94 protein-coding genes, 7 tRNA genes, 2 pseudogenes and 1 riboswitch (1 of these 104 cut by a window edge) are annotated in these 102,428 nt (G+C 54.4%); of the genes and pseudogenes, 59 read left to right on the top strand and 44 right to left on the bottom strand.

From position 1 onward, the window contains the following. The 12 genes and pseudogenes from DPA2511_RS22655 to gpmA all read left to right on the top strand — a co-directional run. A partial coding sequence (locus DPA2511_RS22655; RefSeq protein ID WP_155961691.1) for a TOBE domain-containing protein occupies positions 1-294 on the top strand: 294 nt, incomplete at its 5' end. Between the two features lie 76 nt (positions 295-370). Continuing rightward, the gene (gene modF / locus DPA2511_RS06040) at positions 371-1,837 is read left to right on the top strand and encodes a molybdate ABC transporter ATP-binding protein ModF (protein ID WP_012764795.1); all 1,467 of its coding nucleotides are present in this window, start codon (positions 371-373) and stop codon (positions 1,835-1,837) included. A gap of 227 nt (positions 1,838-2,064) precedes the next feature. Continuing rightward, positions 2,065-3,081, top strand: coding sequence for a UDP-glucose 4-epimerase GalE (gene galE, locus DPA2511_RS06035; RefSeq protein ID WP_012764794.1), 1,017 nt, complete (start codon positions 2,065-2,067; stop codon positions 3,079-3,081). 51 nt (positions 3,082-3,132) lie between these two features. Further along, a pseudogene (gene galT, locus DPA2511_RS21135) lies at positions 3,133-4,186 on the top strand (galactose-1-phosphate uridylyltransferase). Next, a complete protein-coding gene (gene galK / locus DPA2511_RS06025) occupies positions 4,183-5,334 on the top strand; it encodes a galactokinase (RefSeq protein WP_012764792.1) in 1,152 nt (383 codons plus the stop codon). The pseudogene galT and the gene galK overlap by 4 nt, the downstream one beginning before the upstream one ends. Next, positions 5,324-6,376, top strand: a complete 1,053-nt coding sequence (gene galM / locus DPA2511_RS06020) for a galactose-1-epimerase (RefSeq protein ID WP_012764791.1) — start codon at positions 5,324-5,326, stop codon at positions 6,374-6,376. The genes galK and galM overlap by 11 nt, the downstream gene beginning before the upstream one ends. A 114-nt stretch (positions 6,377-6,490) precedes the next feature. Then, positions 6,491-6,937 carry a hypothetical protein gene (locus DPA2511_RS06015; protein ID WP_012764790.1) on the top strand — a complete coding sequence of 149 codons (447 nt, stop codon included), beginning with the start codon at positions 6,491-6,493 and terminating at the stop codon, positions 6,935-6,937. 82 nt (positions 6,938-7,019) lie between these two features. After that, on the top strand, positions 7,020-7,394 hold the full coding sequence (locus DPA2511_RS06010) for a copper-binding protein (RefSeq protein ID WP_012764789.1): 375 nt from the start codon (positions 7,020-7,022) through the stop codon (positions 7,392-7,394). 11 nt (positions 7,395-7,405) lie between these two features. Continuing rightward, a pseudogene (locus tag DPA2511_RS21130) lies at positions 7,406-8,666 on the top strand (TolC family protein). Then, positions 8,663-10,156 (top strand): efflux RND transporter periplasmic adaptor subunit, encoded by a 1,494-nt coding sequence (locus DPA2511_RS06000; protein WP_012764787.1) that lies wholly within the window; start codon positions 8,663-8,665, stop codon positions 10,154-10,156. Before DPA2511_RS21130 ends, DPA2511_RS06000 begins: the two are co-directional and overlap by 4 nt. Beyond that, positions 10,153-13,290, top strand: a complete 3,138-nt coding sequence (locus DPA2511_RS05995) for an efflux RND transporter permease subunit (protein WP_012764786.1) — start codon at positions 10,153-10,155, stop codon at positions 13,288-13,290. The genes DPA2511_RS06000 and DPA2511_RS05995 overlap by 4 nt, the downstream gene beginning before the upstream one ends. Before the next feature lie 148 nt (positions 13,291-13,438). Next, a complete protein-coding gene (gpmA, locus tag DPA2511_RS05990) occupies positions 13,439-14,191 on the top strand; it encodes a 2,3-diphosphoglycerate-dependent phosphoglycerate mutase (RefSeq protein ID WP_012764785.1) in 753 nt (250 codons plus the stop codon). A gap of 62 nt (positions 14,192-14,253) precedes the next feature. Here gpmA and aroG read toward each other — a convergent pair whose 3' ends face one another. The 24 genes from aroG to sdhC form a co-directional block, all read right to left on the bottom strand. After that, positions 14,254-15,306 (bottom strand): 3-deoxy-7-phosphoheptulonate synthase AroG, encoded by a 1,053-nt coding sequence (gene aroG, locus DPA2511_RS05985; protein WP_012764784.1) that lies wholly within the window; start codon positions 15,304-15,306, stop codon positions 14,254-14,256. A 185-nt stretch (positions 15,307-15,491) separates the two neighbouring features. Next, positions 15,492-16,217 (bottom strand): nicotinamide riboside transporter PnuC, encoded by a 726-nt coding sequence (gene pnuC / locus DPA2511_RS05980; protein WP_012764783.1) that lies wholly within the window; start codon positions 16,215-16,217, stop codon positions 15,492-15,494. A 93-nt stretch (positions 16,218-16,310) separates the two neighbouring features. Continuing rightward, entirely contained in the window at positions 16,311-17,354 is a 1,044-nt protein-coding gene (gene nadA / locus DPA2511_RS05975) for a quinolinate synthase NadA (RefSeq protein ID WP_012764782.1), read from the bottom strand. 219 nt (positions 17,355-17,573) lie between these two features. Continuing rightward, positions 17,574-18,290, bottom strand: coding sequence for a DUF554 domain-containing protein (locus tag DPA2511_RS05970; protein ID WP_012764781.1), 717 nt, complete (start codon positions 18,288-18,290; stop codon positions 17,574-17,576). A 396-nt stretch (positions 18,291-18,686) separates the two neighbouring features. Beyond that, positions 18,687-18,762: transfer RNA gene (locus DPA2511_RS05965), tRNA-Lys, on the bottom strand. A 171-nt stretch (positions 18,763-18,933) separates the two neighbouring features. Then, positions 18,934-19,743 carry a cell division protein CpoB gene (gene cpoB / locus DPA2511_RS05960; protein WP_012764780.1) on the bottom strand — a complete coding sequence of 270 codons (810 nt, stop codon included), beginning with the start codon at positions 19,741-19,743 and terminating at the stop codon, positions 18,934-18,936. Between the two features lie 9 nt (positions 19,744-19,752). Then, the gene (pal, locus tag DPA2511_RS05955) at positions 19,753-20,259 is read right to left on the bottom strand and encodes a peptidoglycan-associated lipoprotein Pal (protein WP_012764779.1); all 507 of its coding nucleotides are present in this window, start codon (positions 20,257-20,259) and stop codon (positions 19,753-19,755) included. A 38-nt stretch (positions 20,260-20,297) separates the two neighbouring features. Beyond that, on the bottom strand, positions 20,298-21,584 hold the full coding sequence (tolB, locus tag DPA2511_RS05950) for a Tol-Pal system beta propeller repeat protein TolB (RefSeq protein WP_012764778.1): 1,287 nt from the start codon (positions 21,582-21,584) through the stop codon (positions 20,298-20,300). Positions 21,585-21,713: 129 nt separating this feature from the next. Next, positions 21,714-22,883: a cell envelope integrity protein TolA gene (gene tolA / locus DPA2511_RS05945; protein WP_012764777.1), complete on the bottom strand. Its 1,170-nt coding sequence runs from the start codon at positions 22,881-22,883 to the stop codon at positions 21,714-21,716. Between the two features lie 64 nt (positions 22,884-22,947). After that, the gene (gene tolR, locus DPA2511_RS05940; protein WP_012764776.1) at positions 22,948-23,373 is read right to left on the bottom strand and encodes a colicin uptake protein TolR; all 426 of its coding nucleotides are present in this window, start codon (positions 23,371-23,373) and stop codon (positions 22,948-22,950) included. A 12-nt stretch (positions 23,374-23,385) separates the two neighbouring features. Next, on the bottom strand, positions 23,386-24,072 hold the full coding sequence (gene tolQ, locus DPA2511_RS05935) for a Tol-Pal system protein TolQ (protein ID WP_012764775.1): 687 nt from the start codon (positions 24,070-24,072) through the stop codon (positions 23,386-23,388). Further along, on the bottom strand, positions 24,069-24,473 hold the full coding sequence (ybgC, locus tag DPA2511_RS05930; protein WP_012764774.1) for a tol-pal system-associated acyl-CoA thioesterase: 405 nt from the start codon (positions 24,471-24,473) through the stop codon (positions 24,069-24,071). The genes tolQ and ybgC overlap by 4 nt, the downstream gene beginning before the upstream one ends. 134 nt (positions 24,474-24,607) lie before the next feature. After that, on the bottom strand, positions 24,608-24,901 hold the full coding sequence (ybgE, locus tag DPA2511_RS05925) for a cyd operon protein YbgE (RefSeq protein WP_012764773.1): 294 nt from the start codon (positions 24,899-24,901) through the stop codon (positions 24,608-24,610). Continuing rightward, positions 24,898-25,014, bottom strand: coding sequence for a cytochrome bd-I oxidase subunit CydX (gene cydX, locus DPA2511_RS22650; RefSeq protein WP_012764772.1), 117 nt, complete (start codon positions 25,012-25,014; stop codon positions 24,898-24,900). The genes ybgE and cydX overlap by 4 nt, the downstream gene beginning before the upstream one ends. A gap of 16 nt (positions 25,015-25,030) precedes the next feature. Then, positions 25,031-26,170 carry a cytochrome d ubiquinol oxidase subunit II gene (cydB, locus tag DPA2511_RS05915; RefSeq protein ID WP_012764771.1) on the bottom strand — a complete coding sequence of 380 codons (1,140 nt, stop codon included), beginning with the start codon at positions 26,168-26,170 and terminating at the stop codon, positions 25,031-25,033. A gap of 12 nt (positions 26,171-26,182) precedes the next feature. Beyond that, complete coding sequence (gene cydA / locus DPA2511_RS05910; protein WP_012764770.1) at positions 26,183-27,751, bottom strand: cytochrome ubiquinol oxidase subunit I; 1,569 nt, start codon at positions 27,749-27,751, stop codon at positions 26,183-26,185. Between the two features lie 702 nt (positions 27,752-28,453). After that, a complete protein-coding gene (sucD, locus tag DPA2511_RS05905) occupies positions 28,454-29,326 on the bottom strand; it encodes a succinate--CoA ligase subunit alpha (protein ID WP_012764769.1) in 873 nt (290 codons plus the stop codon). Further along, complete coding sequence (gene sucC, locus DPA2511_RS05900; RefSeq protein ID WP_012764768.1) at positions 29,326-30,492, bottom strand: ADP-forming succinate--CoA ligase subunit beta; 1,167 nt, start codon at positions 30,490-30,492, stop codon at positions 29,326-29,328. Before sucC ends, sucD begins: the two co-directional genes overlap by 1 nt. A 132-nt stretch (positions 30,493-30,624) precedes the next feature. Then, entirely contained in the window at positions 30,625-31,845 is a 1,221-nt protein-coding gene (gene odhB, locus DPA2511_RS05895; RefSeq protein WP_012764767.1) for a 2-oxoglutarate dehydrogenase complex dihydrolipoyllysine-residue succinyltransferase, read from the bottom strand. Positions 31,846-31,861: 16 nt separating this feature from the next. Beyond that, a complete protein-coding gene (gene sucA / locus DPA2511_RS05890) occupies positions 31,862-34,669 on the bottom strand; it encodes a 2-oxoglutarate dehydrogenase E1 component (protein ID WP_012764766.1) in 2,808 nt (935 codons plus the stop codon). Between the two features lie 228 nt (positions 34,670-34,897). Then, positions 34,898-35,614 carry a succinate dehydrogenase iron-sulfur subunit gene (locus tag DPA2511_RS05885; RefSeq protein WP_012764765.1) on the bottom strand — a complete coding sequence of 239 codons (717 nt, stop codon included), beginning with the start codon at positions 35,612-35,614 and terminating at the stop codon, positions 34,898-34,900. 18 nt (positions 35,615-35,632) lie between these two features. Further along, entirely contained in the window at positions 35,633-37,399 is a 1,767-nt protein-coding gene (sdhA, locus tag DPA2511_RS05880) for a succinate dehydrogenase flavoprotein subunit (protein ID WP_023638189.1), read from the bottom strand. Next, on the bottom strand, positions 37,399-37,746 hold the full coding sequence (sdhD, locus tag DPA2511_RS05875) for a succinate dehydrogenase membrane anchor subunit (RefSeq protein WP_012764763.1): 348 nt from the start codon (positions 37,744-37,746) through the stop codon (positions 37,399-37,401). Before sdhD ends, sdhA begins: the two co-directional genes overlap by 1 nt. Next, positions 37,740-38,180 carry a succinate dehydrogenase cytochrome b556 subunit gene (gene sdhC / locus DPA2511_RS05870; RefSeq protein WP_051122267.1) on the bottom strand — a complete coding sequence of 147 codons (441 nt, stop codon included), beginning with the start codon at positions 38,178-38,180 and terminating at the stop codon, positions 37,740-37,742. Before sdhC ends, sdhD begins: the two co-directional genes overlap by 7 nt. Positions 38,181-38,774: 594 nt before the next feature. Here sdhC and DPA2511_RS05865 point away from each other — a divergent pair. After that, on the top strand, positions 38,775-40,061 hold the full coding sequence (locus DPA2511_RS05865) for a citrate synthase (protein WP_012764761.1): 1,287 nt from the start codon (positions 38,775-38,777) through the stop codon (positions 40,059-40,061). Positions 40,062-40,169: 108 nt separating this feature from the next. On the opposite strand, the gene pxpA is transcribed toward DPA2511_RS05865, so the two are convergent. The 8 genes from pxpA to DPA2511_RS05830 form a co-directional block, all read right to left on the bottom strand. Next, a complete protein-coding gene (pxpA, locus tag DPA2511_RS05860; protein ID WP_012764760.1) occupies positions 40,170-40,907 on the bottom strand; it encodes a 5-oxoprolinase subunit PxpA in 738 nt (245 codons plus the stop codon). Beyond that, positions 40,897-41,826 (bottom strand): 5-oxoprolinase subunit PxpC, encoded by a 930-nt coding sequence (pxpC, locus tag DPA2511_RS05855; protein ID WP_012764759.1) that lies wholly within the window; start codon positions 41,824-41,826, stop codon positions 40,897-40,899. The genes pxpA and pxpC overlap by 11 nt, the downstream gene beginning before the upstream one ends. Then, positions 41,820-42,476: a 5-oxoprolinase subunit PxpB gene (pxpB, locus tag DPA2511_RS05850; RefSeq protein ID WP_012764758.1), complete on the bottom strand. Its 657-nt coding sequence runs from the start codon at positions 42,474-42,476 to the stop codon at positions 41,820-41,822. Before pxpB ends, pxpC begins: the two co-directional genes overlap by 7 nt. A gap of 16 nt (positions 42,477-42,492) precedes the next feature. After that, positions 42,493-43,236: a type 2 GTP cyclohydrolase I gene (locus DPA2511_RS05845; protein ID WP_012764757.1), complete on the bottom strand. Its 744-nt coding sequence runs from the start codon at positions 43,234-43,236 to the stop codon at positions 42,493-42,495. Positions 43,237-43,275: 39 nt separating this feature from the next. Continuing rightward, positions 43,276-44,709: a deoxyribodipyrimidine photo-lyase gene (gene phrB / locus DPA2511_RS05840; RefSeq protein ID WP_012764756.1), complete on the bottom strand. Its 1,434-nt coding sequence runs from the start codon at positions 44,707-44,709 to the stop codon at positions 43,276-43,278. Positions 44,710-44,733: 24 nt separating this feature from the next. Beyond that, positions 44,734-45,687 carry a YbgA family protein gene (locus tag DPA2511_RS05835; protein WP_012764755.1) on the bottom strand — a complete coding sequence of 318 codons (954 nt, stop codon included), beginning with the start codon at positions 45,685-45,687 and terminating at the stop codon, positions 44,734-44,736. A gap of 49 nt (positions 45,688-45,736) precedes the next feature. Beyond that, a complete protein-coding gene (locus DPA2511_RS24060) occupies positions 45,737-45,868 on the bottom strand; it encodes a hypothetical protein (protein ID WP_264175899.1) in 132 nt (43 codons plus the stop codon). A 140-nt stretch (positions 45,869-46,008) separates the two neighbouring features. Then, positions 46,009-46,215 (bottom strand): YbfA family protein, encoded by a 207-nt coding sequence (locus tag DPA2511_RS05830; protein ID WP_012764754.1) that lies wholly within the window; start codon positions 46,213-46,215, stop codon positions 46,009-46,011. Between the two features lie 457 nt (positions 46,216-46,672). Here DPA2511_RS05830 and kdpF point away from each other — a divergent pair, with 457 nt between their 5' ends. The 6 genes from kdpF to kdpE are packed head-to-tail and all read left to right on the top strand — an operon-like array spanning position 46,673 to position 54,551. Then, complete coding sequence (gene kdpF / locus DPA2511_RS21125) at positions 46,673-46,762, top strand: K(+)-transporting ATPase subunit F (RefSeq protein WP_153247079.1); 90 nt, start codon at positions 46,673-46,675, stop codon at positions 46,760-46,762. After that, the gene (gene kdpA / locus DPA2511_RS05820; protein WP_012764752.1) at positions 46,762-48,447 is read left to right on the top strand and encodes a potassium-transporting ATPase subunit KdpA; all 1,686 of its coding nucleotides are present in this window, start codon (positions 46,762-46,764) and stop codon (positions 48,445-48,447) included. Before kdpF ends, kdpA begins: the two co-directional genes overlap by 1 nt. Positions 48,448-48,461: 14 nt before the next feature. Then, a complete protein-coding gene (gene kdpB, locus DPA2511_RS05815) occupies positions 48,462-50,528 on the top strand; it encodes a potassium-transporting ATPase subunit KdpB (protein WP_012764751.1) in 2,067 nt (688 codons plus the stop codon). Between the two features lie 15 nt (positions 50,529-50,543). Then, positions 50,544-51,119 carry a potassium-transporting ATPase subunit KdpC gene (gene kdpC / locus DPA2511_RS05810; protein ID WP_012764750.1) on the top strand — a complete coding sequence of 192 codons (576 nt, stop codon included), beginning with the start codon at positions 50,544-50,546 and terminating at the stop codon, positions 51,117-51,119. A 14-nt stretch (positions 51,120-51,133) separates the two neighbouring features. Next, a complete protein-coding gene (gene kdpD / locus DPA2511_RS05805; protein ID WP_012764749.1) occupies positions 51,134-53,866 on the top strand; it encodes a two-component system sensor histidine kinase KdpD in 2,733 nt (910 codons plus the stop codon). Between the two features lie 4 nt (positions 53,867-53,870). Further along, entirely contained in the window at positions 53,871-54,551 is a 681-nt protein-coding gene (kdpE, locus tag DPA2511_RS05800; RefSeq protein ID WP_012764748.1) for a two-component system response regulator KdpE, read from the top strand. A 22-nt stretch (positions 54,552-54,573) separates the two neighbouring features. Here the strand turns inward: kdpE and DPA2511_RS05795 are convergent, their stop codons facing one another. Continuing rightward, positions 54,574-55,410: a hypothetical protein gene (locus DPA2511_RS05795; RefSeq protein WP_012764747.1), complete on the bottom strand. Its 837-nt coding sequence runs from the start codon at positions 55,408-55,410 to the stop codon at positions 54,574-54,576. Positions 55,411-55,733: 323 nt separating this feature from the next. Here DPA2511_RS05795 and DPA2511_RS05790 point away from each other — a divergent pair, with 323 nt between their 5' ends. Further along, entirely contained in the window at positions 55,734-56,162 is a 429-nt protein-coding gene (locus DPA2511_RS05790; protein WP_012764746.1) for an EamA family transporter, read from the top strand. An 86-nt stretch (positions 56,163-56,248) separates the two neighbouring features. Here DPA2511_RS05790 and pgm read toward each other — a convergent pair whose 3' ends face one another. Together pgm and seqA are read right to left on the bottom strand one after the other, a co-directional pair. After that, positions 56,249-57,892, bottom strand: coding sequence for a phosphoglucomutase (alpha-D-glucose-1,6-bisphosphate-dependent) (pgm, locus tag DPA2511_RS05785; protein ID WP_012764745.1), 1,644 nt, complete (start codon positions 57,890-57,892; stop codon positions 56,249-56,251). Between the two features lie 24 nt (positions 57,893-57,916). Then, a complete protein-coding gene (gene seqA, locus DPA2511_RS05780) occupies positions 57,917-58,447 on the bottom strand; it encodes a replication initiation negative regulator SeqA (RefSeq protein WP_012764744.1) in 531 nt (176 codons plus the stop codon). A gap of 282 nt (positions 58,448-58,729) precedes the next feature. Between seqA and ybfF the strand changes: the two genes are divergently transcribed. Next, positions 58,730-59,500, top strand: coding sequence for an esterase (ybfF, locus tag DPA2511_RS05775; protein WP_035049477.1), 771 nt, complete (start codon positions 58,730-58,732; stop codon positions 59,498-59,500). A 192-nt stretch (positions 59,501-59,692) separates the two neighbouring features. Beyond that, entirely contained in the window at positions 59,693-59,974 is a 282-nt protein-coding gene (gene ybfE, locus DPA2511_RS05770) for a LexA regulated protein (protein WP_012764742.1), read from the top strand. Positions 59,975-60,014: 40 nt separating this feature from the next. Here the strand turns inward: ybfE and DPA2511_RS05765 are convergent, their stop codons facing one another. After that, positions 60,015-61,700 carry a methyl-accepting chemotaxis protein gene (locus DPA2511_RS05765; RefSeq protein WP_012764741.1) on the bottom strand — a complete coding sequence of 562 codons (1,686 nt, stop codon included), beginning with the start codon at positions 61,698-61,700 and terminating at the stop codon, positions 60,015-60,017. 403 nt (positions 61,701-62,103) lie between these two features. Between DPA2511_RS05765 and fldA the strand changes: the two genes are divergently transcribed. Further along, positions 62,104-62,631: a flavodoxin FldA gene (fldA, locus tag DPA2511_RS05760; protein ID WP_012764740.1), complete on the top strand. Its 528-nt coding sequence runs from the start codon at positions 62,104-62,106 to the stop codon at positions 62,629-62,631. A 322-nt stretch (positions 62,632-62,953) separates the two neighbouring features. Then, complete coding sequence (gene fur, locus DPA2511_RS05755; RefSeq protein WP_012764739.1) at positions 62,954-63,400, top strand: ferric iron uptake transcriptional regulator; 447 nt, start codon at positions 62,954-62,956, stop codon at positions 63,398-63,400. A 163-nt stretch (positions 63,401-63,563) separates the two neighbouring features. On the opposite strand, the gene glnS is transcribed toward fur, so the two are convergent. Beyond that, entirely contained in the window at positions 63,564-65,222 is a 1,659-nt protein-coding gene (glnS, locus tag DPA2511_RS05750; RefSeq protein ID WP_012764738.1) for a glutamine--tRNA ligase, read from the bottom strand. Positions 65,223-65,383: 161 nt separating this feature from the next. Beyond that, a complete protein-coding gene (gene nagE, locus DPA2511_RS05745; RefSeq protein ID WP_012764737.1) occupies positions 65,384-66,850 on the bottom strand; it encodes an N-acetylglucosamine-specific PTS transporter subunit IIBC in 1,467 nt (488 codons plus the stop codon). A gap of 291 nt (positions 66,851-67,141) precedes the next feature. Here nagE and nagB point away from each other — a divergent pair, with 291 nt between their 5' ends. The 10 genes from nagB to DPA2511_RS05690 all read left to right on the top strand — a co-directional run bounded on the left by nagB (position 67,142) and on the right by DPA2511_RS05690 (position 73,127). Beyond that, the gene (gene nagB, locus DPA2511_RS05740) at positions 67,142-67,942 is read left to right on the top strand and encodes a glucosamine-6-phosphate deaminase (RefSeq protein WP_012764736.1); all 801 of its coding nucleotides are present in this window, start codon (positions 67,142-67,144) and stop codon (positions 67,940-67,942) included. A 30-nt stretch (positions 67,943-67,972) separates the two neighbouring features. Continuing rightward, positions 67,973-69,127: an N-acetylglucosamine-6-phosphate deacetylase gene (gene nagA, locus DPA2511_RS05735; protein WP_012764735.1), complete on the top strand. Its 1,155-nt coding sequence runs from the start codon at positions 67,973-67,975 to the stop codon at positions 69,125-69,127. Between the two features lie 7 nt (positions 69,128-69,134). Next, positions 69,135-70,358, top strand: a complete 1,224-nt coding sequence (gene nagC / locus DPA2511_RS05730) for a DNA-binding transcriptional regulator NagC (RefSeq protein ID WP_012764734.1) — start codon at positions 69,135-69,137, stop codon at positions 70,356-70,358. 292 nt (positions 70,359-70,650) lie between these two features. After that, positions 70,651-72,315 carry an asparagine synthase B gene (gene asnB / locus DPA2511_RS05725; protein ID WP_012764733.1) on the top strand — a complete coding sequence of 555 codons (1,665 nt, stop codon included), beginning with the start codon at positions 70,651-70,653 and terminating at the stop codon, positions 72,313-72,315. 221 nt (positions 72,316-72,536) lie between these two features. Then, positions 72,537-72,613 (top strand) — tRNA-Met (locus DPA2511_RS05715). A gap of 9 nt (positions 72,614-72,622) precedes the next feature. Beyond that, positions 72,623-72,707: transfer RNA gene (locus DPA2511_RS05710), tRNA-Leu, on the top strand. Positions 72,708-72,736: 29 nt separating this feature from the next. Beyond that, a tRNA-Gln gene (locus DPA2511_RS05705) sits at positions 72,737-72,811 on the top strand. A 37-nt stretch (positions 72,812-72,848) separates the two neighbouring features. Beyond that, positions 72,849-72,923 (top strand) — tRNA-Gln (locus DPA2511_RS05700). A gap of 44 nt (positions 72,924-72,967) precedes the next feature. Then, positions 72,968-73,044 (top strand) — tRNA-Met (locus DPA2511_RS05695). An 8-nt stretch (positions 73,045-73,052) separates the two neighbouring features. Next, positions 73,053-73,127: transfer RNA gene (locus DPA2511_RS05690), tRNA-Gln, on the top strand. A gap of 180 nt (positions 73,128-73,307) precedes the next feature. Here DPA2511_RS05690 and DPA2511_RS05685 read toward each other — a convergent pair. Continuing rightward, a complete protein-coding gene (locus DPA2511_RS05685; RefSeq protein ID WP_012764732.1) occupies positions 73,308-73,637 on the bottom strand; it encodes an SMR family transporter in 330 nt (109 codons plus the stop codon). A gap of 126 nt (positions 73,638-73,763) precedes the next feature. Beyond that, positions 73,764-74,930 carry a 3-demethoxyubiquinol 3-hydroxylase gene (gene ubiF / locus DPA2511_RS05680; RefSeq protein WP_012764731.1) on the bottom strand — a complete coding sequence of 389 codons (1,167 nt, stop codon included), beginning with the start codon at positions 74,928-74,930 and terminating at the stop codon, positions 73,764-73,766. A gap of 204 nt (positions 74,931-75,134) precedes the next feature. On the opposite strand from ubiF, the gene miaB reads away from it, so the two are divergent. From miaB to DPA2511_RS05635, 9 genes are all read left to right on the top strand, one after another. Then, the gene (gene miaB, locus DPA2511_RS05675) at positions 75,135-76,559 is read left to right on the top strand and encodes a tRNA (N6-isopentenyl adenosine(37)-C2)-methylthiotransferase MiaB (RefSeq protein ID WP_023638187.1); all 1,425 of its coding nucleotides are present in this window, start codon (positions 75,135-75,137) and stop codon (positions 76,557-76,559) included. Positions 76,560-76,779: 220 nt separating this feature from the next. Then, on the top strand, positions 76,780-77,835 hold the full coding sequence (locus tag DPA2511_RS05670) for a PhoH family protein (protein ID WP_012764729.1): 1,056 nt from the start codon (positions 76,780-76,782) through the stop codon (positions 77,833-77,835). Then, a complete protein-coding gene (ybeY, locus tag DPA2511_RS05665) occupies positions 77,832-78,317 on the top strand; it encodes an rRNA maturation RNase YbeY (protein WP_012764728.1) in 486 nt (161 codons plus the stop codon). The genes DPA2511_RS05670 and ybeY overlap by 4 nt, the downstream gene beginning before the upstream one ends. 118 nt (positions 78,318-78,435) lie before the next feature. After that, positions 78,436-79,305 (top strand): CNNM family magnesium/cobalt transport protein CorC, encoded by an 870-nt coding sequence (corC, locus tag DPA2511_RS05660; RefSeq protein WP_012764727.1) that lies wholly within the window; start codon positions 78,436-78,438, stop codon positions 79,303-79,305. Between the two features lie 7 nt (positions 79,306-79,312). Further along, the gene (gene lnt / locus DPA2511_RS05655; RefSeq protein ID WP_012764726.1) at positions 79,313-80,848 is read left to right on the top strand and encodes an apolipoprotein N-acyltransferase; all 1,536 of its coding nucleotides are present in this window, start codon (positions 79,313-79,315) and stop codon (positions 80,846-80,848) included. A 380-nt stretch (positions 80,849-81,228) separates the two neighbouring features. Beyond that, positions 81,229-82,125, top strand: a complete 897-nt coding sequence (locus DPA2511_RS05650) for a glutamate/aspartate ABC transporter substrate-binding protein (protein ID WP_012764725.1) — start codon at positions 81,229-81,231, stop codon at positions 82,123-82,125. A 163-nt stretch (positions 82,126-82,288) separates the two neighbouring features. Next, the gene (locus DPA2511_RS05645) at positions 82,289-83,029 is read left to right on the top strand and encodes an amino acid ABC transporter permease (RefSeq protein ID WP_012764724.1); all 741 of its coding nucleotides are present in this window, start codon (positions 82,289-82,291) and stop codon (positions 83,027-83,029) included. A 2-nt stretch (positions 83,030-83,031) separates the two neighbouring features. Continuing rightward, entirely contained in the window at positions 83,032-83,706 is a 675-nt protein-coding gene (gltK, locus tag DPA2511_RS05640) for a glutamate/aspartate ABC transporter permease GltK (RefSeq protein ID WP_012764723.1), read from the top strand. Then, positions 83,706-84,431, top strand: a complete 726-nt coding sequence (locus DPA2511_RS05635) for an amino acid ABC transporter ATP-binding protein (protein WP_012764722.1) — start codon at positions 83,706-83,708, stop codon at positions 84,429-84,431. The genes gltK and DPA2511_RS05635 overlap by 1 nt, the downstream gene beginning before the upstream one ends. 148 nt (positions 84,432-84,579) lie before the next feature. Here DPA2511_RS05635 and DPA2511_RS05630 read toward each other — a convergent pair whose 3' ends face one another. Further along, positions 84,580-85,062: a zinc ribbon-containing protein gene (locus DPA2511_RS05630; RefSeq protein WP_012764721.1), complete on the bottom strand. Its 483-nt coding sequence runs from the start codon at positions 85,060-85,062 to the stop codon at positions 84,580-84,582. A 307-nt stretch (positions 85,063-85,369) separates the two neighbouring features. On the opposite strand from DPA2511_RS05630, the gene leuS reads away from it, so the two are divergent. The 13 genes from leuS (at position 85,370) to lipA (ending at position 99,116) form a co-directional block, all read left to right on the top strand. After that, a complete protein-coding gene (gene leuS / locus DPA2511_RS05625) occupies positions 85,370-87,952 on the top strand; it encodes a leucine--tRNA ligase (protein ID WP_012764720.1) in 2,583 nt (860 codons plus the stop codon). Positions 87,953-87,967: 15 nt separating this feature from the next. Next, on the top strand, positions 87,968-88,516 hold the full coding sequence (gene lptE, locus DPA2511_RS05620) for an LPS assembly lipoprotein LptE (RefSeq protein WP_012764719.1): 549 nt from the start codon (positions 87,968-87,970) through the stop codon (positions 88,514-88,516). Then, positions 88,513-89,544, top strand: a complete 1,032-nt coding sequence (gene holA / locus DPA2511_RS05615; protein WP_012764718.1) for a DNA polymerase III subunit delta — start codon at positions 88,513-88,515, stop codon at positions 89,542-89,544. Before lptE ends, holA begins: the two co-directional genes overlap by 4 nt. A gap of 31 nt (positions 89,545-89,575) precedes the next feature. After that, complete coding sequence (nadD, locus tag DPA2511_RS05610) at positions 89,576-90,208, top strand: nicotinate-nucleotide adenylyltransferase (protein WP_035049473.1); 633 nt, start codon at positions 89,576-89,578, stop codon at positions 90,206-90,208. 160 nt (positions 90,209-90,368) lie between these two features. Further along, positions 90,369-90,686 (top strand): ribosome silencing factor, encoded by a 318-nt coding sequence (gene rsfS / locus DPA2511_RS05605; RefSeq protein WP_012764716.1) that lies wholly within the window; start codon positions 90,369-90,371, stop codon positions 90,684-90,686. A 1-nt stretch (position 90,687) separates the two neighbouring features. After that, entirely contained in the window at positions 90,688-91,158 is a 471-nt protein-coding gene (gene rlmH, locus DPA2511_RS05600) for a 23S rRNA (pseudouridine(1915)-N(3))-methyltransferase RlmH (protein WP_012764715.1), read from the top strand. 37 nt (positions 91,159-91,195) lie between these two features. Beyond that, positions 91,196-93,100, top strand: a complete 1,905-nt coding sequence (gene mrdA, locus DPA2511_RS05595) for a peptidoglycan DD-transpeptidase MrdA (RefSeq protein ID WP_012764714.1) — start codon at positions 91,196-91,198, stop codon at positions 93,098-93,100. 8 nt (positions 93,101-93,108) lie between these two features. After that, the gene (gene mrdB, locus DPA2511_RS05590) at positions 93,109-94,221 is read left to right on the top strand and encodes a peptidoglycan glycosyltransferase MrdB (RefSeq protein ID WP_012764713.1); all 1,113 of its coding nucleotides are present in this window, start codon (positions 93,109-93,111) and stop codon (positions 94,219-94,221) included. A 9-nt stretch (positions 94,222-94,230) separates the two neighbouring features. Beyond that, complete coding sequence (rlpA, locus tag DPA2511_RS05585; protein ID WP_012764712.1) at positions 94,231-95,397, top strand: endolytic peptidoglycan transglycosylase RlpA; 1,167 nt, start codon at positions 94,231-94,233, stop codon at positions 95,395-95,397. A 176-nt stretch (positions 95,398-95,573) separates the two neighbouring features. Further along, positions 95,574-96,785, top strand: coding sequence for a D-alanyl-D-alanine carboxypeptidase DacA (gene dacA, locus DPA2511_RS05580; protein WP_012764711.1), 1,212 nt, complete (start codon positions 95,574-95,576; stop codon positions 96,783-96,785). 138 nt (positions 96,786-96,923) lie between these two features. Continuing rightward, on the top strand, positions 96,924-97,187 hold the full coding sequence (gene ybeD, locus DPA2511_RS05575; RefSeq protein WP_012764710.1) for a DUF493 family protein YbeD: 264 nt from the start codon (positions 96,924-96,926) through the stop codon (positions 97,185-97,187). Positions 97,188-97,279: 92 nt separating this feature from the next. Then, positions 97,280-97,969, top strand: a complete 690-nt coding sequence (gene lipB / locus DPA2511_RS05570) for a lipoyl(octanoyl) transferase LipB (protein WP_012764709.1) — start codon at positions 97,280-97,282, stop codon at positions 97,967-97,969. Positions 97,970-98,150: 181 nt separating this feature from the next. Then, positions 98,151-99,116 carry a lipoyl synthase gene (lipA, locus tag DPA2511_RS05565; protein WP_012764708.1) on the top strand — a complete coding sequence of 322 codons (966 nt, stop codon included), beginning with the start codon at positions 98,151-98,153 and terminating at the stop codon, positions 99,114-99,116. 104 nt (positions 99,117-99,220) lie between these two features. On the opposite strand, the gene tatE is transcribed toward lipA, so the two are convergent. Further along, positions 99,221-99,418 (bottom strand): twin-arginine translocase subunit TatE, encoded by a 198-nt coding sequence (tatE, locus tag DPA2511_RS05560; RefSeq protein WP_012764707.1) that lies wholly within the window; start codon positions 99,416-99,418, stop codon positions 99,221-99,223. Positions 99,419-99,769: 351 nt separating this feature from the next. Continuing rightward, positions 99,770-99,830: riboswitch (Fluoride riboswitch) on the top strand. Positions 99,831-99,896: 66 nt separating this feature from the next. Here tatE and crcB point away from each other — a divergent pair. Further along, positions 99,897-100,280: a fluoride efflux transporter CrcB gene (gene crcB, locus DPA2511_RS05555; RefSeq protein WP_012764706.1), complete on the top strand. Its 384-nt coding sequence runs from the start codon at positions 99,897-99,899 to the stop codon at positions 100,278-100,280. 56 nt (positions 100,281-100,336) lie between these two features. On the opposite strand, the gene cspE is transcribed toward crcB, so the two are convergent. Then, positions 100,337-100,546 (bottom strand): transcription antiterminator/RNA stability regulator CspE, encoded by a 210-nt coding sequence (gene cspE / locus DPA2511_RS05550; RefSeq protein ID WP_012764705.1) that lies wholly within the window; start codon positions 100,544-100,546, stop codon positions 100,337-100,339. 227 nt (positions 100,547-100,773) lie between these two features. Between cspE and DPA2511_RS05545 the strand changes: the two genes are divergently transcribed. Then, entirely contained in the window at positions 100,774-101,487 is a 714-nt protein-coding gene (locus DPA2511_RS05545; protein ID WP_012764704.1) for an aspartate/glutamate racemase family protein, read from the top strand. A gap of 308 nt (positions 101,488-101,795) precedes the next feature. On the opposite strand, the gene ypfM is transcribed toward DPA2511_RS05545, so the two are convergent. Continuing rightward, positions 101,796-101,855, bottom strand: a complete 60-nt coding sequence (gene ypfM, locus DPA2511_RS24215) for a protein YpfM (protein ID WP_146214195.1) — start codon at positions 101,853-101,855, stop codon at positions 101,796-101,798. Positions 101,856-102,082: 227 nt separating this feature from the next. Here ypfM and DPA2511_RS05540 point away from each other — a divergent pair, with 227 nt between their 5' ends. Then, on the top strand, positions 102,083-102,428 hold the 5' portion of the coding sequence (locus DPA2511_RS05540; protein WP_012764703.1) for an ArsC family reductase. The gene runs 17 nt beyond the window's last position; the window shows 346 of its 363 coding nt (coding positions 1-346); its start codon is at positions 102,083-102,085; the stop codon falls past the right edge of the window.

Here is a 102,428-nt window from a genome sequence, read left to right as displayed (position 1 = left end):
GAGCGCCTGCAACTGGAAAGCGGCAAGGAGGTGCTGGTGTTGATCAAGGCCCCCTGGGTGGACGTCACCGCCGCAGGCATCCCGGCACCCGACGCCGACAACATCCTGCCCGGCCAGATCACCCGCCTGCAACCGGGCGCCAGCCATAGCGAAGTATTGGTGACGCTGGACGGCGGCGAAGTCGTGTGCGCCACGCTGCCCAACGAAACGGTCGCACGGCAGGAATTGCACGCCGATCTGCGGGTCAACGTCAGCTTTGACGCGGACAAAGTCATTATCGCGACATTGTGCTGACCTACGCCTCAGGCCTTGACTGGCGCCACCATGCGCCTTATCCCTAAAGGCTTGACCACACCAACAGGGAATTATTATGTCATTGCTGCAAATCCGTCAGGCGCAATTTCGATTGAGCGATACCCGCACGTTACGCCTTGATGAACTGATGATATGCCAGCAACAACGCTGGGCGTTTGTCGGCGCCAACGGCAGCGGCAAATCCGCGCTGGCGCGGGCGCTCTCCGGTGAACTGGTGCTGTTGAACGGCGATCGCCAATCTCAATTTCAGCGCGTGGCGCGGTTATCGTTCGAACAGTTACAGCAATTGGTTTCGCAGGAGTGGCAGCGCAACAATACCGACATGCTGAGCGCCGACGAGGACGACACCGGCCGCACCACCGCCGAAGTTATTCAGGACGACGTGAAAGAGGCGACGCGCTGTGAACAACTGGCGGCGCAGTTCGGCATCACCCACCTGTTATCGCGACGTTTCAAATATTTGTCTACCGGCGAAACCCGTAAGGCCATGTTGTGTCAGGCATTGATGAGGCAACCGGATCTGCTGGTGCTGGACGAACCCTTCGATGGTCTGGACGTCGCCTCGCGCACACAACTGGCCGCATTGCTGACCACGCTGGCGCAGGGCGGCCAGACGATGGCGCTGATTCTCAATCGTTTTGAGGATATACCGCCGTTTATCGGGCAGGTCGGCATTCTGGCGGACTGCACGCTCACGCGCCAGGGGACGCGGGACGCGGTACTGTCCGATGTGCTGGTGTCGCAGCTGGCGCATAGCGAAGCGGTCGCCAACACCGCCCTCCCCGCAGCGGAGGATCCGACTCAACGTCCGACACTGGCCCCGGATACCGCCCGCATCCAATTACATCACGGCGTGGTGAGTTACAATGATCGCCGCATTCTGGACGATCTCTCCTGGGAGGTTCTGCCCGGCCAGCACTGGCAAATCGTTGGGCCGAACGGCGCAGGCAAATCCACGCTGTTGAGCCTGGTGACGGGCGATCATCCTCAGGGCTACAGCAACGATCTCACGTTATTCGGGCGCCGGCGCGGCAGCGGCGAAACCATCTGGGACATCAAACGCCATATCGGCTATGTCAGCAGCAGCCTGCATCTGGAATACCGGGTTAATACCAGCGTAAGCAACGTGATCATTTCCGGTTTTCTCGACTCCATCGGCATCTATCAGGCGATTTCAGATCGGCAACGTTTTCTGGCCGATCAGTGGCTATCGTTACTCGGATTAACGTCGCTGGCCGATTCGCCGTTCCATTCCCTTTCCTGGGGCCAGCAGCGCCTGATCCTGATCGTGCGGGCGCTGGTTAAACACCCCACGTTGCTGATTCTGGACGAACCGTTGCAAGGGCTCGACCCGCTCAATCGGCAGTTGATTCGGCGCTGGCTGGATATCCTGATTGGTCAGGGAGAGACGCAATTGCTGTTCGTTTCCCACCATGCGGAGGACGCCCCAGGCTGCATCACCCACCGGCTGACCTTCGTCCCTCAGGGAGACGCTTACCGTTATCAGACCGAACGCCTCTGACCTCGCGCCGGACATTCATGCTGATGAGTGTCCGGAGTGATAACGTTACCACAAAATCCCCCTTCCTCTTTTTAAATGACGAAACTACTGACGTCGTTATTTCATCGCGATATGCTGATCCCTCTACACCAGCGTCACACTGAGATTGCTTATAGTTCGGCGCTGATCACCTTTTTATACTTTTCGTCATGGTATTTTTTTAATGAAATCACATTGGAGATGTTTCTATGAAAGTCCTGATCACCGGTGGTAGCGGTTACATAGGCAGCCATACCTGCGTACAACTTATCGCAGCGGGGCACCAACCGATCATCCTCGACAATCTGTGCAACAGCAAATCCAGCGTGATCGCCGCCATCACCCGGGTCAGCGGGAAAGAACCTCTGTTTTATCAAGGTGATATTCGCGATCGCCATCTGCTGCAAACGATTTTTGCCCAGCATGACATCGACGCCGTCATCCATTTCGCCGGCCTGAAGGCGGTCGGTGAATCGGTACGTGAGCCTATCAGCTACTACGACAACAACGTCTACGGCACCCTAACGCTGGTGGACGCCATGAAGCAGGCAGGCGTCAAAACGCTGATTTTCAGCTCCTCCGCCACCGTTTACGGCGATCAGCCTCAAATCCCCTATCAAGAAAGTTTTCCCACCGGCACGCCTGCCAGCCCTTACGGCCGCAGCAAACTGATGGTGGAACAGATCCTCGCCGATCTGCAGCGCGCCGAGCCGGACTGGAGCGTGGCGCTATTGCGCTATTTCAACCCGGTAGGCGCCCATCCATCGGGCGAGATGGGCGAGGATCCGCAAGGCATCCCCAATAATCTGATGCCCTATATCGCGCAAGTCGCGGTAGGCCGCCGCGAATCGCTGGCGATTTACGGCCACGACTACCCGACGCCGGACGGCACCGGCGTGCGCGACTTCATCCACGTCGTCGATCTGGCGGATGGCCATGTCGCCGCCATGCGCGCGCTGCATCAAAAACCGGGCGTGCATATCTACAATCTGGGGGCTGGCGTCGGGTACAGCGTGTTGCAAATGGTAGATGCCTTCAGCCGGGCCTGCGGCAAACCGCTGCCCTATCATTTCGCGCCGCGGCGTGATGGCGATTTGCCCGCCTACTGGGCCGACGCCGAAAAAGCCGCCCGCGAACTGCACTGGCGCGTCAACCGCACGCTGGACGAAATGGCGGCCGATACCTGGCGTTGGCAGTCCCGCCACCCGAACGGTTTTCCCGATTGATTTGCCGATAGTCGCAAGAACGTCGGTCACGAATGAGAAAAAAGGTACCCCATGGCGCATTTTGATCCTGTCGAACATCCACATCGCCGCTACAACCCGTTGACCGGCCAATGGGTGCTGGTTTCCCCGCACCGGGCCAAACGTCCGTGGCAAGGTCAGCAGGAGACGGTCTCGTCCGATTCGCTGCCGACTCACGATCCTCAGTGTTTTCTCTGCCCCGGAAACATACGGGTGACGGGTGATAAAAACCCGGACTACCAGGGGACACATGTGTTCACCAATGATTTCGCCGCACTGATGGCGGATACGCCGCCTGCGCCGGACAGCCACGATCCATTGCTGCGCAGCCAGAGCGCGCGCGGCACCAGCCGGGTGATCTGTTTTTTCGCCGGATCACAGCAAAACGTTGCCGGAACTGCCGCTGACCGCGCTGGAACAGGTGATTGCCACCTGGCAACAGCAAAGCGACGAATTGGGGCAAACGTACCCCTGGGTGCAGGTGTTCGAGAACAAGGGCGCGGCGATGGGGTGCTCTAACCCGCATCCGCACGGGCAGATCTGGGCCAACAGCTTCCTGCCGAACGAAGCGGAACGGGAAGACCGACTGCAACGTGACTATTTCCAGCAACAGGGAACGCCGTTGCTGGTGGATTATCTGCAACGCGAGCTGCGGGAAAAAACGCGGATAGTGGTGGAAACCGATCACTGGCTGGCGGTGGTGCCCTACTGGGCGGCCTGGCCGTTCGAAACCCTGCTGCTGCCCAAAGAACAGATTCTGCGTCTGCCGGAGATCACACCGTCGCAACGCCGGGATCTGGCGCTCGCGCTGAAAAAGCTCACCAGCCGCTACGACAACCTGTTCCACACTTCGTTCCCTTACTCCATGGGCTGGCACGGCGCACCGTTCACCGACGGCGACCACAGCCACTGGCAGTTGCACGCCCACTTTTACCCGCCGCTGCTGCGCTCCGCCACGGTTCGCAAATTCATGGTGGGATACGAAATGCTGGCGGAAACCCAGCGCGATCTCACCGCCGAGCAGGCCGCCGAACGGTTGCGCGCGGTCAGCGACATTCATTATCGTGATTCAGGAGTTTCTCAATGACCTTATCCGCACGTACCCAGGCCGTGTTCCAGCAGCAGTTCGGCTATCCGCCCGCCGTCATCGTGCAAGCGCCGGGCCGGGTCAATCTGATCGGGGAACATACGGATTACAACGATGGTTTCGTGCTGCCCTGCGCCATCAACTACTGCACCACCATCAGCGCGGCGCCGCGTTCGGATCGGTTGATTCGGGTCGTGGCGGCGGACTACCACGATCAGTTGGACGAATTTTCGCTGGATGCGCCGATCGCCCCCCATCCGCATTGGCAGTGGGCCAACTATGTGCGTGGCGTCGTCAAGCACCTGCTACGCCGCAGCCCTGCTTTTGGCGGCGCGGATCTGGTCATCGGCGGCGATGTGCCGCAGGGCGCTGGGTTAAGCTCTTCCGCCTCGCTGGAAGTGGCGGTCGGCAAAGCGATCCAGACGCTATATCAACTGCCGCTGGATAACGTGGCGCTGGCGCTGAATGGACAGGAAGCGGAGAACCAGTTCGTCGGCTGCAATTGCGGCATTATGGATCAGTTGATTTCCGCGCAAGGCCAGCGAGACCATGCGCTGCTGATCGATTGCCGTTCACTGGAAACCCGCGCCGTGCCGTTGCCGAAAAATGTGGCGGTCGTCATCATCAATTCCAACGTCAAACGTGGGCTGGTAGACAGCGAATACAACACCCGCCGCGAACAGTGCGAAGCGGCCGCGCGCTACTTTCAGGTCAGTGCGCTGCGGGATGTCAGCGCAGCGGACTTCGCCGCCCGTTCAGCCGGGCTGGATCCGCTGACGGCTCGCCGTGCCCGCCATGTCATCACCGAAAACGCCCGCACGCTGGCGGCGGCCGATGCACTGGCTCTCGGCGATTTACGGCATATGGGAGAACTGATGGCCGCCTCTCATGCTTCCATGCGAGATGATTTTGAGATCACCGTTCCGCCGATTGATACCCTGGTGGAGATCGTCAAATCCGTCATCGGCGCCGAAGGCGGCGTGCGGATGACCGGCGGCGGGTTCGGCGGTTGCGTCGTGGCGCTGGTTCCTGCGCATCTGGCCGATGTAGTGCAAAACACGGTGGCGCTCGAGTACCCTCAACGCACTGGGCTGCAACCAACCTGTTACGTTTGTCAGGCTTCGCCGGGAGCAGGTTATGTCGAGTGACCTTACCGAAACTACCGAGCTAGCGCCGGATGGGCGGCCTTTTCAGCTCGTCACGCTGCGCAACCGCGCGGGTATGCACGTCACACTGATGGACTGGGGAGCCACCTGGCTCTCCTGCCAAATCCCCTTGTCCGACACGGAAACACGAGAGATCCTGCTCGGTTGTGCGCCGGTGCAGTATCCACAGCAAAATGCCTACCTCGGCGCGTCCGTCGGCCGTTATGCCAACCGTATTGCCCGCGCCACGCTGCACTACGACGGCAATGACATTGCACTCGCCGCCAATCAGGGTCGTCACCAACTGCACGGCGGCCCGGACGGTTTTCATGCCCGCCGCTGGCAAATACTGCAACGGGATGAGCGACAAGTGGTCTATCAGCTTCATTCACCGGACGGCGATCAGGGATTCCCCGGCGCGTTGACGGCGCAGGTGCGCTATCAACTGACCGAGCAGAATGCGCTGGAAATCGACTATCAGGCGGTGGTGGATCAGCCCTGCCCGGTCTGTTTAACCAACCATGCCTATTTCAACCTGGACGGTCGTCGTTCCGACGCCCGGCAGCACCAACTGCAAATTATGGCGGATTACTACCTGCCGGTGGATAGCGAAGGCATCCCCCTTAACGGACTGAAAGCGGTACAGGGCGGCAGTTTCGACTTCCGTCATCCTAAAACGCTGCTGAAAGATTTTATGATCGATCGGGATCAGCAGGCCGTCAGCGGCTACGATCACGCCTTTCTGTTGCACCGCACCTGCGGCTCCAGCGAAAGCCCGGCAGCCAGGCTGTGGTCTGCCGACGGTCGGCTGGAACTGGCGGTGTATACCAGCGCCCCGGCGCTGCAGTTGTATAGCGGCAATTTTCTGACCGGCACCCCGACGCGGGAAGGCGGCCGTTACCCGAATTTCGCCGGCATCGCGCTGGAGAGCGAGTTTCTGCCGGACAGCCCGCATCACCCCGACTGGCCACAGCCCGATTGCTGGTTGAAGCCCGGCAAACGCTATCATTCTCTCACCACCTACGCGCTGAGCATTCATCCCTGACGGTATGCCGGAGAGCCTCGCTTTCCGGCGCTTTACAAAACTCTTCAATTTGTTGCTTGCTGTAAGGTTTTTCAGACTTTTACACTGGCGCTAGTTTTTATTCGGACACTTGCCATGACTACACGCCACTCAGCGTCTCTCAGCTACCGGCATCTGCGTTACACCAGCAGATGGGGTTGGCTGTTGGCGCTGTGCTGGCTGTTGCTGAATACCCAACTGGCGGTGGCGAGTCACGCATGTTCGTTGTCGATTGTCGCCGCGCCGGCGGTCATCCAGCACCAGGCCCATACCCAGCCGTCCGGCATGACGATGAACCACAACATGGCGGACAGCACGCCGGTGGCGAATACGGCTGACGCCGGCCCGTTGTGCGACAAACACTGCCTGCCGGACTCCGCCAGCCAGGATACGCCGTCCATCGCCTTGCTGGCGCTGCCGACCGAGACCGAACTACAACTCGCCCTCCCGGCGTCTACACTCGTGGTTGCCGGGCCGGATTGGTTTACCCCTCCTGTTATAGGGCCGCCGGCGGAAATACGTTTCTGCCGTTTCAGAGAATAGCTCTCCCGATGAATAACCCGTTATGCGCGTTTCTGCGCAGGCCTTTTGTTATTTATCGATTTGATCTTTGGAGCTATTTATCATGCGTACCACCTTTTTCGTCATCTCTGCCCTGTTTTTCTCCACGCCGCTACTGGCGGAACAAACACAGCAACCCACTCACGACATGGCCGGCATGAACCACAGCGGTATGAATCATGGCGACATGTCGTCCATGAATCACGCGGCGGCGGCCCTCTACCAAACCACCGGCACCGTAAAACAGTGGCGTGCTGACGGCGTCACGCTGGCGCACGCCGCGGTTCCCGCGCTGCGCTGGCCCGCCATGACCATGACGTTCAAACTGCCGGCGGATCGGCAATGGTCGCCGTTGCCGCAGGGCACCGCAGTCAATTTCAGCTTCGTTCAAGACGCAGACGGCTACACCCTGACGGCCATCACGCCACAACAGCATTAACGGAGAACACCATGCAAACACGCAGCTTCCGCGCCACACGCGCGTGGCTGGCGATGTTGCTGTGGCTGCCCGTCGCGGGCTTCGCGGCGGATCTGGATCTGGAGGGGGCATTACAGGCGGCGGAGCGTTATTCCGCCGATCTGTCCGCTAACCAGCACCGGATCAGCGCGCTACAGAACATGGCCGTCTCCGCCACGCAATTGCCCGATCCGCAACTGAAATACGGGATCGAAAACATTCCGCTCGGCGGCAATAACACCAGCCGCCTGACGCGGGAAAGCATGACCATGCAACGTATCGGCATCATGCAGACCTATGTCAGCAGTACCAAACGCGCACGCAAATCGCAGGTGATTCAGGCCGAGGCCGACAGCGTCAAGAGCAACAACGATACAGTACGCGCACGGCTGCAGCGGGAAACCGCACAAGCCTGGCTGGATCTGGCGCTCTCGCATCAGACGTTGCAGGAGGTGCAATCGCTGGTCGATGAAAGCCAGCGTCAGGTGGCCTTGCAGAAGGCGGGGGTAGCGGCCGGCGGCGAGAGCAGCCGGGTGCTGGACGCTCGGCTTACGCTGCTCGCCATGCGCAACCAGTTGGAAGACGCCAGGCGGGACGTTCAGGTGGCTCAGGCCCGGTTGACCCAATTAACCGGCGTCGACGCTATCCATACACGCGGCCCGCTGCCGCGTATCGAACGTCTGCCCGCCTCACCGCACGAACTGCAGGCGGCGATCCCTCAACACCCGGAAATGCGGGAAGCCGAACAGGAAACCCGTCTGGCACAAGCGCGCGCCGCGCAATCGGCAGTCGCGGCGACCCCGGATATCGGCGTGGAAGTCTACTATGGGCGTCGCGGCAACAACTTCGACGACATGGCCGGAATTGAAATCAGCGTCGACCTGCCGCTGTTCCAGTCTACACGTCAAGATCGCGACCATGCCGCTGACCTCTCCCGGTCGATGGAAGCCCGCGATCGGACGCTGACGACCGAACGGGAGCATCAGGTGCTGCTGGATACGCTGCTGGCGCAATATCAGGCGGCGCAGGCCCGATGGCAACGACAACGCGACGAGGTGCTGCCGCTACAACAGCAACGTCTGCGTCTGTTGCAAAGCCAGTACCAGAGCGGCGCCAGCGATCTGGCCAGTATCCTCGAAGCACGCCGCAGCCTGCTGGACAGCCGCATTCGCCACCCAGAATGCCGCCAGAGACATGGCCAACCTGTGGGCAGCCATACGCTACCTGACACCACAAGGAACCCCCGCAAGATGAACCGAACTTTCACTGTCAGCCTGCTCGTCGTCGCGCTGGCGGCGGCTACCGCCGGTTACTACGTGGGGCAGGGTGCGAACGCCGTCAGCGCCCCGCCCGCCGCCGCGAGCGGAGCGGGCCAGGACGCCGGACGGAAGGTGCTCTACTGGTATGACCCGATGTCGCCGGGCGCTCGTTTCGACCAACCCGGTCAATCCCCGTTTATGGATATGCCGCTGGTGCCGCGCTACGCCGATGACGTACAGGATAACGGCGGCGTCGCCGTCAGCCCCCGTCAACAACAAAATCTGGGGGTGCGTACCGCTAAAGCGGAAATCCGCACGTTCCAGCCGCAGCTATCCGGTTACGGTACCGTCGCCGTCAATGAACGCGGCTTGCGCACGCTGGTTGCCCCCAGCGGCGGCATCGTCGAACAGCTCTATGTCAATGCGGTGCAACAGCAAGTGCGCAAAGGCCAGGCGTTGGCGGTGCTGTGGAACCCCGCCTGGGCGGCGGCGCAGCAGGAATATCTGGCGGTACGCCAGTTGGGCGATGCTGAACTGACCCAGGCGGCGCGGCAAAAACTATCGCTGCAATTCATGCCAGATAGCGTGATCCGACAGGTGGAACGCAGCGGCAAACCCCAACCGCGCCTGACGATCAACGCGCCGATAGAGGGGTACATCAACCGGCTGGAGGTGCGAGCCGGTACGCAACTGACGCCCGCACAACCGCTGTTTGAACTGGCCGGTTACGATCCGGTATGGGTAGAGGTGGAATATCCGGAATCACAGGCCGCCGGGATGACGCTCGGTGCGCCGATGACCGCCGCCAGCAGCGCCTGGCCGGGCGAAACATTTACCGGCCGCATCGCCGAGTTGCTGCCTCAGTTGGACAACGCCACCCGGACACTAAAAGCCAGGGTCGAGTTGCACAATACACAACAACGCCTCAAGCCCGGTATGTACCTGACGGTTCAGCTAACCGAGCGCCAAAACCGTCAGGCGCTGATGATCCCGCAGGAAGCGCTGCTGCTCAGCAGCCGCCAGAATCGGGTATTGCTGAGCGACGGCAACGGTTACTTTACGCCGCGACAGGTACAGATTGGCGCTACGCAGGACGGTTTCGCCGAAGTGCTCTCCGGGTTGAATGCCGGTGATACCGTGGTGACATCCGGCCAGTTCCTGATCGACTCCGAAGCCAGCCTGCGCAGTTCGTTGAGCCAAATGCGCGACGCGCCTGCCGTTAACGCTCAACCCACCTCAGTGGCGACGCCGTCTTACCAAACCCGTGGCCTCGTTAAGGCCATTAACGGCAAACAAGTGACCCTTGCCCACGAAGCCGTGCCGGAGCTCGGCTGGTCGCCGATGACCATGGACTTTACCTACGTCGGCGATGCGCTACCCGCCGCAGTACAGCCCGGCAGCCAGGTTATGTTTCATTTCAGTCTGGATGATGACGGCGCGCATCTGCTGGACATCATGCCCGCCGAACACGGAGGCCACCCATGATCGCCTGGATTATTCGCTGGTCGATAAGAAACCGTTTTCTGGTGCTGATCGCCACACTGCTGATGGCGGCGTGGGGCATCATCGCATTGCAGAAAACACCGCTCGACGCCCTGCCCGATCTCTCTGATGTGCAGGTCATCATTCGCGTCAGCTACCCCGGCAAGGCGCCGCAGGTGGTGGAGAATCAGGTGACTTACCCGCTCACCACCACCATGCTGTCCGTACCCGGCGCCAAAACCGTGCGCGGCTTTTCCATGTTCGGCGACGCCTACGTCTACGTGCTGTTCGAAGACGGTACCGATCCCTACTGGGCCCGCTCCCGGGTGCTGGAATATTTAAGCCAGGCGCAATCTACCCTGCCGGGCGAAGCCAAAGCGTCGCTCGGGCCGGATGCCACCGGTGTCGGCTGGATCTTCGAATACGCGCTGGTCGATCGCACAGGCAAGCGCAATCTCGCCGATCTGCGCGCGCTACAGGATTGGTTGTTGAAGTTCGAACTGAAAACCGTCCCCAACGTGGCGGAGGTCGCCAGCATCGGCGGCATGGTGCGGCAATATCAGGTGGTGCTCAACCCGGAACGGTTGCGCGCCCAGAACATTACCCACCAGCAGGTGATTGACGCGCTGCAAGCCGCCAACCAGGAAAGCGGCGGTTCGGTGATCGAAATGGGCGAAGCGGAATACATGGTGCGCACCTCCGGGTATCTGCTTAAACCGGAAGATTTCCGCCATGTGGTCATCACCCTGCGTGCGGGGATCCCCATTCTGCTGCAAGATGTGGCTGAACTGCGTCAGGGCCCGGAGATGCGACGCGGGGTAGCGGAACTGAACGGGGAAGGCGAAGTCGCGGGCGGCGTGGTGATCTTGCGTTCCGGCAAGAACGCGCTGGAAACCCTGCATGCGGTCAAATCCCGGTTGCAACAGATCCAGCAAAGCCTGCCGCCGGGCGTGGAGATCGTTACCGCCTACGACCGCTCGCCGCTGATTGAACGCGCGATCTCCACCCTCAGCCAGAAACTGCTGGAAGAGTTCATCGTCGTGGCGCTGATCTGTTCGCTGTTCCTGTTCCATTTCCGCTCGTCGCTGGTAGCGATCATCAGTTTGCCGCTGGGCATTCTGGGGGCATTCATCGTGATGCACTATCAGGGCATCAACGCCAATATTATGTCGCTCGGCGGCATCGCCATCGCTATCGGCGCCATGGTGGACGCCGCCATCGTGATGATCGAAAACATGCACAAAGTGGTGGAGCAATGGCGACATCAGCATCCGGATGAGGAGCCCGCCGCAGATACCTGGTGGGCGCTGGCAACTCAGGCGGCTACCGAAGTCGGCCCGGCGCTATTCTGCAGCCTGCTTATCATCACGCTGTCGTTCATTCCGGTGTTCTCGCTGGAAGCGCAGGAAGGCCGCATGTTTTCGCCGCTGGCGTTCACCAAGACCTACGCCATGGCGGTCTCCGCCGGATTAGGCATCACGCTGGTACCGGTACTGATGGGGTATTTTGTCCGCGGCCGGATCCCCGATGAGCAATCCAACCCCATCAACCGCTGGCTGATCGCCGGTTATCAGCCGGTGCTGGAACAGGTGCTGCGCTTTCCCAAAACCACGCTGGCCGTTTCCGCGGTATTGCTGCTGCTGACGCTGTATCCCTTGAGCAAGCTGGGCAGCGAATTCATGCCGCCGCTGGACGAAGGCGACCTGCTGTATATGCCTTCCACGCTGCCCGGCATTTCGCCGCGCGAAGCGGCAAGGCTGTTGCAGCAAACCGACCGGCTCATCAAAACCGTGCCGGAGGTGGATACCGTGTTCGGTAAGGCCGGGCGAGCAGACAGCGCCACCGACCCGGCGCCGCTGACCATGATGGAAACCACCATCCGGCTCAAACCGAAGGATCAATGGCGCCCCGGCATGACCATGGACAAACTGATTGCCGAGCTCGATCGCACCGTCAATATTCCCGGCATCGCCAACGTCTGGGTTCCGCCCATCCGCAACCGGCTCGACATGCTGGCGACCGGCATCAAAAGCCCGGTTGGCATCAAAGTCAACGGCGATAATCTGCACGATATCGAGCAGGTCGCCGCGCATATCGAGCAGGTGGTGAAACAGGTGCCGGGCGTGACGTCGGCGCTGGCGGAACGCCTCTCCGGCGGACGTTATATCGATGTTGATATCGACCGAGTACGAGCAGCGCGTTACGGCGTGTCAGTGCAGGAGTTGCAATCGATGGTGTCGACGCTGATTGGCGGGCAAAACATCGGCGAAACGATCGAGGGGCGGCAACGCTATCCCATCAACGTGCGCTACCCACGAGAGATTCGCGATTCCGTCGAGGCGGTGCGCAATCTGCCGGTCGTTACGCGCAGCGGCGCGCGCGTAACGCTGTCTGAGCTGGCCGATATACGAATCAGCGAAGGGCCGCCGATGCTGAAAAGCGAAAACAGCCGTCTGTCCAACTGGATTTATGTCGACCTGCGCGGCCGCGACCTGAAATCCGCTGTCGAGGACATGCAGCAGCAGGTCGCCCGCCAGGTGACGTTGCCGCAAGGGGTCTCGGTGAGCTGGTCCGGGCAGTTTGAGTATCTGGAACGTGCGACCGAGAAAATGAAACTGGTGGTGCCCTTCACGCTACTGATCATTTTCATCCTGCTGTACGTGACCTTCGGCAAGATCAAGGATGCGTTGCTGATCATGGGCACGCTGCCTTTTGCGTTGATCGGCGGCGTCTGGTTGCTCTACGGGCTAGGCTATAATTTGTCCGTCGCCGGTGCGGTGGGGTTTATCGCCCTGGCGGGCGTCGCCGCCGAATTCGGCGTCATCATGCTGTTGTATTTGAATCATGCCGTGGAAAAATACCGTCGGCCGGAGAGTCCGTTGCAGTACGATCAACTGCTGACGGCCATTCGCGAAGGTGCGGTGCTCAGAGTCCGGCCCAAAATGATGACTGTCGCCACTATTATGGCGGGCCTGCTGCCCATCATGCGCGGCGGCGGCACCGGGTCGGAAATCATGCAGCGCATCGCCGCCCCGATGATGGGCGGCATGATCAGCGCGCCGTTGTTATCCATGTTGGTCATACCCGCGGTGTTCTTATTGTTGCATCGACCGTCTCGGCGCGAAGACAAAAGCTGAACCGATCAAGCTACCGGTATTAGTGCGATTCCGGTAGCTGTTCACCCCCGAGTGAGACGTGCGACTGACGATTGCCGATAACCGTATTCCGGCCCTATAATGGGCGCAGTTATCATAGAAATCTTAGGATCTGAAGGAGTTTAAAGCTATGGCAGTAACTAAGCTGGTACTGGTACGACATGGTGAAAGCCAGTGGAACCAAGAAAACCGCTTCACCGGCTGGATGGACGTTGAACTGTCCGAAAAAGGTGTTGGCGAAGCAAAGCAGGCTGGTCAGCTGCTGAAAAAAGAAGGCTTCGCTTTCGATTTCGCGTACACCTCCGTGCTGAAACGCGCCATCCACACCCTGTGGAATATCCTGGACGAAATCGATCAGGCTTGGCTGCCGGTAGAAAAATGCTGGAAACTGAACGAGCGTCATTACGGTGCGCTGCAAGGCCTGAACAAGGCTGAAACCGCAGAAAAATACGGTGACGACCAGGTTAAACTGTGGCGTCGCGGCTTTGCGGTGACTCCGCCGGAACTGACTCGTGATGATGAACGCTTCCCAGGCCACGACCCGCGTTATGCATCCCTGAGCGATAAAGAACTGCCGCAAACCGAAAGCCTGGCGCTGACCATCGAGCGCGTAGTGCCGTTCTGGAACGAAAGCATTCTGCCGCGTCTGAAGTCCGGCGAACGCATCATCATCGCCGCTCATGGCAACTCTCTGCGTGCGCTGGTGAAATACCTGGATAACCTGAGCGAAGAAGAAATCCTTGAGCTCAACATCCCGACCGCCGTTCCGCTGGTGTATGAATTCGACGAAAACTTCAAACCGATCAAGCACTACTATCTGGGCGACGCTGACGAAATCGCAGCTAAAGCCGCAGCAGTCGCGAATCAGGGCAAAGCGAAGTAATTCGTAGCGACAAAAAAACCCGGCAATGCCGGGTTTTTTATTGTCACGACGGTTAAACCATATCAACCACGACGTTGACGTACAGCTGCGGCTAACTGGCGCAGCAACGTCTCGGTATCATCCCAGCCAATACAAGCGTCTGTCACGCTCTTGCCGTAAACCAACGGCTCGCCGCCGTCCAGATTCTGGTTGCCTTCAACCAGATGACTTTCCACCATCACACCGATAATGGACTGCTCGCCACCTGCAATTTGGCGGGAAACGTCTTCGCAGACATCCATTTGTTTCTTGAATTGCTTGCTGCTGTTGGCATGACTGAAATCGATCATAACCTGCTGCGGCAGACCGGCCTTTTCCAACCCTTCCTTGACCGCTTTCACATGCTCTGCGCTGTAGTTCGGCGCTTTACCGCCGCGCAGGATGATGTGACAGTCATGGTTGCCGCTGGTATTAACGATTGCCGAATGCCCCCACTTGGTCACAGACAGGAAGCAGTGCGGCGCACGCGCAGCGTTGATGGCGTCAATCGCCACCTTGATCGTACCGTCGGTGCCATTTTTAAAACCAACCGGGCAGGACAGACCAGACGCCAGCTCACGGTGAACCTGGGATTCAGTGGTACGAGCGCCAATCGCCCCCCAACTCATCAGATCCGCCATATACTGCGGCGTGATCATATCCAGAAACTCGCCGGCAGCAGGTAGGCCGGTGTCATTGATATCCAGCAACAGTTGACGCGCAATACGCAGCCCATCGTTAATCTGAAAACTGTTGTTCATATGCGGATCATTGATCAACCCCTTCCAGCCCACGGTGGTACGCGGTTTTTCGAAGTAGACGCGCATGACGACTTCCAGATCGCCGTCCAGCTCCTGACGTAGTTTCAACAGACCCGCTGCGTACTCTTTCGCTGCTTTCGGATCGTGGATCGAGCACGGGCCGATAACCACCAGCAGGCGATCGTCATTGCCTTTCAGGATGTTGTGAATGGCGTTACGTGCTGCAAACACGGTGTGGGCTGCACGTTCTGTGGCGGGAAATTTCTCCAGCAGTGCAACCGGAGGCAAAAGCTCTTTGATTTCTTTGATTCTCAAATCGTCGTTCTGATAATTCATAGTGTTTCCATTACTCCTGACGTCGCCGTTTATCGTGCTGAACGTTCAGAGCAAGTCGAAGCGGATAAAAAAGGTCGCCGTCCATATTGCAGGCTGGTCGTTATAAGTCAAGCGAATCACGCTACCCCCCACAAACCCTATTGTTGCCGTCATGACGCTAAATGGCCGAAGGGAAAAGCCCCGCATTAATGGGAGCGGACAAGGGGCCGTGAATCATGTTCCCGAGCGCTCTTTATCCATAACCAGGAGCCGTTGAGCGCAATCAGCGTCAATACCAGATACTGAATGGACATGGCGTACACGCCCTGACAGGCGAAAATCACCACGCTTATCACATCGATAACGACCCACAGCAGCCAGTTTTCCACATACTTGCGCGTCATCAGGATCATCGCCACCACCGACAACACCGTCATGGCGGAATCCCAGAATGGAAATGCGTCCGGCTGCAACTGCGGCATCGCAACCTCAAGACCGCTGAAAACCATCAATGCCACCGCCATCCGGGTCAGCATGGCGAAAAACGGATCGATAAACAGCGTCATCAGGATAATGGCAACCAGGCTCCCACATCCCCAGCCCAACGCCTGCGATAGCGACAGCCAACGAACCCGCAGCTCTGATTCGTTGTCGTCAGTCGTTCGACTCCACGCATACCAGCCATACAGGTTGGCGACGATGAAAAAGATTTGCAGCAGCAAACTGGCATACAGTTGAATTTGAAAAAAGATCAGTGCGAACAACGTGACATTCAGTAAACCGAACAGGTAATTGATGGTTTTCTCCAGGCTGGCCAGCCAGATACAAAGCAAACCAAACAGCGTTCCGAATGCTTCAACCCAGGAGAGATCATAACCGTTAGCCCCTAAAGGAATATGAATCAAGATGTTATTGGTGCTGAAAAAATCCATTGCTGCTCCATCAGAAATAAAGATCATGTGCGGCGTTGGCCGCACATATTTGCTCCATTGCGCAGGCAATGCGGCATCGGCTGAAAACCAGAATCAGGATTTCAGCGTAGCAGCGAACGCCAGCATACGATTCAGCGGCAACAAAGCTTTTTCCCTCACCCCTGCCGCTACCTGAATTTCGTGTTCGCCCCCATCGGCAACCAGCGCTGAAAAAATGGCCTGTACCCCATTCATCGCCATCCAAGGGCAATGGGCGCAACTACGGCATGTTGCCCCTTCGCCCGCCGTCGGCGCCTCAATCAGCACTTTCTCCGGACAAGCTTGCTGCATTTTGTAGAAAATGCCCCGATCAGTCGCCACGATTAACTCGCGGTGCGGAAGCGTTTTGGCGGCGTTGATCAACTGACTGGTTGAACCCACCGCATCCGCCATCTCCACCACACTTTGCGGCGATTCAGGATGCACGAGCACAGCAGCCTGCGGATACAGCGCCTTCATTCGCGCCAACGCCTGAGTCTTGAACTCGTCGTGCACGATACAAGCTCCCTGCCAACAAAGGATATCGGCCCCCGTCTGCTTCTGCACGTAGCTGCCCAGATGACGATCCGGCGCCCATATCAACTTTTCGCCCAGGCTGTCCAGATGTTCAATCAGCTCAACGGCAATACTTGACGTCACCACCCAATCCGCCCGAGCCTTTACCTCCGCCGAGGTGTTGGCGTAAACCACCACCGTTCGTTCCGGATGGCTATCGCAGAATGCGTTGAATTGCTCTATCGGGCACCCCAGATCCAAAGAACATTCCGCCGCCAGCGTCGGCATCAATACTGTTTTTTCCGGGTTCAGGATCTTGGCCGTTTCCCCCATAAAACGAACCCCGGCCACGATTAACGTCGTCGCCGGATGAAGGCTGCCAAAACGCGCCATTTCCAGCGAATCCGCTACGCATCCTCCGGTTTCCTCCGCCAATGCCTGAATGTCTGGGTCGGTATAGTAATGGGCTACCAGCACGGCATTACGCTCGGCAAGCAACGTCTTGATACGCTCCCGGTAATATTGTTTCTCTTGTTCAGAAAGCAGTTTCGGACGAGGAGGAAAAGGATAGTCAAGGATCGGATTTTCGAAAAACAGGCTCATAGTGAATTCCGTGCAGTCATCCAGGAGGGAATAAATTGTTTTATATACTAAACAAATTACCGCAAAAACCGGCATTCGTCCGCTATTTTTTCTCTGCCAACGGGATTTTAGTTTAATTTATTAAAAAACATGTGCTCACCTAATCCCGCCTTTACCGTCATTGATATAAAAAACGCTTTGCCGCTGGCAGAACCAACAACAAAGCGCTCAATAGTCAGATCAGGAAAACAAACGATGCCAGTACAAGGAAAGGGGGATAATCAGCACCAGTGCCGGCAGGAAATTTACCACCGCGAACGTTTTGATCTGAGCAATACGCAGCCCGACGGCCATCATCACAATTCCACCGCAGGCAGCAAAATCACCCATCGTGATATCCGTCATCAGCGGCATAAGTAGCTTGGCGGAAAAGAACAGCAGCGACTGAACAATAAACTGAGGAACCGCAATCGATACCACCGCCAACCCCAACGTTATGGCAAAAATCAGCGCAGTGAAAATATCCAACGCCGATTTGATCAGCAGCAATTGGTAATCACCATTCAACCCTTCCGTCAACGCGCCGACAACGCCAGTACCACTGGCGCAAAACAACACGATCAGAGCGGTAAAATTCTGCGTATAGACATCCTGAGGAAGCCCGTGTTCAGGCTGTGGAACAAAACCACTTAGCGTTTTCTCTATCAGCACAGCCCCTTTTTGCACGCCCGCTTCAAGACATAGCAACTCTCCAATACCCACGCCAAGAATAATTGCTAAAGCGACAGCCGGTAATTGATGCACCTTCACCACCAATGTCACCCCCATGGCAATCGATACCATGGCAAATGCAGGCGGTAAGCCATCGCGCATGCGTTGGGGGATAAAACGGCGTAATGCAACACCCAGCGAACCACCGATAAGGATGGCGGCACCATTAATACAAGGTCCAATCATGGATACAATTCCCTCTGCGTTTTCTACCGCTCCAATATGGATGTAGAAACGGCAACGTCTCTCGTCAAATAAATAAGCGACTACTATACGCCAAATTCACCTGTACGGTTCACGCTTAGCGGGAATATCCCCCAGCCCCGCGCGACCTCACTGATAGAGGCTCCGGCCGCAACGCTCTGACGCATCAGCTCAGCACGAATCGTTTATGCCGAACATCATGGATAAGCAGGGCTGGGAGCCTGACGGTATATGAAGAAGACACGCTCGCGGATCTGAAATCATCATTATCAGGGACAAAACAAGAATACGAATGGATATGAACGTCGATGTATATCCTACGCCTGACCATCGTGCCTAAAGCGCTATTTGAAAATATGAAGGAGAGATATACGGAATTGGTGGGTCGTGCAGGATTCGAACCTGCGACCAATTGATTAAAAGTCAACTGCTCTACCGACTGAGCTAACGACCCACATTTTATGCTGCTTCAGCGATTCAGCTTCACCTCGGCAACGGCGGCATATATTACTAATATAATTTTTCCGTGCAACCTATTTTTCCAAAAAAAAATTCAACTGCTTATAGCTTAAACGTTAAGGAGCAAAAACCAGCCATATCGCACAGTTTTTGCTCCTGACACAGATTACAAACCCGCCAATCGCTTCTGAGCCTGTTTAGCGCCATCCGTATTAGGGTAATTTTTAACCACTTGCTGATAAATGGCTTTTGCCTTATCAGACTGGCCTTTTTCCTGCATGATGACACCGACTTTGAACATAGCTTCCGATGCTTTCGGTGATTTGGGGTAATTTTTGACGACGTTGGCAAAATAATACGCTGAGTCGTCCTTTTTGCCCTTGTTATAAAACAGCTGACCCAGCCAGTAATTGGCATTTGGCTGGTACGTGGAATCAGGATATTTTTTGACAAAATTCTGGAATGCTGTAATAGCCTGATCGTACTGTTTCTTCTCAAGCACCAAAGCGACAGCCGCATTGTAATCGCTATTGACATCGCCGGTACTGGCCGGCGCAGCAGACGCATCAGCACTCCCCCCAGATGCGATGCCGTTATCTACCGTTCCCGACGAAGCTGATGCGCTGCCAGCGGACGATGCAGCCGGAGTACCAGCGGATCCCCCCTGAGAACTCAGACTATCAATCTGCTGATAAATCTGTTTCTGACGTTCAACCACCTGATTCAGCTGATACTGGTTCTCCTGGATTTGACCACGCAAACCATCAATATCACGCTGAGTATCGGCAAGCTGTTGCTGAAGTTGGGTGAGAAGCTGACTATGAGCATTGGAAATACGCTCAAGAGAGGTGACTCGATCTTCTATCGAGCCTGAGCCGACATTACTGATTGGCGCCTGGGCAGTAGCGACCCAGGGGGCCGCTACGCCAACCAGTAACGACAGACCCAACAGGTGACGTCTGAAGTTACTGTTCATGCGATGCTCTTAATATACCAGAACGGCACGACGGTTTTTGGACCAGGCAGCTTCGTCATGACCCAGAACAGCCGGTTTCTCTTTACCATAAGAAACCACGGAGATCTGATCAGCAGAAACGCCTTTACCCTGCAGGTACATCTGGACAGCGTTGGCACGACGTTCGCCCAGCGCAATGTTGTATTCCGGAGTACCGCGTTCGTCCGCATGACCTTCAACAGTCACTTTATAGGACGGGTTGCTGCGCAGGAATGCAGCGTGGGCATCCAGCATCTGAGCAAAATCAGGACGAATGTCGTACTTATCCAGATCGAAATAAACGATGTTGTTACGCTGCAGTTCCTGCATCTGCAGGCGAGCCTGCTCAGCAGAGGACATATTGCCGCCGTTTTCCAGACCTGCACCACCGTTCAGGGAAGATTGGTCGTTATTGGCATGTTTGTTGGAGCTACATGCGGCAACAGCCAGCACCGGCAGAGCCAACATCAGGCCTTTCAGCACTTTATTAAATTGCATTTCTATATCCTTTAAATAGGTTATTTTACATGTTTTCATTAGAGATACGGCGACCAGGCAGGAAATCTGACCTGACCATCAGTAGCCGGAAGACGCGCTTTGAAACGGCCGTCCGTCGAAACCAACTGCAGCACGGATCCCAGCCCTTGCTTCGAACTGTAGATTACCATGGTGCCATTAGGCGCGATACTCGGCGTTTCATCCAGGAACGTGTCCGTCAGAACTTGAACGCCACCCGTTACCAGATCCTGTTTAGCAATGTGTTGAGCACCGCTATTGGAGCTCACCATCACGATAAATTTGCCATCACTGCTGACCTCGGAATCCTGGTTCTGAGCACCTTCCCAGGTCAGACGCTGCGGAGTGCCGCCATTAGCGCCAATTTTATAAATCTGGGGGCGCCCGGCCTGGTCAGAAGTATAGGCCAGCGTTTGACTATCCGGGAACCAGGTTGGCTCGGTGTTATTGCTACGGCCATCCGTGATCTGCGAGATTTGCCCCGACCCAAGGTTCATTACATACAGATTCAGACTACCACTCTTGGAAAGAGCGAACGCCAGTTTGCTCCCATCCGGAGAAAATGCCGGGGCGCCGTTGTGGCGGGGAAAGGAAGCCACCTGACGAATATCGCCATTGGCAAGCGTTTGAATAACCAGTGCGGAACGGCCACTTTCGAAAGTCACGTAAGCCAGTTTGCTCCCATCCGGAGACCAGGATGGCGACATCAACGGTTCGGGAGAACGATGAACGACAAACTGGTTGTAGCCATCATAGTCCGCAACGCGAAGCTCATAGGGATACTGGCCGCCATTCGTCTGGACAACGTAAGCGATACGTGTGCGGAAAGCGCCTTTGATTCCCGTCAGTTTCTGAAAAACTTCATCACTGGCAGTATGCGCGGCATAACGCAGCCATTGTCTGGTCACTTTGAACTGATTCTGCGCCAATACACTCCCTGCGCTGCCGGATGTATCGACCAGTTGGTAGGAAATCAGATATCCGTCAGCTGTTGGCTGAACCTGCCCCACAATAACCGCATCAATACCAAGCGCGGTCCAGGCTGCTGGGGTAACTTCAGCAGCCGTTCCCGGTTGCTGCGGCATACGGCTGGGGTCAATAGGGTTGAACTTGCCACTATTGCGCAAGTCAGCCGCGACAATATTGCCAATATCTTCCGGCACGGCACCACCGGCTGATTTGAACGGAACAACGGCAATCGGTCGAGCAGAATCGACCCCTTGGGTAATTTCAATGCGGACTTCTGCATGCAACACAGCAGCCCACAGCATCAGAAAACTCAATGCAATTTTTAATGCCTGCTTCATCTCATCTCCCTTATCCTGGCTCCAGAGCCTACGATAATCTGGCAGCGTTTTAACAATCTGTACTCACCAAACACGACAACATCTGCCGTCCGCCATCGTCATAATCTGAATCTATGACCAACAACAGGATTATTGCGGTTTAAAATCTATTGGTGCGTTCTTGAATGCGTCATAAACATCCGAGCTTGGTGGTTTAGGTATACGAGCCTGTTTAGCTGCCGCAATTGCAGCCTGGCACAGCGCAGGATCGCCCCCTTCCGTTTTCACATCAATCAGCAAACCATCGGGAGCCAGCCGGATACGCAACGTACAAGTACGCCCCTTGTATGACTCCCAATCATAAAATTTACTCTGAATAGCAGACCGGATCTGACTGCCATAGCTATCAAGCGCAGCGCCGGACGCGCCACTTTTCTTATTATTACCAACACCAGCAGGAGCACCACCGCTGGCCGCACTACCGCCGCCTTTAGGTGCATTCTTCGATGCAGCCAGGCCTCCCAGCAAATCATCGACTTCGCCCGCCTGCTTCGCGGCTGCCGTGGCGGCCTTTTTCTTGTCATCTGCGGCTTTCTTAGCCGCAGCAGCGGCCTCAGCCGCATTTTCTTTAGCGTCGTCTTCCGCTTTCTGTTTCGCTTCCGCCGCAGCTTTTTGCTTGGCTAACTCGGCGGCTTTAGCCTTAGCCTCTTCCTCAGCCTTTTTCTTGGCCTCCGCTGCCGCTTGTTTCTTCGCGTCGTCTTCCGCTTTCTTCTTGGCTTCTGCAGCAGCCTGTTTTTTCGCTTCGTCTTCCGCCTGCTTCTTCGCTTCAGCAGCCGCTTTCGCCTGCTGTTCAGCCTCAGCCTTCGCTTTGGCTGCCGCCATTTCCGCCTGCTTCTGCTGCTCACGCGCTTTTTGAGCGGCATCTTCCGCCTGTTTACGCTGCTCAGCCTGTTCCTGTGCCTGCTGTTTCGCTTCTTCCTGAGCTTGCAAGCGCTCCTTTTCCAACTCTTTCAAACGCTGTTGCTCGGCAGCCTGTTTCTCCAGCAACTCCTGAGCTTGCTGGTCAGCCTGTTTCTTTCGAAGCTGTTCGGCCCGGCGAACATCACTTTGCTGCTGTTGCTGGCGATTGTATTGGTCGACCACTGCACCAGGGTCAACCATCACCGCATCGATGGATGACCCGCCGCCACCTGCACTGGCGTCGTCCATCTTCTGATTCAGTGAACTCAGGATCAGCAACACAATCAGAATGACGTGCAAGACGGCCGATATAATAATGGCGCGCCTTAGCTTATCGTTTCGTTCGTTTGCCTTTTGCACAAATGGTTCCCAAAAACAGTGTTGCCAGAAAAATGACGATTCATCATTTATGGACTCGCCAGAATCAGATCGGTTGTGTCATCAGCCCAACGGATTTGACACCAGCCTGATGCAATAAATTCAATGCTTTAATGATCTCATCATAGGGAACATTCTTGGCGCCACCGATCAAAAATACCGTCTTCGGGTTGGCAGATAGACGCGATTGGGCCTCTGCCACTACCTGCTCAGCAGGTAGCTGATTCATCCTGTTATGGTCAACCACCAGACTATATTGCCCAATACCGGAAACCTCGACGATGACAGGCGGATTGTCCGTGCTGGAAACTGTTTTAGATTCCGTGGCATCAGGTAAATCAACCTCAACACTTTGAGTGATAATTGGTGCAGTTGCCATAAATATGAGCAGCAACACCAGCAGTACGTCCAGCAAGGGGACAATATTGATCTCGGATTTCAGCCCCCGACGGCCGCTACGAACACGAGCCATAGGACCTCCCGTTTAACGATTGTTTTCGCTGGAGAATGCCTGACGATGCAGAATAGCGATGAACTCTTCCATAAAGTTATCGTAATTCTGTTCAAGCTTGTTTACACGCTGGTTGAGACGGTTGTAAGCCATAACAGCCGGGATAGCGGCAAACAGACCTATTGCCGTCGCTATCAGTGCTTCGGCAATACCGGGAGCCACCATTTGCAGGGTCGCTTGCTTTACTGCGCCCAGAGCAATAAAGGCATGCATAATCCCCCACACTGTACCAAAAAGACCGATGTAAGGGCTGATGGAACCCACCGTACCCAGGAAAGGAATATGAGTTTCAAGCGTTTCCAGTTCACGATTCATGGAAATACGCATTGCGCGGGATGCCCCCTCAACCACCGCCTCCGGGGCATGGCTGTTCGCTCTATGCAGACGGGCAAACTCTTTGAATCCCGCGTAAAAAATCTGCTCAGTACCGCCCAATGTTTCGCGATGGGACTGGCTTTCCTGATACAAACGAGAAAGTTCGATACCAGACCAAAATTTGTCTTCAAAAGCTTCCGCATCACGTGTAGCCGCATTCAAAATTCGAGTACGCTGAATGATGATTGCCCATGAGGCGATAGAAAAACCGATTAAAATTAGCATGATAAGTTTCACCAGAAGGCTAGCCTTCAGGAACAAATCAAGAATATTCATGTCAGTCACTGCTTAAACTCCGCGACGATAGACTTGGGAAGCGCAATGGGCTTCATTTGTGATGGATTAATGCATGCGACCAAAACCTCAGCATGGCTCAGCAGATTGCCATGTGAGTCAAGAATGCGCTGTGAGAACGTCAGAGAAGCGCCGCGTAGTGAAACAATCTCGCTCTGTACTTCCAGCAGGTCGTCAAGGCGGGCTGGTGCAAGATATTCAACTGTCATTTTACGAACGGCGAAAGCGATATGCTCGCTCATGAGTGTACGCTGATGAAAACCATGTTCACGCAGCATCTCAGTACGAGCTCTCTCATAAAAGGCCACATAGCGCGCATGATAAACTACACCACCTGCATCTGTGTCTTCATAGTAGACGCGCACGGGCCAGCGGAACACTTTATTACTCACTCTACATCCCGGTAATGCAATAAACCCCGCTACTATACGCAAGAGGGTTAAGGTTTGGAATGGGTTCTTTGTACAGGCAGGTAAATAATTATGGGTTGCGAACAACCCATAACTAAAAGGAATGAAAAGGAATATTACAGAAAATAGTAATACAATCCTGCGCCCAGGATCACGAAGGCGGGCAGAGGAGAGAAGAAGGCCTGCCAACGAATACGTCTGGGTCGAAACCCCGTACCATGAACCACTCCGGCGCACACTGCCCAGATGAGAAATAATCCCTGCCAGACAGCCAGAGAGCTGGTTCGTGCCGCAAAACGGGCTGGTTCCCAGAACACACATCCGGCCAGCGACAAGGCCATGATCAGGGAAAGGGCCCGTAACGGGCCCTTATCCATCAGACGATACAAATGTTCAATGAAGATACTCATTGCGGCTTATTCTTGTCCGCGCTGCTTACCTCGCTCTGTTCCAATGCCAGAGCAGTGATAACGCCCAGTGAACAAGCAAGAAGCGTTCCCAGAATCCAGGCAAAATACCACATAAATCAGGCTCCTTACTCAATACAAAGAATGTGTGTTCTGTTCAATATGCTCTTTGGTGATCCGTCCGTACATCTTGTAGTAACACCATATGGTGTAGGACAACACAATCGGCACGAAAATAATGGCCACAATGGTCATCACCTTGAGCGTCAGCAAGCTGGATGTGGCATCCCACATGGTTAGGCTCACATTCGGCACCGTCACAGACGGCATAATGAACGGGAACATGGCGATACCGGCAGTCAGAATCACGCCAGCGATACTTAACGAAGAGAACAGAAACGCCAGGGCGCCTTTACCCGCACGCGCGGCCGCCAGAGTCACCAAAGGTGATACCGCCCCGATCAGCGGGAACAGCCACAGCACAGGGTAATGGTTGTAATTGGTCATCCAGGCACCGGCCTGACGAACCACCTCTTTATGGAGCGGGTTGGATTCGGCGGCCTTATTGATTACAGACGTTATCGCATATCCATCAATGCCATTCACGACCCAAACACCGGCCAATACAAACGTAATGGTTAAGATCAGCGAAGAAAGTTGCGCTGTTGATTTCGTTCGTACATACAAATCGCCTGTCGTGCGCATCATCAGATAAGTCGCGCCCTGCGCAAGAATCATGCACAGGCTGACGATACCCGCCAGCAACCCAAACGGATTCAACAACTGGAAGAAGTTCCCGGTGTAATAGAGGCGCAGATACTCATCAACATGGAACGGTACACCTTGCAACAAATTACCGAACGCTACACCGATGACCACTGGCGGAACAAAGCTACCGGTGAAAATGCCCCAATCCCATGCATTGCGCCAGGTCGTGTTCTCGACTTTCGAACGGTAGTCAAAACCGACCGGACGAAAATACAAGGACGCCAGCACCAAAATCATCGCAATGTAAAAACCGGAAAATGCGGCGGCATAAACCATAGGCCAGGCGGCGAACAACGCACCGCCTGCGGTTATCAGCCAGACTTGGTTGCCGTCCCAATGGGGAGCAACGCTATTGATCATCACTCGACGCTCAACATCGTTACGGCCAAGCAGACGCACCAACATCCCGACGCCCATGTCAAAACCGTCAGTGACTGCGAAACCGATCAGCAATACACCGATCAGCACCCACCAGACGAAACGCAATACTTCATAATCAAACATAGTGGCCTCCTGTTACCGTGCGTTCTGAGTCGATGCAATCGGCTGTTCAAAATGATAGGCGCCGGTTTTCAGGCTGCTGGGCCCCAAACGCGCATATTTGAACATCAGATAGAGTTCCGCAATCAGGAACAGCGTATACAAACCGCAAATCAGTACCATAGAGAACAGAATATCGCCTGCCGTCAGCGAAGAGTTCGCCACTGCGGTGGGCAGCACCTCGCCGATAGCCCACGGCTGACGACCATATTCCGCCACAAACCACCCAGCTTCCACAGCAATCCACGGCAGCGGTATAGAATACAGCGCCACACGATGCAGCCATTTTTTCTGCCCGATGCGATTACGCAACACCGTCCAGAAAGAGAGCCCAATAACCAACAACATCAGAATTCCGCAAGCCACCATGATACGGAATGCGAAATACAGTGGTGCGACGCGAGGAATAGAGTCTTTGGTCGCTTGCTTGATTTGCGCTTCGGTTGCATCTGCCACATTCGTGGTATAGCGCTTCAATAACAGACCATAACCAAGATCCTGTTTATTCTTGTTAAACTCATCCCGTACAGCCTGATCGGTATTACCTGAGCGCAGTTGCTGCAACAGTTGGTAGGCCTTCATGCCATTGCGGATGCGAACCTCATGCTGCGTCATCAAATCCTTCAGGCCCGTCACGGTCTTATCCGTGGAACGTGTAGCGATCAGACCCAATACGTAGGGCACCTGAATAGCATACTTGTTCTCCATGGTATCCTGATTCGGCAGGCCAAACAGTGTGAACGCGGCTGGAGCAGGTTGAGTTTCCCACTCAGCTTCAATAGCGGCCAGTTTGGTTTTCTGCACGTCCCCCATCTCATAACCGGATTCATCGCCCAGTACGATGACTGAAAGGACAGACGCCATACCAAAGCTTGCCGCGATGGCGAAAGAGCGTTTGGCAAAAGCGAGATCACGGCCCTTCAGCAGATAGTAGGAGCTAATCCCCAAAATGAAGATTGCGCCGGTACAGTAACCAGAAGCAACGGTATGAACGAATTTCACCTGCGCAACCGGGTTAAGAACAAGGTCGGCGAAACTCACCATTTCCATACGCATGGTTTCGAAATTGAAGTCGGAAGCGACCGGGTTTTGCATCCAGCCATTTGCCACGAGGATCCACAGCGCCGACAGGTTGGAACCCAATGCAACTAGCCAGGTTACTGCCATATGCTGAACTTTGCCGAGACGATCCCATCCGAAGAAGAAAAGGCCGACAAAAGTGGACTCAAGGAAAAATGCCATCAGACCTTCGATAGCCAGAGGAGCACCGAAGATATCGCCAACATAATGGGAATAGTACGACCAGTTAGTCCCGAACTGGAACTCCATGGTCAAACCGGTGGAAACCCCCAAGGCAAAGTTGATGGCGAATAACTTGCCCCAAAACTTGGTCATATCTTTATAAACTTGTTTGCCAGTGAGCACATATACCGTTTCCATGATCGCCAGCAGAAACGCCATGCCCAGCGTTAATGGTACGAACAGGAAATGATACATCGCTGTTAAGGCAAACTGTAAACGCGACAGTTCGACTATATCAAACATCTTAACTCCTTGCTCCCCGCAGGAAGGTCCTAAGCTTGTTATAGATTCAAGCCATTAAACACCCGGCAGTAAATAACCCGAAAGAACACAACAATTGCTTCAGCACTGCTTCAATACCCTCGGAACAATTAACAACTCCAGGTGTATGAAGTTCAACTAAAGAGAAATTATAGAATTACAAACCACATACCAAAGATAAGAACATCGGTATATTACGCCTCTATAACCCCACAATAAATATGTTTTTACGTGATACAGATTGAGTTTTTGACCTCATAGTATTATCAGCGTTGCGTGGCATGTTAAGCATAATTGATTCGCCGCAATTTAAACGTATTTCAAGGAGGATATCCAGACCATATTTTTGATCTAAAACAATCTCTCCATTAAATGTTAATAAATGGCATTTTTTTATTTTAATTAAATCTCATTGTTAATTTAATGTAATTTCAAGGTTTCAATATTGATTAAATAAAAATATATATTTTGTCGTTATGAAGAAAAAAATCGAGTTGCTCACAATTATCAAACATTACATAAAAATATCTGGCTTGTTATTTTATTGTTATTATTTCAGCAATCATCTTTTTATGGGGCAGAGAAGCAATCACTATAGAGATATAGCGAAAATAATAAAAAAGGCCACCCGAAGGTGGCCAAACATGTCGAATTGAACGCACTACGAACGGTAAGCCGTATGTATTAACGATTCAACACTGACTTAACAGCCTCACCGATATCAGCCAGACTGCGCACTGTCTTCACGCCAGCCGCCTCAAGCGCTGCAAATTTGTCATCCGCAGTGCCTTTCCCACCGGCAATAATCGCACCAGCATGGCCCATACGTTTACCTTTAGGCGCGGTAACACCCGCGATATAGCCGACCACAGGTTTAGTCACATGCTCTTTGATATAAGCAGCAGCCTCTTCCTCTGCAGTTCCACCAATTTCACCAATCATTACAATGGCTTCAGTTTGAGGATCCTGTTCAAACAGCTTGAGAATATCGATAAAATTCGAGCCTGGTATCGGGTCACCACCAATACCTACACAGCTTGATTGCCCCAGCCCGGTATCCGTGGTTTGCTTCACAGCTTCATACGTTAGCGTTCCCGAACGGGAGACAATGCCAACGTTGCCAGGAAGATGAATATGCCCCGGCATAATACCGATCTTACACTCTCCTGGAGTAATAACCCCTGGACAGTTCGGCCCAATCATGCGCACACCGGTTTGTTCCAGCTTCACTTTCACCGTCAACATATCCAGTGTCGGGATACCTTCGGTAATGCAAATGATGAGCTGAATACCGGCATCGATCGCTTCCAGAATTGAATCTTTGCAGAAGGGAGCGGGAACATAGATAACGGACGCAATAGCCCCCGTTGCCTCCACCGCCTCGCGAACCGTATTGAACACTGGCAGGCCAAGATGTACGGTTCCGCCCTTACCCGGCGTAACCCCGCCTACCATCTGGGTACCATAAGCGAGCGCCTGTTCAGAGTGGAAAGAGCCCTGACTACCGGTAAATCCCTGGCAGATGACTTTAGTGTTTTTATCGATCAGAATGGACATTATTTACCCTCCGCGGCGGCAACCACTTGCTGAGCTGCATCCGTCAGGCTGGTCGCGGCAATAATGTTCAGGCCGCTATCTGCCAACTTCTGTGCGCCCAATTCGGCATTATTTCCTTCAAGACGGACAACCACGGGAACGCTGACGCCAACTTCCGACACCGCACCGATGATACCGTCGGCAATCAGGTCACACCGTACAATACCGCCGAAAATATTAACCAGAACCGCGTTCACCTTGTCATCAGACAAAATGATCTTAAACGCTTCGGTGACGCGCTCTTTCGTCGCGCCGCCGCCGACATCGAGAAAGTTAGCCGGTGCGCCGCCATGCAGTTTCACGATGTCCATGGTTCCCATCGCCAAACCGGCACCATTGACCATACAACCGATATTGCCGTCCAGCGCGACATAGTTCAGTTCCCACTGAGCAGCATGTGCCTCACGCGCGTCTTCCTGGGAAGCATCACGCATTTCACGCAGTTCCGGCTGGCGGAACAGTGCGTTGCCGTCAACACCCAGCTTGCCGTCCAGACAGACCAGATCACCTTGTTTGGTGATCACCAAGGGGTTGATTTCGACCAATGCGAGATCTCGCTCCAGAAACAACGTCGCCAATCCCATGAATATTTTGGTGAATTGTGCAATCTGCTTACCGCTTAACCCCAACTTGAACGCCAGTTCGCGGCCCTGATAAGGTTGAGGCCCTGCTAGCGGATCCAATGCCATTTTGTGAATCAGGTGGGGCGTTTCTTCCGCAACCTTTTCGATTTCCACGCCGCCTTCCGTCGACGCCATAAAAACAACCCGGCGGCTACCACGATCCACAACCGCGCCCAGATAAAGTTCTTTATCAATATCTGTAGCGCTTTCCACCAGAATCTGGTTGACCGGCTGACCGTTTGCGTCAGTCTGATAGGTCACTAAATGCTTACCCAGCCATTTCTCAGCAAAGGCGCGGATGTCTTCCTTGCTGTTGACGACTTTCACGCCACCGGACTTGCCGCGTCCGCCCGCGTGTACCTGGCATTTTACCACCCACGGCCCTGCGCCGATTTTGGATGCGGCCTCTTCCGCTTCACGCGGCGTTGTGCAGGCGTAACCGGCTGGAGCCGGCAAACCATACCGAGCAAAAAGCTGTTTTGCCTGATACTCATGTAAATTCATGATGTTCTATCCATTTAGGTTTGAAGAATAAGTCGAAAGACTCTCTGTCGTGGATAATGCCGTTGCCAGACAACGGCCCTGCATAGCACATAATAAAGGCGGCATCGTCATGCCGCCTCACAACCGGTTGACCTAAACGTCCAGCAGCAAACGCGCCGGATCTTCCAGCATTTCTTTTACTGTAACCAGGAACCCGACCGACTCACGTCCATCAATCTGACGGTGGTCATAGGAAAGAGCCAGATACATCATCGGCAGAATCACCACCTGACCGTCAATCGCCATCGGACGATCCTTGATGGCATGCATACCAAGTATCGCGCTCTGCGGCGGGTTAATAATCGGCGTAGACATCAAAGAACCGAAAACGCCGCCGTTCGTAATCGTGAAATTACCCCCGGTCAGCTCCTCTACGGTCAGCTTGCCGTCGCGGCCTTTGACGGCCAATTCTTTAATTCTCTTCTCAATATCGGCCATGCCCATCAGGTCGACATCTTTTAATACCGGTGTCACCAAACCACGTGGCGTAGATACCGCAATGCTGACATCGAAGTAGTTGTGGTAAACCACATCCTCACCGTCAATCGAAGCGTTCACTTCGGGGTAACGTTTTAGCGCTTCCACGACAGCTTTGATGTAAAACGACATAAACCCAAGCCGGACGCCGTGACGTTTTTCGAACGCTTCGCCATACTGTTTGCGCAGATCCATAATGGGTTTCATGTTGACTTCATTAAAGGTCGTCAACATCGCCGTACTATTTTTCGCTTCGAGCAAACGCTCCGCGACACGTTTACGCAAACGGGTCATCGGCACACGTTTTTCACTGCGGCTCCCCAGTGCCTGAGTCGGCTGAGATGGAGCAGCTACAGGCGCTACCGCCTTCGGAGCACTTTTGCCTGCCAAATGTTTTTCTACATCTTCGCGGGTAATCCGACCACCGACCCCACTCCCCTTAATCGCCGCAGCATCCAGATCGTGCTCGGCGATCAGGCGTCGAATCGCCGGGCTGAGTGCGTCGTTACTTTCTTCATCCAGGCCCGCGGTATGACGTTGGGCCGGCGTTGACTCCTGAAGCTGAGCTTTAGCACTGGTTTCCTTGCCGGAATTATCGCCTGGACGTAAACGCCCAAGTACCTGGCGCGCTGTCACCGTCGCCCCCTCAGCTTCCAGAATCACGTCTAGCACGCCAGCTTCAATCGCAGACACTTCTAGTACAACTTTATCAGTTTCAATTTCAACCAGTACCTCATCACGCTGGACGCTATCCCCCGGTTGTTTGTGCCAGGTCGCCACCGTAGCATCCGCCACGGATTCAGGCAGGTCAGGTACAAGAATATCTATGCTACTCATTCTATATCCTTTTGATTTAATTAACGTTCAGCGCGTCATTCACCAGATTTTTTTGTTGTTCCTGGTGTACGGACATATAACCGACAGCAGGTGAAGCCGAGGCAGGGCGACCGGCATACCGCAAGGATGCACCAAACGGAATCACCTCACGGAAATGGTGCTGACTGCAATACCACGCGCCCTGATTGAGCGGCTCTTCCTGGCACCAGACAAAATCATGTACATGCGCAAACGGTTCAAGCGCCGCTTGTACAGCCTGATGTGGGAACGGATACAGCTGTTCGATACGCACAATCGCAACATCTTTTTGCTCATTCTTGCGACGTTGCTCCAACAAATCATAGTAAACCTTGCCGGAACACAGGACGACGCGCTTCACTGCTTTTGGATCCAAATCATCAATTTCACCGATTGCCGGCTGGAATTGACCATGAGCGAGTTCATTTAGCGACGAAACCGCCAACGGATGACGCAATAACGACTTGGGCGACATCACAACCAGCGGACGACGCATCCCACGCAGAGCCTGACGTCGTAACATGTGGTAGACCTGGGCAGGTGTCGACGGTACGCAAACCTGCATATTCTGCTCTGCGCACAATTGCAAATAGCGTTCCAGCCGCGCGGAAGAGTGCTCCGGCCCCTGCCCTTCATAGCCATGAGGCAACAGCATGGCCAAGCCGCACATGCGCCCCCATTTCTGTTCACCAGAACTGATGAACTGATCAATCACAACCTGCGCACCATTGGCGAAATCGCCGAACTGCGCTTCCCAGATGGTCAGCGTGCGGGGTTCGGCTGTGGCATAACCATATTCAAACGCCAACACAGCCTCTTCAGACAGCACCGAGTCCCAAACCTTAAATGGCCCTTGCCCATTGTGCACATGCGTTAATGGTGTATAGGTGGAACCGTCTTTTTGATTGTGGATAACCGCATGACGATGGAAGAACGTACCGCGCCCGGAATCTTCGCCGGATAAACGGACTGGGATACCCTCATCCACCAGCGTGGCATAGGCCAGCGTTTCCGCGCCTCCCCAATCAAACAGCTTCTCACCAGCAGCCATTTCCGCGCGATCTCTATAAATCTTGGCAACTCGCGGCTGCATTTCCACCGATTCCGGCACTTCACTGATACGACGCGCCAGCTCCTGCAACCGTTTCATCTCAACTTTGTGCGCGTAAGCCTCATCCCATTCATGATGGAGATATGGCCGCCAGGTAAAAGAGTGCATATCCATCGGACGCCACTCTTCAACCACGCACTCGCCGGCATCCAATGAGTCACGGTACAAATTGACCAGTTCAGTTGCGTCTTCCAGCGTTGTGATACCATCACGCTCCAAGCGATCGGCATAGATTTTGCGCGGAGTCGGGTGCTTTTTGATCTTCTGATACATCACGGGCTGAGTCGCGCTCGGTTCATCCGCTTCGTTATGGCCATGGCGACGATAACAAACCAGATCGATAAACACATCCCGCTTGAAGGTGTTGCGGAAGTCCAGGGCTAGCCGGGTAACGAACGCGACCGCTTCCGGATCGTCCGCATTCACATGAAAAATCGGTGCCTGCACCATCTTGCCGATGTCAGTACAGTATTCAGTCGAGCGGACATCACGAGGATTGGACGTGGTAAAACCAACCTGGTTATTGATAACAATGCGAATCGTTCCCCCCACCTCATAACCGCGCGCTTTGGACATGTTCAGCGTTTCCTGCACCACGCCTTGCCCACTGATGGCGGCATCGCCATGAATAGTGATGGGAAGAACCAGCGAACTACTCGGATTATCAAGGCGATCGATACGGGCGCGTACCGACCCCATCACGACCGGGCTGACGATTTCAAGATGGGACGGGTTGAATGCCAGCGCCAAGTGGATCTTACCGCCCTCTGTTTCGATATCGGACGAAAAACCCTGATGGTATTTCACATCACCAGTGCCAAGGTGATCCTTGTGAATGCCGGAAAACTCGTCGAACAAATCCTGAGACTGTTTGCCTAGCACATTGATCAATACATTCAGACGACCGCGATGGGCCATTCCCAGCACAACCTCATGGGTGCCGTTTTTACCGGCATGACGCACCATTTCTTTCAACATCGGAATCAGCGCATCGCCGCCTTCCAGCGAGAAGCGCTTGGCGCCAGGGAATTTCGCACCCAGATAACGCTCCAGTCCCTCGGCGGCCGTCAGTTCCCTGAGAAAGCGTTTCCGTTCCTGGGGCGTAAAACTCGGCTGTCCAACAACGGATTCGATACGTTGCTGAATCCAACGCTTTTCTTCCGTATTGGTAATATGCATGTATTCCGCGCCGATCGGGCCACAATATGTCTGCTTCAGCGCAGCATAAAGTTCGCCCAAACGCATGGTATCCCGACCGATAGCGAAAGAACCAACGTTAAACGTCTCATCCAGATCCTGCTCGGTCAAATTGTGGTACGCGAGATCCAGATCAGGCACTCGTTCCTGTTTCCATAACCCCAAAGGATCAAGATTGGCGTGTTGATGACCACGGAAACGAAAAGCGTTAATCAGCTGCAATACCTTAACCTGCTTGGCATCGCTATCCGGATCATTGATGGAGGAGGTAAAACGCGAAGTATCTTTCGCCAGACGGCGGAAATATTCGCGGGTTTTGGAGTGAAGTTGATCCGGTTTGACCCCAGTGGTAGGAAGTTGCTGAAAAATCGAACGCCAGCTGAAATCAATCGAGTCTGGATCCGTTAAATAATCTTCATAGAGCTGCTCTATGTAGGACTGGTTTGCGCCCGCCAGATAGGAGGAATCCAGCCAGGCCTTCATTGCGCCGTTCTGCATCGTGATCCCTTAAGCTAATAAGCTTTTGTTTTCGCCGTGGTTAACATGATTTTTTGCCGTGAATACGGTTCACTTGTGTGCCCTCTTCCGCACGAGTGTGGATAATTCATCCGAAGGAACCTTTAAAAGGCGGTTCTGGCGCAAAACCAGCTTTTAAAGATTTCCTGTTTTTCCCTACCGTTCCCGCCCCCACACCGGGGAGCGGAAACACGCCTTACTCTTGTATCGTCATGCACTACGCTGCAACAACATCGATTTGATATGACCGATGGCTCGCGTCGGATTCAGCCCCTTCGGACATACGCTGACGCAATTCATGATCCCATGGCAACGGAACACGCTGAAAGCATCGTTCAGATCGTCCAGCCGCGACGCAGTTTCCGTATCACGACTATCAATCAAGAAGCGATAGGCCGCCAACAACCCCGCCGGCCCGACGAACTTGTCTGGATTCCACCAGAACGACGGACAAGACGTGGAACAGCAAGCACACATAATGCATTCATACAAACCATCCAGCTTCTCACGTTGATCCGGTGACTGCAGATGTTCGCGAGCTGGAGGATTCTTCCCATTATTCAACAGGTAAGGTTTAATTTTCTCATATTGTGCATAGAACTGCCCCATGTCCACAACCAAATCGCGGATTACCGGTAAACCAGGCAAAGGACGGATCACTATCTTGCCGTTGCTCCCACGTAGCGTCGAAACCGGTGTGATGCAAGCCAGACCGTTTTTGCCGTTCATGTTCAGCCCGTCGGAGCCGCATACGCCTTCACGGCAGGAGCGGCGGAACGACAGGGTCGGATCCTGCTCTTTTAATTGGATCAGGGCATCCAACAGCATCATGTCCCGGCCTTCTTCCGCCTCAAGCGTGTAGTCCTGCATACGTGGAGCGTTATCGACATCAGGGTTATAACGATAGATTGAAAATTCGAGTTTCATCGCCAACTCTCCGCAGAATCAGTAAGTACGCACTTTCGGCGGAAACGCCGGGCGCAATTTAGGCTGCATGTTCACCTGACGGCGCGTCATGCTCTCGGTTTGCGGCTGATACAGCGTATGGCACAACCAATTCTCATCATCACGATCAGGATAGTCGAAGCGACTGTGCGCGCCACGACTCTCAGTGCGGAAATTCGCAGAGACCGCGGTGGCATATGCAGTTTCCATCAGATTATCCAGCTCCAGGCACTCAATACGCTGGGTATTGAATTCACTTGATGCATCATCCAATCGAGCCTGTTTCAGGCGTTCGCGAATCACTTTGAGCTCTTCAAGGCCTTTTGCCATCGCATCGCCTTCGCGGAAGACCGAGAAGTTATTCTGCATACAAGACTGCAATGCTTTGCGAATTTCAACCGGATCTTCGCCAGAACGGTTATCGTTCCAACGGTTAAGACGCTCAAGGGATGCATCGATATCCGAGTCACTGGCATCGCGGGAAACGCCTTGTTCAATCAACGATTCCTGCAGATGCATCCCTGCCGAACGACCAAACACTACCAGGTCAAGCAACGAGTTGCCGCCCAGTCGGTTGGCACCGTGAACAGAAACGCAGGCAATCTCACCCACAGCGAACAGACCAGGAATCACCACGTCTTCGCCTTTTTCATTCACCGTCAACGCTTGACCAGTGACCTTCGTCGGGATACCGCCCATCATATAGTGGCAAGTCGGAATAACCGGAATCGGCTCTTTGACCGGATCAACATGGGCAAAAGTACGCGACAACTCCAAAATACCCGGCAAACGAGACTCCAGAACTTCTTTACCAAGGTGATCCAGCTTCAGTTTGGCATGTGGTCCCCATGGACCATCGCATCCGCGGCCTTCACGAATCTCAATCATGATGGAACGAGCGACCACATCACGCCCAGCCAAATCTTTGGCGTTTGGCGCATAGCGCTCCATAAAACGCTCGCCATGTTTGTTAAGCAAGTAACCGCCTTCACCACGGCACCCTTCCGTTACCAGTACCCCAGCGCCAGCGATCCCCGTAGGATGGAACTGCCACATTTCCATATCCTGAACCGGCACACCTGCACGCAGCGCCATACCCACACCGTCACCGGTATTGATATGCGCATTGGTCGTTGACTGATAGATGCGCCCGGCCCCGCCGGTCGCCAATACGGTGGCACGAGCTTTGAAATAAACGACTTCGCCGCTTTCAATACAGATGGCGGTACATCCCACCACCGCACCATCCTGATTTTTCACCAGATCAAGCGCATACCATTCAGAAAAGATGGTGGTGTGATTTTTAAGGTTCTGCTGATAAAGCGTATGCAACAGCGCGTGCCCAGTACGGTCTGCCGCCGCCGCAGTGCGAGCAGCCTGCTCGCCGCCGAAATTCTTAGACTGGCCGCCGAACGGGCGCTGGTAAATACTCCCATCATCCAAGCGGGAAAACGGCAATCCCATATGTTCCAGTTCCAGAATCGCTTCCGGCCCCGTTTTGCACATATATTCAATGGCGTCCTGATCACCGATGTAGTCAGACCCTTTTACGGTGTCATACATATGCCATTCCCAATTGTCCTCATGGGTATTGCCCAAAGCAACAGTAATTCCCCCCTGGGCGGATACCGTATGGGAACGGGTCGGGAATACTTTGGACAACAGGGCACAGGACAAGCCCATCTGGGAAATCTGAAGCGCGGCGCGCATACCCGCGCCACCCGCGCCAACAACAACGGCATCAAACTCTCTGACTGGCAAATTCATCATGCACCCCACACCACGACTGTTCCATAAATGACATACACCACCAATACCACCACAATCGCCAGCTGTAATACCAGCCGAATTGCCAGCGGTTTTATGTAGTCAGTCAGTACCTGCCACATACCTATCCAGGCATGAACCAGAATAGAAATCAGCGTCAACAGGGTGAACACTTTGGTGAGATGCATGGCAAAAAAACCACGCCAGATTTCATAAGTAATACCGCCGGCGCTCGCAATAAAACCGACGATATAAAGGACATACAGTACGATGACGATGGCGGAAGCGCGAAGTAGCAACCAGTCGTGTACGCCATTGCGTCCCAAAGCGGAAGCATTGCTTACCATACGAGGACTCCAGCCAGAAGAGAAAGCACGACAGTGATGATGAAAGAAATTTTCGCGGAACTCGAACCCGCCGCGAAAGTCTCCTCTATGTATCCAAAATCCATCAACAGATGACGCAGGCCACCGACAATATGGTAGGAGAGCGCGGTTAGAATGCCCCAGACGATGAATTTCACGATAAAGCTGCCCATAATTGCAGCTGCATGCACAAATCCTTCCTGAGAAGACAGGGAGAGACCGAGCAGCCACAACAAGATTCCAACAGCAACAAACGTGATAACGCCTGAGACACGATGAAGAATGGATGCTATCGCAGTAACAGGAAATCGGATCGTTTGCAGATCCAGATTGACAGGTCTTTGTTTTTTCACGGATTTGCCCACACAGCTTTTATTATTTTCTTCCTCCGGACCTGTTGTGGGGTCAGACAGCATGAGAGAAGAGAAAGGAAATAGGCTCCCTTCATTATTATTACGCATCTCGACGACTTTCCTGTTTGCGAACTGCGCCAATCAATCATGCTGGGTGCTCCTACTGCAGGGTATTCCGGAGACCTGGCGGCAGTATAGGCACTTCACATTCTTATTACAATTACCCTACAAATTGTTTGGACACATTTGCGTTGAACAGTGAGCGGAATCACGAATTTCACAAAATACATAAAATTAATTATCTGATTTGACAAAACTTCAACATTTCAATTACAAATAATCATGAAAATAAGTCTACCCTGTTAAAGCTTGTCGGTGGCCCTTTCCCATTTATATAAGTTATGTAACAGTGGGTATCAAAGACCCCGGAAAACTTATAGGTAGTGGCTACACTTAAAGCAGAACAAGGCTACCCCGAACCGGAGAGCATCTATCCGACTGTAGCGACCTGATACTGTATCCGAACACTGTACCCTGGCAGTACGAAACAGCAGACTGGCACAATAATCTGTACTGTTAATCTCATCCAGCGTGCGGACATGACGGTATTTCTACGGTGAAAAGATTTTTAGAATTAAAGCGCTAAGGAGACTGTAAATGGCTGATAAAAAAGCAAAGCTAGCGATAGACGGCAAAGATCCCATCGAGCTCAATATCCTATCTGGTACGCTTGGCTATGATGAAATTGACATTCGTAGCCTCGGTTCCAAAGGCTACTTTACTTTTGACCCCGGTTTTACTTCCACCGCATCCTGCGAGTCCAAAATTACCTATATCGACGGCGATCAGGGCATCTTGTTGCATCGGGGCTACCCCATTGCTCAATTGGCGGAAAAATCCAACTATCTGGAAGTCTGTTACATTCTGCTGTTCGGTGAAGCCCCCACGCAGGCGCAGTACGAAGAGTTCAAAACCACCGTCACCCGCCATACCATGATCCACGAACAGATTACCCGGCTGTTCCATGGCTTCCGGCGCGACTCCCACCCAATGGCGGTGCTGTGCGGCGTAACAGGCGCACTCGCGGCCTTCTATCACGACTCGCTGGACATCTCTAACGCGCGTCATCGTGAAATCGCGGCCTACCGCCTATTGTCAAAAATGCCGACCGTGGCTGCCATGTGCTACAAATACTCGATTGGCCAACCATTCGTATACCCGCGTAACAATCTTTCCTATGCCGGCAACTTCCTGCATATGATGTTCTCGACGCCGTGTGAAGAATACGAAGTCAATCCAGTATTAGAACGCGCTATGGATCGTATTCTGATCCTCCATGCCGATCATGAGCAGAATGCCTCGACCTCAACAGTGCGTACTGCCGGTTCTTCCGGCGCCAACCCGTTTGCCTGTATCGCGGCCGGTATTGCTTCACTATGGGGGCCGGCTCACGGCGGCGCTAACGAAGCTTGTCTGCGCATGCTGGAAGAAATCAGTTCCGTGAAACACATTCCGGCATTTATCGCTCGCGCCAAAGACAAGAATGACTCGTTCCGTCTGATGGGATTTGGCCACCGCGTCTACAAAAATTATGACCCACGCGCCACCGTCATGCGTCAAACTTGTCACGAAGTATTGAAAGAGCTGGACACCAAAGATGATCTGCTGGAAGTAGCGATGGAGCTGGAACACATTGCGCTGAATGACCCGTACTTCATCGAACGCAAGCTCTATCCGAACGTCGACTTCTACTCCGGCATCATTCTCAAAGCGATGGGGATTCCGTCCACCATGTTTACGGTGATCTTTGCCATGGCGCGCACCGTCGGCTGGATCGCCCACTGGAGTGAAATGCATGCCGAAGGCCTGAAAATTGCCCGTCCGCGCCAGCTGTATACCGGCTACGACCAACGCGATTTCGAACCGTTGATTACTAAACGTTAAGCACTGTTCTAATAACCTAAAAGGCCGGAATTCCGGCCTTTTTTACGGTTCATACTACAGCTTCTTTTTATTACCGACTGATTGCCAACGGCAGGCTATTCGTTCGGGTTATTGGGCCGTAACCCGAATGCCATACTGACTAAAGCTATGCCGTAACCGGCGGGCGAACGCCAATGCATGCTCACCATCGCCATGCAGGCAGACCGTATCCGCCTGAACCGCAATCCAACTGCCATCGCTGGTGCGCACCCGATGACGCTGTATCATTTCCAGCGTCTGGGCCAGTGCCAATTCATCGCTATTGATGACCGCCAGCGGCTGATCCCGCGGCACCAGCGAGCCATCGGGTCGATAGCTACGATCGGCAAATACTTCCTGGCGCGTTTTCAGCCCCCGATGCTTACCCGCATGAACCAAATCGCTTCCCGCCAGCCCCACCAGATACAGCGAGGGATCCACCGCCTGTACCGCTCGAGCGATAGCATCGGCCAATGCGGGCTCTCGCGCAGCCTGATTGTAAAGCATACCGTGCGGTTTCACATGAAACAGCCTGGCCCCCTCGGCTTTGACGATCGCCGCCAGCGCACCGATTTGATAAACCACCTGCGCAAATACCGTTTCGGGCGGCAATTGCATCGCGACGCGACCGAAGTTGTCTCGATCAGGGAAACTAGGGTGAGCGCCGATGGCGACGCCATACCTGATGGCCCAGCGCACCGCCTGACGCATGGTATCCGCATCTCCGGCATGAAAGCCGCAGGCGATATTGGCAGAACTCACTAACTGTAACAGCGCTTCATCATGCTGCCCGCCTTCGCCAAGATCGACGTTTACATCAATCACCATGCAACCTCCTGGTTAATTGTTCCAGATAACGCTGTTGATTCTGTAGTGCCTGCCGGGCTTCTGACAGTGAACAAGGAATAAAATGCACCTGTTCGCCCAGCCGGGTCTGGGCCAGATGGTACAAATCCGCTTCGATCACATGGCCGATACGCGGATACCCCCCCGTTGTCTGCGCATCGGCCAACAGCACAATTGGCTTGCCGTTGTGGGGAACCTGAATCACACCCGGCAACAAACCGTGCGACAGCATCTCTCGCGTCGTGTCACGCTGCAATTCCGGCCCCAACAAGCGGTACCCCATGCGGTTACTCTGCGGGCTCAGATGCCAGCCGGTGCGCCAGAAATTCTCCCGTGACGATTCGCTAAACTCCTGATATTCCGGTCCCGGCAGCACCCTCACCCGATTATTGAACAGCAATTGCCGCACGCCGATCTGCCGTTTGGGCTGACGTAAAGGAACGCCCACCGACAACGTATCGCCATCAGCCAACGCTCGTCCGCCTAACCCGCCGAAACCACTTTTCAGGTCGGTACTGCACGAACCAAGCACCCTGGGAACCGCAATACCGCCGGACACCGCCAGATAGCTGCGCATACCGTTGCGCGGCGCCCGCAACCGCAGCGTCTGGCCGGGCTGCACGGGAAAACACCACCCCGTCCACAGGTTTTTCCCTTCCAGCCGTGCGTGACAGTCAGCGCCGGTCAGCGCAATCCAGCCGCGAGAGGTGAACGTCGCCGTCAGTTGTCCCAGCGTAATCTCCAGTGCCGCAGCATCTGCCGCATTGCCCACCAGCAGATTGGCGATCTGCAGCGCCGGGAGATCCAACGCCCCACACTGGCTGACGCCAAGATGGCGCATGCCAAAACGCCCGGCATCCTGGATCGTGGTCAGCAATCCGGCATGGAGAATCTTCAGCATACGCCCTCCCGCTGCGGCACAAATCGGATCTGATCCCCCGGGTGCAACAAAGTAGGCGGAGTCTGAGAGGGATTGAACAGTGTCAACGCCGTCCGGCCGATCAACTGCCAACCGCCGGGAGTGGTCAACGGATAAATACCCGTCTGCTGACCGCCGATACCGACCGAACCTGCGGGCACCAACACTCTGGGTTCGGCACGACGCGGCGCGTACAACCGCTCATCCAGCCCGCCCAGATAGGGAAACCCCGGTTGAAACCCCAGAAAATAGACGATATAGCGCCCGGCGGCATGGCATTCCACCGTCTGACGCGGCGTCATACCGCAATACGCGGCGACAACGTCGAGATCGGGCCCCTGCTCGCCGCCATACACCACCGGGATCTCCACCAACCGCGACGCCTGTGGTAGCGGCTCACTCGTTTCCCACCACGACAACAGTTGATCGATAGCGTCACGAGCATCGGAATGGGCATCCATCAACACCACGGTCAGGTTGTTCATTCCGGGAATAACCTCCCGAACCGCATCATGCTGATTCAAATGCTCCGCCAGCGCCCAGATCCGCTGCTGGCTCGCCAACGATAACGGGGGTTCCAGCTCCAGCACGACCGTCCGTTCGCCCAACAGATAACAGCGCGCGCGTTGCATCGTTCCTCCTGCCGTTTCAGGCCGGGTTAGGAATATCGACGAATGTCACCTCAAAGCCATGCTGCGCCGCCAGCCATTCCCCTAATGCCTGAATACCGGCACGTTCGGTGGCATGGTGGCCTGCGGCGAAAAAGTGCAACCCCATCTCGCGGGCGGTATGGATGGTTTTTTCCGAAACCTCGCCGGTCACAAAGGCATCGACACCAAATTCGGCGGCCTGTTCGATAAAGCTCTGACCACCGCCGGTACACCAGGCAATCCGGGTGATTTTCGCCGGCGCATTATCACCGCAATGCAACACCGACCGCCCCAACGCCGATTCCAGGTGTTGACGCAATGCCGTGCCGCTTTTGGGCTCGCGCAGTTCACCGTAAGGCAGCAATACATCGATGGCTCCGAGAATATTCGCCTCCAGCAACTCGCCCAGCTTGGCGTTATTACCCACTTGCGGATGCGCATCCAGCGGCAAGTGATAGCCATAAAGATTGATATCGTTCACCAACAAGGTCTTCAGCCGCTGGCGTTTTATCCCGCGCACCACCGCCGGCTCGTTCTTCCAGAAATAACCGTGATGTACCAACACTGCATCCGCATTACGTTCGGCGGCGACGTTTAACAGCGCCTGGCTCGCCGTTACCCCGGTGATAATCCGATGCACCTGAGCACGGCCTTCCACCTGCAACCCGTTCGGCGCGTAATCCTGGAATGCCCCAACATTGAGGAAACCGTTAATCAGGGTCTCCAGTTCCGTATTCTGCATAGTCTTTACTCCTTATCTTTCTTTGCCGGCGCGAACCGGTTATTCATTGACGGCGAGTTTTTTAGCCGCATCAAATGCCGCCAACGTGCGCACCCGGGCCTGTTTGTGATCCACTATCGGCAGAGGGTAGTCGAGGCGGCAGCGCATTTTTTCCGCCCAACGGTGCGGCTGATGAATGTCTTTGCCCGGCACCCCGGCCAGTTCCGGCACCCAACGGCGAATAAAATCGCCATTCGGGTCGAAGCGCTCCCCCTGAGTGGTGGGATTGAAAATACGAAAATAGGGTGCCGCATCAGTACCGGTGGATGCCGCCCACTGCCAGCCGCCGTTATTAGCGGCCAGATCGCCATCCAGCAGTTGGCTCATGAAATAGCGTTCCCCCTCGCGCCAGTCAATCAGCAAATCCTTAACCAGAAAACTGGCGCAGATCATCCGCAAACGGTTATGCATCCAGCCGGTCTGATGCAACTGCCGCATACCGGCGTCCACGATGGGATAACCGGTCTCGCCGCGCTGCCAGGCGAGCAACTCCTGCGGCGCCGAGCGCCAGACCACGCGATCGGTCCAGGCGATAAACGGCCGATGCCGGCACAACGCGGGGTGAAACACCAGCAGGTGGCGGTAGAACTCCCGCCAGACCAGCTCGTTAAACCAGCAGAACGCTCCCCCTTCACGCTGCGCCAGCCAATCCGGGTGCTCAGCGCGCAGACGGTTGAAACACTGACGTGGCGACAGCACGCCCAGCGCCAGATATGGCGACAATCTGCTGGTGGCCGGCCGGGAGGGCACATCCCGCAGCTCATGGTAAACATGCACCTGCTCGCGGCAGAACTGCCGCAAACGCTGTAGAGCCGCCGCCTCGCCAGCAGGGAAATCCCCGGCGACATCCAACTGCGGATAGTCAAACGGCGCCGGCGGCGTCAATGGCGGCAGCGGTTGTCGACGGGCTGTCGGCGCGGGCACACTGTCCGTAGAAGTCTGCAATAACTGTGTGATGAACGCCGTCCGAAACGGGGTAAACACTTTGTACATCTCGCCGCTTCCCGTCACGACGCTGCCGGGCGCCAGCAACAGGCTGTCGTCAAACGCTTGAATCCGCACCCCATTTTCCAGATGGCGCGACAACGCTTGATCCCGCCGCTGTTCATTCCATTCATACTGCCGGTTATAGAATAGATGGGTCGCCTGACGCTGACGGCACAACGCCGCCAGCCACTCTAGAGCACCGTCAAAATCCTCACACTGATGGTAGTGCAGCGGAATTCCTTTCTCATAAAGCGCTCGCTGCAATTGCAATACGCAATCGAACAATAACGCCGCCTGACGCGGCGCCATTTCATGGCGTTTCCATTGCCCTGGCGTGGCGATAAAGACCGCCTCCACCTGCGCCTCGGGATCCTGACAGGCGGCGTACAACGCCAGATTGTCGGTAATACGCAAATCGTTGCGAAACCAGACCAGATGCGTGGTCATGAACCGTCCTTTTCGCGTGAAAAATCAGTGACCGTAACGAAGTCTCAAGGCTTCCGGATACGGATCGAAATAGCGCTGCTCAAGCAGATAAGCGTCCGGGTATTCGGACAGGTAATGCCGCAGCAGCGTCATCGGCGCCAGCAGCGGCTGCGTCCCGCGCCGATAGCGATCGATCAAATCGGATAACGCCTGCCGCTGGCGCGCCGATAGGTGACGACGGAAATAACCCTGAATATGCATCAGCACGTTGGTGTGATTGCGACGCGAAGCCGGATGCGCCAGTAGCCTCATCAGACGCAGTCGGTATTCCGCCGCAAACGCCTCCAGCGAATTCCACTGATCCATTGACGCGACGAAACGCCCCAGCTCGCGATATTCCGGCTGAGAATGCGCCAGCAGCAGCAATTTATAACGGCTGTGAAACACCATCAGCGCGCCGCGGCTCACCCCCTGTCGCCAGAGCTGCTGCAACTCATGCAGGGCATAAACCCGTTCGATGAAGTTTTCCCGCAGTACCGGATCATGCAGCCGGCCGTCCTCTTCCACCGGCAGCCAGGGCAGCGCCATCATCAGTTGACGGGTAAACAGCCCGACGCCGCTCTTGCGGGCGCCGGCGCCGTCATACACTTTCACCCGCTCCATCCCGCAGCTCGGCGATTTGGCGCACACGATATAGCCGCACAACGATGCCAACGTCGGCACGATGCCGGCGGCAAACTCGTGCATCGGCTGAGTAACGTCTAACCCGGAGCCATTGCTGGCCTGCAACGCGATATCCCCTTGCCCGTCTTTAACTAACCGCAACGCCGGACGCGGTACCGGCAGCCCCACCGCCATTTCCGGACACAGCGGCTCAAACCGGAAAAACGCCGCCAGTTGCTCAACCGCAAACGCCAACCGTTTGTGTCCGCCATCGAAACGTACCGGGTTTCCCAGCAAACAAGCGCTGATGCCAACAGGAATCGGATTGAGCGTCATAATCAACCTCATGTCAAAAAGATGATGCTATCTCAATAGCATAGCGGATTTATTGCGCCCTCAGCGGGGAAATAAGCGGGAAAAAACCGATGCCGACGACAATGCCGCCGGGCGGCGTGCCGGTCATGCCGGGGGAATGGGGATTAAGGTCGTAAGGAGATGCGACAACACGGCTTGTCATGCCGATCGTCAACGAAAACAGACAGGGTGATACGAAAACAAGAGGGTACTGACCGCCTTCGGACTCATACCCGGATAGGCCATCCACCGCCGGTTTGGCAGGCACCGTCGGCGGGCGGCGCGAAAGCCTGACGCCGCCGCTTAATACAGCTCGTTGACGGCACGCTCAGACTGCGCCAGCCATACCGGTTTATCACTGGTCTTGAGCCAGACACGATGCAGATAGCTATAAAAACGGGCGCGGTCGCGCCAGAACAACAGGCAAGGCAACGCCAGCACACCGATAACGATCACGGCGACCCGGCGCAACACCACCCGGTATAAGGGATACTCGGAACCAAATGCCATCACCATCCTCCTAGCTAACAAACAGGTCGATGTAAAACGCCGGAGCGAGGAAAACGGCGACACATCGACATCCACTGGTTAATTTTTGCACTCATCAGACCAGATTACAACCCTGAACGCCGGCCTGATGATGCTAACCATGACCTATGACATGATAATGAATCAAAACCCTCACGGGATGTCACCGTGCAGGCGGACGCCGCGTTAAATCATTGCTTCCACGCAAGGGACAGGGCCGCAGAAACGGGCCGTCTGTTCCCCTTGCCGAGAGCCAACTTGTCGGGCAACCGCTGACGTCGCTTGCACGTTCCGCCCATCCGGTTTCAGCGCCCAGGCACTGCGTCAGCCGTCGTTTTTATACTTTTTTTACGCCCGCCCCCACGAAATTTGCACCCTCTTTTTACCGCGCTACCTAGACTGACAGCATCGACCAATGACCTCGACAGGGAGGTATCTCGTGAATATCGATTTGATTGCAGAAGGTATTCTGGTGGCGCTGCTGCTGGTGTACCTGTGTTATGCATTGCTTAATGCGGAGGAATTCTGATGGCCGGCAATGCGTTCTTACTGATCGTCAGCCTGTTTGCGCTGCTGCTGGTGCTGTCGCAGCCGTTAGGCGCCTGGCTGGCACGTTTGGTTGAAGGGGAAACCGGCGTGTTGCTGCCGCTGGAACACGACCTTGCCCGGCTGTGCGGTTTCCCGCAGAGTGAAATGAACTGGCGGCAATACGCGCTGGCCATTCTACTGCTCAACGCCGGCGGCATCGTGCTACTGCTGTTGATCATGATGTTTCAACAGCATCTGCCGCTGAATCCCCAACATCTGCCCGGCATGTCCTGGCATCTGGCGTTAAATACCGCCATCAGTTTTGTGACCAATACCAACTGGCAGGCTTACAGCGGCGAGAACACGCTCAGTTATTTCAGTCAGATGCTGGGATTAACGGTGCAGAACTTTCTCTCCGCCGCCACCGGCATCGCTGTCGCCTTTGTTTTAATGCGTGCGTTTGCCCGCCGCTCCACACAGGCGCTAGGCAACGCCTGGCTCGATTTGATACGTATCAACCTCTATCTTTTGTTGCCGATCGCGATGTTGATGGCGCTATTTTTCATCAGTCAGGGCACGATCCAGAACTTTCTGCCTTATCAGTCGGCAACCACGCTGGAAGGCGCAACGCAGATTCTGCCGATGGGCCCGGTAGCGTCGCAGGAAGCCATCAAGATGCTCGGTACCAACGGCGGCGGTTTTTTTGGCGCCAACTCCGCGCACCCGTTTGAAAACCCGACCGCGCTGAGCAACCTGATACAGATGCTGTCGATCCTGCTCATCCCCGCAGCGCTCTGCTTTGCCTTCGGTCGGGTGGTCAACGATGTTCGCCAGGGCCACACGCTGCTCTGGGCGATGTCGCTGATGCTGATCGCCGCGTCCGCAGTGACGATGTACGCCGAAGTCAGCGGCAACCCGCATCTACTGGCGCTGGGCGCAGATTCCGCACAAAACATGGAGGGGAAGGAAACCCGTTTCGGCGTACTCGCCTCCGCCTTCTTCGCCGCCATCACCACCGCGACGTCCTGCGGCGCGGTCAATGCTATGCATGACTCGTTCACCGCGCTGGGCGGTATGGTACCGATGTGGCTGATGCAGGTGGGAGAAGTGATTTTCGGCGGCGTGGGTTCCGGCTTATACGGCATGCTGATCTTCGTACTGCTGACGGTATTTATCGCCGGGCTGATGATCGGCCGCACGCCGGAGTATCTCGGCAAGAAAATCGATGCCTGGGAGATGAAAATGGCGGCGCTGGCGATCCTGATCACCCCGGCATTGGTGCTGCTGGGCACCGCGCTGGCGCTTGGCACCGAAGCGGGGCGCAGCGGCATCTTCAACCCCGGCGCGCACGGTTTCAGCGAAGTGCTCTACGCCTACTCCTCCGCCGCCAACAACAACGGCAGCGCCTTCGGCGGTCTCAACGTCAATACACCGTTTTATAACCTGACGCTGGCATTCGCCATGTTGGTCGGCCGTTTCTCGGTCATGATCCCGGTACTGGCTATCGCCGGTTCGTTAGCCGCCAAGAAACGCCAGCCGGAAACCCGCGGCTCCCTCAGCACCCGAGGGCCGCTGTTCATCGGCATGCTGATCGCCATCATCCTGCTTATCAGCGCGTTGACCTTCATCCCTGCCCTGGCGCTCGGCCCGGTTGCCGAACATTTACAGTTGAGTCTGGTTCGCTGAACCGGAGAAAGAACATGATTCGTAAACAGCTTTCCCTCGTTGATTCCGCACTGGTGCGCAACGCGCTGCTGGATGCGGTGAAAAAATTCGACCCACGCGCTCAGTGGCGCAACCCGGTGATGTTTATCGTCTATCTGGGCAGCCTGCTCACCAGCGGCATCTGGCTGGCGATCCTCGCCGGCCAGACCGAAGGTAACGGCATGTTTACCGGGCTGGTGGCCCTGTGGCTATGGATTACCGTCCTGTTCGCCAATTTCGCCGAGGCACTGGCCGAGGGGCGTAGCAAGGCGCAGGCCGAAACCCTGAAAGGCGTGAAAAAAACCAGTTGGGCCAACAAGCTCAGCGAACCACGAGCCCACGCCGACAGTCAAAAAATCCCCGCCGATTCCTTGCGCAAAGGCGATTGGGTGATCGTGCGGGCTGGAGAGATGATCCCTTGCGACGGCGAAGTGCTGGAAGGCGGCGCTTCGGTGGACGAGAGCGCCATCACTGGCGAATCTGCGCCGGTGATCCGTGAATCCGGCGGCGATTTCGCCTCAGTGACCGGCGGAACCCGGGTACTGTCGGACTGGCTGGTGATCCAGTGTTCCGTCAATCCCGGCGAAACCTTTATCGATCGGATGATCGCCATGGTGGAAGGCGCCCGGCGGCGCAAAACGCCTAACGAGATCGCGCTGACTATCCTGTTGGTGGAGCTGACACTCATTTTTCTGCTCGTGACCGCCACACTGTCGCCATTCTCCTGGTTCAGTGTGCTCGCCAACCACCACGGCGCCACGATCAGCGTCACTATTTTGGTTGCACTGCTGGTGTGCCTGATCCCCACGACCATCGGCGGCCTGCTGTCGGCCATCGGTATCGCCGGGATGAGCCGGATGCTGAGCGCCAACGTGATTGCCACCAGCGGCCGCGCGGTGGAAGCCGCAGGCGACATCGATGTTCTGCTGCTGGACAAAACCGGCACCATCACGTTAGGCAACCGTCAGGCCTCCGCCTTTCTGCCCGCGCCGGGGGTCAGCGAACAGGCGCTGGCGGACGCGGCCCAACTGGCGTCGCTGGCGGATGAAACGCCGGAAGGCCGCAGCATTGTGATACTGGCTAAACAACGCTTCAATCTGCGCGAGCGCCCGTTGCAGGATCTGGACGCGACCTTCGTCCCCTTCTCGGCCCAAACCCGGATGAGCGGCGTCAACGTTCAGGGGCGCACCATCCGCAAAGGCGCAGTGGACGCGATTCGCCGCTATATCGAGGCCAATCAAGGGCATTTTTCCAGTAGCGTAGAGGAGAGCGTCGCCAACGTCGCGCGTCAGGGCGGCACGCCGCTGGTGGTCGCCGAAGGCCGCAAGGTGCTGGGGGTGGTCGCGCTGAAGGATATCGTCAAAGGCGGCATCAAGGAGCGTTTCGCCGAACTGCGCAACATGGGGATCAAAACGGTGATGATCACCGGCGATAACCCGCTAACCGCCGCCGCTATCGCCGCCGAGGCCGGCGTGGATGATTTTCTGTCGGAGGCCACGCCGGAAGCCAAGCTGGCGCTGATCCGCCAGTATCAGGCCGAGGGCCGCATGGTAGCGATGACCGGCGACGGCACCAACGATGCCCCGGCGCTGGCGCAGGCCGATGTCGCGGTGGCGATGAACTCCGGTACCCAGGCCGCCAAGGAAGCGGGCAACATGGTGGATCTGGACTCCAACCCCACCAAGCTTATCGAGGTGGTGCACATCGGTAAACAGATGCTGATGACCCGCGGATCATTGACCACCTTCAGTATCGCCAACGATGTCGCCAAGTATTTCGCCATCGTTCCTGCCGCCTTCGCCGCCACCTATCCGCAGCTTAATGCGCTGAACGTGATGCAGTTGCACTCCCCGACCTCCGCCATGCTGTCGGCGGTGATCTTCAACGCGCTGATCATCGTATTTCTGATCCCACTGGCGCTAAAAGGTATCGACTATCGCCCGATGAGCGCCGCCGCGCTGCTCAGCCGCAACCTGTGGATTTACGGCGTCGGCGGTCTGGTGGTGCCGTTTCTGGGCATCAAGTTGATCGACCTCATGCTGACGGCGCTCAGCGTGGCGTAAATAAGGAGACATATCATGCGTTATCTTCGCTCTTCGCTGGTCATGCTGCTGCTCATGACACTGATAACCGGGGTGGCTTACCCGCTGCTGATCACCGGCCTTGGCCAGTGGTGGTTTCCGGCGCAGGCCAACGGTTCCTTGTTGTATCGGCAGGGTAAGGTCGTCGGTTCCGCACTGATCGGCCAGTCTTTCAGCCGCGACGGCGACTTCCAGGGGCGTCCGTCCGCGACCCTGGACAGCGCCTATAACCCGTTGGCGTCCGGCGGCAGTAATCTGGCGACCAGCAACCCGGCGCTGGATCAGGCCATCGGCCAGAACGTCAAGAACTGGCGTCAACGCCAGAACAATGACGCCCCGGTGCCGGTGGATTTGGTCACGGCTTCCGCCAGCGGCCTCGACCCGCATATCTCGCCGCAAGCAGCGCAGTATCAGGCAGACCGTATCGCTAAGGCGCGTGGTCTATCGACAACCGTGGTCGAACAATTAATCACTCGCGCTACCCAAACACCGATGCCGGCCTTTATCGGCGCGCCGGTGGTGAATGTAGTAGAGTTGAATTTGGCGCTGGATCAGATCAAACCACAGCCCTGAGATAAGGAACCGCCATGACCGAAGAGGAACAGCATCGCCCTGATCCGGACACGTTGCTCAGCCAGATTGGCGAACAACCGCGCGGAAAACTGAAGATTTTCTTTGGCGCCTGTGCGGGCGTGGGCAAAACCTACGCCATGCTGCAAGAGGCCCAGCGGCTAAAATCCCAGGGGCTGGATGTGCTGGTCGGCGTGGTGGAAACGCATGGTCGCAGCGAAACCGCTGCGTTGCTGGATGGCCTGCCGCAGTTGCCGATGAAGCGTATCGGCCATCACGGCCGTCATCACCACGAATTCGATCTGGACGCCGCGTTAGCCCGTAGCCCGGCACTGATCCTGATTGACGAACTGGCGCACAGTAACTTGCGCGGTTCTCGCCATCCCAAGCGCTGGCAGGATGTGCAGGAGTTGTTGGATGCAGGTATTGATGTGTTCACCACCGTCAACGTTCAGCATCTGGAAAGCCTGAATGATATCGTCGGCGGCATTACCGGCATCCGGGTACGGGAAACGGTGCCCGACCCTATTTTTGACGAGGCCACCGAAGTGGTACTGGTCGACCTGCCGCCGGATGATTTGCGCCAGCGATTAAACGAGGGGAAAGTTTATCTGCCGGTTCAGGCGGAACGCGCCATCGAAAATTTCTTTCGCCGGGGCAATCTGATCGCGTTGCGTGAACTGGCGCTGCGCCGCACGGCAGACCGGGTGGATGATCAGATGCGCGCCAGCCAGGGCAAGGAGCGTGTCTGGCATACGCGCGATGCCATCTTACTGTGCATCGGCCAAGGGCAAGGCAATGAAAAATTGGTGCGTACCGCGGCCCGGCTGGCTGCCCGATTGGGTAGCGTCTGGCACGCGGTCTACGTGGAAACGCCCGGTTTGCACCGCCTGCCGGAACCACAGCGCCGCGCCATCCTGCGGGCGCTGAAACTGGCGCAGGATCTGGGCGCGGAAACCGCCACGCTGTCCGATCCGGATGCGGAGCGCGCCGTGCTGCGTTACGCCCGCGAACACAATCTCAGCAAAATCGTGATTGGCCGCCACAGCGAGACAGGGTTCGGCTGGCGCCGGAAACGCTTTGCCGACAAGCTGGGCCGGCTAGGGCCGGATCTCGATTTGGTGGTGGTCTCGACACAGAATGAACGGCCGCTGTCTGCCATCAAAGCCACCGACACCCGTAGCTTGGTGGACAAATGGCGGTTGCAGTTTTATGGCTGCGGGGTCGCGATCGGTTTGTGCACGCTGATCACTCTGCTGGCGCTGTGGTCGCCCTTCGCGATGCTGGAGCCCGTCAATCTGGTGATGCTCTATCTGTTGGCGGTGGTGGTAGTGTCGCTGTTCTATGGGCGTTGGCCGTCGGTATTGTCGGCGGTACTCAACGTCGCCAGTTTCGATCTGTTCTTCGTCGCGCCCAAAGGCACCCTCGCCGTTGCCGACGCCCAATATCTGGTGACGTTCGCGGTGATGCTCAGCGTCGGCATTCTGGTGGGCAACCTCACGGCAGGCGTGCGCTATCAGGCCCGTGTCGCCCGTTACCGCGAACAGCGCGTCCGCCATCTGTACGAGATGTCCAAAGCGCTGAACCGCAGCCTGTCCGTGCAGGATATCGCCAAAGCCAGCCACCATTTTCTGCGCACCACCTTTCAGGCGCGCATCGCCATTCTGCTTGCTGACCACGCCTCGCCGGATGATGAACTGCACCCCATGGCACTGGACGAACCGGATCGCTTAAGCGTTGACCCCGCCATTGCCCGCTGGAGTTACGACCATGCCACACCGGCGGGGGCCGGCACCTCGACGCTACCCGGCGTTCCCTACCAGTTGCTGCCGCTGGTCACGGCGCAGCAGGCATTTGGCGTTATCGCCATCGAACCGGGTAATGCCCGCCAGTTAATGATCCCGGAACAGCAGCGCATGCTGGAAACCTTCACGGTATTGATCACCAATGCGCTGGAGCGTCTTTATCTGGTGAAAAGTACCGAAAATGCCCGGCTGGACGCCGAACGGGAACAGTTGCGCAATTCACTGCTGGCCGCGTTGTCCCACGATTTGCGTACACCGCTGACGGTGCTGTTCGGGCAAGCGGAAATACTCACCCTCAATCTGGCGTCGGCGGGCTCTCCCTATGCGCCGCACGCGAATCAACTCCGTCAGCAAATCATCAACACCACACGTTTGGTGAATAATCTGCTGGATATGGCGCGCATCCAATCCGACGGTTTCCATCTGCGCAAAGAGTGGCAAACACTGGAGGAATTAACCGGAAGCGCGCTGCGACAGTTGGAAAATTCGTGGGCAAACCATACCATTCAGCTACAGTTGCCGCAGGAGATGACGCTGGTGTACTGCGACGCCAGCCTGATCGAGCGTGTGCTGATCAACTTGCTGGAAAATGCGATCAAATATGCCGGCGAACAAGCGATCATCACACTGTCGGCCCGGACGGTGTCATCGTCGGTTGACGGCGAACAGTTGGAAGTGCAGGTGAAAGACAACGGCCCCGGCATTCCGGCCGGGCAGGAGAAGGCTATCTTCGACAAGTTCGCTCGCGGGCAGAAAGAGTCGTCGATACCGGGCGTTGGGTTGGGGCTCGCCATCTGCCGGGCGATTGTCGAAATCCACGGCGGCCGTATTTGGGCCAATAACCTCAACACGACAAATTCTGCCGACACCGGCGGTGCGGTATTCCACTTTACCCTGCCGCTCAACGCGCCGCCTGATATCGAACCCGAGGATGGGGAGACATAGACCGTTGCAGACCAACATACTGATCGTGGAAGACGAGAGAGAGATCCGCCGCTTCTTGCGCAACGCGCTGGAAAGCGAGGGGTGCCGTGTTTTCGATGCCGAAACCCTGCAACGCGGCCTGATTGAGGCGGCGACCCGCAAACCCGACCTGATTATTCTCGATCTGGGCCTGCCGGACGGCGACGGTATCGACTATATCCGCGATCTGCGCCAGTGGAGCGCCATTCCAATTATCGTGCTTTCCGCCCGCACCGATGAACAGGACAAGATCGACGCGCTGGACGCCGGCGCGGAAGATTATCTGACCAAACCCTTTGGCATCGGCGAATTGCTGGCCCGCGTGCGGGTCGCGCTGCGTCGCGCCAGCACTGCGCCGCAGTCTTCGCCACTGATCGTCTTTTCCGATGTCACCGTCGATCTGGTCAATCGCCAGGTCAGCCGCGCCGATGAGGCGATCCATCTCACCCCCATCGAGTTCCGGTTGCTGGCCACCCTGCTTGCCAATCCCGGCAAGGTGCTGACCCAACGCCAGTTGCTCAATCAGGTATGGGGGCCGAATGCGGTGGAGCACAGCCACTACCTGCGTATTTATATGGGCCATCTGCGCCAGAAACTGGAACAAGACCCGGCGCGTCCCCGTCACTTTATTACCGAAACCGCCATCGGCTACCGCTTTATGCCTTAGCTCCCGACAGCAGTTGGCGCCGTCAGGCGGTCATCAAACGATCCCGTAATACTTGATAGTTCGCGACCATGCGCAGCACATTTTCGCGCTGCTCATCGGTTTCCTGATACGAGTAACTGTTAATTGTCGATTCCAGTTCGCCATCTACTAGCGCTTTATAGTCCAGTTGGGTGCCATCCACATAAACCCGGCCGGGGGAACCATCCGAATTGAGCGTTACCGAAGCAGCCTGTACCGACATCCACATGCTCAGCATCATCATACCCACATCGTCGGAGCTCATATCTTTCGTGCTCTCTTCCCAGGCATCTTTAAACGATTGCGGCGCATCCCTGGGGGGGAAAACCATCATGGGAAACTCATGGCCGACGTTCGTATACCCGTCTCTGTCGATATCCTGCGACTGGTTCATCGATACCAACAGGTTAAATGCCTGTTCAGTGCTCATCTCATCAGGATGCAATGCCGTGAGCCCCATGTGGGTATGTTGCAATGCGCTCAGTTCGTTTTCACTGAGACTCTTCACAAAGGATTGGGGATCGCTATACCCGCCCTCTTCCTGCGCCCTTTTCACGACGCTAAGAAAAGTGTCGCGAGAATCGGCAATAAGCTGCAGCCGCTCCTGAGGCAAACCGGCCGCTTCCCGCTCGGCAAGCCATTCATCGAAGCTGTTCTGTATCGACTCAAACGACAGATCATTGCCCGAACCCGCAATGCTTTCTGCCGTTCGCCCTTTCGCCGTTCCCTGATTTAATGCTTCCGCCTTGCTATTTAGCATCTGCGCAAACGTCGCCTCTCGGCTTTGATTACTCACCGTAGAAATCACACGCTGGCTATACGCCGTCGATGTAATTCTCATCAATATTCTCCTTATTCTCAGAGGACTGACGGGCAACGAGTCGCCTTTACGAACAGACGAAACATCGGCGGCGGCCTCATACCGAGACTGTTGTCGAACATCCCAGGCAGGCGCAGACCGCCGCCATCAGCGGCATAATCCGAAAAGATTTACGGTGTCAATCTATCGTTTTGGGTTAATAAATGTAACTAGACGTAAGTACAGCAATTGACAGCATAACCGCCCGGCGCCGGTACCGACCGCGTCGTTTTTTTACAGACTGGCGCCCGCTGCCGCATCGGCGTAGCATTTGCGAACAGATATCATTTTCTTAGGGGATTCATGTGAGTAGCTGGTTGTTCTATGCGCTGCTTTCTGCGCTGTGCGCCGCGCTGGTGGCGCTGTTTGGCAAGATAGGCCTGCAACAATTGGACGCCAACACCGCCACCGCCGTTCGTGCCGTGATCATGGCGCTGTTTCTGGTCGGTGTGGTGGTGGCTCAGGGTAAGCTGTCGCTGGTCAGCGATGTGCTGACCAATCACCAGGCCATGTTGTTTATCGTTCTGAGCGGTGTGGCCGGCGCGCTGTCCTGGTTGTTCTATTTCATGGCGTTGAAAAACGGCAATGTGGCGCAGGTTGCCCCTATCGATAAGCTCAGCGTGGTGTTTGCCGTGATCCTGGCCGTCATTCTGTTGGGAGAAAAAGTGTCGCTGTTGGCGGGCGTGGGTGTTGCATTGATCTCGGCAGGCGCGCTGTTGGTTGCGCTCGGCTGACGAGAGATGAACTGACGAACCGGCGAATCCGTCACATCCGACAGCGGGCGCTGCCGATACAGCGCCCGACTACCATCCAGCAGGAATTACTTCGCGTTGCTCAGCACGGCGCTGACGATTTCCACCGCTTCTTTTTCGATCCGTTCGCGATGCTCGGCACCCAGGAAACTTTCGCAGTAGATTTTATACGCCTCTTCCGTGCCGGACGGACGCGCGGCAAACCAGCCGTTTTCCGTCATCACTTTTAGCCCGCCGATGGACGCGCCATTACCCGGCGCCGCCGTCAAACGTGCGGTGATCGGATCGCCGGCCAGCGTACTGGCCGCCACCTGTTCAGGCGACAATTTGGACAACGCCGCTTTCTGGGCATGCGTCGCCGACGCTTGCAGGCGGTTGTAGCTCGGCGCACCAAAACGTGCGGCCAGCGCATCATAGTGCTGCTGCGGGTTCTTACCGGTCACGGCGGTCATTTCGGCCGCCAGCAGGCACAGAATGATGCCGTCCTTGTCGGTCGACCACGGTTTCCCGTCGAAACGCAGGAACGACGCCCCGGCGCTCTCTTCACCGCCGAAACCCAGGCTCCCATCAAACAAACCGTCGACAAACCACTTAAAGCCAACCGGCACTTCCACCAGCTTGCGACCCAAATCCGCCACCACGCGATCGATCATGGCGCTCGACACCAGCGTTTTCCCGACGGCGACATCACTGCCCCACTGCGGACGGTGACGGAACAGATAATCAATGGCCACGGCCAGATAATGGTTTGGATTCATCAACCCGGCCGGTGTGACGATGCCGTGACGGTCATAATCCGGATCGTTGGCGAACGCCAAATCAAACTTGTCACGCAGCGACAGCAAGCCCACCATCGCCGAACCGGAAGAGCAATCCATGCGGATCACGCCGTCGTGATCCAGCGTCATGAAACGGAACGTCTGATCCACCGCGTCGTTGACCAGCGTCAGATCCAGTTTGTAATGCTCGGCGATGCGCTGCCAGTAGGCGATACCCGAACCGCCCAGCGGGTCGACGCCCAGTTTCAAACCGGCACGCTGGATTGCCGCCATGTCCACCACCGACGTCAACCCTTCGACATAGGGCTGAACCAGATCCTGCTCGTGCAAATACCCGCTCTGGCGAGCTTTATCCAGCGTCAGACGCTTCACTTCGCGCAGATTATCCGCCAGCAGCGCATTGGCGCGCTTTTCGATAACGCTGGTCAGATGGGTATCCGCCGGGCCGCCATTGGTTGGGTTATATTTGATGCCGCCGTCTTCCGGCGGATTGTGGGACGGCGTGATCACAATACCGTCCGCCAGAGCGCCGCCGTTACGGTTATGCACCAGAATGGCATTGGACACCGCAGGCGTCGGCGTAAAGCCATTGTCCTGCTGAATCACCACATCCACACCGTTCGCCGTCAGCACTTCCAACACTGAAATGAACGCCGGCTCGGACAACGCATGGGTATCTTTACCGACATAGCAAGGGCCGGTAACGCCCTGACGGCTCCGCTCTTCAGCAATGGCTTGAGCAATGGCGAGAATGTGCGCCTCATTGAAACTGTGGCGGCTTGCGCTGCCGCGATGACCAGAGGTACCGAACTTCACCGCATGCGCCGGATTGGAAATCTCCGGGCGCAACACATAATACTGGGACGTCAACTGTGCGACATTAATCAGGTCGCTCTGTCGGGCTGGCTGGCCAGCACGTGGATGATTTGCCATGGCGTATTTTCCTGACGCAGTGATTTAAATGGTGCCGCAAACTTTTTCTATCAGTTCCGGTGGAAACTGCATGGCCAGCATGATGTGCTCAATCATGCTTCGCTTGCGACCGGTATTGGTATTGGTAATCACCCAGTATGGCGTGCCCTGAATATGTTTGGGCTTGGTGTGATTACCGTGCAGCATTAACGTTTGCTCATCCCCGGCGAAGTAGACGCGGGTACGGCCATGCAATGACTCGGTAGCGGCGGCGAATTCCTGAGAAGACAGGCTATACAAGGTGGACAGTACCAGCATAAAACGATTGATCGCCTTATTCTGTTCAGCGTATTCATCAGAAAGCAGCAACTCACGCAAGGTCCTAACCTTGTCTCGCGTGCCTTGCAACGCCGCAGGCTGAGCGTCTTCCACCGCAGGGGTTATCGTTTCAGCAGCCACAAGCGCCTCATTGAATTTCAGCATCCGACGCAAAATATCCGATGCGCTTTCGCCAATGTGTTGGGTATGGCTGGCGATATAACGATAAAGCTCTTCGTCGACCTCAATAGTTTTCATCTTTATCCAGTGCTGTTTCTTAATCTTTAATCATTAGGGATTATACAAATTAAGCGTTACCGACCAACGGCGAACAGCCTCATCGGTATCACATTCAGGAAAATCCTCAGGCCGGTCGCCGATTAATCTGACCTCGACTGGCTTTCCCTTTCGCCATCACCGAGCGGCCTCTGACTGTGCCCCGCCCGCGGCCCTCATGGGCACTGCGGATTTATACTGCGGCAGGATTGCTGAGTAAAGTCATGATACCCTAACCCTCTGTCTCTCTGAATGAACTTCACCATGAAATTGAATTATCGCTGGCAAAACGCACAACAACCGCAGAATCGTCTTCCCGTCATTCTCATTCATGGGCTGTTTGGCACCCTCGACAATCTGGGCGTACTGGCCCGCGATCTGCAACAGCGTCACGACACCGTGCAAATCGATCTGCGTAACCACGGGCTATCGCCGCGTGCGCCGGAAATGAATTATTCCGTTATGGCTGAGGATATATGCCAGTTGATTAACGAACTGGGATGCGAGCGCGTCATTCTGATCGGCCATTCGATGGGAGGCAAAGCATCCATGGCGTTGAGTGCGCAACTCCCCGAGCGTATCGACCGCATCGTCGCCATTGATATCGCACCGGTGGATTATCAGGTGCGCCGTCACGATAAGGTTTTCGCCGCTATCCGCGCCGTGAGTGAGGCCGGCGTAATCCGACGCAGCGAAGCCGCCGATCTGATGCGCCCCTACTTGCCAGGTGAAGAAGGCATTGTCCAGTTTCTGCTGAAGTCGTTCCAGCAAGGTGAATGGCGCTTTAACGTTCCCGTGCTCTGGGATCAATACGAAAATATCGTCGGCTGGCAGGAAATCCCCGCCTGGCATGGCCCGATACTGTTCATCCGTGGCGGCAATTCGCCTTATCTGGATGATCGTTACCGCGGAGCGCTGTTGCGTCAATTTCCGCAGGCGAAAGCACACGTCGTCAATGGAGCGGGACATTGGGTGCATGCAGAAAAACCCGATGCGGTGCTAAGGGTGGTAAACCGGTTTCTGAATGACGATTAATCGTGCCGCGCGCGCCGCTCAATGCGGTACAAACCGTTGTCGCAGCGGCGGCGGCTGGGGTATTATGGCGCGCGCAGAAAAAGGAACGGCTCACTGGCCTTGCATCGTTAACCACATTTCATCAAAACACCGCCGCCCGCAATGACGGAGCAGCGTTGTGTTTTGGCCGAATTTCTTGCAGTACCATGACTTATGGCAAAAGAACAAACGGATCGCACCACGCTTGATCTGTTCGCGGATGAGCGTCGCCCTGGCCGCCCCAAAACTAATCCGCTTTCCCGTGATGAACAGTTGCGAATCAACAAACGCAACCAACTTCGGCGTGATCGGGTTCGCGGCTTGCGGCGTATAGAATTGAAGATAAACCACGAAGCCGTGGAAATTCTGAATGCGTTGGCTGAGGAAAAAAACATCAGCCGCAGCGAATTGATTGAGCAAATGTTGCTGGCCCAGTTGGCCGGAGAGAAAACCTGACGTCTTTGTTGGCGTCATCCATGACGCCGGGTTCAATCACTCAGAACGTTTCCCAGTTATCACTTCCCTTACTGCTTTTCCCACTCGCAGGTAATGCTTTGGCTGCAGGCGTCGGGATCGTTTTCGGCTCCATGCGAGGGCGGGAGGGTTGAGCAGAGACGGATTGGTGTTCCGATAACCGGAATACGGACACCGCTTCTGTCAGGATGGCGGCCTGTTCTTCCAGAGAACGAGTCGCTGCAGACGCTTCCTGAACCAGCGAAGCATTCTGTTGAGTAACGCCGTCCATCTCCGTAATCGCCAGCCCTGCCTGTGCGATCCCCTTGCTTTGTTCGGAAGACGCGACGGCGATCTCGGACATGATATCCGTCACATTGGTGACAGCAGTCACGATCTCGCTCATGGTATTGCCGGCGTCGGCAACCAAGGCTGATCCTGAATCTACACAACGGACAGATTCGGCGATCAATCCCTCTATTTCTTTCGCCGCCTGAGCGCTGCGCTGCGCCAGGCTTCTTACTTCGCCCGCCACCACGGCAAAACCACGCCCTTGCTCACCCGCACGCGCAGCTTCCACCGCGGCATTCAGCGCCAGGATATTGGTCTGAAATGCAATTCCGTTGATCACACTCGTGATTTCGGCGATTTTCTTCGAGCTGCCGGAAATATCGGCCATGGTTTTCACGACATTGTCGACCAGCTTCCCGCCTTTGCTGGCGGTCTGCGACGCCTGATTGGCCAGCTGACTGGCATGGCTGGCGTTGTCCGCATTCTGTTTCACGGTTGACGTAAGCTCTTCCATGCTGGCAGCGCTTTCCTCAAGCGCAGCAGCCTGCGATTCCGTTCGCGCCGCCAGATCGTTGTTACCGGACGCAATTTCGGATACCCCCTGATAAATGGTATCCGCGCTGGAACGAATAGTGCTGACCGTATTAGCCAGGCTGGACTGCATATCTCTCAACAACGGAAACAGCCTGCCCACGCAGTTGTTGCCGAAATCTATAATCGGTTTGCCCAACCTGCCAGACGCAATTACCTGGAAATGATCACGCAGATCATTCAGAGGACGTACCAGATAAGCAACCAGATAGCGATCCGTCATTAACAGCATCAACAGGCCGCCAGCCAACCCGGCCAGCAGAATGTTTTGTCCATACCAGGTTATTTTTTCAAGGCGTTTTCCAGCATCCACGAACATTTCGGAACCGGCCTTGTTGAAATTGGTAAAAGAGACATTGAATTGACGGCTGAAAACCGGCACGACATCTTTGGCGAATTTGTCATACTCGACGAGATTATTTTCCACCGCCCGCTGATACATGGGTTCGACCCCTTGAGTAATCAGGTTTTCCCAATCCCGGATAACCGCATCCACTAACGACTGCGACAAACCGGCATGGTCGATCTTTTTGAATGCCTCAAGGTTGGATTTCAGTAAATCTAGTGCAGCCAGAGATGACTTCTGCTGTTCGTCGGCTTTTTGGTTATCACCACTCTTACGATAGTCCACGCCGCGCGCTAACCGAGTCACCATTCGAAAATACTGATCATTCCCCGTATTCACCAAATCCATATTGTTAACCAGCAATGAACTGGTTTTTGACGTCTCGTTCATGGTACGAAACGAGTACATAGTATAAACCGACACCGCAACCCATAGCGCACAAAAGGTACCCAGTACCCACATCATTGCGGTGCGAATAGCAATATTTTTCAGGAATTGCATAGATAGACTCCAGCCTGAATGATTACACAAGGTAAGATTTGTTGTGAGGTATGCAATAAATAAAGACTATGATTGCGCAAAAAACATTGCTGTGATTTACATTTCACGAAGAAACTTGTTCCATTCATCGACCAAATCACAGGAACATTTAGCGCGTTAACGCCTTTAAAAAGCTAAAAATTATTATGCTTTTTAGCAATCCGTCTATTTTCCAATGAGATATTACAGACCTGTATTTTTAAAAAACTAAAAAAATTAAGTAATGAAATTAACACTGCCATTTACTTATCCCGTCGGGCGGCATAGAGATTCGAGTTTCTCCACTATAAACTGTCTGCTATCATTACCGGATCGCTGGTGAGACATACACCATATCCTTAGAAATTAAGAGGTTATCCAATCCATGGCTCTCATAGGCATTTTCTTTGGCAGTGACACAGGCAACACTGAAAATATCGCCAAAGCAATCCAACAGCATCTTGGAACCGAAGTTGCTGAAATTCATGACATTGCCAAAAGCAGTAAAGAAGATCTTGAGCGTTTTGACATCCTGTTGCTGGGTATCCCGACCTGGTACTACGGTGAAGCGCAGTGCGACTGGGATGATTTTTTCCCTACGCTGGAAGAGATCGATTTCGCCGGCAAGCTAGTAGCGATTTTCGGCTGTGGAGACCAGGAAGACTACGCCGAGTATTTCTGTGATGCCATGGGGACTATCCGTGACATTATTGAGCCGCGCGGCGCCACCATCGTCGGCAACTGGCCGACGGAAGGTTACTATTTTGAGGCATCGAAAGGCCTGGTGGATGACAAGCATTTTATCGGGCTCGCCATAGATGAAGACCGTCAGCCGGAATTGACGACAGAACGGGTCGCCGCCTGGGTAAAACAGATCAGCGAAGAGATGAATCTCAAAACATTACTCTCCTAACAGACAATGGCCCTGCCAAATCCAGGGCCATCTCTTATCAAGAGATAAAACCTATCATATAGATAAATACGATTTTTTAACTTTCTGCTACAACAGAGTATAATATTTTCCGGTTTGCTTGCCGCATCGCAATATTGCTCTCGTCAACGGGGCATAGATCGTAGATCTGTGTAGTAGGCGGGAATAGTATGGTAAAGGTTAGGCTGTTTTCATTTCGACAGTGCAGTCCTATAATTGAGGGCAGTAACCTTTTTTAAGCCGACCGATGAGACCAGGCTATCAGCCTGACTGACAAAAAGTAGAGCAACAGGACAATATCCGCATGACTGACAATAATACCGCATTAAAGAAGGCCGGCCTGAAAGTCACACTTCCCCGATTAAAAATACTGGAAGTGCTTCAGGCTCCTGAGTGCCATCACGTCAGCGCGGAAGATCTCTATAAGAAGCTGATCGATATGGGCGAAGAAATCGGTCTGGCGACGGTCTATCGCGTACTGAACCAGTTCGATGACGCCGGCATTGTCACCCGACATAATTTTGAAGGTGGTAAATCGGTATTTGAACTGACCCAACAGCACCATCATGATCACCTTATCTGTCTGGATTGCGGTCGTGTTATCGAATTCAGCGACGAATCCATCGAGGCGCGTCAGCGCGAGATCTCTGAAAAACACGGCATCAAGCTGACCAACCACAGTTTATATCTTTATGGTCACTGTATTGACGGCAACTGCCGTGAAGATGATAGCCTGCATGAAGAGCGCTAATTACTTATCCGAGTGTTAAAAAAACCGCAGAAAGCGTTTTTTTACGCACCGAATACGTGACGCAATCATAGCGAATCAGTAGCCTGATTCCTGCCTTGCAACATATCCGGCTAAAAAAAACCGCCACTCGGCGGTTTTTTTGTCATGCGAGGTGTCAATAGTATTAACCCACCCAGCTGTCTCTCAGACCAACAGTACGATTGAACACCAGATGTTCAACACTGGAGTATACCGGGTCAGCACAAAAATACCCTTCACGTTCAAACTGATAGGCTTTTTCCGCCTGAGCCTGGCTCAAGCTCGCCTCAACAACCCCTTGCACGATCCTCAGAGAATCCGGGTTGATCGTGGAGAGAAAATCATCCGCAGCACCGGGATTCGGTACGCTAAACAGACGATCATACAAGCGGAATTCCGCAGACAGTGCATGAGCAGCAGAAACCCAATGAATAACCCCTTTTACCTTGCGGCCGTCCGCCGGATCCTTACTCAAGGTATCCGCATCATAACTGCAGTAAATCGTGGTAATGGCGCCCTGTTCATCCTTATCGATACGTTCGGCTTTAATAACGTAGGCGTTACGCAGACGTACCTCTTTGCCCAACACCAAGCGCTTGTATTGTTTATTGGCTTCTTCACGAAAATCGGTCCGATCGATATAGATTTCGCGGCTAAACGCCACCTGCCGGGTTCCCATCTCCGGTTTATTTGGATGGTTCGGCATTTCAACCCACTCTTCGTGGTTCTCTGGCAGGTTTTCAATAACAACGCGCACCGGATCCAGCACCGCCATTGCACGCGGCGCGTTTTCATTCAGGTCATCACGAATACAGGATTCCAGCGCGGCCATTTCCACCGTGTTATCTTGTTTAGTGACGCCGATACGACGACAAAATTCACGAATAGACGCAGCGGTATAACCACGACGGCGCAGACCGGAGATCGTCGGCATACGCGGATCGCTCCAGCCCTCTACATGCTTGTCCGTCACTAACAGATTCAGCTTACGTTTAGACATCACCGTGTATTCGAGATTGAGCCGAGAAAACTCATACTGCCGCGGATGGCAGGCAATGCTGATGTTATCCAGCACCCAGTCATAAAGGCGGCGGTTATCCTGGAATTCAAGCGTACACAGCGAATGAGTGATACCTTCCAGCGCATCGGAAATGCAGTGGGTAAAATCATACATCGGGTAGATGCACCACTTGTTCCCAGTCTGATGATGCTCGGCAAATTTGATGCGATATAACACGGGGTCTCGCATCACGATAAAGGGCGAGGCCATATCGATTTTCGCACGCAGGCAAGCACTACCTTCGGTGAATTCCCCATTGCGCATTTTTTCAAACAGCGCGAGGTTCTCTTCCACGGTGCGATCGCGGTAAGGGCTGTTTTTCCCCGGCGCGGTCAGCGTGCCGCGATACTCGCGAATCTGTTCCGGCGTCAATTCATCAACATACGCCAGACCTTTGCTGATCAGCTCAACCGCATACGAATACAGCTGATCGAAATAATCAGAGGAATAGCGGATATCACCGCTCCAGGAAAAACCGAGCCATTGCACGTCATGCTTAATCGACTCAACGTACTCGATATCTTCCTTCACCGGATTGGTATCGTCGAAACGCAGGTTGCATTTGCCCTCGTAATCAACGGCAATACCAAAATTCAGACAAATGGATTTGGCATGGCCAATATGCAGATAGCCGTTCGGCTCCGGCGGAAACCGCGTCTGAATACTACGATGCTTACCAGAAGCCAAATCTTCATCAATAATCTGGCGAATAAAATTGGTTGGGCGGGCTTCAGCCTCACTCATGCTTGGTTCCTCAATGCGAAAAACAACTCATAACCGCTAATGATCCAACAAGCTAAGCGGGGAAACAACTGTTTGTTGAATGAAAGTTTAAGATAAAAAACGGAGAACTGCTTTCGCATATTCTCCGTTTTAGTCGCGGACAGCCAATAACGATGCGAGGTTTATTCTTCCGCTACCTGCCGCAAAGCCATAGCGATACTTTCAGCCTGTGTCCCCACAACAATCTGCACGTTCTGTTTGTTAAGACGTATCACACCGGCCGCCCCTAGCTGTTTGGCCGCGGATTCATCCACCAGCGACGAGTCTTTCACCGTCAGCCGTAACCGCGTAATACAAGCGTCGATCGCTGTCACATTGTCCTTACCGCCCAAAACCTGCAGATAGGCACGCGCCACCGACTTGTCATCTCCGGCATCCACCCGGGCGGCAGGTGCATCGGCCGTAGCAGCCTCGCGGCCTGGCGTCATCAGGTTAAAACGAACAATCGTGAAGCGAAACACGACATAATAAATCGCAAAAAATACGATGCCTTGCAGCAACAGCATGTACCACTGCGTCGCCAGCGGGTTACGGGAAGAAAGCACCATATCCACCAGACCGGCGCTGAAACCAAACCCGGCAATCCAGTGCATACTGGCAGCGATGAAAACGGAAATCCCGGTCAGCAGCGCATGCAGCACATACAACACCGGCGCAACGAACATAAAGGAGAATTCCAGCGGTTCGGTGATACCGGTAAAGAACGCAGCAAATGCTGCCGCCACCATGATACCCGCGACACGGCTACGGTTTTCCGGACGCGCACAGTGATAAATGGCCAGCGCCGCGCCGGGCAAACCGAACATCATGATCGGGAAGAAACCGGCCTGATAGCGCCCGGTGATTCCCGGAATTGCTTTACCGGCATCAATCGCCTGCTGCCCGCTCAGGAAATTAGGGATATCGTTGATACCCGCAACATCGAACCAGAACACCGAGTTAAGCGCATGATGCAGACCAACCGGAATCAGCAGACGGTTAAAGAACGCATAAACGCCGGCGCCCACCGCCCCGAGTTGCTGGATATGTTCGCCAAAAGCGACCAGCGCGCCGTAAATCACCGGCCAAACGTACATCAACACGAATGCAGCCACGATCATCAACAACGACGTCAAAATCGGAACCAACCGACGCCCGCTGAAGAAAGACAGCGCTTTAGGCAATTCGACATTACTAAAGCGATTATAGAGTTCGGCGGAAATCACCCCGACCAGAATCCCCACGAACTGGTTTTCAATTTTTGAAAACGCAGCGGGCACCTGTGCCAGCGGAATATGCTGGATCATCGATACCGCTGCCGGTGAGCACAACGTCGTCACCACCAGGTATCCAACGAATCCGGACAACGCCGCAGCCCCATCCTTATCTTTAGACATACCGTAAGCGACGCCGACAGCGAACAGCACGGCCATATGCTCGATGATCGCGGCGCCGGATTTGATCAGCAACGCCGCCAACGCGCTTTCGCTCCCCCAGCCAACCGGGTCAATCCAGTATCCCACCCCCATCAGGATGGCGGCGGCGGGCAATGTGGCGACCGGCACCATCAGCGCCCGGCCTACCTTTTGTAAATAACTGAGTATACTCACCTTCCCCTCTCCCCTTTCAGCCAACAGGTTATTTTACTGGTGCAACCATCTTCACTTATCGCCAGTCTTCTAGACCGGATACAACGTGTCAACAGAATAATTCGTCACGAAAATTAATAGCATGGATTATGTGATAAAAATCACCAAAAATGCACATATTAAAAGTTTATGGCGCACCATTATCACGACTTATTTCAAGATAAAAAAAACGCGCTACACTGGGCCCAGATTTGGAAACATTCAATACGACTTTGCCGCTACCAGGCAACCCCATCGACGAGGAGTACAGCAATGAGATTGATTCCGTTAACCCACGCCGAACAGGTCGGAAAATGGGCCGCCCACTACATCGCACAACGCATCAACGCATTCAAGCCTACGGCGGAACGCCCTTTCATCCTGGGGCTACCAACCGGCAGTTCGCCGCTGGCGGCGTACAAAGCCCTGATCGAGTTATATAAAGCGGGCAAAGTCAGTTTCAGACATGTCGTCACTTTCAATATGGATGAATATGTCGGGCTGCCCGCCGATCATCCGGAAAGTTACCGTTCCTTCATGTACAACAATTTTTTCAATCATGTTGATATTCCAGACGAAAATATCAATCTGCTGAATGGTAACGCAGCAGACATCACCGCTGAATGTCAGCAATATGAAGAAAAAATCAGGTGTTACGGTAAAATCCACTTATTCATGGGCGGTGTTGGCAATGACGGGCATATCGCGTTCAACGAGCCGGCGTCATCGCTGGTTTCCCGTACTCGGATCAAAACCCTGACGGAAGAGACCCGCATCGCCAATTCCCGCTTCTTCGGCGGCGATGTTGATCAGGTGCCCAAATATGCGCTGACGGTAGGCGTGGGGACATTGCTGGATGCGGAAGAAGTCATGATTTTGGTGACGGGGCGACACAAAGCGCTGGCATTACAGGCCGCCGTGGAGGGCAACGTCAACCATCTGTGGACTATCAGCTGTCTGCAGTTGCATGCCCGTTCGCTGATCGTCTGCGACGAGCCGTCAACCATGGAACTGAAAGTGAAAACGGTGAAATATTTCCGCGAACTGGAAGCTGAAAATATTAAAAACCTGTAGTCAGTGAGTCGGGAGATTAAGGAGATTACGATGTACGCTTTAATCAACGGTCGTATTTTTACCGGCCATCAGGTATTGGACGCACATGCGGTTATCATTGCCGATGGGGTGATTCATCAGGTCTGCTCGGTGCAGGATGTACCACCAGATCTACACCAACGCGACCTGGCGGGCGCCCTGTTGGCACCCGGGTTTATCGATCTGCAGTTGAATGGCTGCGGCGGCGTTCAATTCAACGATTCGATGGAGACCATTTCCGTCAAAACGCTGGAAGTCATGCAACGGGCAAATGAAAAATCCGGCTGTACCAGTTTTCTGCCGACCTTGATTACCTCGTCCGACGCCTTCATGAAACACAGCGTGGAAGTGATGCGAGCCTGGCTGGCACAGCATCGCAACCAGGCACTGGGGTTACACCTTGAGGGGCCCTGGCTAAACCCGGTGAAAAAAGGTACGCACGACGCCAGTTTTATCCGCCAGCCGGATAACGAGCTGGTGGATTATCTGTGCGATAACGCCGATGTCATCAGCAAAATCACGCTGGCGCCGGAATGCGTGCCTACCGCCGTCATCAGAAAATTGATACGGGCAGGAATTGTGGTTTCCGCCGGCCATTCCAACGCCACCTGGGCAGAAGCGAAACAAGGCTTTGCCGCCGGTATCCGATTTGCCACCCATCTGTTTAACGCCATGCCGCATATAACAGGGCGCGAGCCTGGGCTGGTCGGCGCCATCTACGACGCCCCCGAAGTTTACTGCGGCATCATCGCCGACGGCTATCACGTCAACTGGGCGTCGATCCGCAACACGAAGCGCATCAAAGGCGACAAGCTGGTGTTGGTCACTGACGCCACGGCGCCGGCTGGCGCCAACATTGATCGGTTCATTTTTGCCGGCAAACCCATATACTACCGCGATGGTATCTGCGTGGACGAAAACGGCACCCTTAGCGGTTCCGCACTCACCATGATAGACGCCGTACACAATTGTGTTGAACATGCGGGCATTGCTTTGGATGAAGCATTAAGAATGGCGACGCTGTATCCGGCGAGAGCCATCGGGGAAGACCACCGACTGGGCAGTATTGAAGCCGGCAAGGTGGCAAACCTGGCCGTCTTTACCCGCGATTTTCAGATCCTCAATACCTTCGTCAACGGTGAAGATGTATTGAATACCGACGAGTAGCGTTTTCATGACCACAGGCGGACAGGCACAGATAGGCAACATTGATCTTGTCAAACAGCTCAACAGCGCGGTGGTATATCGCCTGATTGATCAACAGGGCCCGATTTCACGCATACAAATCGCAGAGCAAAGCCAGTTAGCCCCCGCTAGTGTCACCAAAATCACCCGCCAGTTGTTGGAGCGCGGGTTGATCAAAGAAGTGGATCAACAAGCCTCTACCGGAGGCCGGCGCGCCATCTCCATCATTTCCGAAACACGCCCCTTTCACGCCATTGCCGTCCGGCTCGGGCGGCATGACGCCACCATCGCCTTGTATGATCTTCAGGGGAAACGGCTGGAGGAATCGCACTACGATCTGCCGGAAACAACGCAAGATACGCTGGAAACCGCGCTATTCAACGCCATCCGGCAATTTACCGACACTCACCAGCGCCGTATCAGAGAGCTGATCGCCATCTCGGTGGTGCTGCCCGGTCTGGTTGATCCTAACGCTGGCGTTGTACGCTACATGCCGCATATTCCCGTCGATAACTGGCCGCTGGTGGAACGCCTGCAAAGCCAGTTCAACGTTTACAGTTTCGTCGGTCATGACATCCGCAGCCTGGCGCTGGCCGAACATTATTTCGGCGCGACCCGAGATTGTCAGGACTCCATACTGGTGCGAGTCCATCGCGGCGTCGGCGCGGGTGTTCTGGTCAACGGAGGAATTTTTCTTGGCAGTAACGGTAACGTGGGGGAAATCGGCCATATCCAGATAGACCCACTGGGCGACCGCTGCCATTGCGGCAACTTCGGCTGTCTCGAAACGGTGGTATCAAACGGTGCGATTGAAAACCGGGTGCAACACCTGCTGCAGCAAGGATTCCCCAGCAAACTGACGGCCGACAACGCCCGTATCGACGCGATTTGCAAAGCGGCCAACCGGGGCGATGAGCTGGCGCGTGAAGTCATTGAGCTGGCGGGTCTGAATCTGGGAAAAGCCTTGTCTATGGCGATTAACCTGTTCAATCCGCAGCGGGTGGTCATCGCCGGCGAAATTATCGAGGCGGAAAAGTTGTTGTTGCCCGCCATCCAACGTTGCATCAATACGCAGGTGCTCAGGGACTTCCGCAACAACCTGCCGGTGGTGGTATCACAACTCCACCATCTGTCGGCCATCGGAGCATTTGCGCTGGTCAAACGCGCGATGCTGAATGGCGTGTTGTTGCAACGTCTGCTTGAAAATCAGTAAGTTCAAAACTTCGCCATAAGGCCGGATTATGGGATCGCCAAAAATCCGGTCTTCCCCTCTCATTGTTTTATACAAACACCAATAAACTACCTCATTAATTCAATATTCATCATCACAATGGCTTTTTTCATTAAATGATATTGAATTACTACGGCCTTTTGATGCTAAATCAATGTCACTGACACGGCGGATATCATCGATGATGGCGTCCATGGCAAGGAAACCTGATGATGACCGTTGCATCCATTTGACTGTATTTCACCATCGCAAGTGAACGAGGGAGCCTCTTTATATGTGTTCTATTTTTGGTGTGCTTGATCTGAAAACCGATCCGGTTGAATTGCGTAAGAAAGCGCTGGAATTGTCCCGTCTGATGCGCCATCGCGGCCCGGACTGGTCCGGCATTTATGCCAGCGACAACGCTATTCTGGCTCATGAACGCCTTTCCATCGTGGACGTCAACACCGGCGCCCAACCGCTCTACAACCTGGCGCACACCCACATTCTGGCCGTTAACGGTGAAATCTATAACCACCAGGCGCTGCGTCAGCAATACGGCGACCGCTACGAATTTCAGACAGGCTCGGACTGCGAAGTGATTCTGGCGCTGTACCAGGAAAAAGGCCCGGAGTTTCTGGATGAACTGCGCGGAATGTTCGCATTTGCCCTGTATGACAGCGAAAAAGACGCCTATCTGATCGGTCGTGACCATCTGGGCATCATCCCGCTGTATATGGGATACGATGAACACGGCAACTTCTACGTGGCGTCGGAAATGAAAGCGCTGGTGCCGGTATGCCGTACCATTAAAGAATTCCCGGCGGGCAGCTATCTGTGGAGCAAAGATGGCGAAATTCGCGAATATTACCGTCGCGACTGGTTTGACTACGATAACGTTAAAGACAACGTGACCGACGCCGACGCACTGCGCGAAGCCCTGGAAGAATCCGTCAAAAGCCACCTGATGTCCGACGTACCTTACGGTGTACTGTTGTCCGGCGGCCTGGACTCCTCCGTCATTTCCGCCATCACCAAGAAATTCGCCGCCCGCCGCGTGGAAGATGACGAGCGCAGCGAAGCCTGGTGGCCGCAATTACACTCCTTCGCCGTCGGTCTGAAAGGCGCGCCGGATCTCAAAGCCGCCAAGGAAGTCGCCGACCATCTGGGCACGGTGCATCATGAAATCAACTTCACCGTACAGGAAGGTCTGGATGCTATCCGTGATGTGATTTATCACATCGAGACTTACGACGTCACCACTATCCGCGCTTCCACGCCGATGTACCTGATGTCACGGAAAATCAAAGCGATGGGTATCAAAATGGTGCTTTCCGGCGAAGGCTCCGATGAAGTATTCGGCGGCTACCTCTATTTCCACAAAGCGCCCAACGCCAAAGAACTTCATGAGGAAACAGTACGCAAACTGCTGGCGCTGCATCAGTATGACTGCGCGCGCGCCAACAAGGCGATGTCGGCTTGGGGCGTGGAAGCTCGCGTACCGTTCCTGGACAAAAAGTTCCTGGATGTCGCCATGCGCATCAACCCCAAAGACAAAATGTGCGGCAATGGCAAGATGGAAAAACATATCCTGCGCGAATGTTTTGAGTCTTATCTGCCTCACAGCGTGGCATGGCGTCAAAAAGAACAATTTTCAGACGGCGTGGGTTACAGCTGGATCGACTCGCTGAAGGAAGTTGCCGCTAAACAGGTTTCCGATCAGCAAATGGAAACGGCGCATTTCCGCTTCCCGTACAACACGCCGACCTCTAAGGAAGCGTACCTGTACCGTGAAATCTTTGAAGAACTGTTTCCGGTACCCAGTGCCGCGGAATGTGTGCCCGGTGGCCCGTCTGTCGCCTGCTCTTCTGCCAAGGCTATCGAGTGGGATGAATCCTTCAAAAAGATGGACGATCCCTCTGGTCGCGCAGTAGGTGTTCACCAGTCCGCCTATCAGTAACGCATCAGCGTCTCGCAGACAGAAAAACGGGTCGGCAACGGCCCGTTTTTCTTATGTAACACCGTAAAAAGACGGCTTTTTGTCGCTTTTCTCACCAGACTGTTCATAAGCCAGACAAACAGCGCGCCACGGCCCGTTTTCGGGAAAAAATGTGTTGACGCCAAAAGGCCAACTCAGCATAATGCGCCCCGCAACGCCGATGAAGGTGACGCGGAAAAGATGGCTACGTAGCTCAGCTGGTTAGAGCACAGCACTCATAATGCTGGGGTCACAGGTTCGATTCCCGTCGTAGCCACCATCTTTTCTTGCGGGAGTGGCGAAATTGGTAGACGCACCAGATTTAGGTTCTGGCGCCGCAAGGTGTGCGAGTTCAAGTCTCGCCTCCCGCACCATTATCCTCACCGGCGTAGGAAGATTTTATTGGGGTATCGCCAAGCGGTAAGGCAGCGGGTTTTGATCCCGCCATCCCCAGGTTCGAATCCTGGTACCCCAGCCATAAATTAAGTCAGACACATCTAGCATGTGCGCCCAGTTGGGGTATCGCCAAGCGGTAAGGCAGCGGATTCTGATTCCGCCATCCCGAGGTTCGAATCCTCGTACCCCAGCCAACTATTTCGTCGTGAAGAGCCACTCTTCCGATAAAAGAACAAATGGCTACGTAGCTCAGCTGGTTAGAGCACAGCACTCATAATGCTGGGGTCACAGGTTCGATTCCCGTCGTAGCCACCATTTAAAATTGGGGTATCGCCAAGCGGTAAGGCAGCGGATTCTGATTCCGCCATCCCGAGGTTCGAATCCTCGTACCCCAGCCATATGAAAGCCCGCTATCGCGGGCTTTTTTCTTGTTATTGATCCGTCCTGAATAGCGTTGACTCACACCAGCGTTTTATCCTGATAATTTATGCTGATCTGTTTTAAGCGTTCAGTCATTCTCAATGCGACGGCTATTTTACCAGATGCCAGATAATCAGCAGTCTACGCCTACGGCAAATTCAGTGAACTACCGATTTAGAAAACACATTGACTACGACTACACCAATAACAATCAACAGCATGCCAAGAATAGCCGGTAAATCCAGGCGCTGGCCGTAAATTCCCCAGCTAACCCCCGTTATCAACACAATACCTGCGCCAGACCAAATCGCATAAATCACCCCGGTGGGCAGTGTGCGCATAGGGATCGTCAGGCTATAAAACGCCACAATGTAGAACACAATAGTAATAAAGCTGGGTAACGGACGGGTAAAACTGTCGGATAATTTCAGCGCCGTAGTGGCAATGACTTCTGAAACGATAGCCAGACATAAAAATAAATACGTCATCAAACTTATTACTCCGGTTTCACAATATGATGATGTCATGGACGCCCTGGCGGGCGAGCATGATAAAACACCGCTCGTCTTGCGTGCCAGAGCGCCAAACACACCTGGCCGACACGCCTGGCAGCGCTACAGCCCCAAGGCATAACGCAGCGCTTGTTGTTTCAGTTTCCCGGCACGTTGCGCCGCCATCAACGCCATATTACGGGCGAAAACCAACGGCGGGATCCGGTTGCTGAACGCGCCGTAAAACAGATCCATTCCGCTTTGCATCAGCAAATTGTCCCCTTTGCGCCGTTGCTGATAGCGCCAAAGAACCGATTCCGAATACCACGCCTCCCCTCTATCCCGCGCCTCGACCACAACATCCAGCAATACTTCTGCATCCCGGTACCCCAGATTCACCCCCTGCCCCGCCAACGGATTAATGGTATGCGCAGCATCGCCCACCAAGGCCAGTCCGGGTTGTACATAGCGCTGGGCATGACGGCGAACCAAAGGAAATGAACCGGCGGCTACCGCTTCGACCGCCCCCAAACGGGAAGGAAACGTATCCGCGATGGCCCTGTTCAACTGCGCCAACGGCATGGATTGTAGTTGGCGAATACGCTGCGGACTGTCATACCACACCAGCGAACACCAACCATCAAACAACGGCAAGAAAGCACGCGGCCCCGAGGGCGTAAACTGCTGCCAGGTAACATCCTGTTGGGTGCCGTTCGTCCTGGCGCTAATCAGCATGCAGGATTGCCGGTATTGCCAGCCGGTAATGCCGATCCCAGCCCACTGCCGGATATGGGAGTTAGCGCCATCGGCACCAATAATCAATGCGGCCTCAATCGTTTCGCCATTCCTGGCAGATAGATGCCAGCAGCCATCGGCATAACGCATACCGTCCGGCTGCCACGGGCATAACAGCGTAACGCCCGCCGTCTCCTGTAATGCCTGCCACAGGGCCAGTTGCAGCACCCGGTTTTCCACCATGAATCCCAGTTCGGAAAGGCCGATATCGCCGGCGTCGAACCGAACCTGCGCGTTGTCCCATTCCCAGGTTTCCAGACGCCGATATGGCGCACTGCGCATCCGTTCCACGCGCGGCCAGACCCCCAACCGTTGCAACAGCGCCACCGATGCGCAGCCAATGGCCGACACACGAATATCCGGTGCTTGTTGCGGTTCAAACGGCGACGGGCTTTCTTGCTCGACGACGGCGACCTGAAAACCGTTCTGCGCCAGTCCCAACGCCACGGCGGCGCCTACCATACCTCCGCCGACGATCACTGCATCATAGTGCATAAGAGCCCCATTACTTCTCTGTCCTCTCCGCCTGCCCGGCAGAAAAATTAGGGGAAACAGTCTACTGGATTTCGATGCGCTTTTTTCAGAAAAGCATCGCTTTTCACATACTGGTCACAACGCCGGCAAAGGATTACAATACGCGCCCGCAAAAGGTAAAGCGTATTTACCCGCACTGAGTAATGGCTAGGCTAGTCGATGACGATGACAAAAAAACTGCATATTAAAACCTGGGGCTGTCAGATGAACGAATACGATTCATCCAAGATAGCCGACTTACTGGAAAGTACGCATGGTTACCAGTTGACCGAAGTCGCGGAAGAAGCCGACGTTCTACTGCTGAACACCTGTTCGATCCGTGAAAAGGCGCAGGAAAAAGTCTTTCATCAGCTTGGCCGCTGGAAAAGCCTGAAAGACCTCAATCCTGAGCTCATCATCGGCGTCGGTGGTTGCGTAGCCTCTCAGGAAGGGGAGCATATCCGCGAACGCGCGCACTATGTCGACGTCATTTTCGGGCCGCAGACACTGCATCGTCTGCCTGAAATGATCAACCATGTACAGGGCACCCATAGCCCGATAGTCGATATCAGTTTCCCGGAAATCGAGAAATTCGACCGGTTGCCAGAACCCCGTGCCGAAGGCCCGACGGCGTTCGTCTCCATCATGGAAGGCTGTAATAAATACTGTACGTTCTGCGTCGTGCCTTATACCCGTGGTGAAGAAGTCAGCCGTCCTTGCGATGACATCCTGTATGAAATTGCACAGTTGGCGGAGCAAGGAGTACGCGAAGTCAACCTGCTCGGCCAGAACGTCAACGCCTACCGCGGCGAAACCTACGATGGGGAAATCTGCAGCTTTGCCGACCTGCTGCGACTGGTCGCCGCTATCGACGGCATCGACCGAATTCGTTTTACTACCAGTCATCCCATTGAATTCACTGACGATATTATCGGTGTATATGAAGACACGCCGGAGTTGGTCAGTTTTCTGCATCTGCCGGTGCAAAGCGGTTCCGATCGCGTGCTGACCATGATGAAACGCCGCCATACCGCGCTCGAATACAAGGCCATCATCCGCAAGTTGCGCAAGGTGCGGCCGGATATCCAAATCAGTTCGGATTTCATCGTCGGCTTCCCCGGCGAAACGCAGGAAGATTTCGAGCAGACCATGAAGCTGATTGCCGACGTCAATTTCGACATGAGTTTCAGCTTCATTTATTCGCCACGTCCCGGCACCCCTGCGGCGGACATGGTGGATGACGTTTGCGAAGAGGAAAAGAAACAGCGCCTGTATATCCTGCAAGAACGCATCAGTCAGCAGGCCATGCAATACAGCCGCAGAATGCAAGGCACCGTGCAACGTATTCTGGTTGAAGGCCCGTCGCGCAAGAACGTGATGGAGCTTTCCGGCCGCACCGAAAACAACCGGGTGGTCAACTTCGAAGGTTCGCCGGACATGATTGGCAAATTCGTCGACGTGGAGATCGTCGATGTCTATCCCAACTCGCTGCGCGGTATTGTAGTGCGCACCGAAGACCAGATGGACTTGCGCGTCATCGAATCCCCCACCGATGTGATGGCGCGAACCCGTAAAGAAAATGAAATCGGCGTCGGTATTTATCAACCGTAAGCGCCACAACGCAACGGTCGGGCCGCCCCGCCCGTTGCGCTCGCCATACCGCTAAACACGCCCCAATATCCCACCCAGCCCCCCGTTATTCCGAATGTCACTTGCACCCTGCCGTATTCACGATAAATAATCAGCAATATCTCGTTATCCTGAACAGCAGGACGGAACCGCTGTCACCGCACAGCATCCATGTACCGGGTAGAAAACCAAGAGGATTAATTTGAACGTAACGATAAAAGAGCTTGCCCTCGAACCCGCAGACAATAAGCGTCTGCTCAGTCTGTGCGGCCCGTTTGACGACAATATCAAACAGTTGGAACGTCGCCTCGGTATCGAAATCAACCGGCGCGATAATCACTTCAAACTGGTAGGAAAAGATCTCTGTATTCAGGCTGCGGTAGATATCCTGAAAAATCTGTACGTTGATACCGCACCGGCGCACGGCGCCATTCCCGATATCGATCCGGAACACATCCACCTGGCCATCAAGGAATCGCGGGTACTGGAGCAAACCGCCGACAGCGTTCCCGAATACGGCAAAGCCGTCAATATCAAGACCAAACGCGGCATTATCAAACCCCGAACCCCTAATCAGGCGCAGTACATCGCCCATATTCTCGACCACGACATCACATTCGGCATCGGCCCGGCAGGGACCGGCAAAACCTATCTGGCGGTCGCCGCGGCCGTCGATGCGCTTGAACGTCAGGACATCCGCCGCATTCTGCTCACCCGCCCGGCGGTAGAAGCCGGTGAAAAACTGGGCTTCCTGCCCGGCGATCTAAGCCAGAAAGTCGATCCTTACCTGCGACCGCTCTATGACGCGCTGTTCGAAATGCTGGGATTCGAGCGGGTTGAAAAACTGATCGAACGCAATGTGATTGAAGTCGCGCCGCTGGCTTACATGCGTGGACGCACGCTCAATGATGCGTTCATCATTCTGGATGAAAGCCAGAACACCACCATCGAGCAGATGAAAATGTTCCTGACCCGCATCGGTTTCAACTCGAAAGCAGTCATTACCGGCGACGTCACCCAGATCGACCTGCCGCGCAACCAGAAATCCGGTTTGCGCCACGCCATAGAGGTGTTATCGGACGTGGAAGAGATCAGTTTCAACTTCTTCCACAGCGAAGACGTGGTTCGTCATCCGGTTGTAGCAAGAATCGTCAATGCTTATGAAGCTTGGGAGAGCGCCGACCAGAAGCGTCGTGATGCACTGGCGGAACAACGTAAACGCGACGCACAGGCGGCTGCTGTTCAGGAGCAGAAATGAGCCAGGTTATCCTTGATTTGCAAATTGCCTGTGCGAACCAGGACGGTCTTCCGGCCGAAAGCACATTCCAGCGGTGGTTAGAGGCGGTTTTACCGCAGTTTCAGGAGGTGGCGGAAGTCACCGTTCGCCTGGTGGATGAAGAAGAGAGCCATCATCTCAACCTTACCTACCGGGGCAAAGACAAACCCACCAACGTGCTGTCGTTTCCCTTTGAAGCGCCGCCGGAAGTCGAACTGCCGTTGCTGGGCGACCTGATCATCTGCCGCCAGGTGGTAGAGCAGGAAGCGGCCGAGCAGGAAAAGACCACTGAGGAGCATTGGGCGCACATGGTTGTCCACGGCTGTCTGCATCTGCTAGGGTATGACCATATCGAAGACAGCGAAGCCGAAGAGATGGAAGCGCTGGAAACGGAAATCATGCAGGGCATGGGGTACGCGGATCCCTATCTGTCAGAAAAGGAAAATGCTGACGACCGGCCCTGAGACATAACGTCAGATACACCATTGACGGCATACGCCAGCGGCGGCCCGGAATCGCAACCATTGTTCCGGCGCCGTGCTGGCTATCACTATCCAATAGCGAGACAAAAACTGATACGCCATGAGCGACGACCATTCTTCAAACAGCGATAGCCCCAGTCCCAAAAAGGGATTCTTTTCTCTTGTTCTCAATCAGCTATTTCATAGCGAACCCAAAGATCGTGATGATCTTATCGGCCTGATTCGCGACTCCGAACAGTTCGATCCGGAAATCCGCGACATGCTGGAAGGCGTCATGGATATCGCCGAACAGCGGGTGCGCGACATCATGATCCCCCGCTCGCAAATGATCACCCTCAAACATAATCAGACGCTGGAAGAGTGTCTGGACGTCATCATCGAGTCGGCGCACTCGCGTTTTCCGGTGATCAGCGAAGACAAAGATCATATTGAAGGCATCCTGATGGCCAAGGATCTGCTGCCGTTTATGCGCAGCGATTCCGAGCCCTTCAGTATGGACAAGGTGTTGCGCCCTGCTGTCGTGGTGCCGGAAAGCAAGCGGGTCGATCGTATGCTGAACGAATTCCGCTCCATGCGTTACCACATGGCGTTAGTGATTGACGAATTTGGCGGCGTATCCGGTCTGGTGACGATAGAGGATATTCTGGAGCTGATCGTGGGCGAGATTGAAGACGAGTACGATGATGAAGATGATCGCGATATCCGTCAGCTCAACCGACAAACCTATACCGTCCGCGCTCTGACGCCGATTGAAGATTTCAACGAAATTTTCGGCACGAATTTTAGCGATGAAGAAGTGGATACTATCGGCGGCCTGGTGATGCAGGCGTTCGGCCACCTGCCGGCCCGGGGGGAGACCATTGACATCGGTGGTTATCTGTTCAAAGTGGCCATGGCGGACAGCCGCCGTATCATTCAGGTTCACGTCAGGATCCCTGACGATATTTCACAACCGCAACTGGAAGACTGAGTCATTCATGACGAAAGCTGCATTATTGCAACGCCAGCGGGTTCGCCTCCTGCTGGCGCTTTTATCTGGAGCCTGCGGCACGCTGGCATTTTCTCCTTACGATTTTTGGCCCGCCGCGATCGTATCCCTGATCGGATTGCAGGGGCTTACGTTGGGCCGCAACGTGCGCCAGGCAGCACTGCTGGGATTCACCTGGGGATTTGGCCTGTTCGGCACCGGTATTCATTGGGTCTACTACAGCATCGCCGATTTTGGCGGTATGCCCGGCCCGGTCAATATCGGGCTGGTGATTCTGCTGGCGCTGTATTTGTCGCTCTATCCAATGCTGTTCGCCGCGACACTGAGCAAAGTCTGGCCTGAAGCAAACGTCTGGCGGCTGGTTATCGCCGCGCCGGTAGTCTGGCAGTTGACGGAATGGCTGCGCGGCTGGGTACTGACCGGTTTCCCCTGGTTGCAATTCGGCTACAGCCAGATTGATGGCCCGCTGAAAGGTATCGCACCGGTAGCCGGCGTGGAAACCATCAATCTGCTGCTATTCGGCATCAGTGGCCTGTTGGTTCTGGCTATCGCGCAACGCAGCTGGAAACCATTGCTGGCCGCCGCCGCCATATTGCTGTTGCCGTGGCCGCTGCGTTCGGTGGAATGGTTCAAACTGCAACCAGACCGCGCGGTGAAGGTCGCACTGGTACAAGGCAATATCGCACAAGCATTGAAGTGGGATCCCAACGAACTCCTGAATACGCTGAAAATCTATCTTGACGACAGTCTGCCCTATATGGGGAAAACACCGATTATCATCTGGCCTGAATCCGCCATACCGGACGTGGAAACGCGCGAACAAGAATATCTCCACCTGGTGGATAACGCCTTGCGCGAACGGCACAGCAGCCTGATTACCGGGATTGTCGATGCGCGTCGCACCGCAGATTCCGCCAATAGCCGCTTTTACAACAGCGTGATTGTGCTCGGCGATACTCAGCCCTACCGTTATCCTACGGTTAACCGCTACAGCAAGCATCATCTGGTTCCCTTTGGCGAATTCGTTCCGCTGGAAACATTGTTGCGGCCGCTGGCGCCCTTTTTCGATCTGCCGATGTCCTCGTTCAGCCGTGGGGATTATCTGCAACCTCAGCTGGTCGTTAATGGCTATCGGCTGACCGCGACCATCTGTTATGAAGTCATTTTGGGACAGCAGGTGCGCGATAACTTCCGCAACGATACCGATATGCTGCTGACGGTGTCCAATGATGCCTGGTTCGGCAAATCCATCGGGCCATGGCAGCATTTTCAGATGGCCCGGATGCGGGCGCTGGAATTGGGCCGCCCGCTGTTACGCAGTACCAACAACGGTATTACTGCGGTGATCACGCCTGATGGCAATATCGCCGCCAGCCTGCCGCAGTTCGAACGTTCAGTGTTGGAAACAACAGTGGTGCCCGCTACCGGGCTGACGCCTTATGCACGTTTCGGCGCACTGCCGCGATGGCTCCTGGAATTACTGCTCGGCATCAGTGCAGTGGTATACCGTTTGCGCCGCCGCTAAATCGTACTCACTATCTTCCGCTCGACCGCAAGGCATGTTGATACATGCCTTGTTTCATTTTTGGCATAAAAATTGCTAATACTAATCGTAAACAACGCTATGAAACGGTTGATATCGCGCTTTTCCGGGGCTGCTCACACTGGCCTCGCACAAATTCGGAGCGCATGACGCACCAATTTTGTGCCTTGTGCTTTTATTGCTGCCATTTGGTGCGGAACATCTCACAAAAAGCAAACATCACCGTTTCAATATATTTACAATCCGCTATTTTTTATATGACAGCGTTTTATTTGCTCTTTAGCGGTGCATCGAGCGAGCCTCTGTAAGATAAAAGCGCCATGAACAATGCCGCATCACGAGAACAGCAAAGGAGTTAGAACATGCAATTGCGTCAACTGGCACTGTCACTGCTGCTGGCAGGCATAGCAACCACTGTGGTTCATGCAGAAGAAAAACCGATCCCCACGTTGCAGAAAGTCAAAGATAGCGGCGTTATCGTTATCGGCCATCGCGAATCTTCCGTGCCATTCTCCTACTACGATAATCAGCAGAAGGTTGTCGGCTATTCACAGGATTATTCCGACAAGATTGTTGAAGCCGTCAAGAAGGCCGTCAACGCCCCCAATCTGCAGGTAAAACTGATCCCCATTACCTCGCAGAACCGGATTCCGCTGTTGCAGAACGGTACCTTTGATCTGGAATGTGGTTCAACCACCAACAACCTGGAGCGTCAGCAGCAGGCTGCCTTCTCCAATACCATCTTCGTCATCGGCACTCGTCTGTTGACCAAAAAAGGCTCTGACATCAAAGATTTCAGCGATCTAAACGGTAAGGCCGTAGTGGTCACATCCGGCACAACGTCGGAAATCTTGCTGAACAAGATGAATGAAGAGAAGAAAATGAATCTGCGCATCATCAGCGCCAAAGACCATGGCGATTCATTCCGCACGCTGGAAAGCGGTCGCGCCGTCGCCTTTATGATGGATGACGCGCTGCTGGCTGGCGAACGCGCCAAGGCCAAAAACCCGGATGAATGGGTGATTGTCGGCACACCGCAGTCACACGAAGCCTACGGTTGCATGCTGCGCAAGAACGATCCTGAGTTCAAGAAACTGGTGGACGACACCATCGCCCAGGCGCAAACCTCCGGCGAAGCGGTGAAATGGTATGAGCACTGGTTCACCCAGCCCATTCCTCCTAAAAATCTCAACCTGAACTATGTACTGTCCGACGACATGAAAGCACTGTTCAAAGCACCTAACGATAAGGCGCTGTAACCGGATTAATAATGACTATAAAAGGCAGTCATTCTGCCTTCTGATTGCTGATTCGTGGCAAGACAGACAGGCGCAGGGTGGTCGTTCCCCACCCTGCGACCCTATAAGCCACTCATCAATCTTCAGGGTAGCGAACGCTACCCTTTTTTTACCGGAGTGTGTTATGTCAATAGATTGGAACTGGGGGATCTTCCTGCAATCCGCCCCTTTCGGAAACACGACCTACCTGGGATGGCTGATTTCCGGCCTGCAGGTCACTGTCGCCCTTTCCATATGCGCCTGGATCATCGCATTTCTGCTGGGTTCGCTGCTGGGCATCATGCGTACCGTGCCGCATCGGTTGATCGCCGGTATCGGCACCTGTTACGTCGAACTGTTTCGCAACGTGCCGCTGATTGTTCAATTCTTTAGTTGGTATTTGGTGGTGCCCGAATTGCTGCCAACCAAACTGGGAATGTGGTTCAAAGCTGAACTGGATCCCAATATCCAGTTCTTCGTTTCTTCCATGCTGTGCCTTGGTATGTTCACCGCAGCCCGCGTCTGCGAACAGGTACGAGCCGGTATCCAGTCGCTGCCGCGTGGCCAGAGAGCAGCCGGACTCGCCCTGGGGCTGACGCTGCCGCAAACCTATCGTCATGTACTGCTGCCTAATGCATATCGCGTCGTTATTCCTCCACTCACATCCGAGATGCTCAATCTGGTTAAAAACTCTGCGATCGCATCAACTATTGGGTTGATGGATATGGCGGCACAGGCAGGCAAGCTACTGGATTATTCTGCACACGCCTATGAGTCCTTCTCGGCAATCACGCTGGCCTATATCGGCGTCAACGCCATCATCATGCTGATCATGCAGATAGTGGAACGGAAAACCCGCCTGCCGGGTAATCTGGGGAGTAAATAATCATGTATCAATTCGACTGGAGTTCCATTCCGCCCAGTCTGCCTTATCTGATGCAAGGCATGGGCGTCACGCTCAAAATCACGCTGACCGCCGTGGTCATTGGGATTGTCTGGGGCACTGTACTGGCCGTTATGCGCTTGTCACCGGTAAAACCGGTCAGTTGGTTTGCCAGGATTTATGTCAATTTATTCCGTTCTATCCCATTGGTGATGGTGCTGCTGTGGTTTTATCTTATCGTTCCAAGCTTCTTACAAAACGTGCTTGGGCTTTCCCCGAAAACAGATATCCGCCTGGTATCGGCTATGGTAGCCTTCTCGCTGTTTGAGGCAGCCTATTATTCTGAAATTATCCGCGCCGGCATTCAGAGTATCTCCCGAGGTCAGGCGTCCGCCGCGCTCGCGCTGGGCATGACTCATTGGCAATCGATGCAACTGGTCATCCTGCCTCAAGCATTCCGCGCGATGATCCCGCTATTATTAACGCAGGGTATTGTGCTGTTTCAGGATACTTCGCTGGTGTATGTGCTCAGTCTGGCTGACTTCTTCCGGACGGCATCGACGATTGGTGAACGCGACGGCACGCAGGTAGAAATGATCCTGTTTGCCGGTGCGGTTTATTTCGTTATCAGCATCTCTGCCTCTATGCTGGTTAATTATTTAAAAAGAAGGACGGTTTGATGATTTTCCTGAGAAACGTTTCTAAATGGTATGGTCAATTTCAGGTACTGACTAACTGCTCCACCGAAGTGCAGAAAGGTGAAGTCGTGGTAGTCTGCGGACCGTCGGGCTCTGGAAAATCGACGTTGATCAAAACCGTGAACGGCCTGGAACCTATTCAGCAGGGAGAAATCGAGGTCAACGGCATCCTTGTCAACGACAAACGCACCAATCTGGCCCAATTACGATCCAGAGTCGGTATGGTGTTCCAGCATTTCGAGCTGTTTCCCCACCTCTCCATCGTCGATAACCTGACGCTGGCACAGGTCAAGGTGTTGAAACGTGAAAAAGACGCGGCACGGGAAAAAGGGCTTAAACTGCTTGCTCGCGTTGGATTATCAGCCCACGCCAACAAATTCCCCGGCCAGTTGTCCGGTGGCCAGCAACAGCGTGTAGCGATTGCCCGTGCACTCTGTATGGATCCGGTTGCGATGTTATTCGACGAACCAACCTCCGCGCTCGACCCGGAAATGATCAACGAAGTGCTGGACGTGATGGTCGAGCTGGCGCAGGAGGGGATGACCATGATGGTCGTCACCCACGAAATGGGATTTGCCCGCAAGGTAGCACACCGCGTCATCTTTATGGATGAAGGGAAAATCATTGAAGACACCCGCAAAGAAGAGTTCTTCAGCAATCCTCAGTCCGATCGCGCTAAGGATTTTCTCGCCAAGATCCTGCACTGATATCCGCCCATCGTGGCGAAACAAACAAACCTGGCGGCATAGTCCGCCAGTCAACATTTGAATATCAATGAGCAACACAGAGCGTGGGACGCTAACCGACGCGCTCTCCTGGTATCGCTCCCCCCCAACATTTAAATGGACGGCAGCATCAGGGCCCAAATGGCTTACGCTGGAACTGATCATGACCGCATTTCGGACAACGCGGCAAAATCTCCGGCGTATAGAACGTCAAATGATGGTGGCACTGTTCGCACACCAGATTGCCCAACCCCACAACTTCCCCACTATGGTATACGCCGTGGTGAGTGACATCCTTGAACATTTCGCGCCACTCAAGCTGGGTCTTATCCGTAATATCCGCCAGCTCCTGCCACAGACTTTCACGAATCACACGCATGAACACACTGCCGGAAAACTCCTCGCGATTCTCCTCATAGCTGCGGGCGAACTCCTCCAAATCCCGTTGCACCGCCTGCATCACCTGTTCGATTTCCTTTTGCGTCAGCGCGTTGCTCTCATGCAATGTCTGACGGGCATTGCGCACCAGCGTATCCATATCGTGTTCGCCACGACGCAACCACTCGGTAACGGTCGACATCAGTTCCTGATAATAACGTGCGACTTTGCTCATAAGGGCTCCTCAGCGGCTCACCGCAGCATTGTCGGCACCTACGCCGAACGGATCTGACCAGCGGATCCTGGGACTATCGCCGGACGCTATGTTTTTTATTTTAGACGATTTTTCCACCATCGCCGCGATACGCCTCCCAATCCGGGAATCCATCGGCAACCCCGGACATTCGGGCAGAAATCGACGGCAGAGCACCGCAATCGGTTGTTGAGCCAGTCGCTTATCAGCTATGCTATGCGGATCTTTTGATATGCAACAGAACATGCTACTGGCGTAGCTATTTTTCACTATAGGATCACTGGCTGCCATGCAAGAGCAATACCGTCCAGAAGATATCGAAGCGCACGTCCAGCTTCACTGGCAAGAAAAACAAACTTTTAAAGTGACCGAAGAACCCGGCAAGGAAAAATACTATTGCCTTTCCATGCTGCCTTATCCTTCTGGCCGCCTTCACATGGGACACGTCCGCAACTACACCATCGGCGACGTGATCTCCCGCTATCAGCGCATGTTGGGCAAAAACGTACTTCAACCCATCGGCTGGGATGCTTTCGGCCTACCGGCCGAAGGCGCTGCGGTGAAAAACAATACGGCGCCGGCTCCCTGGACCTATGCCAACATCGAATACATGAAAAACCAGTTGAAAGTGCTGGGTTTCGGCTATGACTGGGATCGCGAAGTCACCACCTGTCGCCCGGAATACTATCGCTGGGAACAGTGGTTCTTTACCAAGCTGTATGAAAAAGGTCTGGTCTACAAAAAAACCTCGGCGGTGAACTGGTGCCCGAACGATCAGACCGTGCTAGCCAACGAACAGGTTATCGACGGCTGCTGTTGGCGTTGCGACACCAAGGTCGAGCGCAAAGAGATTCCGCAGTGGTTCGTTAAAATTACCGCTTATGCGGAAGAACTGCTTAACGATCTGGATACGCTGGAAAGCTGGCCGGAACAAGTTAAGACCATGCAGCGCAACTGGATTGGGCGTTCTGAAGGCGTAGAAATCACGTTTGATGTTACAGACAGCACCGACACGTTGACTGTGTATACCACTCGTCCGGATACCTTTATCGGCGCCACCTATGTTGCCGTCGCCGCTGCGCATCCGCTGGCATTGGGCGCTGCCGCCAATAATCCCGCATTGAGTGCGTTTGTCGATGAGTGCCGTAACACCAAGGTTGCCGAAGCTGACATGGCCACCATGGAGAAAAAAGGCATCGCGACGGGCCTGTTTGTGGTGCATCCACTGACAGGTGAAAAACTCCCGGTATGGGCAGCCAACTTCGTCCTGATGGATTACGGCACCGGTGCCGTAATGGCTGTTCCAGGCCACGACCAACGCGACTGGGAATTCGCCACTAAATACAATTTGCCGATCAAACCGGTCATTCTGAACGCCGATGGCAGTGAGCCGGATCTTTCCGCTCAGGCCATGACGGAGAAAGGGCAACTGTTCAACTCCGGCGAATTCAGTGGGTTGGATCACGCAGCAGGCTTCAACGCGATTGCCGATAAGCTGGTATCACTCGGGGTTGGTGCGCGTAAAGTGAACTACCGCCTGCGCGACTGGGGCGTATCCCGTCAACGTTATTGGGGCGCGCCGATCCCGATGGTAACGCTGGAAGACGGCACCGTTATGCCGACGCCGGAAGACCAACTGCCGGTCATTCTGCCGGAAGACGTGACGATGGATGGCATCACCAGCCCAATCAAAGCCGATCCGCAATGGGCGAAAACCACCGTGAACGGCCAACCGGCGCTGCGCGAAACCGATACCTTCGATACGTTTATGGAGTCGTCCTGGTACTACGCCCGCTACACCTGCCCACAGTACGATCAGGGCATGCTGGATCCCGCCGCCGCCAATTACTGGTTGCCGGTCGATCAGTATGTAGGCGGTATCGAACACGCGATTATGCACCTGATGTACTTCCGCTTTTTCCACAAGCTGATGCGCGATGCAGGTCTGGTCAACTCCAATGAACCGGCTAAACGCCTGCTCTGTCAGGGAATGGTTCTAGCGGATGCTTTCTTCTATACGGGAGACAACGGCGAACGTATTTGGGTATCGCCGGTCGACGTTACCGTGGAACGGGACGACAAGGGCCGTATCGTCAAGGCGTTTGATCAGGAAGGCCGTGAGCTGGTTTATGCCGGCATGAGCAAAATGTCGAAATCGAAAAACAACGGTATCGACCCACAAGTCATGGTGGAAAAATACGGCGCGGATACCGTTCGTCTGTTCATGATGTTTGCTTCTCCGGCGGAAATGACGCTGGAATGGCAAGAATCCGGCGTCGAAGGCGCCAACCGTTTCCTGAAGCGTGTCTGGAAGCAGGTTTACGATCATACCGCCAAGGGTTCGACCCAGCCGCTGAATATCGCTGAACTGACTGACGATCAGAAGGCGTTGCGCCGCGATCTGCACAAAACCATCGCCAAAGTGACTGACGATATCGGGCGTCGCCAGACGTTCAACACCGCTATCGCCGCCATCATGGAGTTGATGAACAAACTGGCCAAAGCGCCACAGGGCGCCGAACAGGATCGCGCTCTGACGCAGGAAACCCTGCTGGCTGTCGTTCGTATGCTTTACCCCTTCACGCCGCACGTCAGCTTCACACTGTGGCATGAATTGCAGGGAGAAGGCGACATCGATCGCGCGCCCTGGCCGGTGGCGGACGAACAGGCGATGGTCGAAGACTCGCGTCTGGTGGTCGTGCAGGTTAACGGTAAAGTCCGCGGCAAAATTACCGTGGCGGCGGATGCTACCGAACAACAGGTGCGCGACCGTGCGGCGCAGGAACCGCTGGTTGCCAAATATCTGGACGGCGTCACCGTGCGCAAAGTGATCTTCGTTCCGGGCAAACTGCTTAACCTGGTTGTGGGTTAACGCCAAGGAGGCTATGTGCGAAACCCTCTTTTGACGCTGTTACTGGGGCTGGCGGTGTTGATCACCGCCGGATGCGGTTTTCATCTGCGCGGCACCACCCAGGTGCCGCCGCAGTTGCAAACGCTGATTCTGGATAGCGGCGACCCGAACGGCCCGATAACACGGGCTATTCGTGAACAACTCCGCCTCAACAATGTCACCATTGTTGAAAACAGCAAACGGCAGGATATTCCGTCGCTACGCTATATGGGAGAAACACTCACTCGTAATGCGGTGTCCGTTTTCCAGGATGGCAAGGCGGCTGAATACCAGTTTATCCTTGAGTTGAAAATGCAGGTGCTAATGCCGGGAGATGACATTTACCCCATCAACGTCACGATTTTCCGCACCTTCTTTGACAACCCGCTGGCCGCGCTGGCTAAAGATTCAGAGCAGGATATCGTGATTCAGGAAATGCGCGATCAGGCTGCCCAACAGTTGGTTCGCAAACTCTCTTCCATCAAGGGAAGGCAGGATGCGAAACTCGCGAATAAATCGACGGCAGCCGCCCCCAAAGCACCATGATTCGTCTCTATCCTGAGCAACTTGCCGCGCAGCTCCGTGAGGGGTTGCGCGGTTGTTATTTGTTGTGCGGTAACGAACCGCTACTGTTGCAGGAAAGCCAGGATCAGATCCGGGCCGCCGCCCAACAGCAGGAGTTTCTGGAGCATTTCAGTTTTGTGTTGGATAACGCTACCGACTGGGATGCGGTCTTTTCCACCTGCCAGGCACTCAGCTTATTCGCGTCACGTCAGACGCTGTTGTTGAATCTCCCCGATGCAGGCCCGACAGCCGCTATGAGCGAGCAATTGATTAAGCTCGCCGGTCTGCTACACCCGGATATTCTGTTGATAATCCGAGGCAATAAGCTCTCCAAAGCCCAGGAAAATAGCGCCTGGTTCAAGACACTCGCCGAACAGGGCGTTTACGTCCCCTGCTTGTCTCCCGAGCAGGAACACCTCCCCCGCTGGGTCGCACAGCGAGCCAAAACCATGAAGCTGGAACTGGATGACGCGGCCGGTCAGCTCATCTGCTATTGCTACGAAGGCAACCTGCTGGCGTTGGTGCAGGCGCTGGAGCGGCTGACGCTGCTTTATCCGGATGGAAAACTGACACTGCCTCGCGTGGAACAGGCGGTAAACGATGCCGCCCACTTTACACCGTTCCACTGGGTCGACGCGCTGCTGGCAGGGAAAAGCAAACGCGCCTGGCACATTCTTCACCAACTGCGGTTAGAAGACGGCGAACCGGTTATTCTGCTGCGCACCGTGCAGCGCGAACTGTTGCTGCTGCTACAGTTGAAAAGACAGATGGCAACCGTGCCGCTGCGCACGCTGTTTGACCGACACAAGGTATGGCAGAACCGCCGGAACCTGATCACTCAAGCGTTACAGCGTCTGTCGCTCCAGCAATTACAGCAGGCAGTGACGTTGTTGGCACAGTTGGAAGTCACGCTGAAACAGAACTATGGTCAGCCGGTGTGGGCAGAACTGGAAACACTGACGATGGTGCTTTGCGGCAAAGCGCTGCCCGATAGCCTGCTAGAGGTGTAATGAGTTGTCGATCCCCCCTTCTTCAGAGCCGATGATCGCCTATTTCGGCGGCACGTTTGATCCCATTCACTACGGGCATTTGCGCCCGGTAACGGCGCTCGCCCAGGAGATTGGGCTGCATCAAATCGTATTATTGCCGAACAATGTTCCGCCCCACCGGGAACAGCCGGAAGCCAGCCCGGCACAAAGAAAACGGATGGCCGAACTGGCCGTGCAAGATAATCCGTTGTTTCGGGTGGATGACCGCGAGCTACATCGCACCCTGCCGTCCTATACCATCGACACGCTGGAAATGCTGCGGGCAGAAAAAGGATGGCAGGTTCCACTGGCGTTTATTATCGGGCAAGACTCACTGCTCACACTCCACCGTTGGCATCGCTGGCAGGATCTGCTGAATTGCTGTCATTTACTGGTCTGTGCCCGGCCGGGCTATCGCCAGCAAATGGACACCCCCGAGTTGGAACACTGGCTGGCCTATCACCTCTGCGCTGATGTTTCCCGGCTGCACCAGCAGAGCAACGGGCTGATTTATCTGGCCAACACGCCGTTGTTGCCGATTTCGGCCACCGAAATCCGCCAGCGGCGCCAGCAGGGGATCGACTGCCAGGATCTGCTGCCCACAGCCGTACTGAATTATATTGACACACACCGTCTTTACCGATAGCGACGGCTTTGTACCACTCACTATCAGTGCATGGTATACTCCGCCGCTGGTTTCAGGCGCCAGGCAAAGCAAACGGCACCGCCGTCACGACATACGCCCTGATTACCGTCAGCCAACCGGTTTCAACCGGTCTATTCAGCAGCACCCAAGGGGGGAACCTTTGCAAGGCCAAGCACTCCAAGACTTCGTGATTGATAAAATTGACGATTTAAAAGGTCAGGATATCGTCGCTCTCGACGTAAAGGGCAAATCCAGTATCACTGACTGTATGATTATCTGCACCGGAACATCCAGCCGCCATGTGATGTCGATTGCCGACCACGTAGTACAAGAATCGCGCGCCGCCGGTCTGATACCGCTGGGCGTAGAAGGCGCTAATGACGCCGACTGGGTTGTGGTCGATTTGGGCGATGTGATCGTCCATGTCATGCAGGAAGACAGCCGCCACCTGTATGAGCTGGAAAAACTCTGGGGCTGACATGAAACTGCAACTGGTTGCTGTCGGCACCAGAATGCCTGACTGGGTACAGACCGGTTTTACCGATTATCTGCGTCGTTTCCCCAAAGACATGCCGTTGGAGCTGGTAGAGGTTCCGGCGGGAAAACGGGGAAAGAACGCCGACATCAAGCGAATACTGGAACGTGAAGGCGAGCAAATGCTGGCAGCCGTGGGCAAGGGGAATCGTATCGTGACGCTGGATATTCCCGGTACGCCCTGGGAAACGCCGCAACTGGCAACCCAACTGGAACGCTGGAAACAGGATGGTCGGGATGTCAGTCTGCTGATTGGCGGCCCCGAAGGTCTTGCACCACAGTGCAAAGCAGCGGCGGAACAGAGCTGGTCGCTATCGCCGTTGACATTGCCGCATCCGCTGGTGCGGGTTCTGGTGGCGGAAAGCTTGTACCGCGCCTGGAGCATTACCACAAATCATCCTTACCACCGGGAGTAAGGCGATACGATGAATCACGTGAAGTAACAATCGCTGGATGAACATAGAACGTAAACCCTTTCGTGACTATACGGCTGAGGCTGCGCTATTTGTGCGTCGGGCACTGGTGGCATTCCTCGGCATTTTGTTGCTTTCCGGCATCCTGGTCGCCAATCTCTATCATCTGCAGATATTACGTTTCGACGATTACCGCACCCGTTCGAATGAAAACCGCATCAAACTGGTGCCGATCGCACCCAGCCGCGGCATTATCTACGATCGCAACGGTATTCCGCTGGCGCTCAACCGCACCATCTATCAACTGGAACTGATCCCGGAAAAAGTCAACAACCTGGAAGCCACACTGCAGGAACTGAAACCCATTCTCGATCTTACCGATGAAGATCTGGACAACTTTAGAAAAGAACGCAAACGTTCCCGCCGTTTCACCTCGATTCCCATCAAGACCGGTCTGACCGAAGTGGAAGTCGCCCGATTTGCCGTCAACCAATACCGATTTCCCGGTATCGAGGTAAAAGGCTATCAACGGCGTTATTACCCCTATGGATCCGCGCTGACCCACGTCATCGGCTATGTCTCGAAAATCAACGATAAAGATCTCGAACGGCTGGACAAGGACGATAAACTTGCCGACTACGCCGCCACCCATGACATCGGCAAACTGGGTATCGAGCGTTATTACGAAGACATTCTGCACGGCAAGCCCGGTTATGAAGAGGTTGAAGTCAACAACCGTGGCCGCGTTATTCGCCAGTTACACGAACAACCTCCGCAGGCGGGCAAAGACATCTATTTGACGTTGGATCTCAACCTCCAGCTCTACATTGAAAAATTGCTTGAAGGCAGCCGCGCCGCTGTCGTGGTAGCGGATCCACGCGACGCCAGCATTTTGGCGATGGTTTCCATGCCCAGCTATGACCCTAACCCCTTCGTGGACGGTATTTCCGGCAAAGATTACCGCGCATTGCTCAACGATGCGAACCGACCGCTGATCAACCGCACGACACAAGGGATTTATCCGCCCGCATCCACGGTAAAACCCTATATCGCCGTTTCCGCGCTGAGCGCCGGCGTTATCACGCCCTATACCTCGTTGTTTGATCCCGGTTGGTGGCAGTTGCCCGGTTCGGAAAAACGGTTCCGCGACTGGAAAAAATGGGGGCATGGGCGCCTTAACCTGACCAAAGCGCTGGAGGAATCCGCTGATACCTACTTTTATCAGGTGGCTTACGATATGGGTATCGACCGGCTGTCGGAGTGGATGAGCAAGTTCGGCTACGGCCAGTCGACAGGTATTGATTTGTCTGAAGAGCGTGCCGGTATTATGCCGACCCGCGACTGGAAAATGCGGCGTTATAAAAAACCCTGGTATCAGGGAGATACTATCCCCGTCGGCATTGGCCAGGGTTACTGGACCGCCACCCCCATTCAGATGCTGAAAGCGCTTACTACGCTTATCAACGATGGCCAGGTAAAAACGCCCCACTTAATGAGCGGGATACAGGAGAATGGCACCATGGTGCCTTATCGTCAGCCAGAGCATCGCCAAATTGGCGATATTCGCTCCGGCTACTGGGAGATCGTAAAAGACGGAATGTACGGCGTCGCCAACCGTCCAAACGGTACGGCGCACAAGAGTTTTGCCGATGCTCCCTACAAGATTGCAGCCAAATCCGGTACCGCGCAGGTCTTCGGCCTGAAGGAAAACGAAACCTATAACGCCAACCGGATTGCGGAACGCCTGCGCGACCACAAACTGATGACCGCCTTCGCACCGTATAACAACCCAAGAGTGGCAATGTCGATCATTCTGGAAAACGGCGGCGCCGGGCCGGCGGTAGGGACGATTGTCCGCCAGATACTCGACCACATCATGTTGGGTGACAACAATACCAGCCTGCCGGTGTCTGCGCCGACGCCGCCGGGTAGTGAAACAGAGTAGAGATCGCCATGACAGACAGCCAACAAAAAAAGTCTATCTGGACCAAAATCCACATCGACCTGCCGCTACTCCTCTGTGTTCTGGCGTTGCTGGGCTACAGCGTATTCGTGATGTGGAGCGCCAGCGGTCAGGACGTCGGGATGATGGAACGCAAGGTTATCCAGTGCCTGCTGGGGCTGGTGGTGATGATCGGCATGGCTCAGATCCCCCCCAGAGTCTACGAGGGCTGGGCACCATACCTGTATGTGGTGTGTATTGTTCTGTTGATGATGGTGGATATCTTCGGCCAGATCAGTAAAGGCGCCCAACGCTGGTTGGATCTGGGCATACTGCGCTTCCAGCCGTCGGAAATCGCCAAGATTGCGGTCCCCTTGATGGTTGCGCGCTACATCAACCGCGATATGTGTCCGCCTTCGTTGAAAAATACCGCCATTGCACTGGCGATGACGTTCGTTCCTACCCTGCTGGTGGCTGCGCAGCCGGATCTGGGTACGGCGGTGCTGATATGCGCCTCCGGCCTGTTCGTGCTGTTCCTGGCGGGAATGAGCTGGCGGTTGATTATCATCGCCGCCCTGTTGCTGGCCGCATTCATCCCGATCCTCTGGTTCTTCCTGATGCACGATTACCAGCGTAATCGAGTGATCATGCTACTTGACCCTGAAACCGATCCGCTCGGTGCCGGCTATCACATCATTCAGTCCAAAATTGCCATCGGTTCCGGTGGGCTATCAGGTAAGGGCTGGTTACAGGGCACGCAATCGCAGCTGGAATTTCTGCCGGAACGCCACACCGATTTCATCTTCGCCGTGCTAGCCGAAGAGCTGGGGCTCATCGGCGTTCTGATCCTGTTGGCACTGTATCTGTTTCTGATCATGCGCGGCCTGGTGATCGCCGCCAACGCCCAGACGTCGTTTGGGCGCGTGATGGTGGGCGGCCTGATGTTGATCTTTTTCGTCTATGTTTTCGTTAACATCGGTATGGTCAGTGGTATTCTGCCGGTGGTTGGGGTGCCGCTGCCGTTGGTCAGCTACGGGGGATCGGCGCTGGTTGTGCTGATGGCGGGGTTCGGTATCGTGATGTCGATACATACGCACCGCAAAATGTTATCCAAAAATCTATAGAGGTGGGCAATGCGTAAGGATTGGCTTTGGATGGGGGCGCTCAGCCTGGTACTGGCGGGTTGTACGTCGACAGATCAACAATCGCAAACGCCGGCGTCCCAGACGGCATACAGCGGTCCGGTCGAAGAAATTCCCGGCGTCGAACCCCGTTACGAACCCTATAATCCGGCCAGCCTGCAGGATTACACCGTTAACGACAAAAAATATCGCATTGTAAAAAACCCGGAAAATTTCAGTGAAGCGGGATTTGCCTCCTGGCAGAACCGCGGATCAGCCGGCACGCGCACCGCCATTGGCGAAGAGTTCAATCCCAATGCCTTTGCCGCTGCCCATCCTACGCTCCCTATTCCCAGTTATGTCCGAGTGACCAACCTGAGCAATGGGCGCCGTCTGGTGGTGCGTGTTAACGATCGCGGGCCTTATACTCCAGGCCGCATCATCGATTTGACGCGGGCGGCGGCCGATCGACTCAACCTTTCCAACAACACTAAAGTAAAAGTCGATTTCATCAGCGTGGCGCCTGACGGCACATTGTCCGGCCCCGGTACTGTAGGCACTCGCGTTGCCCGACAGAGTTTTGCGCTGCCGTCGCGCCCGGATCTGGGTACCAGTAGTTTGGGAACACCGACGCTTTCCACCACTACGCCGGAAGCCGCCGTCCGCCCGATAAGTAACGCCACGTTGACGCCTACCGCCCAAAACAGCACATCCGTCGACACAAGTACGATTCCGTCATCAGGGAACATTCCGGTATCTGTCAGCGGCAGTCGTGGCGGTGGTTTTCTGAAATCCCCACAACCGTTGCGCAGCGGGGTACTGGAAGGATCCGAGTCCGCCCCAGCTGTGAGTCCTGCCGGCGCCACAGCGTCGGTTTCCAACGCAGCGCCAATAGCAACCGCGCCACGTTCTGGGGCGTCAAGCGCGCCAGTCTCGGCGGGTAGCGGCAATTTTGTCGTACAGGTGGGCGCACTCAGCGATCAACAACGGGCGCAAACCTGGCTGAATAGCCTGCGCGAACGTTTCCGCGTTCCGGGCAAAGCGACGTTCAACAACGGACTGTACCGCATCCAGCTTGGCCCTTTCCCGAGCCGTCAACAGGCCGTTGAACTGCAACAACGGCTATCGACCGAAGCACAGCAACCCTCTTTTGTCACTGTGGCGTCAAGTGCCCAGTAGATAGTCAGTCTGGCGAAGAGGGATAACCTCCCTCTTTCAGATGAACCGGAAATAACGGCGTCACTAATGAAAAATGGCAAAATCACGTAACGTATTGGCTGGTGCCGCCCCGATTTTCATCTGCTATAGTGTGGCTCGTTTTTTAACTTATACCCATGGATGTTGTTGTTCCAATCATGAATAGAGTAATCACGTCTCGCTTTACTAAACGTATTGTGCTCGGCACACTGCTCGTCCTCGGCGTATCTGCGTTTTCCCATGCCGAAGACATTAATCTGAAAACCATGATTCCTGCCGTTCCGGATATTGATGCCGAAGCATACATCCTGATTGATTACAACTCGGGTAAAGTCCTGGCCGAAAAAAATGCCGATGTACGCCGCAATCCGGCCAGCCTGACCAAGATGATGACCAGCTATGTCATCGGCCAGGCCATTAAAGCAGGGAAGATCAACCCGAATGACATCGTGACCATCGGTAAAGACGCCTGGGCCACCGGCAACCCTGACTTTCAGGGTTCTTCGCTGATGTTTCTTAAACCCGGTGATCGTGTTCCGGTTCACATGCTGAACAAAGGCATCATTCTCCAGTCCGGTAATGACGCCTGCGTCGCCATGGCTGACTATGTCGCCGGCAGTCAGGATGCGTTCATCAGTTTGATGAACGGTTACGTTAAATCATTGGGATTGCAGAATACACAGTTCAAGACCGTGCACGGTCTTGATGCGGAAGGCCAATATAGCTCGGCGCGCGACATGGCGCTGATCGGCCAGGCATTGATTCGCGATGTACCGAACGAATATGCCACTTATAAAGAAAAAGAGTTCACTTTCAATAATATCCGTCAGATGAACCGTAATGGTTTGCTGTGGGATTCCAGCCTGAGCGTGGATGGCATCAAAACCGGTCACACCGCTTCCGCCGGTTATAACCTGGTGGCTTCAGCAACCGAAGGCCAGATGCGCCTGATTTCCGCAGTGTTGGGCGGCCGTACTTTCAAGGGGCGTGAGTCGGAAAGCAAAAAACTGCTGACATGGGGTTTCCGTTTCTTCGAAACGGTAGCACCGTTGAAAGCAGACAAAGAATTCGCGTCTGAACCCGTCTGGTTCGGGAATGCCGACAGGGTCTCGCTGGGAGTGGAAAAAGATGCTTACATCACTATTCCTCGCGGACGCATGAAAGACCTGAAAGCCAGTTATGTACTCAACAATACCGAGCTGCATGCTCCGCTGGCCAAGAATCAGGTAGTGGGCACGATCAATTTCCAACTGGATGGCAAAGTTATCGAACAACGACCGCTGGTCGTGATGAACGATGTCAAAGAAGGCGGGATCTTTGGTCGCCTGTTTGACTATATCAAGCTGATGTTCCACCGTTGGTTCAGTTGATTCTTATTGAATTCAGGGCAACCACCCCAATGTTGCTCATTTCAGGATCGTGCTGATTTCAGCCATACTTGATACTCCCGCTACGGCGGGAGTAATAATTTTTGCATTTCCGTATTAATGAATGACTCTGGAGCCACCATGAAAACCAAACTCAACGAATTGCTCGAATTCCCATGCTCGTTTACCTACAAAGTGATGGGGCTGGCAAAACCGGAACTGGTTGATCTGGTGGTGGAAGTCGTACAGCGTCATGCGCCAGGCGATTACACGCCGCAGGTGAAACCCAGCTCTAAGGGTAACTACCACTCCGTTTCCATTACCATTACCGCAACGCATATCGAGCAAGTCGAGACGCTGTACGAAGAGTTGGGAAAAATTGAGATTGTCCGCGTCGTGCTGTAATGCCCCGTTGCCAGACCTGGACGACAGGGGAAAACGCTACCCGCTCCCCTGTCGCACCGTTATAATGGCGCCCATTCTTCCTTAACCTGAAGATGACACTCTTGCAACAGGACACGATCATTGTACGTCAGCTCGGCGTACAGCCTTACGAGCCGGTCTCTCTGGCAATGCATCATTTCACCGAATTACGTAACGACAGCAGCCAGGATGAAATCTGGCTGGTGCAGCATCATCCCGTCTTCACGCAAGGCCAGGCCGGGAAAGCCGAACATGTCCTGATGCCCGGCGATATTCCGGTAATCCAGAGCGATCGCGGCGGGCAGGTTACTTACCATGGCCCGGGGCAGCAGGTTATGTACGTACTCGTCGACATTAAACGCCGTAAAACCGGCGCTCGTTCATTGGTAACGGCTATTGAGAACACCGTCATCAATACGCTCGCACACGTTGGTGTCGATGCTTATGCCCGGCCCGATGCCCCCGGCGTTTATGTAAACGAGAGCAAGATCTGCTCGCTGGGGCTACGCATTCGTCATGGTTGCTCATTTCATGGCCTTGCATTGAACATCGATATGGATCTGTCCCCATTCCTGCGCATCAATCCTTGTGGTTACGCCGGTATGGCAATGACCCAACTCAGCACGCTGGTACCGGGAGCCCGCCCGGAGGACATCGCGCCAGTCATGGTTCGGGCATTTATGCAAATGCTGGGTTATCGTCACAGTGAATGGCTTGACTGGAAGTGGGAACAACAAGGCGAACCCTTGCCGCGTTCCCAGTGAGATAGATCTATAAATTACATTTTATTTACATTTTCACCGCATTTCACCGCTATCAAGCTGCTCGGTGCGAGCAAAGATGATATAATTTGGTGAGTTTTTAAAAAAAAGTTTAATCAATCCCGCAATCTCATGATTTTAAAATAGATTTATGAGTGCGAATTAAACCTGGAACGACGCAAACATGAGTAAACCGATTCAGATCGAACGTGGCGTTAAGTACCGCGACGCCGATAAAATGGCATTGATCCCGGTACGTACCGTTGCCACCGAGCGTCAGGAACTGCTGCGTAAACCGGAATGGATGAAAATCAAACTCCCGGCCGATTCCAGCCGAATCAAAGGCATAAAGGACGCAATGCGTCGCAATGGCCTTCACTCTGTTTGCGAAGAAGCGTCCTGCCCCAATCTGGCCGAATGTTTTAACCATGGAACGGCGACCTTTATGATCCTTGGCGCCATCTGTACCCGTCGTTGCCCTTTCTGCGACGTTGCCCATGGACGCCCAATCACGCCAGATGCTAATGAACCGGAAAAACTGGCGCAAACCATTCACGACATGGGGCTGCGCTATGTTGTCGTCACCTCGGTCGATCGCGATGACCTACGCGATGGCGGCGCGCAGCATTTTGCCGACTGCATTAGCGCTATCCGTCGTAAAAATCCCGTCATCAAGATAGAAACGCTGGTACCGGACTTCCGCGGCCGGATGGATCGCGCACTGGATATTCTCACGGCAACGCCACCTGATGTTTTCAACCACAATCTGGAAAATGTTCCCCGTCTCTACCGGCAAGTGCGCCCAGGTGCCGATTATGCATGGTCGCTCAAGCTGTTGGAGAAATTCAAGGAAGTACATCCGGACATTCCTACCAAGTCAGGCTTGATGGTCGGGTTGGGGGAAACCAATGATGAAATTCTGGACGTCATGCGCGATCTACGCCGTCATGGCGTCACGATGTTGACACTGGGCCAATACCTACAGCCAAGCCGCCATCATCTACCGGTTAAACGCTACGTTAGCCCGGAGGAATTCGATTCAATGAAAACCGAAGCATTGGCGATGGGCTTTACACATGCGGCATGCGGTCCGTTTGTTCGTTCGTCTTACCATGCCGATCTGCAGGCAAAAGGCGTCGAAGTAAAATAATAACGCCCCAGGCAACGAAATATTTTTTTACCGAAATAGCAGATACAGCAAAAAGCGGGTGACAAAGTCACCCGCTTTCAATTCGGCAATACGCAGAGTGGTTATTACTCTTTGTGGCGGTTATCGCTGATAGAAGAAGTATGCTCTTCCTGCTTGGCAGCAGGTTGCTCTTCATTCATGGCCTTTTTGAAACCTTTGATCGCTGCGCCAAGGTCGCCACCCAGTGAGCGGAGTTTATTGGTTCCAAATAACAGAACAACCAATACCGCTACAACCAAAAGTTTGGTAACACTAATTTCCATAACTATCTACCTGATGATGTGAGCCGGGAAAGCCAGCGCGCTTTACATAACTCTGTTTTAAACGATCCGCCGGATAAGACAATGATTATCTGTAACAGAATAAGACAACACACTATCAATCGCTACTTTTATCGCCAGAACGCTCCGACCTTTTCTATCGTAATACAGACAACGGAAAGTGATTGTGACTTAAAACAGGGAACTGGCGTCTTGTGTCCGAATACATTTCACCGATCGCTCAAGGATAGCGTCACTTTCAAATTTGAAAGCTTTCGGGCAATGCAAGCAGATATACATTCTGCAAAACCATACAAACTACCCAAACCACGATGAGACAGGTAAAATTCTGCCGTCAATGACGGAGATGACATTCCTCCATAACCGCCTTCTGGCTGATGATGTCTACGAACCTCTCGCAAGGGCGTAGCATCACGCCTTTCTGAGACTCGCCTAACCTACTGTTGAATAAAAGGTGACTATGTACAGTACGTTACTTGCCGTTTTTCTTGGTGGTGGTATTGGGAGCCTATTACGCTGGCAGTTGAGTGTACGTTTCAATAGCGTGTTTCCACAGATGCCAGCAGGCACGCTGATAGCAAATCTTACCGGTGCATTCATCATCGGGGCCGCCATGAGTATGTTTATACGCCAGCCAGACCTCAGTCCTCACTGGAAGTTATTTATTACCACTGGCTTTTGTGGAGGATTAACCACATTTTCAACTTTTTCGTTTGAAGTCGTAGCGTTATTACAAAATGGGGAATGGGTAGCGGCATTACTAAACCTGCTACTTAATCTGGCAGGATCGTTACTCATGACCGCCCTCGCTTTCGCGTTGGTAGGCTGGCTGACTTCACATTGAAGTCAGCCAAATAAAAACCCGCCACTAGGCGGGTTTTTCAGGAAATCGGTATTTAATTAAATAGCGATAACGTTAGCAGCGGAAGGACCTTTAGCACCGTTAGTGATTTCAAACTCTACGCGCTGACCTTCAGCCAGGGTTTTGAAACCAGTGCTCTGGATAGCGGAGAAGTGTACGAATACATCTTTGCTACCATCTTCCGGAGTAATGAAACCGAATCCTTTGGACTCATTAAACCACTTAACGCTACCTTTAATCTTAGACATCAAAATTACCTTTACATGAAATGAACGACACAAAATCTGTGTCTGAGACAGTACAGCAATTGGCGAGCCATTTGTCCAGCCGAACATCACCAAAAAGTGAGAAAACCCGATAAAAAAGTGAACGGAAGCCATTAATCCGACATATTCGGGAACGATACCTGGATCATCTGGTATGTTAGCCGCCTGTATAACGATATTTTCGATTGATATAGACAGGTGAAGGAAGAATGCAAAAAACGTTGGGATTGCTTGGAGGCATGAGCTGGGAATCGACACTCATCTATTACCGGTTGATCAATCAGCATATCAAGGAAGCACTGGGCGGGCTCCACTCTGCGCGGCTGGTATTACACAGCGCGGATTTCCACGACATAGAGCGCATGCAATCTGCCGGTGATTGGGACGCAGCAGCGGAATACCTGGCACAAGCAGCATTCGGACTGAAACTCGCAGGAGCAGAAGCGCTGGTCATTTGTACTAACACCATGCACAAAGTAGCCGAAACTGTCGAACAACGTAGTGGTCTTCCTTTGATTCATATCGCAGATGCCACCGCTCACAGTATTAAACAACAGAATCTCTCTTCTATCGCACTGCTTGGCACCCGCTATACGATGGAGCAAGACTTTTACCGCTGTCGATTAGAGGAAAAATTCGCACTCCAGGTACTCACGCCCGATAGCCATGCGCGCAATGAAATCAATCGCATCATCTTTGACGAACTGTGTCTTGGTCGCTTTCTTGATAGCTCCCGACAAACACTGTGCCAGATAGTCGCCGAACTACAGCTGCAAGGTGCGGAAGGCATCATTTTGGGGTGTACTGAACTCCCATTGCTCCTGCGAGCTGAAGACATCACCCTGCCCTTGCTGGACACCACACATTTGCATGCTCTGGCTGCAGCACGTTTCGCGCTCGGCACGAGCAATATCCATAATTAATGTATGGAAATAAAAATAATAACCTCTTTTATTTGCTCAGATATCCCCATTTAACGCCACTCTGCCAGTATGCGCCGACAGAAACGGCGTCGGCTTTTTTCGTGATGAATATCACAATAACAAAAACAAAATTAAAGCATTTCCCGAATATGACTTCTCGTCTTAAGGAAAAATTAATTTTTATAATCAGCCTATTAAGCCAATAAAAAAGCAGTAACCCATGGGATTACTGCTTTGGTTATGGTAAATCAGGTTCCTGGTAACTAATGACAACAGACAGAATTGTACTAGTCTAAAAACATCAACAATTACTTACGCAGCATCGCGTCGATGAAGCTTTTCCAGTTGTTGAGTTCGATTTCGATCATGATGACTCCTTACGGCTTATTTGGATCGTGAGGTTATTATACGCTTCTTTTTTGACCATAAAAATTGTTTTGGGGCACATTATTGTGCTCTTCTTCGCATTTCTGAAAAACGACACGTCCGATAACTCAATGATTTATTAAGACTATTTTAATATTCCGCCGTATCCCCCGTTCTGTTGTATGCTTTTCTATTCTTTAACAGATAAAAAACAACAGGTTTCAGAATAATGGCCATCACGATGTACGGCATCAAGAACTGCGACACGATCAAAAAAGCTCGCCGCTGGCTGGAAAACAACCATATTGACTACCGCTTTCATGACTACCGAACCGACGGTCTGGACGACAAGTTACTGCAATCGCTGATAGCACTGGCTGGTTGGCAGGCCCTGCTGAACACCCGTGGAACGACTTGGCGTAAGCTGGATGAGGCCGTCCGCATCACAATCGACAATGAATCTGCAGCAAAGACTGTTATGCTGGAACACCCTTCATTGATTAAACGCCCCTTGCTCGTCACCCATGACCAGCAAACACTGCTCGGCTTCAGCGAAGAAAGTTATCAGCACTTTT

The organism is Musicola paradisiaca NCPPB 2511 (genome assembly GCF_000400505.1).
Classification (GTDB): Bacteria; Pseudomonadota; Gammaproteobacteria; order Enterobacterales; family Enterobacteriaceae; genus Musicola; species Musicola paradisiaca.
This window is presented reverse-complemented; position numbering and strand designations above follow the sequence as displayed.

Coding starts and splice junctions, on each gene's coding strand:
- modF (WP_012764795.1), top strand. CDS start 371: ATGTCATTGCTGCAAATCCGTCAGGCGCAATTTCGATTGAGCGATACC.
- galE (WP_012764794.1), top strand. CDS start 2,065: ATGAAAGTCCTGATCACCGGTGGTAGCGGTTACATAGGCAGCCATACC.
- galK (WP_012764792.1), top strand. CDS start 4,183: ATGACCTTATCCGCACGTACCCAGGCCGTGTTCCAGCAGCAGTTCGGC.
- galM (WP_012764791.1), top strand. CDS start 5,324: ATGTCGAGTGACCTTACCGAAACTACCGAGCTAGCGCCGGATGGGCGG.
- DPA2511_RS06015 (WP_012764790.1), top strand. CDS start 6,491: ATGACTACACGCCACTCAGCGTCTCTCAGCTACCGGCATCTGCGTTAC.
- DPA2511_RS06010 (WP_012764789.1), top strand. CDS start 7,020: ATGCGTACCACCTTTTTCGTCATCTCTGCCCTGTTTTTCTCCACGCCG.
- DPA2511_RS06000 (WP_012764787.1), top strand. CDS start 8,663: ATGAACCGAACTTTCACTGTCAGCCTGCTCGTCGTCGCGCTGGCGGCG.
- DPA2511_RS05995 (WP_012764786.1), top strand. CDS start 10,153: ATGATCGCCTGGATTATTCGCTGGTCGATAAGAAACCGTTTTCTGGTG.
- gpmA (WP_012764785.1), top strand. CDS start 13,439: ATGGCAGTAACTAAGCTGGTACTGGTACGACATGGTGAAAGCCAGTGG.
- aroG (WP_012764784.1), bottom strand. CDS start 15,306: ATGAATTATCAGAACGACGATTTGAGAATCAAAGAAATCAAAGAGCTT.
- pnuC (WP_012764783.1), bottom strand. CDS start 16,217: ATGGATTTTTTCAGCACCAATAACATCTTGATTCATATTCCTTTAGGG.
- nadA (WP_012764782.1), bottom strand. CDS start 17,354: ATGAGCCTGTTTTTCGAAAATCCGATCCTTGACTATCCTTTTCCTCCT.
- DPA2511_RS05970 (WP_012764781.1), bottom strand. CDS start 18,290: ATGATTGGACCTTGTATTAATGGTGCCGCCATCCTTATCGGTGGTTCG.
- cpoB (WP_012764780.1), bottom strand. CDS start 19,743: ATGAACAGTAACTTCAGACGTCACCTGTTGGGTCTGTCGTTACTGGTT.
- pal (WP_012764779.1), bottom strand. CDS start 20,259: ATGCAATTTAATAAAGTGCTGAAAGGCCTGATGTTGGCTCTGCCGGTG.
- tolB (WP_012764778.1), bottom strand. CDS start 21,584: ATGAAGCAGGCATTAAAAATTGCATTGAGTTTTCTGATGCTGTGGGCT.
- tolR (WP_012764776.1), bottom strand. CDS start 23,373: ATGGCTCGTGTTCGTAGCGGCCGTCGGGGGCTGAAATCCGAGATCAAT.
- ybgE (WP_012764773.1), bottom strand. CDS start 24,901: ATGAGTATCTTCATTGAACATTTGTATCGTCTGATGGATAAGGGCCCG.
- cydX (WP_012764772.1), bottom strand. CDS start 25,014: ATGTGGTATTTTGCCTGGATTCTGGGAACGCTTCTTGCTTGTTCACTG.
- cydB (WP_012764771.1), bottom strand. CDS start 26,170: ATGTTTGATTATGAAGTATTGCGTTTCGTCTGGTGGGTGCTGATCGGT.
- cydA (WP_012764770.1), bottom strand. CDS start 27,751: ATGTTTGATATAGTCGAACTGTCGCGTTTACAGTTTGCCTTAACAGCG.
- sucD (WP_012764769.1), bottom strand. CDS start 29,326: ATGTCCATTCTGATCGATAAAAACACTAAAGTCATCTGCCAGGGATTT.
- sucC (WP_012764768.1), bottom strand. CDS start 30,492: ATGAATTTACATGAGTATCAGGCAAAACAGCTTTTTGCTCGGTATGGT.
- odhB (WP_012764767.1), bottom strand. CDS start 31,845: ATGAGTAGCATAGATATTCTTGTACCTGACCTGCCTGAATCCGTGGCG.
- sucA (WP_012764766.1), bottom strand. CDS start 34,669: ATGCAGAACGGCGCAATGAAGGCCTGGCTGGATTCCTCCTATCTGGCG.
- DPA2511_RS05885 (WP_012764765.1), bottom strand. CDS start 35,614: ATGAAACTCGAATTTTCAATCTATCGTTATAACCCTGATGTCGATAAC.
- sdhA (WP_023638189.1), bottom strand. CDS start 37,399: ATGAATTTGCCAGTCAGAGAGTTTGATGCCGTTGTTGTTGGCGCGGGT.
- sdhD (WP_012764763.1), bottom strand. CDS start 37,746: ATGGTAAGCAATGCTTCCGCTTTGGGACGCAATGGCGTACACGACTGG.
- sdhC (WP_051122267.1), bottom strand. CDS start 38,180: ATGCTGTCTGACCCCACAACAGGTCCGGAGGAAGAAAATAATAAAAGC.
- DPA2511_RS05865 (WP_012764761.1), top strand. CDS start 38,775: ATGGCTGATAAAAAAGCAAAGCTAGCGATAGACGGCAAAGATCCCATC.
- pxpA (WP_012764760.1), bottom strand. CDS start 40,907: ATGGTGATTGATGTAAACGTCGATCTTGGCGAAGGCGGGCAGCATGAT.
- pxpC (WP_012764759.1), bottom strand. CDS start 41,826: ATGCTGAAGATTCTCCATGCCGGATTGCTGACCACGATCCAGGATGCC.
- pxpB (WP_012764758.1), bottom strand. CDS start 42,476: ATGCAACGCGCGCGCTGTTATCTGTTGGGCGAACGGACGGTCGTGCTG.
- DPA2511_RS05845 (WP_012764757.1), bottom strand. CDS start 43,236: ATGCAGAATACGGAACTGGAGACCCTGATTAACGGTTTCCTCAATGTT.
- phrB (WP_012764756.1), bottom strand. CDS start 44,709: ATGACCACGCATCTGGTCTGGTTTCGCAACGATTTGCGTATTACCGAC.
- DPA2511_RS05835 (WP_012764755.1), bottom strand. CDS start 45,687: ATGACGCTCAATCCGATTCCTGTTGGCATCAGCGCTTGTTTGCTGGGA.
- DPA2511_RS24060 (WP_264175899.1), bottom strand. CDS start 45,868: ATGACAAGCCGTGTTGTCGCATCTCCTTACGACCTTAATCCCCATTCC.
- DPA2511_RS05830 (WP_012764754.1), bottom strand. CDS start 46,215: ATGGCATTTGGTTCCGAGTATCCCTTATACCGGGTGGTGTTGCGCCGG.
- kdpA (WP_012764752.1), top strand. CDS start 46,762: ATGGCCGGCAATGCGTTCTTACTGATCGTCAGCCTGTTTGCGCTGCTG.
- kdpB (WP_012764751.1), top strand. CDS start 48,462: ATGATTCGTAAACAGCTTTCCCTCGTTGATTCCGCACTGGTGCGCAAC.
- kdpC (WP_012764750.1), top strand. CDS start 50,544: ATGCGTTATCTTCGCTCTTCGCTGGTCATGCTGCTGCTCATGACACTG.
- kdpD (WP_012764749.1), top strand. CDS start 51,134: ATGACCGAAGAGGAACAGCATCGCCCTGATCCGGACACGTTGCTCAGC.
- DPA2511_RS05795 (WP_012764747.1), bottom strand. CDS start 55,410: ATGAGAATTACATCGACGGCGTATAGCCAGCGTGTGATTTCTACGGTG.
- pgm (WP_012764745.1), bottom strand. CDS start 57,892: ATGGCAAATCATCCACGTGCTGGCCAGCCAGCCCGACAGAGCGACCTG.
- seqA (WP_012764744.1), bottom strand. CDS start 58,447: ATGAAAACTATTGAGGTCGACGAAGAGCTTTATCGTTATATCGCCAGC.
- ybfF (WP_035049477.1), top strand. CDS start 58,730: ATGAAATTGAATTATCGCTGGCAAAACGCACAACAACCGCAGAATCGT.
- ybfE (WP_012764742.1), top strand. CDS start 59,693: ATGGCAAAAGAACAAACGGATCGCACCACGCTTGATCTGTTCGCGGAT.
- DPA2511_RS05765 (WP_012764741.1), bottom strand. CDS start 61,700: ATGCAATTCCTGAAAAATATTGCTATTCGCACCGCAATGATGTGGGTA.
- fldA (WP_012764740.1), top strand. CDS start 62,104: ATGGCTCTCATAGGCATTTTCTTTGGCAGTGACACAGGCAACACTGAA.
- fur (WP_012764739.1), top strand. CDS start 62,954: ATGACTGACAATAATACCGCATTAAAGAAGGCCGGCCTGAAAGTCACA.
- glnS (WP_012764738.1), bottom strand. CDS start 65,222: ATGAGTGAGGCTGAAGCCCGCCCAACCAATTTTATTCGCCAGATTATT.
- nagB (WP_012764736.1), top strand. CDS start 67,142: ATGAGATTGATTCCGTTAACCCACGCCGAACAGGTCGGAAAATGGGCC.
- nagA (WP_012764735.1), top strand. CDS start 67,973: ATGTACGCTTTAATCAACGGTCGTATTTTTACCGGCCATCAGGTATTG.
- nagC (WP_012764734.1), top strand. CDS start 69,135: ATGACCACAGGCGGACAGGCACAGATAGGCAACATTGATCTTGTCAAA.
- asnB (WP_012764733.1), top strand. CDS start 70,651: ATGTGTTCTATTTTTGGTGTGCTTGATCTGAAAACCGATCCGGTTGAA.
- DPA2511_RS05685 (WP_012764732.1), bottom strand. CDS start 73,637: ATGACGTATTTATTTTTATGTCTGGCTATCGTTTCAGAAGTCATTGCC.
- ubiF (WP_012764731.1), bottom strand. CDS start 74,930: ATGCACTATGATGCAGTGATCGTCGGCGGAGGTATGGTAGGCGCCGCC.
- miaB (WP_023638187.1), top strand. CDS start 75,135: ATGACAAAAAAACTGCATATTAAAACCTGGGGCTGTCAGATGAACGAA.
- ybeY (WP_012764728.1), top strand. CDS start 77,832: ATGAGCCAGGTTATCCTTGATTTGCAAATTGCCTGTGCGAACCAGGAC.
- corC (WP_012764727.1), top strand. CDS start 78,436: ATGAGCGACGACCATTCTTCAAACAGCGATAGCCCCAGTCCCAAAAAG.
- lnt (WP_012764726.1), top strand. CDS start 79,313: ATGACGAAAGCTGCATTATTGCAACGCCAGCGGGTTCGCCTCCTGCTG.
- DPA2511_RS05650 (WP_012764725.1), top strand. CDS start 81,229: ATGCAATTGCGTCAACTGGCACTGTCACTGCTGCTGGCAGGCATAGCA.
- DPA2511_RS05645 (WP_012764724.1), top strand. CDS start 82,289: ATGTCAATAGATTGGAACTGGGGGATCTTCCTGCAATCCGCCCCTTTC.
- gltK (WP_012764723.1), top strand. CDS start 83,032: ATGTATCAATTCGACTGGAGTTCCATTCCGCCCAGTCTGCCTTATCTG.
- DPA2511_RS05635 (WP_012764722.1), top strand. CDS start 83,706: ATGATTTTCCTGAGAAACGTTTCTAAATGGTATGGTCAATTTCAGGTA.
- DPA2511_RS05630 (WP_012764721.1), bottom strand. CDS start 85,062: ATGAGCAAAGTCGCACGTTATTATCAGGAACTGATGTCGACCGTTACC.
- leuS (WP_012764720.1), top strand. CDS start 85,370: ATGCAAGAGCAATACCGTCCAGAAGATATCGAAGCGCACGTCCAGCTT.
- holA (WP_012764718.1), top strand. CDS start 88,513: ATGATTCGTCTCTATCCTGAGCAACTTGCCGCGCAGCTCCGTGAGGGG.
- nadD (WP_035049473.1), top strand. CDS start 89,576: ATGATCGCCTATTTCGGCGGCACGTTTGATCCCATTCACTACGGGCAT.
- rlmH (WP_012764715.1), top strand. CDS start 90,688: ATGAAACTGCAACTGGTTGCTGTCGGCACCAGAATGCCTGACTGGGTA.
- mrdA (WP_012764714.1), top strand. CDS start 91,196: ATGAACATAGAACGTAAACCCTTTCGTGACTATACGGCTGAGGCTGCG.
- mrdB (WP_012764713.1), top strand. CDS start 93,109: ATGACAGACAGCCAACAAAAAAAGTCTATCTGGACCAAAATCCACATC.
- rlpA (WP_012764712.1), top strand. CDS start 94,231: ATGCGTAAGGATTGGCTTTGGATGGGGGCGCTCAGCCTGGTACTGGCG.
- dacA (WP_012764711.1), top strand. CDS start 95,574: ATGAATAGAGTAATCACGTCTCGCTTTACTAAACGTATTGTGCTCGGC.
- ybeD (WP_012764710.1), top strand. CDS start 96,924: ATGAAAACCAAACTCAACGAATTGCTCGAATTCCCATGCTCGTTTACC.
- lipB (WP_012764709.1), top strand. CDS start 97,280: ATGACACTCTTGCAACAGGACACGATCATTGTACGTCAGCTCGGCGTA.
- lipA (WP_012764708.1), top strand. CDS start 98,151: ATGAGTAAACCGATTCAGATCGAACGTGGCGTTAAGTACCGCGACGCC.
- tatE (WP_012764707.1), bottom strand. CDS start 99,418: ATGGAAATTAGTGTTACCAAACTTTTGGTTGTAGCGGTATTGGTTGTT.
- crcB (WP_012764706.1), top strand. CDS start 99,897: ATGTACAGTACGTTACTTGCCGTTTTTCTTGGTGGTGGTATTGGGAGC.
- cspE (WP_012764705.1), bottom strand. CDS start 100,546: ATGTCTAAGATTAAAGGTAGCGTTAAGTGGTTTAATGAGTCCAAAGGA.
- DPA2511_RS05545 (WP_012764704.1), top strand. CDS start 100,774: ATGCAAAAAACGTTGGGATTGCTTGGAGGCATGAGCTGGGAATCGACA.